At 73.0% G+C, this 112,426-nt stretch carries 110 protein-coding genes, 3 tRNA genes, 1 other RNA gene, 2 pseudogenes and 1 riboswitch (2 of these 117 running past the window's edge); of the genes and pseudogenes, 70 read left to right on the top strand and 46 right to left on the bottom strand.

Annotated features, from left to right (window positions below; genetic code table 11):
• The 6 genes from I4I81_RS22920 to I4I81_RS22895 form a co-directional block, all read left to right on the top strand.
• A protein-coding gene (locus tag I4I81_RS22920) for a helix-turn-helix domain-containing protein (protein WP_218601835.1) crosses the window boundary here: on the top strand, positions 1–588 show its 3' portion. The gene continues 438 nt to the left of window position 1, outside the view; 588 of the gene's 1,026 nt are visible here — the last part of the coding sequence; the start codon falls outside the window, past its left edge; it ends in the stop codon at positions 586–588.
• Positions 589–619: 31 nt separating this feature from the next.
• The gene (locus I4I81_RS22915; RefSeq protein ID WP_218601834.1) at positions 620–1,519 is read left to right on the top strand and encodes an alpha/beta hydrolase; all 900 of its coding nucleotides are present in this window, start codon (positions 620–622) and stop codon (positions 1,517–1,519) included.
• Between the two features lie 84 nt (positions 1,520–1,603).
• On the top strand, positions 1,604–2,089 hold the full coding sequence (locus I4I81_RS22910; RefSeq protein ID WP_218601833.1) for a hypothetical protein: 486 nt from the start codon (positions 1,604–1,606) through the stop codon (positions 2,087–2,089).
• 11 nt (positions 2,090–2,100) lie between these two features.
• A complete protein-coding gene (locus I4I81_RS22905; RefSeq protein ID WP_218601832.1) occupies positions 2,101–2,670 on the top strand; it encodes a thymidine kinase in 570 nt (189 codons plus the stop codon).
• 79 nt (positions 2,671–2,749) lie between these two features.
• Positions 2,750–3,724: an NAD(P)-dependent alcohol dehydrogenase gene (locus I4I81_RS22900; RefSeq protein ID WP_218601831.1), complete on the top strand. Its 975-nt coding sequence runs from the start codon at positions 2,750–2,752 to the stop codon at positions 3,722–3,724.
• 69 nt (positions 3,725–3,793) lie between these two features.
• Positions 3,794–4,594: an alpha/beta fold hydrolase gene (locus I4I81_RS22895; RefSeq protein ID WP_218601830.1), complete on the top strand. Its 801-nt coding sequence runs from the start codon at positions 3,794–3,796 to the stop codon at positions 4,592–4,594.
• Here I4I81_RS22895 and I4I81_RS22890 read toward each other — a convergent pair.
• From I4I81_RS22890 to I4I81_RS22880, 3 genes are all read right to left on the bottom strand, one after another.
• Positions 4,563–4,874 carry a hypothetical protein gene (locus tag I4I81_RS22890; protein ID WP_218601829.1) on the bottom strand — a complete coding sequence of 104 codons (312 nt, stop codon included), beginning with the start codon at positions 4,872–4,874 and terminating at the stop codon, positions 4,563–4,565. The two genes, I4I81_RS22895 and I4I81_RS22890, sit on opposite strands and share 32 nt — an antisense overlap.
• 131 nt (positions 4,875–5,005) lie before the next feature.
• Positions 5,006–5,899: a DUF2188 domain-containing protein gene (locus I4I81_RS22885; protein WP_218601828.1), complete on the bottom strand. Its 894-nt coding sequence runs from the start codon at positions 5,897–5,899 to the stop codon at positions 5,006–5,008.
• 89 nt (positions 5,900–5,988) lie between these two features.
• Entirely contained in the window at positions 5,989–7,023 is a 1,035-nt protein-coding gene (locus I4I81_RS22880; RefSeq protein ID WP_218601827.1) for a 5'-3' exonuclease, read from the bottom strand.
• Between the two features lie 156 nt (positions 7,024–7,179).
• Here I4I81_RS22880 and I4I81_RS22875 point away from each other — a divergent pair, with 156 nt between their 5' ends.
• Positions 7,180–7,953, top strand: a complete 774-nt coding sequence (locus tag I4I81_RS22875; RefSeq protein WP_218601826.1) for a sugar phosphate nucleotidyltransferase — start codon at positions 7,180–7,182, stop codon at positions 7,951–7,953.
• Positions 7,954–7,956: 3 nt separating this feature from the next.
• Here I4I81_RS22875 and I4I81_RS22870 read toward each other — a convergent pair whose 3' ends face one another.
• From I4I81_RS22870 to I4I81_RS22860, 3 genes are read right to left on the bottom strand one after another with little or no spacing between them, the layout of a single operon-like run.
• Positions 7,957–8,982, bottom strand: a complete 1,026-nt coding sequence (locus I4I81_RS22870) for a sigma-70 family RNA polymerase sigma factor (protein WP_218601825.1) — start codon at positions 8,980–8,982, stop codon at positions 7,957–7,959.
• A gap of 36 nt (positions 8,983–9,018) precedes the next feature.
• Complete coding sequence (locus tag I4I81_RS22865) at positions 9,019–9,381, bottom strand: DsrE family protein (protein WP_218601824.1); 363 nt, start codon at positions 9,379–9,381, stop codon at positions 9,019–9,021.
• Positions 9,382–9,429: 48 nt separating this feature from the next.
• On the bottom strand, positions 9,430–11,004 hold the full coding sequence (locus tag I4I81_RS22860) for an HD domain-containing phosphohydrolase (RefSeq protein WP_218601823.1): 1,575 nt from the start codon (positions 11,002–11,004) through the stop codon (positions 9,430–9,432).
• 34 nt (positions 11,005–11,038) lie between these two features.
• On the opposite strand from I4I81_RS22860, the gene I4I81_RS22855 reads away from it, so the two are divergent.
• Both I4I81_RS22855 and I4I81_RS22850 read left to right on the top strand, forming a co-directional pair.
• Positions 11,039–11,878, top strand: coding sequence for a CBS domain-containing protein (locus I4I81_RS22855; protein ID WP_218601822.1), 840 nt, complete (start codon positions 11,039–11,041; stop codon positions 11,876–11,878).
• Between the two features lie 9 nt (positions 11,879–11,887).
• Entirely contained in the window at positions 11,888–12,358 is a 471-nt protein-coding gene (locus I4I81_RS22850) for a cupin domain-containing protein (protein WP_218601821.1), read from the top strand.
• Here the strand turns inward: I4I81_RS22850 and I4I81_RS22845 are convergent.
• The 4 genes and pseudogenes from I4I81_RS22845 to I4I81_RS31655 all read right to left on the bottom strand — a co-directional run.
• Positions 12,355–13,638: a serine/threonine-protein kinase gene (locus I4I81_RS22845; RefSeq protein ID WP_218601820.1), complete on the bottom strand. Its 1,284-nt coding sequence runs from the start codon at positions 13,636–13,638 to the stop codon at positions 12,355–12,357. The genes I4I81_RS22850 and I4I81_RS22845 overlap by 4 nt on opposite strands.
• Before the next feature lie 185 nt (positions 13,639–13,823).
• Positions 13,824–14,084, bottom strand: a pseudogene (locus tag I4I81_RS22840) (RNA polymerase sigma factor); the annotation flags it as partial.
• Positions 14,081–14,266 carry a hypothetical protein gene (locus tag I4I81_RS22835; protein ID WP_218601836.1) on the bottom strand — a complete coding sequence of 62 codons (186 nt, stop codon included), beginning with the start codon at positions 14,264–14,266 and terminating at the stop codon, positions 14,081–14,083. The pseudogene I4I81_RS22840 and the gene I4I81_RS22835, both read right to left, overlap by 4 nt.
• A gap of 146 nt (positions 14,267–14,412) precedes the next feature.
• A pseudogene (locus I4I81_RS31655) lies at positions 14,413–14,778 on the bottom strand (bacterial transcriptional activator domain-containing protein); the annotation flags it as partial.
• 2,348 nt (positions 14,779–17,126) lie between these two features.
• Here I4I81_RS31655 and I4I81_RS22820 point away from each other — a divergent pair.
• From I4I81_RS22820 to I4I81_RS22810, 3 genes are all read left to right on the top strand, one after another.
• Complete coding sequence (locus tag I4I81_RS22820) at positions 17,127–17,585, top strand: hypothetical protein (RefSeq protein WP_218601818.1); 459 nt, start codon at positions 17,127–17,129, stop codon at positions 17,583–17,585.
• Positions 17,586–17,755: 170 nt separating this feature from the next.
• The gene (locus I4I81_RS22815; protein ID WP_218601817.1) at positions 17,756–18,067 is read left to right on the top strand and encodes a hypothetical protein; all 312 of its coding nucleotides are present in this window, start codon (positions 17,756–17,758) and stop codon (positions 18,065–18,067) included.
• On the top strand, positions 18,064–18,204 hold the full coding sequence (locus I4I81_RS22810; protein ID WP_218601816.1) for a hypothetical protein: 141 nt from the start codon (positions 18,064–18,066) through the stop codon (positions 18,202–18,204). The genes I4I81_RS22815 and I4I81_RS22810 overlap by 4 nt, the downstream gene beginning before the upstream one ends.
• 136 nt (positions 18,205–18,340) lie before the next feature.
• Here I4I81_RS22810 and I4I81_RS22805 read toward each other — a convergent pair whose 3' ends face one another.
• Both I4I81_RS22805 and I4I81_RS22800 read right to left on the bottom strand, forming a co-directional pair.
• Entirely contained in the window at positions 18,341–19,648 is a 1,308-nt protein-coding gene (locus I4I81_RS22805) for an MFS transporter (protein ID WP_218601815.1), read from the bottom strand.
• A 52-nt stretch (positions 19,649–19,700) separates the two neighbouring features.
• Positions 19,701–20,861, bottom strand: coding sequence for a cytochrome P450 (locus I4I81_RS22800; protein ID WP_218601814.1), 1,161 nt, complete (start codon positions 20,859–20,861; stop codon positions 19,701–19,703).
• A gap of 101 nt (positions 20,862–20,962) precedes the next feature.
• Here I4I81_RS22800 and I4I81_RS22795 point away from each other — a divergent pair, with 101 nt between their 5' ends.
• On the top strand, positions 20,963–21,556 hold the full coding sequence (locus I4I81_RS22795) for a TetR/AcrR family transcriptional regulator (protein WP_218601813.1): 594 nt from the start codon (positions 20,963–20,965) through the stop codon (positions 21,554–21,556).
• On the opposite strand, the gene I4I81_RS22790 is transcribed toward I4I81_RS22795, so the two are convergent.
• Positions 21,546–22,265, bottom strand: coding sequence for an alpha/beta fold hydrolase (locus I4I81_RS22790; RefSeq protein WP_218601812.1), 720 nt, complete (start codon positions 22,263–22,265; stop codon positions 21,546–21,548). The genes I4I81_RS22795 and I4I81_RS22790 overlap by 11 nt on opposite strands.
• A gap of 94 nt (positions 22,266–22,359) precedes the next feature.
• Between I4I81_RS22790 and I4I81_RS22785 the strand changes: the two genes are divergently transcribed.
• On the top strand, positions 22,360–23,172 hold the full coding sequence (locus I4I81_RS22785; RefSeq protein ID WP_218601811.1) for a PaaX family transcriptional regulator: 813 nt from the start codon (positions 22,360–22,362) through the stop codon (positions 23,170–23,172).
• A 197-nt stretch (positions 23,173–23,369) separates the two neighbouring features.
• Positions 23,370–24,086 (top strand): maleylpyruvate isomerase family mycothiol-dependent enzyme, encoded by a 717-nt coding sequence (locus I4I81_RS22780; RefSeq protein WP_226363519.1) that lies wholly within the window; start codon positions 23,370–23,372, stop codon positions 24,084–24,086.
• On the opposite strand, the gene I4I81_RS22775 is transcribed toward I4I81_RS22780, so the two are convergent.
• Entirely contained in the window at positions 24,040–24,672 is a 633-nt protein-coding gene (locus I4I81_RS22775) for a hypothetical protein (RefSeq protein ID WP_218601809.1), read from the bottom strand. The genes I4I81_RS22780 and I4I81_RS22775 overlap by 47 nt on opposite strands.
• Positions 24,673–24,754: 82 nt before the next feature.
• Between I4I81_RS22775 and I4I81_RS22770 the strand changes: the two genes are divergently transcribed.
• Both I4I81_RS22770 and I4I81_RS22765 read left to right on the top strand, forming a co-directional pair.
• Positions 24,755–25,276, top strand: coding sequence for a VOC family protein (locus I4I81_RS22770; RefSeq protein ID WP_218601808.1), 522 nt, complete (start codon positions 24,755–24,757; stop codon positions 25,274–25,276).
• An 84-nt stretch (positions 25,277–25,360) separates the two neighbouring features.
• Positions 25,361–26,728, top strand: coding sequence for an LCP family protein (locus tag I4I81_RS22765; RefSeq protein ID WP_218616313.1), 1,368 nt, complete (start codon positions 25,361–25,363; stop codon positions 26,726–26,728).
• Positions 26,729–26,742: 14 nt separating this feature from the next.
• On the opposite strand, the gene ku is transcribed toward I4I81_RS22765, so the two are convergent.
• Complete coding sequence (gene ku, locus I4I81_RS22760; RefSeq protein ID WP_218605996.1) at positions 26,743–27,666, bottom strand: non-homologous end joining protein Ku; 924 nt, start codon at positions 27,664–27,666, stop codon at positions 26,743–26,745.
• 27 nt (positions 27,667–27,693) lie between these two features.
• Between ku and I4I81_RS22755 the strand changes: the two genes are divergently transcribed.
• Together I4I81_RS22755 and I4I81_RS22750 are read left to right on the top strand one after the other, a co-directional pair.
• Positions 27,694–28,593, top strand: coding sequence for an ATP-dependent DNA ligase (locus tag I4I81_RS22755; RefSeq protein ID WP_218605998.1), 900 nt, complete (start codon positions 27,694–27,696; stop codon positions 28,591–28,593).
• Positions 28,594–28,752: 159 nt separating this feature from the next.
• Positions 28,753–29,340, top strand: a complete 588-nt coding sequence (locus tag I4I81_RS22750) for a putative glycolipid-binding domain-containing protein (RefSeq protein WP_225926041.1) — start codon at positions 28,753–28,755, stop codon at positions 29,338–29,340.
• Positions 29,341–29,473: 133 nt separating this feature from the next.
• Here the strand turns inward: I4I81_RS22750 and I4I81_RS22745 are convergent, their stop codons facing one another.
• The 3 genes from I4I81_RS22745 to I4I81_RS22735 are packed head-to-tail and all read right to left on the bottom strand — an operon-like array spanning position 29,474 to position 32,943.
• Positions 29,474–30,421, bottom strand: coding sequence for a prephenate dehydrogenase (locus I4I81_RS22745; protein WP_218600907.1), 948 nt, complete (start codon positions 30,419–30,421; stop codon positions 29,474–29,476).
• A gap of 33 nt (positions 30,422–30,454) precedes the next feature.
• Positions 30,455–31,732 (bottom strand): amidase, encoded by a 1,278-nt coding sequence (locus tag I4I81_RS22740; RefSeq protein WP_218600908.1) that lies wholly within the window; start codon positions 31,730–31,732, stop codon positions 30,455–30,457.
• Between the two features lie 17 nt (positions 31,733–31,749).
• Complete coding sequence (locus I4I81_RS22735; protein ID WP_218600909.1) at positions 31,750–32,943, bottom strand: M20 metallopeptidase family protein; 1,194 nt, start codon at positions 32,941–32,943, stop codon at positions 31,750–31,752.
• Positions 32,944–33,034: 91 nt separating this feature from the next.
• Between I4I81_RS22735 and I4I81_RS22730 the strand changes: the two genes are divergently transcribed.
• The 3 genes from I4I81_RS22730 to I4I81_RS22720 all read left to right on the top strand — a co-directional run bounded on the left by I4I81_RS22730 (position 33,035) and on the right by I4I81_RS22720 (position 34,782).
• Positions 33,035–33,553, top strand: a complete 519-nt coding sequence (locus tag I4I81_RS22730; protein WP_218600910.1) for a tRNA adenosine deaminase-associated protein — start codon at positions 33,035–33,037, stop codon at positions 33,551–33,553.
• Positions 33,550–34,017 (top strand): nucleoside deaminase, encoded by a 468-nt coding sequence (locus I4I81_RS22725; RefSeq protein ID WP_226363518.1) that lies wholly within the window; start codon positions 33,550–33,552, stop codon positions 34,015–34,017. Before I4I81_RS22730 ends, I4I81_RS22725 begins: the two co-directional genes overlap by 4 nt.
• 342 nt (positions 34,018–34,359) lie before the next feature.
• Positions 34,360–34,782 carry an NUDIX hydrolase gene (locus tag I4I81_RS22720; protein ID WP_218600911.1) on the top strand — a complete coding sequence of 141 codons (423 nt, stop codon included), beginning with the start codon at positions 34,360–34,362 and terminating at the stop codon, positions 34,780–34,782.
• Here the strand turns inward: I4I81_RS22720 and I4I81_RS22715 are convergent.
• Genes I4I81_RS22715 through I4I81_RS22705 form a run of 3 tightly spaced genes read right to left on the bottom strand, consistent with a single transcriptional unit; the run spans position 34,757 to position 37,193 of the window.
• Entirely contained in the window at positions 34,757–35,515 is a 759-nt protein-coding gene (locus I4I81_RS22715) for an amino acid ABC transporter ATP-binding protein (RefSeq protein WP_218600912.1), read from the bottom strand. The genes I4I81_RS22720 and I4I81_RS22715 overlap by 26 nt on opposite strands.
• Complete coding sequence (locus I4I81_RS22710; RefSeq protein WP_218600913.1) at positions 35,512–36,348, bottom strand: amino acid ABC transporter permease; 837 nt, start codon at positions 36,346–36,348, stop codon at positions 35,512–35,514. The genes I4I81_RS22715 and I4I81_RS22710 overlap by 4 nt, the downstream gene beginning before the upstream one ends.
• On the bottom strand, positions 36,345–37,193 hold the full coding sequence (locus tag I4I81_RS22705) for an ABC transporter substrate-binding protein (protein ID WP_226363517.1): 849 nt from the start codon (positions 37,191–37,193) through the stop codon (positions 36,345–36,347). Before I4I81_RS22705 ends, I4I81_RS22710 begins: the two co-directional genes overlap by 4 nt.
• A 98-nt stretch (positions 37,194–37,291) precedes the next feature.
• On the opposite strand from I4I81_RS22705, the gene I4I81_RS22700 reads away from it, so the two are divergent.
• A tRNA-Ser gene (locus I4I81_RS22700) sits at positions 37,292–37,379 on the top strand.
• 82 nt (positions 37,380–37,461) lie between these two features.
• On the opposite strand, the gene I4I81_RS31260 is transcribed toward I4I81_RS22700, so the two are convergent.
• From I4I81_RS31260 to I4I81_RS22680, 5 genes are all read right to left on the bottom strand, one after another.
• Positions 37,462–37,773, bottom strand: a complete 312-nt coding sequence (locus I4I81_RS31260; RefSeq protein ID WP_267460776.1) for an alpha/beta hydrolase — start codon at positions 37,771–37,773, stop codon at positions 37,462–37,464.
• Complete coding sequence (locus tag I4I81_RS31255; protein ID WP_218600915.1) at positions 37,700–38,317, bottom strand: alpha/beta hydrolase; 618 nt, start codon at positions 38,315–38,317, stop codon at positions 37,700–37,702. Before I4I81_RS31255 ends, I4I81_RS31260 begins: the two co-directional genes overlap by 74 nt.
• A 72-nt stretch (positions 38,318–38,389) precedes the next feature.
• The gene (locus I4I81_RS22690; RefSeq protein WP_218594178.1) at positions 38,390–38,659 is read right to left on the bottom strand and encodes a GlsB/YeaQ/YmgE family stress response membrane protein; all 270 of its coding nucleotides are present in this window, start codon (positions 38,657–38,659) and stop codon (positions 38,390–38,392) included.
• 133 nt (positions 38,660–38,792) lie between these two features.
• Positions 38,793–39,107 carry a DMT family transporter gene (locus I4I81_RS22685; RefSeq protein ID WP_218600916.1) on the bottom strand — a complete coding sequence of 105 codons (315 nt, stop codon included), beginning with the start codon at positions 39,105–39,107 and terminating at the stop codon, positions 38,793–38,795.
• 14 nt (positions 39,108–39,121) lie between these two features.
• A riboswitch (guanidine-III (ykkC-III) riboswitch) is annotated at positions 39,122–39,187 on the bottom strand.
• A gap of 430 nt (positions 39,188–39,617) precedes the next feature.
• A complete protein-coding gene (locus I4I81_RS22680; RefSeq protein WP_218600917.1) occupies positions 39,618–40,847 on the bottom strand; it encodes a phospholipase D family protein in 1,230 nt (409 codons plus the stop codon).
• Between the two features lie 98 nt (positions 40,848–40,945).
• On the opposite strand from I4I81_RS22680, the gene I4I81_RS22675 reads away from it, so the two are divergent.
• Complete coding sequence (locus I4I81_RS22675; protein ID WP_218600918.1) at positions 40,946–42,568, top strand: Eco57I restriction-modification methylase domain-containing protein; 1,623 nt, start codon at positions 40,946–40,948, stop codon at positions 42,566–42,568.
• A gap of 455 nt (positions 42,569–43,023) precedes the next feature.
• Here the strand turns inward: I4I81_RS22675 and I4I81_RS22670 are convergent, their stop codons facing one another.
• Positions 43,024–43,824, bottom strand: a complete 801-nt coding sequence (locus tag I4I81_RS22670; RefSeq protein WP_218600919.1) for a protein phosphatase 2C domain-containing protein — start codon at positions 43,822–43,824, stop codon at positions 43,024–43,026.
• Between the two features lie 4 nt (positions 43,825–43,828).
• Positions 43,829–44,656: an RNA polymerase sigma factor sigma-70 region 4 domain-containing protein gene (locus I4I81_RS22665; RefSeq protein ID WP_218600920.1), complete on the bottom strand. Its 828-nt coding sequence runs from the start codon at positions 44,654–44,656 to the stop codon at positions 43,829–43,831.
• Between the two features lie 122 nt (positions 44,657–44,778).
• Here I4I81_RS22665 and I4I81_RS22660 point away from each other — a divergent pair, with 122 nt between their 5' ends.
• From I4I81_RS22660 to I4I81_RS22625, 8 genes are all read left to right on the top strand, one after another.
• Positions 44,779–45,213, top strand: coding sequence for a plasmid replication, integration and excision activator (locus I4I81_RS22660; protein ID WP_218600921.1), 435 nt, complete (start codon positions 44,779–44,781; stop codon positions 45,211–45,213).
• Positions 45,214–45,320: 107 nt separating this feature from the next.
• Entirely contained in the window at positions 45,321–45,740 is a 420-nt protein-coding gene (locus I4I81_RS22655) for a hypothetical protein (protein WP_218600922.1), read from the top strand.
• Entirely contained in the window at positions 45,737–46,039 is a 303-nt protein-coding gene (locus I4I81_RS22650; protein ID WP_218600923.1) for a WhiB family transcriptional regulator, read from the top strand. The genes I4I81_RS22655 and I4I81_RS22650 overlap by 4 nt, the downstream gene beginning before the upstream one ends.
• The gene (locus I4I81_RS22645; protein WP_218600924.1) at positions 46,036–46,353 is read left to right on the top strand and encodes a hypothetical protein; all 318 of its coding nucleotides are present in this window, start codon (positions 46,036–46,038) and stop codon (positions 46,351–46,353) included. Before I4I81_RS22650 ends, I4I81_RS22645 begins: the two co-directional genes overlap by 4 nt.
• Positions 46,353–47,939 carry an FtsK/SpoIIIE domain-containing protein gene (locus tag I4I81_RS22640; RefSeq protein ID WP_218600925.1) on the top strand — a complete coding sequence of 529 codons (1,587 nt, stop codon included), beginning with the start codon at positions 46,353–46,355 and terminating at the stop codon, positions 47,937–47,939. The genes I4I81_RS22645 and I4I81_RS22640 overlap by 1 nt, the downstream gene beginning before the upstream one ends.
• Positions 47,936–49,609, top strand: a complete 1,674-nt coding sequence (locus I4I81_RS22635; protein WP_218600926.1) for a replication initiator — start codon at positions 47,936–47,938, stop codon at positions 49,607–49,609. Before I4I81_RS22640 ends, I4I81_RS22635 begins: the two co-directional genes overlap by 4 nt.
• The gene (locus I4I81_RS22630) at positions 49,606–49,815 is read left to right on the top strand and encodes an excisionase family DNA-binding protein (protein ID WP_226363516.1); all 210 of its coding nucleotides are present in this window, start codon (positions 49,606–49,608) and stop codon (positions 49,813–49,815) included. Before I4I81_RS22635 ends, I4I81_RS22630 begins: the two co-directional genes overlap by 4 nt.
• Positions 49,812–51,029 carry a tyrosine-type recombinase/integrase gene (locus I4I81_RS22625; protein WP_218600927.1) on the top strand — a complete coding sequence of 406 codons (1,218 nt, stop codon included), beginning with the start codon at positions 49,812–49,814 and terminating at the stop codon, positions 51,027–51,029. The genes I4I81_RS22630 and I4I81_RS22625 overlap by 4 nt, the downstream gene beginning before the upstream one ends.
• 65 nt (positions 51,030–51,094) lie before the next feature.
• On the opposite strand, the gene I4I81_RS22620 is transcribed toward I4I81_RS22625, so the two are convergent.
• A tRNA-Ser gene (locus I4I81_RS22620) sits at positions 51,095–51,179 on the bottom strand.
• A gap of 56 nt (positions 51,180–51,235) precedes the next feature.
• On the opposite strand from I4I81_RS22620, the gene ffs reads away from it, so the two are divergent.
• From ffs to recR, 5 genes are all read left to right on the top strand, one after another.
• Positions 51,236–51,332, top strand: an RNA gene (ffs, locus tag I4I81_RS22615) — signal recognition particle sRNA small type.
• Positions 51,333–51,381: 49 nt separating this feature from the next.
• Positions 51,382–53,529 (top strand): DNA polymerase III subunit gamma and tau, encoded by a 2,148-nt coding sequence (locus I4I81_RS22610; protein WP_218600928.1) that lies wholly within the window; start codon positions 51,382–51,384, stop codon positions 53,527–53,529.
• Positions 53,530–53,541: 12 nt separating this feature from the next.
• On the top strand, positions 53,542–55,893 hold the full coding sequence (locus I4I81_RS22605; protein WP_218600929.1) for an HAD-IC family P-type ATPase: 2,352 nt from the start codon (positions 53,542–53,544) through the stop codon (positions 55,891–55,893).
• A gap of 48 nt (positions 55,894–55,941) precedes the next feature.
• Entirely contained in the window at positions 55,942–56,271 is a 330-nt protein-coding gene (locus I4I81_RS22600; protein WP_267461531.1) for a YbaB/EbfC family nucleoid-associated protein, read from the top strand.
• A gap of 1 nt (position 56,272) precedes the next feature.
• Entirely contained in the window at positions 56,273–56,890 is a 618-nt protein-coding gene (gene recR / locus I4I81_RS22595; protein WP_218600930.1) for a recombination mediator RecR, read from the top strand.
• Positions 56,891–56,948: 58 nt separating this feature from the next.
• Here recR and I4I81_RS22590 read toward each other — a convergent pair whose 3' ends face one another.
• Complete coding sequence (locus I4I81_RS22590; RefSeq protein ID WP_218600931.1) at positions 56,949–57,131, bottom strand: hypothetical protein; 183 nt, start codon at positions 57,129–57,131, stop codon at positions 56,949–56,951.
• A 354-nt stretch (positions 57,132–57,485) separates the two neighbouring features.
• Here I4I81_RS22590 and I4I81_RS22585 point away from each other — a divergent pair, with 354 nt between their 5' ends.
• The 10 genes from I4I81_RS22585 (at position 57,486) to I4I81_RS22540 (ending at position 66,199) form a co-directional block, all read left to right on the top strand.
• On the top strand, positions 57,486–58,397 hold the full coding sequence (locus I4I81_RS22585; protein WP_218600932.1) for a helix-turn-helix domain-containing protein: 912 nt from the start codon (positions 57,486–57,488) through the stop codon (positions 58,395–58,397).
• Positions 58,394–58,582 carry a DUF397 domain-containing protein gene (locus tag I4I81_RS22580; RefSeq protein ID WP_218600933.1) on the top strand — a complete coding sequence of 63 codons (189 nt, stop codon included), beginning with the start codon at positions 58,394–58,396 and terminating at the stop codon, positions 58,580–58,582. Before I4I81_RS22585 ends, I4I81_RS22580 begins: the two co-directional genes overlap by 4 nt.
• 121 nt (positions 58,583–58,703) lie before the next feature.
• Positions 58,704–60,371, top strand: coding sequence for an ABC transporter substrate-binding protein (locus I4I81_RS22575; RefSeq protein ID WP_218600934.1), 1,668 nt, complete (start codon positions 58,704–58,706; stop codon positions 60,369–60,371).
• Positions 60,372–60,447: 76 nt separating this feature from the next.
• Entirely contained in the window at positions 60,448–61,452 is a 1,005-nt protein-coding gene (locus I4I81_RS22570; RefSeq protein ID WP_218600935.1) for an ABC transporter permease, read from the top strand.
• Complete coding sequence (locus I4I81_RS22565) at positions 61,452–62,372, top strand: ABC transporter permease (RefSeq protein WP_218600936.1); 921 nt, start codon at positions 61,452–61,454, stop codon at positions 62,370–62,372. Before I4I81_RS22570 ends, I4I81_RS22565 begins: the two co-directional genes overlap by 1 nt.
• The gene (locus I4I81_RS22560) at positions 62,369–63,388 is read left to right on the top strand and encodes an ABC transporter ATP-binding protein (protein ID WP_218600937.1); all 1,020 of its coding nucleotides are present in this window, start codon (positions 62,369–62,371) and stop codon (positions 63,386–63,388) included. Before I4I81_RS22565 ends, I4I81_RS22560 begins: the two co-directional genes overlap by 4 nt.
• A 5-nt stretch (positions 63,389–63,393) precedes the next feature.
• The gene (locus I4I81_RS22555; RefSeq protein WP_218600938.1) at positions 63,394–64,518 is read left to right on the top strand and encodes an ABC transporter ATP-binding protein; all 1,125 of its coding nucleotides are present in this window, start codon (positions 63,394–63,396) and stop codon (positions 64,516–64,518) included.
• 111 nt (positions 64,519–64,629) lie between these two features.
• The gene (locus I4I81_RS22550) at positions 64,630–65,013 is read left to right on the top strand and encodes a group I truncated hemoglobin (RefSeq protein ID WP_218600939.1); all 384 of its coding nucleotides are present in this window, start codon (positions 64,630–64,632) and stop codon (positions 65,011–65,013) included.
• 162 nt (positions 65,014–65,175) lie between these two features.
• Positions 65,176–65,733, top strand: coding sequence for an RNA polymerase sigma factor (locus I4I81_RS22545; protein WP_226363515.1), 558 nt, complete (start codon positions 65,176–65,178; stop codon positions 65,731–65,733).
• A 1-nt stretch (position 65,734) separates the two neighbouring features.
• Positions 65,735–66,199 carry a hypothetical protein gene (locus tag I4I81_RS22540; RefSeq protein ID WP_218600940.1) on the top strand — a complete coding sequence of 155 codons (465 nt, stop codon included), beginning with the start codon at positions 65,735–65,737 and terminating at the stop codon, positions 66,197–66,199.
• A gap of 50 nt (positions 66,200–66,249) precedes the next feature.
• On the opposite strand, the gene I4I81_RS22535 is transcribed toward I4I81_RS22540, so the two are convergent.
• Positions 66,250–67,599 carry a S8 family peptidase gene (locus I4I81_RS22535; RefSeq protein WP_218600941.1) on the bottom strand — a complete coding sequence of 450 codons (1,350 nt, stop codon included), beginning with the start codon at positions 67,597–67,599 and terminating at the stop codon, positions 66,250–66,252.
• Between the two features lie 51 nt (positions 67,600–67,650).
• Between I4I81_RS22535 and I4I81_RS22530 the strand changes: the two genes are divergently transcribed.
• Both I4I81_RS22530 and asnB read left to right on the top strand, forming a co-directional pair.
• Positions 67,651–70,278 carry a CHAT domain-containing protein gene (locus I4I81_RS22530; RefSeq protein WP_218600942.1) on the top strand — a complete coding sequence of 876 codons (2,628 nt, stop codon included), beginning with the start codon at positions 67,651–67,653 and terminating at the stop codon, positions 70,276–70,278.
• 53 nt (positions 70,279–70,331) lie between these two features.
• Positions 70,332–71,855, top strand: a complete 1,524-nt coding sequence (asnB, locus tag I4I81_RS22525; RefSeq protein ID WP_226363514.1) for an asparagine synthase (glutamine-hydrolyzing) — start codon at positions 70,332–70,334, stop codon at positions 71,853–71,855.
• A gap of 1 nt (position 71,856) precedes the next feature.
• On the opposite strand, the gene I4I81_RS22520 is transcribed toward asnB, so the two are convergent.
• Positions 71,857–72,705, bottom strand: coding sequence for a nitrilase-related carbon-nitrogen hydrolase (locus tag I4I81_RS22520; RefSeq protein ID WP_218600944.1), 849 nt, complete (start codon positions 72,703–72,705; stop codon positions 71,857–71,859).
• Positions 72,706–72,774: 69 nt separating this feature from the next.
• On the opposite strand from I4I81_RS22520, the gene I4I81_RS22515 reads away from it, so the two are divergent.
• Positions 72,775–73,377: a hypothetical protein gene (locus I4I81_RS22515; RefSeq protein WP_218600945.1), complete on the top strand. Its 603-nt coding sequence runs from the start codon at positions 72,775–72,777 to the stop codon at positions 73,375–73,377.
• Between the two features lie 132 nt (positions 73,378–73,509).
• On the opposite strand, the gene leuA is transcribed toward I4I81_RS22515, so the two are convergent.
• The gene (leuA, locus tag I4I81_RS22510; RefSeq protein WP_218600946.1) at positions 73,510–75,315 is read right to left on the bottom strand and encodes a 2-isopropylmalate synthase; all 1,806 of its coding nucleotides are present in this window, start codon (positions 75,313–75,315) and stop codon (positions 73,510–73,512) included.
• Between the two features lie 258 nt (positions 75,316–75,573).
• Here leuA and I4I81_RS22505 point away from each other — a divergent pair, with 258 nt between their 5' ends.
• Positions 75,574–75,876: a hypothetical protein gene (locus I4I81_RS22505; RefSeq protein ID WP_218600947.1), complete on the top strand. Its 303-nt coding sequence runs from the start codon at positions 75,574–75,576 to the stop codon at positions 75,874–75,876.
• A 52-nt stretch (positions 75,877–75,928) separates the two neighbouring features.
• Here the strand turns inward: I4I81_RS22505 and I4I81_RS31250 are convergent, their stop codons facing one another.
• Entirely contained in the window at positions 75,929–77,347 is a 1,419-nt protein-coding gene (locus I4I81_RS31250) for a DUF11 domain-containing protein (protein WP_218616311.1), read from the bottom strand.
• Between the two features lie 248 nt (positions 77,348–77,595).
• On the opposite strand from I4I81_RS31250, the gene I4I81_RS22495 reads away from it, so the two are divergent.
• Complete coding sequence (locus tag I4I81_RS22495) at positions 77,596–78,861, top strand: aspartate kinase (protein WP_218606149.1); 1,266 nt, start codon at positions 77,596–77,598, stop codon at positions 78,859–78,861.
• A gap of 70 nt (positions 78,862–78,931) precedes the next feature.
• Entirely contained in the window at positions 78,932–79,981 is a 1,050-nt protein-coding gene (locus tag I4I81_RS22490) for an aspartate-semialdehyde dehydrogenase (RefSeq protein WP_218616310.1), read from the top strand.
• On the opposite strand, the gene I4I81_RS22485 is transcribed toward I4I81_RS22490, so the two are convergent.
• Both I4I81_RS22485 and I4I81_RS22480 read right to left on the bottom strand, forming a co-directional pair.
• A complete protein-coding gene (locus tag I4I81_RS22485) occupies positions 79,978–80,973 on the bottom strand; it encodes an endonuclease/exonuclease/phosphatase family protein (protein WP_218605326.1) in 996 nt (331 codons plus the stop codon). The two genes, I4I81_RS22490 and I4I81_RS22485, sit on opposite strands and share 4 nt — an antisense overlap.
• 76 nt (positions 80,974–81,049) lie before the next feature.
• Positions 81,050–82,024, bottom strand: a complete 975-nt coding sequence (locus tag I4I81_RS22480; protein WP_225924661.1) for an MFS transporter — start codon at positions 82,022–82,024, stop codon at positions 81,050–81,052.
• 27 nt (positions 82,025–82,051) lie between these two features.
• Between I4I81_RS22480 and I4I81_RS22475 the strand changes: the two genes are divergently transcribed.
• The 5 genes from I4I81_RS22475 (at position 82,052) to I4I81_RS22455 (ending at position 90,255) form a co-directional block, all read left to right on the top strand.
• Positions 82,052–83,515: a catalase gene (locus tag I4I81_RS22475; RefSeq protein ID WP_226363513.1), complete on the top strand. Its 1,464-nt coding sequence runs from the start codon at positions 82,052–82,054 to the stop codon at positions 83,513–83,515.
• Positions 83,516–83,742: 227 nt separating this feature from the next.
• On the top strand, positions 83,743–86,043 hold the full coding sequence (locus tag I4I81_RS22470) for a glycosyltransferase family 2 protein (protein WP_218616309.1): 2,301 nt from the start codon (positions 83,743–83,745) through the stop codon (positions 86,041–86,043).
• On the top strand, positions 86,040–87,992 hold the full coding sequence (glxA, locus tag I4I81_RS22465) for a radical copper oxidase GlxA (RefSeq protein ID WP_226363512.1): 1,953 nt from the start codon (positions 86,040–86,042) through the stop codon (positions 87,990–87,992). Before I4I81_RS22470 ends, glxA begins: the two co-directional genes overlap by 4 nt.
• The gene (locus tag I4I81_RS22460) at positions 87,989–88,987 is read left to right on the top strand and encodes a glycoside hydrolase family 6 protein (RefSeq protein ID WP_218605753.1); all 999 of its coding nucleotides are present in this window, start codon (positions 87,989–87,991) and stop codon (positions 88,985–88,987) included. Before glxA ends, I4I81_RS22460 begins: the two co-directional genes overlap by 4 nt.
• A 152-nt stretch (positions 88,988–89,139) precedes the next feature.
• Entirely contained in the window at positions 89,140–90,255 is a 1,116-nt protein-coding gene (locus tag I4I81_RS22455; protein ID WP_218605752.1) for an ABC transporter ATP-binding protein, read from the top strand.
• A gap of 55 nt (positions 90,256–90,310) precedes the next feature.
• On the opposite strand, the gene I4I81_RS22450 is transcribed toward I4I81_RS22455, so the two are convergent.
• A complete protein-coding gene (locus tag I4I81_RS22450) occupies positions 90,311–91,351 on the bottom strand; it encodes a GNAT family N-acetyltransferase (protein ID WP_218605751.1) in 1,041 nt (346 codons plus the stop codon).
• A 135-nt stretch (positions 91,352–91,486) separates the two neighbouring features.
• Here I4I81_RS22450 and I4I81_RS22445 point away from each other — a divergent pair, with 135 nt between their 5' ends.
• The gene (locus I4I81_RS22445; RefSeq protein WP_218616308.1) at positions 91,487–91,909 is read left to right on the top strand and encodes an organic hydroperoxide resistance protein; all 423 of its coding nucleotides are present in this window, start codon (positions 91,487–91,489) and stop codon (positions 91,907–91,909) included.
• Between the two features lie 81 nt (positions 91,910–91,990).
• Here the strand turns inward: I4I81_RS22445 and I4I81_RS22440 are convergent, their stop codons facing one another.
• Positions 91,991–93,814 carry a prolyl oligopeptidase family serine peptidase gene (locus I4I81_RS22440; protein ID WP_218616307.1) on the bottom strand — a complete coding sequence of 608 codons (1,824 nt, stop codon included), beginning with the start codon at positions 93,812–93,814 and terminating at the stop codon, positions 91,991–91,993.
• 134 nt (positions 93,815–93,948) lie between these two features.
• Positions 93,949–94,395: a septum formation family protein gene (locus I4I81_RS22435; protein WP_218605031.1), complete on the bottom strand. Its 447-nt coding sequence runs from the start codon at positions 94,393–94,395 to the stop codon at positions 93,949–93,951.
• Between the two features lie 392 nt (positions 94,396–94,787).
• Between I4I81_RS22435 and I4I81_RS22430 the strand changes: the two genes are divergently transcribed.
• From I4I81_RS22430 to I4I81_RS22420, 3 genes are all read left to right on the top strand, one after another.
• On the top strand, positions 94,788–95,528 hold the full coding sequence (locus I4I81_RS22430) for a PaaI family thioesterase (RefSeq protein WP_218605032.1): 741 nt from the start codon (positions 94,788–94,790) through the stop codon (positions 95,526–95,528).
• Positions 95,529–95,574: 46 nt separating this feature from the next.
• A complete protein-coding gene (locus I4I81_RS22425) occupies positions 95,575–96,675 on the top strand; it encodes an AI-2E family transporter (RefSeq protein WP_226363511.1) in 1,101 nt (366 codons plus the stop codon).
• Between the two features lie 328 nt (positions 96,676–97,003).
• The gene (locus I4I81_RS22420; RefSeq protein ID WP_218605033.1) at positions 97,004–97,495 is read left to right on the top strand and encodes a GNAT family N-acetyltransferase; all 492 of its coding nucleotides are present in this window, start codon (positions 97,004–97,006) and stop codon (positions 97,493–97,495) included.
• On the opposite strand, the gene I4I81_RS22415 is transcribed toward I4I81_RS22420, so the two are convergent.
• The gene (locus I4I81_RS22415; RefSeq protein WP_218605034.1) at positions 97,465–98,001 is read right to left on the bottom strand and encodes a DinB family protein; all 537 of its coding nucleotides are present in this window, start codon (positions 97,999–98,001) and stop codon (positions 97,465–97,467) included. The genes I4I81_RS22420 and I4I81_RS22415 overlap by 31 nt on opposite strands.
• 18 nt (positions 98,002–98,019) lie before the next feature.
• On the opposite strand from I4I81_RS22415, the gene I4I81_RS22410 reads away from it, so the two are divergent.
• From I4I81_RS22410 to I4I81_RS22385, 5 genes are all read left to right on the top strand, one after another.
• Complete coding sequence (locus tag I4I81_RS22410) at positions 98,020–98,841, top strand: class I SAM-dependent methyltransferase (RefSeq protein ID WP_225924660.1); 822 nt, start codon at positions 98,020–98,022, stop codon at positions 98,839–98,841.
• A 57-nt stretch (positions 98,842–98,898) separates the two neighbouring features.
• Positions 98,899–99,723, top strand: coding sequence for an SDR family oxidoreductase (locus I4I81_RS22405; protein ID WP_218605036.1), 825 nt, complete (start codon positions 98,899–98,901; stop codon positions 99,721–99,723).
• Complete coding sequence (locus I4I81_RS22400) at positions 99,723–100,745, top strand: LLM class F420-dependent oxidoreductase (protein WP_218605037.1); 1,023 nt, start codon at positions 99,723–99,725, stop codon at positions 100,743–100,745. The genes I4I81_RS22405 and I4I81_RS22400 overlap by 1 nt, the downstream gene beginning before the upstream one ends.
• A gap of 266 nt (positions 100,746–101,011) precedes the next feature.
• A complete protein-coding gene (locus I4I81_RS22390; RefSeq protein WP_218616306.1) occupies positions 101,012–101,908 on the top strand; it encodes a DUF6319 family protein in 897 nt (298 codons plus the stop codon).
• A gap of 7 nt (positions 101,909–101,915) precedes the next feature.
• Positions 101,916–102,548, top strand: coding sequence for a DUF6891 domain-containing protein (locus I4I81_RS22385; protein ID WP_218603823.1), 633 nt, complete (start codon positions 101,916–101,918; stop codon positions 102,546–102,548).
• On the opposite strand, the gene I4I81_RS22380 is transcribed toward I4I81_RS22385, so the two are convergent.
• From I4I81_RS22380 to I4I81_RS22370, 3 genes are all read right to left on the bottom strand, one after another.
• On the bottom strand, positions 102,518–103,162 hold the full coding sequence (locus I4I81_RS22380) for a GyrI-like domain-containing protein (RefSeq protein ID WP_218603824.1): 645 nt from the start codon (positions 103,160–103,162) through the stop codon (positions 102,518–102,520). The two genes, I4I81_RS22385 and I4I81_RS22380, sit on opposite strands and share 31 nt — an antisense overlap.
• A gap of 57 nt (positions 103,163–103,219) precedes the next feature.
• A tRNA-Pro gene (locus tag I4I81_RS22375) sits at positions 103,220–103,296 on the bottom strand.
• Positions 103,297–103,320: 24 nt separating this feature from the next.
• Positions 103,321–104,262 (bottom strand): metallophosphoesterase, encoded by a 942-nt coding sequence (locus tag I4I81_RS22370; RefSeq protein ID WP_226363510.1) that lies wholly within the window; start codon positions 104,260–104,262, stop codon positions 103,321–103,323.
• Positions 104,263–104,297: 35 nt separating this feature from the next.
• On the opposite strand from I4I81_RS22370, the gene I4I81_RS22365 reads away from it, so the two are divergent.
• A complete protein-coding gene (locus I4I81_RS22365; RefSeq protein ID WP_218603825.1) occupies positions 104,298–104,768 on the top strand; it encodes a GatB/YqeY domain-containing protein in 471 nt (156 codons plus the stop codon).
• A gap of 4 nt (positions 104,769–104,772) precedes the next feature.
• Here the strand turns inward: I4I81_RS22365 and topA are convergent, their stop codons facing one another.
• The 3 genes from topA to I4I81_RS22350 form a co-directional block, all read right to left on the bottom strand.
• Positions 104,773–107,529, bottom strand: coding sequence for a type I DNA topoisomerase (gene topA, locus I4I81_RS22360; RefSeq protein ID WP_226363975.1), 2,757 nt, complete (start codon positions 107,527–107,529; stop codon positions 104,773–104,775).
• Between the two features lie 283 nt (positions 107,530–107,812).
• A complete protein-coding gene (locus I4I81_RS22355) occupies positions 107,813–108,403 on the bottom strand; it encodes a hypothetical protein (RefSeq protein WP_218603827.1) in 591 nt (196 codons plus the stop codon).
• A 100-nt stretch (positions 108,404–108,503) separates the two neighbouring features.
• The gene (locus tag I4I81_RS22350) at positions 108,504–110,825 is read right to left on the bottom strand and encodes a sodium-translocating pyrophosphatase (RefSeq protein WP_218603828.1); all 2,322 of its coding nucleotides are present in this window, start codon (positions 110,823–110,825) and stop codon (positions 108,504–108,506) included.
• 233 nt (positions 110,826–111,058) lie between these two features.
• Between I4I81_RS22350 and I4I81_RS22345 the strand changes: the two genes are divergently transcribed.
• Together I4I81_RS22345 and sftH are read left to right on the top strand one after the other, a co-directional pair.
• Complete coding sequence (locus I4I81_RS22345; protein ID WP_218603829.1) at positions 111,059–111,997, top strand: serine hydrolase family protein; 939 nt, start codon at positions 111,059–111,061, stop codon at positions 111,995–111,997.
• Positions 111,998–112,043: 46 nt separating this feature from the next.
• A protein-coding gene (gene sftH, locus I4I81_RS22340; RefSeq protein WP_226363509.1) for a DEAD/DEAH box helicase crosses the window boundary here: on the top strand, positions 112,044–112,426 show its start. 2,062 nt of this gene lie beyond the right edge of the window; 383 of the gene's 2,445 nt are visible here — the first part of the coding sequence; its start codon is at positions 112,044–112,046; its stop codon lies off the right edge, out of view.

The following is a 112,426-nucleotide window of genomic DNA, read 5'->3' as shown; positions in this document are numbered from 1 at the left end:
ACGTGGGTGACCGGCGGCATCCGGCTCGACGGGCGGTCGCCCGCGACGCGGCTGCTCACGACCTACCTCGACACGCTGAGCATGGCCCTGCCCGACCTGCCGCCGTCCGCGGTGGCGGCCGCCCGCAACGCGACGCTGGAGCTGTTCATCGGGGCGCTGCGAGCCGACGGCGACGTCCCGTCGACGAGCACGGCCCGGCCCGCGCTGCGCGCGTCGATGGACCGGTTCATCGAGCAGCACCTGCTCGACGCCGTGACGCCGACGTCGATCGCGAGTGCCCACGGCGTCTCGATCCGCACCGTCAACCGGGTCTTCAACGCCACCGGGCAGACGGTCGGCGAGGTGATCCGGGTGCGCCGCCTCGCCCGGGCCCGCGACGACCTGACGAAGACCGACCGGCCCATCTCGGTGATCGCGCACCGGTGGGGCTTCTCCGACATCAGCCACTTCAGCCGCACGTTCAAGGCCCGCTACGGGCGCTCGCCGAGCGACTACCGGGGTGGCGCGCACGTACAACGGCCTGGCGCGGCCGTGCAACGCGGCGGCGTCCGCACGGATGAGACTGGGGTCACAGCAGACCGGGACTGACCCGGTCACCGCGACCCCAGGAGGATCCGAGATGGCTCGTCGCGATGTCGAGTTCGACGCCGAGGGCGTGACCCTGCGCGGCTGGTTCTACACGGCCGAGGGCGCCTCCGGTCCGGCACCGACGGTGGTGATGGCGCACGGGTTCTCCGCGGTGAAGGAGATGTACCTCGACGCGTTCGCCGAGGTGTTCGCGGCCGCGGGTCTCAACGCGCTGGTCTACGACAACCGCAACTTCGGCGCCAGCGACGGCGAGCCGCGCCAGGAGATCGACCCCTGGGCGCAGATCCGCGACTACCGCCACGCGATCACCTACGCGGGGACCCTGGCCGAGACCGACGCGTCGCGCATCGGGGTGTGGGGCAGCAGCTACTCCGGCGGGCATGTGCTGGTCGTCGCGGCGATCGACCGCCGGGTGAAGGCCGTCGTCAGCCAGGTCCCGCTGGTCAGCGGGCACGACAACGTGCGGGCGCTGGTCCGGGCCGACTTCCTCGCCGGGTTCCGCGAGATGTTCGACAACGACCGCCTCGCGCGCTTCCACGGCGACCCGCCCGCGATGGTGCCCGTCGTCGACGCCGACCCGCTGGCCCCCTCCGCGCTGCCCACGGCCGACTCGTACACGTGGTTCACCGAGACCGGCAAGACGCGCGCGCCGTCGTGGCGCAACGAGGTGACGCTGCGCAGCGTGGAGCTGTTCACCGAGTACGAGCCGGTCACCTACCTGCCCTACATCAGCCCGACGCCGCTGCTGCTCATGCCGGCGCTCGGCGACCACCTCACCCCGTCGGAACTGGCGATCGCCGCGTTCGACCTGGCCCACGAGCCGAAGAAGCTCAGCATCCTGCCCGGCGGGCACTTCGACGCCTACGTCGACGGGTTCGACGTCTCCAGCGGGCCGGCCCGGGACTGGTTCGTCGAACACCTCGCCCCCTGACGGGGATCGGCCGGTCGACACGCCCAGCGTGCTGCACCACAGCGCGCCGAGCTCGTCGCGGTCGACCGCGTAGGTGCCGGTGACGTGCCACCGGTACCAGGCGACGTCGAGCTGGAGCATCAGCAGGACGATCTTGCGCCGCACCCGGTCGTGCTGCTCCGGCGGGAACCGGACGAGCCGCGCGACGGCGAAGCGGGCGTCGGGGGACTGGGCCTCGCGGACCACCGGCTGGAACGCGGCGCTGCCGTCCCGCCACCCCATCGCCCGGTCCAGCCACTCGCGGATCGGGCCGGGGCCGCCGTGGGCCGGTGCGCGACCCGACCCGTCCGGTGCGCGAACGCGGCGGTGAAGACCGACTCCTGGTCCGGGCAGTGCAGTGCAGGCCGCGTCGATGAGGCGGTCACGGGTCATCCGGCCCTCTACCCGGAGGTGGCGTCCCGGTACACCGGCGGCAACATCGAGGGCAAGGCTCGCAAGCGCATGATGTGGGTCGGCGGGTTCGACGCCCACCGGCAGGCCTGCGCCCACGTGGCGGCCCAGGGCTACCAGGGATTCGCCTGCCGCCCGTGAGATCGTGAGCCGTGGCCAAGCTGTACTTCCGCTACGGCGCGATGAACTCCGGCAAGTCGACGGCGCTGATCCAGGTGGCGCACAACTACGAGGAGCGCGGGCAGCGCGTCCTCATCGTCAAGCCGGCGGTCGACACCAAGAGCCCGGCCGTGCTGTCGCGGATCGGGGTCGACCGGGAGGTCGACCTCGTCGCGGGGCCGGACGTCCCGGTGCGGGAGCGGATCCTCGCGGCCCGCGAGATCGACTGCGTGCTCGTCGACGAGGCCCAGTTCCTCTCCCCCGAGCAGGTCGACGACCTTTTCCGGCTCGCCGTGGAGGACGGCGTGCCGGTCATCGCCTACGGCCTGCGCAGCGATTTCCGCACGCGCGGCTTTCCCGGCAGCATCCGGCTGATGGAGCTCGCGCACTCCATCGAGGAGCTCAAGACGATCTGCCGGTGCGGGCGCAAGGCGATCCTCAACGCGCGCACGGTCGACGGGCGGTTCACGCAGTCCGGTGACCAGGTCGCCATCGAGGGGGACGTGGGGTACGAGTCGATGTGCGGGAGCTGCTACATCCGCGACCTCGGCTGGACGCCGTAGGGGTCCGTCTCCGGGATGTCCCCGATGTCCGGCCCGCCGCCCCGGCCCATCCTCGATGCGACACCGCGGGGAGGCCGGGATGAAGGCGATCGTGCAGGAACGGTTCGGACCACCGGAGGTGCTGGAGCTGATCGACGCCGACGTGCCCCACGTGGGGCCGGGCGAGGTGCTGATCCGGGTGCGGGCGGCGGCACTCAACCCGGCCGACTGGCATGTGCTGCGCGGCGACCCGCTGGTCGCGCGGCTCGGCGGGATCGGGCTGCGGCGGCCGCGGGGGCGGATCGCCGGGTCGGACGTCGCGGGACGGGTGGTGGGTGTCGGTGCGGGGGTCACCGGCCTCCGCGAGGGCGACGAGGTCCACGGCAGCGGCCGCGGCGCATTCGCCGAGTACGCCGCGGCGCCGGCCGCACTGCTCGCGCCCGTGCCGCCCGGCCTGTCCGCCGAGCAGGCCGCGGCGATGCCGACGGCCGGGATCACCGCGTTGCACGCGATCCGGGACGTCGGTGCGGTGACGCCCGGGACCCGGGTGCTCGTCAACGGGGCGTCCGGCGGCGTCGGTACGTTCGCGGTGCAGATCGCCGTCGCGCTGGGGGCGGAGGTCACCGGCGTCTGCAGCACCCGCAACCTCGACCTGGTGCGTTCGCTCGGCGCGGCCGCTGTCGTCGACCACACCGCCGACGACGTGACCGGCCGCCCCGAGCGGTACGACGTCGTCGTGGACCTCGCGGGCAACCACCCGATCCCCGCGCTGCGCCGGGTCCTCGTCCCGGACGGCACGCTGGTGCTCTGTGCGGGTGGTGCGCCGGGTGCGTTCCTCGGGGCGGTCGGAACGGTGCTGCGCGCGGCGGTGACCGACCCGTTCGTCCGGCACCGGATCCGGTTCCTGGCCTCCACCCCGAAGCCCGCCGACCTGCCCGCGCTCGGGGCGCTCGTCGCCGACGGGCTGCTGCGGCCGGTGATCGACCGGACGTACCCGCTGGTCGACGTCGCGGAGGGGCTGCGCTACGTCGAGCAGGGGCACGCGCGCGGGAAGGTCGTCGTGACGGTGTCGTGAGACGGCGATGATTCCGGGCGCCGGCGCGGGTCTGTTCCGCGACCCGATCCGCGACGCCAGGAGAACCCGATGCCGGACACCCTCGCCACCACCCACCGCGTCGACGACGCCGAGCTGTACTTCGAGGTGCGCGGCTCCGGGCCGCTCGTGGTACTGATCGGCGCGCCGATGGACGCCGCCGCGTTCATGGCCGCGGCCGACCTCCTCGCCGTCGACCACACGGTGCTGACGACCGACCCGCGCGGCATCCACCGCAGCCCGCTCGACGACCCGGGGCAGGACTCCACCCCGGAGCTGCGGGCCGACGACGTCGCGCGGTTGATCACGCACCTCGACGCCGGACGGGCGGTCGTCGTCGGGTCCAGCGGGGGAGCGGTCACCGCGCTGGCCCTCGCGCAGTCGCATCCCGACCTCGTGCACACCGTCGTGGTGCACGAGGCGCCGCTGCAGGGTCTGCTCGACGACCGCGACGCCCTGCGCGCCGAGACCGACGCGATGGTGGAGCGCTACCGAGTGGGCGACGCGCTCGGGGCGTGGACGCTGTTCCTGGAGTCCGCGCGGATCCCGGTCCCCGCGGAGGTGATGGTGGCCCGCGAGCCGCAGGCGGTCGCCGACGAGCGCCGCTGGTTCCTGCACGAGATGACCGGCAGCAGCAACTGGCTCCCCGACCTCGACGCGCTGCGGGCGACGCCGGTCCGCGTCGTCGTCGGGATCGGGTCGGACTCCGCCGGGGAGGTCTGCGACCGCACGTCCCGCGCACTCGCCGCGGAGCTGGGCGTCGAGCCGACGATGTTCCCCGGCGGGCACATCGGATTCGTCGACGACCCGGCCGCGTTCGTCACGCGGCTGCGGGAGGTCCTGGCCGGCTGACGGCGACCGCCCGGTGCGGGATCGAGCAGCACGCGACGAGCACGGCGAGCGAGGACCCGAACAGGACCGCGACCCACGCCCCGCGCGGGGTGGTGACCACCAGCCCGGGGTCGATCAGCGGCGCGAACAGCGGCCACCCGACCAGTGCCACCGGCGCGACGGCCACCCGGGCCCACCGCGGCCCGCGGCCGGAGATCGCGAAGCCGCCCGCCATCCCGGCCGGCGGCACGCCGAGTGACCCGCCGCCGAGCCCGCCGTCGGCCACGACGGAGACGAGCACCTCGGGCGTCGGCGAGCAAGGAGGTGATGGTTTCGAGCTCCGCCGAGCGACCGACCGGCACGGGAACAGCCTGGCACGCGTCGGAGCCGTGCCGCCGGGGATCAGCGGTACGGCTCCGAGGTGCCGGGGGATCAGCGGCGGCCGGTGACCAGGCGCGCGGTGCGGCGGGCCTGCCGGGTGCCGCGCGTGGTGACGACGGAGCCGACGTGCAGCGCTCCGGCGATCACGACGCCCGCGGTGCGACCGGCGATGCGCACCGGGTTCAGGGCACGGGCCGCGTTGTCGATCGGCGACGCGACCCGCTCGGTGAACGAGTGGATGAAGGTGCCCGCGCGGTGCGAGGCGTCCTGGAGGCGCTCGCCGGCGTCCTCACCGACGACGGCGGCGCGGTCGGCACCGTCGACGACGGCGTCCCCGGCCTCGCGGGCGGTGCGGTCGACCGCGGCGCGGGCGCGGGTGCCCGCGGCGTTCACGTCGTCGGCGACGTCGGAGGCGGCGGAGGACACGTCCTTGCCGACCTTCTCCGCGGCGGCGCTGACCGTGTCGGCGGAGCGGCGGGCGGCGGTGCCGGCCTTCTTGCGCCCGTTGACGGCGTCGGCGAGCTCGTCGGCGACGTCACCGGCGGCGGCGGACGCCCTGTCGGCGGTCCGGTCCGCGGTGGCCTTCGTCGTGCGCCGGGTCTTCTTCGCCGCGCCCTTCGCCTCGTCCGCCACCTTCCCGGTGGTGGCGCCGACCGCGTCGGCGGCCTTGCCGGCGGTGACCGCTGCACCCTCCGCGGTGGCGACGGCCGTGGTGGCCGCGGCCTGCGTCGCGGTGTCCTCGGTGCCGGAGGCGATCGTCCGGGTCTCGCGGACCGCGCCGTCCGTGCCGTGCACCACGACCTCGCCGCCGCCGTCGTTCGCGACGATCTCGACGGCGCGGGTGACGGCTTCGGCCTGCGTGGGGGCCTTCGCGCTCGGGCGCTTGGCGTCGGGCTTCTCGACCTGCCAGCCGGTCTCTGCGGGTACGACGTGACGGTCGGCCATGACGGGTTCCTCTCGGGGTAAGTGGGTGTACTCGGTAGTAGGGTGCCCACTCCGTCCGATTCCTCACGCGTTCGAGACGGGGCTCACCTTCAGAACAGGGACAGCTGGTCGACGACGGGTGTCCGCGGCAGCGCCGGGCGGCGCTGCCGGCGGGACGCACCGGGTGACCAGCCGGTCTCCAGGTCGGTCCGCGCGGGCGGCGGGGGAGCGGAGTCGTCGTGGGCCAGGGCCCGCAGGGCGGTGGCGGCGGTCCACGGCAGGTCCTGCTCGGCGAACGCGGCGCGCACGGCGTCGCCGGGGAGCGGGAGGCGACCGGCGTCGAGGTCGACGGCGACGTCGTCGCGCATCATCATGACCTGCCGGTTCAGGGCCCACGCCGCCCGCGCCTGCGGCGTGGCCAGGCGCGCGGCCACCGCGGGCCCGACGGTGTCGGCGACACGGGTGCCACCCGCGTCGAGGTCGTCGAACGCCGCCTCCGCGCACCCGAGCGCCGTGAGCAGCTTGGCGGCGGTGCGCGGGCCGACCCCGCGCACGCCGGGCAGGTTGTCCGACGGGTCCCCGCGCAGTGCGGCGAAGTCGGGGTACTGCTCGGGCCGCACGCCGAGCAGGGTCACCAGCCGCTCGGGGGTGAGCACCGGGGACGCGTCGACGCCGCCGTTGATGATCCGCAACACGCGCGTGTGGGCGTCGATGAGACCGAAGGCGTCGCGGTCCGAGGTCATGACGACGGTCGTCGCGCCCGCCGCGGGGGCCTGGCGGGCGACGGAGGCGAGAACGTCGTCGGCCTCCCACCCGGTCGGGACGACGACGGAGATCCCCAGCGTGCGCAGGACCTCGCCCGCGGCGTCGAGCTGCTCGACGAGCGTGGCCAGCTTCTCCGTGCGGTGCGCCTTGTACTGCGGCCAGCGTTCCCGCCGCACGCTCGCGGCGGGGTCGTCGAAGCCGACGACGACGTGGTCGGGCCCGATCCGGTCGACGGCCGCGACGAGCTGGGAGAGCAACCCGCGCACCGCCCACCGCGGACGCCCGTCGGCCGAGCGGAACCCGGTGCGCGCCTGGGAGTGGAAGCAGCGGTGCACGAGCGAGTTGCCGTCGACGGCGAGGACGACGCGGGCACCGGACACCCCACGACTGTGCCCCATCGCCCGACCGGTGGCGAACAGCGGAGTTCGGCCTCCCGGCCCGGTCGGTTCGGACGGATGGATCACCAGACGAAGGGGGGGTGCGCAACTCTCACGCACACGTAGAGTACGTGGTATGTCCGTTATCGAGGTGTTCTGATGAAGGTCGTGCTCTTCTGCGGTGGTTACGGCACCCGTATGCGTGATGGCGTGTCCGACGTCCCGAAGCCGATGTATCCGGTCGGACCTCGACCGCTGATCTGGCACGTCATGCGCTACTACGCGCACTTCGGCCACACCGACTTCGTGCTGTGCCTCGGCTACGGCGCCCAGTACATCAAGGACTTCTTCCTCGGCTACTCCGAGACGGCGTCCAACGACTTCGTCATGCGCGGCGGCCAGGTGGAGCTGCTGGGCTCCGACATCCAGGACTGGACGATCACGTTCGTGCAGACCGGGGAGGGCTCGCCGATCGGCGAGCGGCTGCGCCGCGTGCGCGGGCACGTCGAGGGGGAGGAGATGTTCCTGGCCAACTACGCCGACGTCCTCACCGACCTCGACCTCGACGCGATGGTCGACGAGTTCGCGGCCACCGACGCCGTCGCCACGCTGCTCGCCGTCACGCCGCAGGCCTCGTTCCACTGCGTCGACCTCGGGGCGGACGACCGGGTCTCCGGCGTCACCCCGCTGCACCGGATGCCGCTGTGGGAGAACGGCGGGTTCTTCGTGCTCCGCCCGGAGATCTTCGACTACCTGCCCGAGGGCGGCGACCTCATGGACGACGCCTGCGCCGCGCTCGCCAAGGAGGGCAGGCTGCTCGCCCACCGCCACCGCGGGTTCTGGGCGCCGGCCGACACGAACAAGGAGCGCTCCGCCCTGGAGCGCGCCTACCTCGCGGGCGACCGGCCGTGGGCGCTGTGGGAGAAGGACTGACGCTCAGCGCCCGAGCGTGGGCGGCAGCCCGAACACCGTGAAGTGCTCCGGGCCGATGAACGTGGTGATCTCCACGATCTGCTCGCCGCGCAGCGTCAGCACGTCGATCGCGAACGCCTGGAACCTCCCCGCGGCGTCGTCCCAGAGGTAGGAACCGGTGGCCGGCTGGCCGTTGGCCCCGGTGGGGATCCGTCGCCACGCCCCGCAGGCGCCCAGCGGCACGGCCACCGCGAAATCGGTGACGGCCTCGATGCCGCGGTACCAGTGCGGCAGCGGCGGCATCGACCACGTGACGTCCTCGGTCAGCAGCGCGACCAGCGCGTCGGTGTCGCCGCGTTCGAGCGCGGCGGAGTAGTCGGCGACGATGCGGTGCATGCGCCCGTCGTCGAGGTCGCGCAGGGTCTTCTGCTGGCTGCGGTCCGGCACCTTCTCGGCGACGATCTTCCGGGCCCGCTGCAGCGCGCTGTTGACCGACGCCGTGGAGGTGTCCATGACGGCGGCGATCTCGGCCGCGGAGAACCCGAGCACCTCGAAGAGCAGCAGCGCCGCCCGCTGGTTGCCCGGCAGGTGCTGCAGGGCGGCGACGAACGCCAGCTCCACGGCCTCTCGCTGCTCGTAGCGCGCGTGCGGCCCGGCGGGACCGCCGGTCAGGTCGCCGTCGGGGTAGGGGCCGAGCCAGGCCACCTCGTGCAGCGGCGCGTCACCGCGCACGGCGCGGTCGCTGGACGAGCCGAGGTCGACGGGCAGCGCCCGCCTTCCCCGCCGCTCCGCCGCGGTGAGGCAGGTGCGGGTGGCGACGGTGTAGAGCCAGGACCGCAACGACGCCCGGCCCTCGAACCGGGCGAGCCCCCGCCAGGCGCGCACGAGCGCGTCCTGCAGGGCGTCGTCGGCGTCGTGGGTGGAGCCGAGCATCCGGTAGCAGTGCGCGTGCAGCTCCCGGCGCAGCGGCGCGACGAGCCGGGTGAACGCGGCGTCGTCGCCCTCGCGGGCGCGGGCCAGGTCGAGGTCCTGCGCCGTGGTGTCGCTCACCCGCTCGATTCTGCCCGAGAGGTCCGACAGAGTTCCTCAGAAGCTGAACGTGGTGGCGGCCTCCTCGCCGATCCACTCCCACAGCGGCACCGTGCCGCCCATCTCCGCGCCCGCGATGAACGCGGTGTCCAGCTTCTTGGCGTGCACGCAGATCGGGCAGACGAGGTAGCGGCCGCCCGCCCGCTCGTAGCGGTCGATCAACTCGGTCAGCGGCGGGCAGCCCTCGCACGCGGTCGCGACGGCGACGCCGGGCACGGCGAGGCGGGCGGCCTCCTTCGTCAGGAACATCATCGTGGGGCGGCCGGACTCGGCGGCGGCCACAGCGGTCAGGAAGGCCACGGTCACCCGCTCGGCGTCCTCCAGCCCGGTGGTCAGGTTGATGACGGCTCGGTTGCTCATGACGGCGACGCTAGGGACGTGCCGTCCCGCCGTCATGAGGAGTTGTCCCTACCCGTCCAGGGGCTCCAGGGTCGCGAGCAGGCCGTGCTGCATCGCGAACAGCGCGGCACCGGCGCGGGTGCTCGTGCCGATCTTGGAGTAGATGCGCTCGATGTGGTTGCCCGCGGTCTTCGGTGAGATCCCCAGCTCCTCGCCGATCCGACGGGTGGTGGCCGCTCTGGCGAGAAGCTCCAGCACCTGCATCTCGCGGGCGGTGAGCCCGCGGGGTCCGGCCGAGGGGCGACGCGTGTGGTGGCCCGCGCTGCCCAGTACGGCCTCGACCGCGGCGGGGTCGAGCCGCCCGGCCGCGGCCTCCCCGCGCAGCGCGGCGGCCGCGGCCGGTGGGGTCAGCGCGGCGCGGTGGGGGCGGACCTCGATCATCGCGTGGTAGCTGCCCGCGGCGCCGAGCAGGCGCGCGGTCGACGGGATCGAGGTGGCGGTGAGCCCGCGGTGGTAGCCGGAGCCGTCGAGCCGCTCGTGCGCCATCGCCGCGACGGCCGCGGCGTGGCCGAGTGCGGGGACGCGCCGCAGCATCCGGTCGGTGTAGTACGAGTGCAGCTCCACGCGCTCGCGCTCGACGTCGGTGAGCGGCCCGGGCTTGTCCCAGATCGTGTTGGGCACCCCGGATCGGCCCAGCCCGTGCAGCAGGCCCGCGCGACGCACGACGACCACCTCGCCGGGGGGCATCCCGGTGCGGCGCGCGGCCGCGGCGGCCAGGTCGGCGACGCCGCGGGAGCGGCCGGCGAAGTACGGCGACTTGAGGTCGACGAAGTCGGCGACGGCCTCCAGGCCGGCATCGAGGGACGTGCCGCTCAGTGGCCGCGGGGCCGGGTCGGCGGCGAGCAGCTCCGACCAGCTCGACTCCGCCGGCAGGCCGTCGAGCAGGTCGCGGCCGTGCCGGACGAACGCGTCGACGATGTCGGGGTCGAGCGTGGAACCCCGGCGGCGACGCGTGACGTCGAGCGCGGCGTCGACCCCGCCGGTGCGGTGGTGGACCTCGACGACGTCGGCCAGCCGCACGATCCGGGTCGCCACGTCGATCTCCGTACCCCGGACGCCCGTGGGGGACCCGCGCCCGTCCCAGCGCGTGAACGTCTGACCGATGCAGCGGCACAGCCGCTCGGACATCCCGAGCCGGGTCGCGAGCTGCCCGGTGACCTGGCAGTGGGCCACCAGCGAATCCTGCACGACCCGGCCCATCGTGGCGATCAGCCCGCCAGCCACGCGCGCGCGGTGCAGCACCGACCCGTGCGACCCCGCCCGCCGCACGAGGTAGCCGAGCATCGGGGGGCTGCCGATCTCGACGTCGTAGACGCCTGCGCGCAGCGCGATGTCGTCGCCGAAGCGGGCCGAGGTCTCGTGCGAGTCGGCGGTGCAGCCGACCCACGCGAGCAGCGCGAGGGAGTAGGTCGTCGCGATGTCGTCGTCGCTCAGGCCGATCCGCCCGGCGAACCGGGTGGCGATCAGGCAGGACCGGGCGAGGTGCTCCATCGGCTGGCCCAGGCCGAGGTCGGCCGCGAGCGAGAGCATCCCGACCAGCTCGGCGACCGATATCGTCACCGGCTCACCCACGGTGCCAGGCATGGCCGGAGTCTAGTGACGCACCTACGGTGGGGTGATGGCGCGACGGGTCCAGGACGTCATGAGCAAGCGGGTGGTCACGGTCCGGTCGGACGCGGCCGTCTCGGCGGCGGTGGAGCGGATGCAGCGCTTCGGGTTCAGCGCGCTGCCGGTGGTGAATGCGCGGCACCGGCTCGTCGGCGTCGTCAGCCTGCTCGACGTGCTGCGCCACCGCGAGACCGGTGGCACCGACGCCGACCCCGTCGACGACGTCATGAACCCCGACGTGCTCGCCATGCCGCCGACCGCGAGCCCGTCGGTCGTGGCGCAGCGGATGCGGTCGCACGGCGAGCTGCGGGTCATGCCGATCGTGGAGCGCGGCACGCTCGTCGGGGTCGTCACCCGCAGCGACCTGCTGCGGCAGTGGAAGCCGGAGGGCCGGTTCGGGGCACTGGTGCGCCGGGTCACCGGGCGTGACGACGCCGCCGACGAGGTGCTGGTCGGGCTCGCCCGCCCCGGCCGGGAGCGGCCGGCCGCCGTCGCCACGACGGCGGTGCGGGAGGTCATGACGCGCGACCCGGTGACGGTGCTCCCCACCGAGCCCGTCGAGGTGGCCGTCGAGCTGCTGCTGGCCCGGCGGTTCACCGCGCTCCCGGTGGTCGACGCGGACGCGCGGCTGATGGGGGTCGTCAGCGAGGCCGACCTGCTCGGCGACCGGCTCGCCGGTCGCGCCGGGCGCACGGTCAGCGCCGTGATGACCCGGACGCCCGTCACGCTGCCGGTCGACGCCACCGTCGGCGAGGCCGTCGCGCTGGTGGCCGAACGCGGGCTGCGGATGGTGCCCGTCGTCGACGGCGGGGTGCTGGTGGGTGTACTGAGCCGGGGCGATCTGGTCTGATCCGACCCCATGACCGCTGACGAGATCGTGCTCGGACCGCTGCCCGCCGGAATCACCCTCGCGGGCCAGGGCAACCGGGTGTGGAACGTGCTGGGCCACACCTACTCGCTCAAGGCCGCGAGCGAGACGAGCTTCGCGTTCGAGACGCTCGACCCGCCCGGCACCGGTGTGCCGCCGCACGTCCACACCACCCAGGACGAGCACATCTACGTGCTGGAGGGCGTGTTCACGCTCTACCTCGACGGGCAGTGGGAGAAGGCGGGGCCGGGCGACACCGTCCGCATGCCCAAGGGGCTGCCGCACGCCTACTACAACCGCAGCGACGCGAACTCCCGCGCGTTGTTCTGGGTCAGCCCCGCCGGGCGGCTCGCGCAGCTGTTCGACCGGCTGCACGACCTGACCGACCCGGAGGAGGTCGTCCGCCTCTCCGCGCTGCACGACGTGGACTTCCTGGCCCCCGGCACCGTCGAAGGGGCCTAGAAGAACTGCCCCAGCCAGTCGGTGAACTGCTCCCACGCGTTGCGGGCGTCGTCGACGGCGCCCTCGGGGACCTCCGGGAGGTCCGGGATGTCCGGGATGTCGGTGGGGATGTCGATGTCGGGCAGGTCGGGGATCGCGGTCGGGATGTCGGGGATCGAGACGCCGCTGCCCTCTCCCGCGTCCGTCGTCGGTTCCGCGGCGTCCTCGGTCGGCGCCGCCTCCGTCGTCTCGACCGTCGACGTCGCGGGCTGGGCCGACACGTCGGTCTGATCGTCGCCGCCGCGGGTGAGCGCGAAGACGACCACCGCGAGCACCGCCAGCAGGCCGAGCCCGATCAGCAGCCCGCGCGAGCTCCGGCGCTCCGGTTCCGGCTCGACGGCGGGTGCGCTGAGGCGGGCCGCCACCTGCCGGGCGTCGGGACGGCGACGGGGGTCGGGATCGGTCATCGCGCGCAGGGTGCCGCGCAGGGGTTCGGGCAGGTCGTTCGGGATCGGGGGCCTGCGGTCGAGGCGCTGCTCGGCCGCGGCCCAGTCGTCGCCGTCGTAGACGCGGCGCCCGCGGATCGCCTCCAGCAGCAGGAGGCCGAGTGCGTAGACGTCGGCGGGCGGGCCGACCGGCTCGCCGCGGACCTGCTCGGGGGCGAGGTAGGCGACGGTGCCGACGTCGAGGTCGGCCGAGGTCATCCCGGAGCTCCCGACGAGCCGGGCGATGCCGAAGTCGGCCAGCCGCATCCGGCCGTCGTGGTCGACGAGGACGTTGGACGGCTTGATGTCGCGGTGCACCACGCCCTCTCCGTGGACGTAGGCGAGCACCTGCGCGAGCTCCAGCCCGACGCGGGCGGCCGACTCGGCGTCGTAGGGCTCGCGGGTGAGCTCCTGGGCCAGCGTCGGACCGTCGACCAGCTCCATGACGAGGTACGCCCGGCCCCGCTCGACGGCGTAGTCGTGCACGGCGACGAGTCCGGGATGGCGCAGCCCGGCCAGCGTCCGTGCCTCCTCGGCGAAGCGGCGCTCGCCGTCGGGGTCGGTGCCCGGCCGGAAGATCTTGACCGCGACCGGGCGGTGCAGGCGCAGGTCCTCGGCTCGGTGGACGTCGGCCATGCCGCCCGCGCCGAGCAGGCCCTCGAGGCGGTAGCGCCCGCCGAGCACCGCGCCCGGGCCGCCGGCCGGGGCGATCCGCTCGGTCGCCGCCCCGTCGGAGGCCGCCCCTTCGGAGGCCGCCCCGTCGAACCGGCGCGTCGGGTCCGGGATGCGCCGGGTGGGGTCCGATCCTGGCTGCACGAGTCCTCCCGCCGTGCCGCGACCGGATGCGCGGCGGGCACCGACGGTACCGGCGACCGCCGTCGCGGTCCGGTCGGGCGGGGTCGCCCGATCGGGTCAGGTCCCGGCGGCCACCGACGACGAGCGGCCTCCCACTCCGGGGCCGGGAGCGTCGGGGTGTCGGCGACGACCACCCGGGTGCGCTCCCGGGCCACCCGCTGGCACTCGTGGGCGGCGACGGCGGCGAGCCAGCCGGCCAGGTGCTCGGGGGTGCGGATCCGGTCGAGGTTCTCGGCCAGGCGCAGCCAGGTGGTCTGGGCGACGTCGTGGGCGTCGGCCTCCTGCAGCCGGTACGCCGTGGTGCGGGCCCTGACCAGCGACGCGTAGCGCCGGATCAGGTCGTCCCAGGCTCCTGGGCAGCCCCCGGAGATGCGGCGGAGCAGGTCGGCGGGCTCCTCCGCGGTCATCGCTCGGCCGGTCCGGGAGCCGGGCCCGCGCGTAGGGCCGCGGTGAGCAGGGCGACGAGCTCGGCGGCGCAGGCGAACGTGCTCGATGCACCGGTCGCGACCTCGTCGACGACGCCGCGCAGCGGGACGGACGCCGCGCGCGGGGGCTCGGGGGTCTGCAGGCGCAGGACGAACGTGGGCATGCGCGCGAGGCTCCGCCCCCGGCCCTTCCGACGGTCTGAAGGTGACCTGTGAACGAGGTCAGTCGCCTGTTCCGGGCGTCGGCGAGAGGCAGCGGTGCGACACCCAGCTCGCCCATCCTCCGCACGTACCCGGCGTAGAGCCGGCGGGCCCGCCCGAGCCGGCCCAACCGCAGCTCCGTGCCCAGTGCGGCCTGCCAGGCGTCCTCGTCGTAGGGGTCGCGCTCGAGCAGCCGCCACAGGCGGTGCCCGGCCGTCTCCTCGTCACCGCGGTCCGCGGCGAGGCGGGCGAGCAGCCACGACACGGTCTGCGCGGTCGCGCGCGCCACCTCGCGCCGGTCGACGGCCCAGTCCTCGAAGCGGTCCTCCTCCAGGAAGTCGCCCGCGTAGAGCCGGTCGGCGCGACGCAGCGACTCCTCCGCCGCGACCGGGTCCCCGTCGGCGACGAGCGCGATCCCGTCGCGCGCGAGCGCGTCGAACGCGACGACGTCGACCTCGACGCGGTCGGTGCGCACCGCGAGCGAGCGGTGGTCGGTGTCCAGGTAGTGGTCCCCCGGCAGGACCCGCCCCCGGGTCGAGGACGCGGCGCAGCACGCTCAGCGCCACCGACAACCGGTTGGCCACGCCGGCCCCCGGCTCGCCCGGCCACAGCGCGTCCGCGGCCGCGTCGCGGGTGACGGGGTGGCCGTGGTGGGCGATGAGGATCTTCAGCAGGTCCCGGGCCTTGCGCGACCGCCAGTCCGACACCGCGACGGGTCGGCCCGCGCGCACCACCTGGAACCGCCCCAGCGTGGTGATCCGGACCGCGGCCGGGCGCCCGGCGGACGGGAGCCGGGCGGCGATCAGCGCCGGGACGCCGACGTCCGGGCTCGCGCCGATCGCGGACAGGTCCCGGCGCAGGTCGTCCACCTGCTCCTCGTCGCCGCGCAGCAGCGCGAGCACGAGCCGGGTGCGGCACTGCGCGATCGGGTTGCCGACGACCTCCCACACCGCCCCGGCGTCCCGCAGCAGTCGCAGGTCCGGCGGGTCCGCGGCGGCCCCCGGGAGCTCCAGGGCCTCGGCGATCGCGGCGCGGTCGTGGGTGCGCCGCGCCTCGGCCTCGGCCCGGCGGGCCAGCGCGACGGCCGCGGGCCCGTCGCCACCGAGCAGTTCGACGTGCGCCCCGGCGCACAGCGCACGCGGCAGCTCCAGGCTGCTTGCCCCCTCCACCGCGTCGACGACGAGCGCGCGCGCTGCCGCCACGTCGTCGAGGGCGAGGATCGGCGCGAGCGCGGTGAGCGCACCGACCCGGGCGTGGACGTCGTGGGCGCGCTCGGCGAGCCGGAGGGCCTGGTCCAGGCAGACCCGCGCACGGACGAGGTCGCCGCGCTCCACGTACAGCGCCCCGAGCAGCGCCCGGGGCACGCACTCCCGCAGCGACCCGAGCCACGCGTAGGTCCCGACGGCCTCGTCGAGGGCGGCGCCGGCCTCGACGAGGCGGCCCGTCCGGAGCAGGGCCTCGGCCTTGTTGCTCAGCGCGAGCGCGGCGAAGAAGCGGTGCCCGGCCCCGGCGCGCAGGGCCTGGTCGGCGTGCTCGACCGCCCCGCCGTAGTCGCCCTCCTCGACCGCACGCGAGCTGAGGTTGGCGTGGATGCGGGCGAGCTGCGCCGAGTCGCCCGCCACCGCGCCCGCGGCGAGCGCGAGTCGGTACTCCGCGGCGTTGCGCTCCCGGTCGCCCCGACCTGCGGCCACCAGTGCGGCGGCGACGTGCGCGGCGGTGCGGGCCAGCGGGTCGTCACCGGCTCCGGCGACGGCCCGCTCGGCGGCGACCGCCGCCCCGTCGAGGTCACCGCTGCTCCACAGGGTCGCGCTCAGCCACGCCGAGACCAGCGGGTCCGGGTCGTCGGCGGCGAGCACCCCGAGAGCTGCCGTGGCCCCGCCGCGCAGGTAGAGCAGCGCGCCGAAGCGCCACGCGACCTGCGGCGGCAGGCGGGCGTCGCCCGTCGCACGGTACAGTCGCGCGTAGACCTCCAGCGCGCCGTCCCAGTCGCCCGCGGCCTGCAGCGCCGCACCGAGCGTGCCCTCCAGCCCGGGGTCACCGCCGGTGCCGACGGTTCCCAGCACCTCGGCCAGTCGCCCGCCGTACCCGCGCCCGACCAGCGCGTACCCGCAGCGCGCGAGCAGGGCCCGCGTCGAGTCCGGCGGGGCGCCCGCGCTGCACTCCAGCGCCTCCTCCAGTCGGTCGTGGGCCTCCAACCAGGCCGCCGCGTCGCGGCGGACGGCGGCCGAGGAGCCCGGGTCGAGCTGCGCGCGGGCCGCCGACGCGAGCACGGGGGAGACGACGCGACCCTCGCGCGCCGATCCCGCGGCCCCGCCGACCGGCACCAGCAGGCCGCGGTCCTGCATCTCCTCCACGTCGTCCTCGGTGACTTGCACGCCGAGCCCGCGGGCCAGCCCGGCGTCGACGGTGCCGGTCGTGGCGGCCACCGCGAGGAGCCGTCGTGTGGTCGGGGGCTCGGCGGCCACCAGGTCGGCCGCGAAGGCGCGCCAGCTCGCCCCGCGGTACCGCTCCCACCGCTCCAGCGCGGCCGGGCGGCTCCCGGGGTCGAGCCGTTCCAGTCGCTCGACCGCGAGCGCGAGGGCCGCGGCCCACCCCGCCGTCAGCGAGCGGAGCGGCCCGGCCAGGTCGGCGGCGCCCGGGCCGAAGCGGGCGACGAGCAGCGCGGCCGTCTCGTCCGGGGTGAAGGCGAGATCGGCCGCCGTCACCTCGGTCACCTCGCCGCGCCCGCGCAGCCGCCCCAGCCTCAGCCGCGGCAACCGCCGCCCGCACAGCACGACGTGCAGCTCCGGCGGGGCCTGCAGGCACAGCGCGTGCAGCAGCGCGGTGCCCGAGCGTGCGACCCGCCGTCGCCTCGACGGCCTCGCACAGCAGCCCGGCCTGGCTCTCGGCGAGTGCGCGGCGGTCCTCCGCCCCCATCGCGCCACCGCGCACCGACAGCCCGGGCGGGGCGGGGACGCCGAGCGCCGCGGCCAGCCGCGGGGCCAGCACCTCGACGGAGCGGTCGGCCTGGCGCAGGGCCAGCCGGCCGTCCGCCGGGGCGTCACGCAGGGCGGTGGCGTCGCGCAGGGCCGTGGTCTTGCCGAACCCCCCGCCAGCGACGACGAGGGTCACCCGCCGCCGCGCCGCGACCCGCAGCAGCTCGACCACCCGCGGGCGGTCGAGCACTCCGGGATCGTGCTCGTCACGCGCCATGCGGGCGCCTCCGCGTCGGGGGCAGGGACGGGCCGGATCCCCCGATCCCGGTGCCGCGGCCGATCCCCCCAGCCCCGACGGGTCCGGTGAAGGACCTCGTGAGAGTTACGTCCGGGCGACGCTGCACGAACTTTCGTCTCTACCGGCCCCGGTCGCGCGTTGAACGGGTCACGCCGTCGTCGGGGCCGGTGCGGACCGGGGGTGTCGGGGAATGAGAAGGCGGATCGGATCCGGGGTCGCGGTGCTGGCCACGGGGTGTGGTGCTGACGGCGACGGTGGCGGCGATCCCCGGGCTGGCCCAGCCCGCGGCGAACGAGGACCCGGCGACGCCCGGCCCGGCGCTGCTGTACGCGGAGCCCCCGCGGGCGCCGCGGCTGGAGGACACGGGAATCTGGGCGGCCGACCCGATCGGGATCTGCCACACCAGCGCCTACCGCGACGGCGAGTACGTCCACCAGGGCTGCGTCTACGACGACCAGGGCGGCGGCAACCAGTACCGCTGGCCCCACGACACCCTGCTCCGCAACGACACCTGGGCGGCACCGCGTTCCGCGTCACGCTCAACACGATGACCCTGGGCAACCCCGTCCAGGGCGCTCCGATCCCCGCGGAGGTCGGCAACCAGCCCCAGGCGCCGCTGACCGGTCTCCCGCCGCTGCGGTTCCCGCCGAACGTCGGTGGTGACCTCCGCTCGTCCGACGGCGGCTGATCCCACCGGATCGAGCAGGGGCCTGCCCCGGCGGGCCCCGCCCGGCGCCCTGCCGACCGGGGTCCCCGGCGCCGGGACGACGAAGGGCCCTCCCGTCCACTCCGTGCGGACGAGGGGGCCCTTCGCGGTGCGGGGGTCAGGCCGGGAGGGCCTCGCGGGCGGTCTCGCGCAGGCGGAGCGCCGCCGCCGCGCTCACCGCCGCCGTCACGAGCAGGAACCAGGCCGGAGCCAGAGTGCTGCCGGTGGCCCCGACCAGCCAGGTCGAGACCAGCGGGGTGGTGCCGCCGAACAGGGCGAGCGCGAACGAGTAGGAGACGCCGACGGCGGTGGTGCGCAGCCGCGTCGGGAACAGCTCGGAGAACGCCGCGGGGCAGGCGCCGCAGAGCATGGCCATGAACACCCAGATCAGGAGCTGACCGCCGACGGCCGCGACGATCCCCCCGAGCCCCATCAGGGCGTACGCCGGGAACGCGGCGGCAGCCAGACCGACGCACCCGGCGACCAGCACCGGACGGCGGCCGATCCGGTCGGACAGGTGCCCGAACAGCGGGATGGTGAGCGAGCCGATCAGCGTGCTGATGAGCACGGCTGCCGCGGCGTCGGCGGGCGGGTACCCCAGCACGGTCGTCAGGTAGCCGAGCACGAACGCGAGCACCGTGTACGAGCCGACGGCGAACCCGATGGTGATGCCGAACAGGACCGCCATCCCGCGCTTCTGGGAGCGGACCGACTCGGTGACCGGGGAGACGTCCGGTCCCGCCGCCGTCCGCGCGAACGCGGGGGACTCCTCGACCTTCAGGCGGATGTAGAGGCCGATCGCGAGCAGCGGGAAGCTCAGCAGGAACGGGATGCGCCAGCCCCACGTCACCAGGAAGTCCGGGCTCGACAGCGACCGGACCACGGTGACGACGCCTAGCCCGAGGAAGGAGCCGAGGCATGCCGTGAGGTAGGCGAGCGACCCGTAGAACCCGCGTCGGTCGGCCGGCGCGAACTCGACGAGGAACGCGGTGGACGCGCTGAACTCGCCGCCGACCGAGAGCCCCTGCGCGGATCGGGCGAGGACGAGCAGGACCGCTCCCCAGACCCCGGCGGTCGCGTAGGTCGGCATCACGCCGATGAGCACGGTGGCGACGCCCATCAGCGTGATCACGACGAGCAGGGTCGGTCGCCGCCCGTGCCGATCGGCCATGCGCCCGAACACGATCGCGCCGACCGGCCGCAGCGCGAAGCCCACCGCGAACACGGAGAACGAGGCCAGCAGCGACGCGATCGGGTCGTCCGAGGGGAAGAACAGCGTGGCCAGCAACGCGGCCATTCCCGCATAGACCGCGAAGTCGTACCACTCCAGCAGGTTGCCGACCGCGACCGCGACGACGGCCCGGGTGCGGGCCCGGCCGGACGGCGCGGTCACGTCCGGTGCGGAGTGGAGGACGGATTCGGACATGGCTGTGCCTCTCGTCGTCGAGTTCGGGACGTACGGGTGCGGTACGGGGAGGTCAGCGCAGCGCGCAGGGGATCCGGCGGGGTTCGGTGGAGGAGGTCCACGTGATGTCGTCGTGCGGCGAGACCCAGTCGGAGACCGCGAACAGCTCCTCGACGGCCACGCGCACCTCGAGCTGGGCCAGCGGCATCCCGACGCAGCGGTGGATCCCCCAGCCGAAGGCGAGGTGGCTGTTGGGCTGGGACTGACCGAGCACGAACTCGTCGGGCTCCGCGAACCGGCGCGGGTCGCGGTTGGCGCCCGCGTAGAGCAGCAGCACCCGTTCGCCGGCCCGGACCGTCACCTCGTCGAGTGCGACGTCCTCGGCCGCGGTGCGCGCGAACCAGCGCAGCGGCGTCCACATCCGCACGGCCTCCTCCACGGCCTCGGGGATCCGTTCGGGCGACGCGCGCAGCTTCTCCTGCAGATCGGGGTGCGTGACGATGTGCGCGAGCAGACAGGCCGTGGCCCGGGCCGTGGAGTGGTGGCCGCCGACGAGGAGGGCGACGATCGCGCCGTGCACCTCCTGCTCGCTCAGCGGGTGCTCGGTGTCGCGGCCGCGCGCGACCACGGCGCTGAGCCAGTCGTCGCGCGGCTCCGCGGTCCGGCTCGCGACCATCTCCTGCAGGATCTCCCGCAGCCGGGCGGCGGCGTCGCGGCCGTCGGGTAGCGGGGTCCGGTAGAGGAACAGGGCCTCGGCCAGCAGTTCGACCTCGTCCTTGAGGTGCTCGGGTGCGCCGATGAGCTCGAACATCACGTCGAGCGACAGGCGGAACGCGTAGTCCGTGCCGAGGTCGACCCGCCCGTCACGATCCGCCGCGAGCAGGGTGCGGGCGTGGCCGCGGACCATCGCGTCCAGGCCGGGGGCCACGCGCGGGCCGACCGCCGCGGTGAGGATCTTCCGGTGCCCGTTGTGCTCGGGACGGTCGTACTCCAGCGCGAAGGTGGGCGGTGTGCCGTTCGGCGGGATCCGGACGCCCGCCGCCGAGCCGAACCGGCCGTGGTCGGAGGCGATCTGCCTGGCCAGCGCATGGTCGACGACCGCCCAGAAGCCGCCCCGCTCGGGTGACCAGGCGACGCCGCCGACGGCCCGGATCTCGTCGTAGACCCCGAAGTCGTGGAACCGCATGTCCTGGTCGAGCGGGTCGAACCGCACCGTTGGCGGGCTGGTCGGCATCGCGCTCCCTTTCAACTGAACTGAACTGTACAGTTCAGAAATTAAGCCGAGGGGCACCGAGGTGTCAAGGGTCACGTCCGGGTGCGGCCTACGCTCGTGGGGTGGCAGGGGTGGGGCGTCGCGGGCGCACGAAGGATCCGGCGATCGACATCGCCGTGCTCGAGGCGACGATCAAGGTCCTGGCGCTCGAGGGCGTCGCGGGCACGTCGATGGACCGGGTGGCGGCCGAGGCCGGCGTCTCCAAGGTCACGGTCTACTCGCGCTGGCCGGGCAAGTCGGCGCTGATCGGGGCTGCGCTCACGCACCTGCAGGTCGACCACGTCCCGGAGCTCACCGGTGACACGACGACCGACCTCGTCGCGCTGCTGCACGAGATGCGCAGGCAGTACGACGAGGTCGGCGGGATGAGCATCGTGGGAACCTGCCTCGCGGCCGAGCCGCGATCGGGGGAGTTGCTCGCGCTGGTCCGCGAGAGCACGCTCCTGCCCCGGCGGGCCTTCTTCGTACGGGTGCTCCGCGACGGCGTCGAGAGAGGGGACCTCCGCGCGGACCTCGACGTCGAGCGGGCCACGAGCCTGATCATCGGAGTGCTCTACGCCGATCATCTGGCCGGGATCCCCGGCGGGCCGGACTGGGCCGCGTCGGTCGTCGACGACGCCCTCCGCGGCCTGGCCGGCGGCGGGGTCAGGCCTTGAGCAGGGCCTCCGCCAGGCCCGCGGGCTGGGTGAACAGGGCCTCGTGGCTGCCGGGGGCCTCGGTCGCCGTCACGCCCAGGCGCTCGGGGAAGCGCGGTACCCAGCCGTACTCGCCGGGCGGCAGGGCCACGTCGTCGACGCTGACCACGTAGGCGACGGGCACCCCGAGGGTCGCCGGGTCGATGGGCTCGACGGTCTCGGTGAAGTACTGCATCGGATGCGGCACCAGCAGGTCGTACACGAGCTTCTGGACGGGCTCCGGGGCGTCGCCGATGAACCCGCCGGCGAACACCTCGAACGGCAGGACGACGGTGTTGTTCCCCGACGCACCGGCGACCCCGGCGAACAGCTCCTGGTAGGGCGGGGGCACCTCGTCGTAGAGGCTCCTGCCGGCCGCGGGCACGAACGCGCTCCAGTAGACGACCTTCTTGAGGCGGTCGGTCAGGCGCGGCGCGGCCCCGGTGATCGGGTAGCCGCCCCAGCTGTGGCCGACGAGGGTGACGTCGGTGAGGTCGTTGCGCTCGACGTAGTCCACGACGAAGTCGACGACATCGGACAGGTGCAGCGCGGTGGGGTCGTCGCCGTCGGCGAGACCCGGCAGGGTGGGGGTGTGGACGGAGTGCCCTGCGGCGCGGAGGTGCTCGGCGACGGGGCGCCACGCCCATCCGCCGTGCCAGGCGCCGGTGATCAGGACGAACGTCTCGGCCATCATGTTCTCCCAGGGACCGGCGGAAGGGGGCGGGCGCCATCATGGGGCGCCCCGACAACGGTCGTCAACGAAACGGCGCGGGAGGCGGCAACCGGTGAAGGCGCGATCGCTGGTGTTCGACCTGTTCGGCGACTATCTCCGCTACCGCGGCGGCGCAGTCCGGCTGCGCACGCTCACGGCGCTGATGGCGTGCTTCGACGTCCCGGAGGCCACGGTGCGGGTGGTCGTCACGCGGCTGCGCAAGGAGGGCTGGCTGGAGAGCCGTCGCGACGGCCGGGAGACCACCTACCTGCTCACCGACGCGGCGTGGGCGCTGCTCGACGAGGGCCGGGCGCGGATCTTCGATCGGGCGGCCGGGCCGTGGGACGGGCAGTGGCACATGGTCATCTACTCGGTCCCGGAGACCGAGCGGGCGCTGCGCGAGCAGCTGCGCAAGAAGCTGGCGTGGCTCGGGTTCGGACCGCTCTCGGCGTCGGTCTGGCTCAGTCCCCATGATCGCATCGCACAGGTCAAGGCCGGTTTCGCCGAGCACTCGGCGGTGCGCCTCGACGCATTCCACGCCCGATCGGAGGGCGCGGGCGCCGATCGGGGCATGGCCGACCGGTCGTGGGACCTCGCCGCGCTCGACCGCGACTACGCCGCCCTGCTCGCGGAGTACCGGCCGCGGCTGACCCGCTACCGGGCGGGGGAGCTGCTCGGTCGGGACGCGCTCGTCGAGCGGATGCGGCTGATGCACGACTACCGGCGGTTCCCCTTCCGCGATCCGGACCTCCCGCCCGAGCTGCTGCCGGCCGGCTGGTCGGGCCGGGCCGCGCACGAGGTGTTCCTCGAGGCGCACGGGCTGCTGCGCTCCGAGGCCGAGGGGTTCGTCGACGAGGTGGCGGACGGGCTGCGCCGGGCGTCCTGAGAGTGTGGGCGGCAGTGGACGGCCGTCGACGGATCGTCGTGGGGCTGCTCTCCCGTCGCGCCGGGTGAGATCCACGACGTCCTGTCGGATGTGGCACGGTTGACCCGGCCGGGACGGCCGGAACCGGTGGACAGGCTGTCCGTCACGACGGTCGGCGAGATCGACGAGAAGGCCCTGCGGGGGCGGCTGGGAGAATCGTGAGACGCGAGGTGACGGCGACGCTGCCGTGGATGGGTGCCGGCACCGAGTTCCTGGTGCAGCTCGTCGACGCCCTGCCCGACGACGCCCTGCGCGCCCCCAGCGGGCTGCCGGGCTGGACCCGTGCGCACGTCGTCGCGCACGTCGCCCGCAACGCGGAGGCGCTGACCCGCCTCGCCGACTGGGCGCGCACCGGCGTCGAGACCCCGATGTACGCCGACGCGGAGCAGCGCGCCGCGGAGATCGAGTCGTCGTCGCGGTTCCCTGCCGACCGGCTGCGCCGCGAGCTGTCCGGCACCGCCGACGCACTCGACGTCGCCCTCTCCGCGCTCGACGACACGACCTGGCAGTCGCAGGTGCGCAGCGCGCTCGGCCGTGCGATCCCGGCCGCGGAGGTGCCGTGGATGCGGGTGCGCGAGGTGTGGCTGCACGCGGTCGACCTGGCGTCCGGGGCCACCGTGTCCGACCTGCCGCCCGAGGTCGTCGACACCCTGATCGTCGACGTCACCGGCGTCCTGTCCGGCAAGGACGGCTGCCCGCAGGCGACGCTGACGGCCACCGACCGCGACCGCGCCTGGCCGCTGGGCCCCGAGGGCGCGACGCTCCAGGTCCACGGCCCCGCCGCGTCGCTGCTGGCCTGGCTCACGGGCCGGGGCGACGGCAGCCCCCTCACGACCCTCGACGGTGACCTCCCGACCCCGCCCCGCTGGATCTGACGATCGTCGTCACCCGCGTCAGGGCGGGGGAGCGGGGTGTCGAGCCGAAGCCGAACCGCACCGGCGGGTCGACCGGGGCGAGCGCGCCCTGGTCCGCGCCCTCCCACCGCACGACGGCATCGGTGACGAGGTGCAGGTCGAGCGCCGCGTAGAACTCCTCCCGGCCCCCGCCCGCCGAACCCCGCGTGCGGACGCCGGGCAGCAGGCGCCGCGCCACGACGTCGGTCACCGCGATCCACGCCGGCGCCACGGCGAGACGGCGGGGCACCGCGCGCAGCAACAGCCCGAGCAGCGGCCGGGTGCCGGTCGTGAACTCCAGCGCCAGCGGGGCGGCGTCGACGGTCCACCGCACGCCGTCGGTCCGGGCGGTCACCGGGCCCACGCGCACCTCGTCGAAGGTGTACGTGGCCGAGACGAACTCCGCGACGGCGTCGGACGGGGCCAGCAGCACGCGGTGGCCGTCGGGCCGCTCGACCATCACGTCGGTGAACGCCCCGAGCGGCGAGCGCGGCCAGTGCCCGACGACCGCCCGCAGCCCGGAGGCGGTGCCGAGTCCGGCGATGAACCCGTCGAAGCGATCGTCCATGCTCCCGGTGTACCCCCTCGCGGAATGTTGCAGACACAACTACCGTTGTGCGGGGCACGTTCCGACCGACCAGGGAGATCTCATGCCGCAGCCCGAAGGTGCCGAGCTCGAAGCCGTCCGCGCCCGCCGCGCCGAGCTCAAGGACAAGTACCTGCGACCGCTCGCCGAGCGGCCCGCGTCGACGGTGAAGGGCGTCCACCACGCCGCGCTGATCTGCAAGGACGTCGAGGCGACGATCCGCTTCTACCAGGACCTGCTGGGGTTCCCGCTGGTGGAGCTGGTGGAGAATCGCGACTACAGCGGATCGAGCCACTTCTTCTTCGACATCGGCAACCGCAACCTGCTCGGCTTCTTCGACTTCCCCGGCCACGACCACCCCGACTTCTCCGAGACGATCGGCGCCGTGCAGCACATCGCGCTGTCGACCTCGGCCGAGGAGTTCGCGGCCGTGCGCACCCGGCTGGACGAGGCGGGCGTCGAGTACATCGGGCCGGACCGGGGCATCGACAACAGCCTCTACATCCGCGACCCCAACGGTGTCGGCATCGAGTTCTACCGCGAGGACCTCGGCGTCTTCGAGGGTGAGCCGCTGCTCAACGACTGACCGGGAACCGCGCGGGGGTCTCGTTCGTCCGAGCGGATGAGGCCGCGCGCGTACCCTGACCGCCCGGTGAGGAAGGGTGGACGGATGAACGACGGACGACCGCCGAAGCGCGGCACGCCCGGCTGGGGGCAGCAGTCCCGGCGGCCGTCCGCGTCCTCGGGCGGGCCGAACCCGGGGGAGCCGCGCAGGCCGGGTGGGTGGGGGTCGGGCGGGCAGTCGCCGCCCGGCGGACGCCCGCTGCCGCCGTCGTGGCCGCCGCCCCCGCCGGAGCCCGGCGTCGCCCGGCCCCCGTCGCCTTCCCCTCCGCTGCCGCCCCCGTCGCTGCCGCGCTACGCCCAGCCGACCGCCCCGCAGCAGGGTCACCGGCCGACGGTGGCGGGTGGCGGCCGTCCGCCCGACCCCACCTCGGTGCTGCCGCCCGGACGGGACGCGCCGCGCCGCCCGGCCCGGCCGTCGGACCGGCGTCCGTCCGGCCCGCCGCCGCGGCGCCCGTCGGGTCCGCGGCCGGGCGGTCGGCGCCCGGACTGGGGCCGTCGGATCAAGACCGGCCTGATCGTCGCGCTGGTGCTGATCGTCGGCTTCGCCGTGTACATCGACGTGTCGCTCGACCGCGTCTCCGCCCTGCCCGCCGACAGCGCCAACTCCTCGCAGGGCACCAACTACCTGATCGTCGGCTCCGACAGCCGCGCCGACCTCACCCCGGAGCAGCGCGCCGAACTCGCCACCGGTGACCCGGAGTCCGAGCTCACCGACACGATCATGTTGCTGCACACCGGCGGCGGGCCGTCCACGCTGGTCAGCATCCCGCGAGACTCGATGGTCGACATCCCCGGCCACGGCCGCCACAAGATCAACTCAGCGTACGGCCGCGGCGAGCGCGACGCGGCGGGTACCGGTCCCGAGCTGCTCACGCGCACGATCGAGGGCGCCACCGGCCTGCACATCGACCACTACGTGCAGATCGGCTTCACCGGCTTCGTCAACGTCGTCGACGCGGTCGGCGGCGTCGACCTCTGCGTCCCCGAGGCCATCACCGACCCCAAGGCGGCCCTCGACATCGAGGCCGGCTGCCAGACCCTGGACCAGGCCACCGCGCTGGGCTACGTCCGCACCCGCGCCACGGCGTCGTCCGACTTCGGCCGCGTGGAGCGCCAGCGCGCGTTCATCTCGGCGCTGCTGCAGAAGGTCACCAGCCCGGCCACGCTGCTCAACCCGTTCCGGATCGTCCCGCTCGCCACCGGCCTGTCCAGCGCCATCACCGTCGACGACGGGGCGCACGTCTGGAACCTGGCGTTCTTCGGCCTGGCCATGCGCGGGGTGTCCGACGGCGGCGTCACGACGACGGTCCCGGTGCGCGACGGTGCCGTGAACTGGGACCGTGACCGCGCGTCGGCGCTGTTCGAGACCCTGGCGAACGACGAGGTGCCCTCGGGCAACCAGCTCGGCCCCTGACCCCGTGCGCGGCGTCAGGCCGGCTTGCGGGTCCGCTTGGGCGCGGCGTCCTCGTCGTCGTCCTTCTTCTTGGCCGCCGACTTGCGCGCGGGTGCCTTGCGCGCGGGCTTCGGCTTCTCCGCGGGCTCGTCCTGCTCCGCCTTCTCCTCGGCCGGCTTCCCGGCCCGGGCGGCCTCGACGCTGCGCTGCAGCGCGGTGAGCAGGTCGGTCATCGAGTCACCGTCGTCGGCCTTCTCCACGACCGGAGCCGGGCGGGTCTCCCCGGTGGAGCGCTTCTGCTCGATCATCGCCACCACGGCGTCGCGGTACTCGTCGTGGAAGTCCGACGGGTCGAAGTCGGCACCCAGGCTCTCCACCAGCGACGCCGCCATCTGCAGCTCCTGCGGGCGCAGCTCCACCTCGTTGTCGAGGATGTCGAACTCGGGCTCGCGCACCTCGTCGGGCCACAGCATCGTCTGCAGCACGATCGCCTTGCCGCGCACCCGCAGCAGCGCGATGCTCTCCCGCTGCCGCAGCGCGACCTTCACGACGGCCATCCGGTCGGTGTCGATCAGCGCCTCGCGCAGCAGCGCGTAGGGCTTGGCCGCCTTCGCGTCGGGTTCGAGGTAGTAGGACTTCTCGAACAGCAGGGGGTCGATCTGGTCGGCCGGGACGAACTCGATGACGTCGATCTCGTGGCCGGTGGCCGTCGGCAGCGAGTCGATGTCCTCCTCGGTGAGCGTGATCAGCTCGCCGTCCTCGGTCTCGTAGCCCTTGACGATGTCGGCGTACTCGACCTCCTCGCCGTCGAGGGAGCAGGTGCGCTTGTACTTGATCCGGCCCCCGTCGGCGCCGTGCACCTGGTGGAACCGGATGTCGTGGTTGGTGGTGGCCGCGTACGCCTTCACGGGCACGCTCACCAGCCCGAAGGACACGGCACCGCTCCACATCGCCCGCATGGATGTCAGCATGGCCGGGTGCAGCCCATGCTCGCCACCCCTGGAGCCCTTCCGACCGGCCCGGGGTGGGTCTACGAGGTGAAGTGGGACGGCATGCGCCTGCTCGCCGACGTCGTCGACGGGGTGCTGACGCTGCACGACCGGGGTGGCCGCGACGTCACCGGCCACTTCCCCGAGCTCGCCGACCTCCTCGCGCTGGCCCCCGACGTCCTGCTCGACGGGGAGGTCGTGCTGCTGGAGGACGGAGTGCCCAGCCCCGACCGGCTCGCCGACCGCATGGGGCACCCGATCGAGGAGCGCGCCGCCCGCGCGCGGCCCGTCACGTTCATGGCGTTCGACGTCCTGCGCCTCTACGGCGTGCCCCTGCTCGACCGCCCCTTCGACGAGCGGCGCGCCACCCTGGAGCGCCTCGACGCCGACGCGGCGGCCACCCTCTCCCTGTCTCCGACCTACGCAGACGGCCCCGCCCTGCTCGCGGCCACCGAGCAGCGCGGGATGGAGGGCGTCGTCGCGAAGCGGGGCGACGCGCCGTACCGGCCGGGGGAGCGCAGCCCGGGCTGGGTGACGGTGACGCACCGGCGCACGCAGGCGTGCCTGGTCGGGGGCTGGCACCTCGACGGATCCGACATCGGGTCGCTGCTGCTCGGGGTGCTCAACCGTGACGGGCTGGCCTACGCCGGGCGGGTCGGCGCTGATCCGGCACTGCGGCGGGTGCTCGCGGAGCGGCTGACCCCCGTCGCGGCGCCGTCGCCGCCGTTCGCCGAGCGGCCCGAACCCGTCGACGCGACCGGTGCCCGCTGGTGCGAGCCGGCGGTCGTCGTCGACGTCGACCACGTCGGTTGGACGGACGCGGGCCGGCTGCGGCGTCCGGTCCTGCGGGGGATCCGCGACGACCTGGCCCCCGCCGACGCCGTGCGGGGCACCTGATCAGCGGTGCGGCTGGTGTGATCACCGGCCCCGGGGCAGGATGACGCCGGACGCTCGAGAAGGGGGCACCCCGCCAGTGCAACGCAGATGTGACCCGCCCCCTCACCCGGAGGGGGCACGGTCGTGCCCCCGGCAACTACGGTGGTCCGGGTGACGACCATGCTGACCTGGCAGGCCGAGGACGGCCAAGGGCTCGAAGGCACCCGGCTACTGCTCGGGGCGGGCGGCGGTTTCCGTGCACTGGGCCGATTGGTCCGGACGGGCCCCGACGGGGACTTCACCGCCTCCTACCGCCTCGTGGTGACCGACGGGGGCACCGTCGAACGGGTGTCGCTGACGACCGCCACGGCTCAGCGCGAGCGGCACCTCACGATGAACCGCACCGAGGACGGGTTCTGGCTCCTCGACACGGGTTCGGGCGGCACGCGCGCGGAGTTCGGCGGGGCCGTCGACGTCGACCTGGCGCACAGCCCGATGTTCAACACGGTGCCGATCCGGCGACTGGGCCTGCACACCGAGGCCGCCGAGCACACGCTGCCGATGGTGTTCGTGACGCTGCCCGAGCTGGAGGTGCAGGAGGTGGAGCAGGTCTACAGCACCGGCTCCGTCCTCGACGACTCCGGCGCGGCCTGCATCGGCTTCCGGTGGGACGACTTCAGCGCCGAGCTGACGGTCGACGCCGACGGGGTCGTGCAGCACTACCCCGGCGTCGCCACCCGCCTGTCCCCGCCACCCGCCACCGCCTGACCGCGAGTTTTCGGCAGGCGCCCGGGTTCTTTGCCGATCACGCACGCGCCGCCGGCGAACTCGCCGGGCCGGAACGGCAGACTCGCCGGGTGGGATCGGCAAACTCGCCGGGAGGGAACGGCAAACTCGCCGGTCAGGCCTTCCAGCCCGTGACGACCGAGCCGCGGCGGCCGATCGTGCGCAGCGCGGCGAGCGGGGCGCGGGTGGTCAGGCTCGCCTTGACGCCCTTCGGGGTGCGCGCGGCCGCCCAGCGCTCGCGGGCGGCGTGCCCGGCGAACACCGTGGCCGTGAGCCCGCCGGTGGACGCCAGCGCGCCGCGCATCGCCCCGAGCCGGCCCAGCGCGTCGTCGACGGCGCCGAGCAGGGCGTCGCGGTTGCCCTCGCACATCGCCAGCACGAGCTCCGGACGCGTGCCCGCGACGCGGGTGCCGTCGGCGAACGACCCGGCCGCCAGGGCCAGGGGCAGGGCGTCCTCGCCCCCGGCGCCGACGGCGGCGAGCACCGCGGCGAGCAGGTGCGGCAGGTGCGAGACGCGGGCGACGGCGAGGTCGTGCTCGTCGGCCGCGGCCGGCACCACGCGGGCGCCGCAGGCCCAGGCGAGCTCGGCGACGTCGCGCCACACGTCGAGGTCGAGGCCGTCGTCGGCGGCGACCACCCACGCCGCGTCGACGAACAGCTCCGCCGTGCCCGCCGACCACCCCGACTCGCTGGTGCCCGCCATCGGATGCCCGCCGACGAACCGCGCGCGCGGCGCGTGCCGGGCCACGGCGTCGGCCACGGCGACCTTCACGCTGACGGCGTCGGTCAGCCGCACCGTCGGCGCGACGGCGTCGACCCGCGCGAGCACCGACGGCAGCACCGGCAGCGGCACGGCCAGCACGACCAGCGCGTCGGCCTCGGCGGCGCGGCGCAGCGCCTCGTCGGTGTCGGTGGTGACGTCGAAGCCGTCGGCCCGGGCCTCCGCCGCCGTCGCGTCCGACGCGCTCGTGCCCCACACCGCCCGGCCGGCCTTCTCCGCGGCCCGCATCAGCGATCCGCCGATCAACCCGGTACCGATCACGCAGACCGCTCGCTCCGTCACGCGCAGAGGGTAGCGACGGATCCCCCGGACGAGTCAGGCGAGCCGGGCCGCCAGCGCCAGCACCCCCCGCTCGTCCAGCGTCACCCCGACGACCTGCACCCCGGCCGGCAGCCCGTCGGTCGTGCCGGGCACCGACACCGCGGGCCAGCCGGTGAGGTTGAACGGCAGGGTCAGGGCCAGCAGCGCCGGTCGCACCGCCGTCCCGTCGACGGACTCCTGCCCGATCGGCGTGGCGCGCAGGCGGGTGGTCGGCAGCACGAGCGCGTCGACACCGTCGACGGCCGCCCGGAACCCGGCCGCCAACCGCTTCCGGGTCCGCAGCGCCTCGACGTAGACGTGGGCCCGAAGGTCGCGGTTGGGCTCCAGGCGCACGCGGGTGGCGGGCTGGTATGCCTCGGGCCGGTCGGTGAACCACCGCGCGTGCGTCGCGTAGGCCTCCGCGCCGACGATGACGGGGTAGGCCGCCGCCAGCTCGTCGATCATCGGGGTGCGGATCTCCACGACCGCGACGCCGTCGGCCCGCAACCGTGCCACAGCGGCCTCGACGGCGGTGGTGATGCCCGGGTCCACCGCCTGCCAGTAGTCGTCGACCAGCACCCCGACCTTCTTCGCGACGGCGGGCGTCCCGGTCCCGGTGAGCGCGTCCCACGCCAGTGCGGCGCCGTCGACGTCGGCGGTCAGGAGCCCCACGTGGTCGCACGTCTCCGACAGCGGGAACGCCCCCTCGACGGGCAGCCGCCCGTACGCCGGCTTGAGCCCGACCACCCCGCACAGCGCCGCGGGCGTGCGCACGCTCGCCCCGGTGTCGGTGCCCAGGGTCAGGGCGAGGTGCCCCGCCGCGATCGTCGCCGCCGAGCCGGACGACGAGCCACCGGTGATCCGGGTGGGGTCGTGCGGGTTGCGCGCGGGACCGGACGCTGAGACGTCACCCGTCGGGCCGTAGGCGAACTCGTGGGTGTGCAGCTTCGCGACGATCACCGCCCCCGCCGCCCGCAGCCGCGTGACGGCCGCGGCGTCGACGGTGGCCGCCGGGGCGTCGGCGAGGACGTCGGAGCCTGCCCGGGTGGGCAGCCCGGCGACGTCGAACAGGTCCTTCACCCCGACCGCGACGCCGTGCAGCGGCCCCCGCCACTCCCCGCGGGCGAGCTCGTCGGCCCGGGCGGCGGCATCGGCGAGCGCGCGGTCGGCGTCGAGCAGGACGACCGCGTTGTGGGTGTCGGCGGCGAGGCGCTCGCACGCGTCGCGGACGTGCTCGACCGGCGACAGCGCACCGGAGCGCAGGGCGGCGGACAGCTCGGGCAGGGAGATCACCCCACCATGGTGGAGCGTCAGCCCAGCGCGTCGAGCGCCAGCCCCGCGTACACGGCCACCCCGGCCGCCATCGCCGACTCGTCGAACACCACGCGGTTGGAATGGTTGGCCGGGGCCGTCGCCAGGTCGACGGCGGGCGGGCAGCCGCCGAGGAACGCGAGCGCACCGGGCACCTGCTCGAGGACGTAGGAGAAGTCCTCGGCCCCCAGGATCGGCGTCGGCATCGTCAGGACGCGGTCGCGGCCGAGCACGTCGCGGCCCACCGCCGTGAGGTGGTCGACCGCGCCGGCGTCGTTGATCGTGACCGGGTACCCCGGCTCCACGACGACGTCGGCCGAGCAGCCGTGCGCGAGCGCGGTGTAGCGGCAGACCCGGCGGACGATCTCGCGCACGTGCTCGCGGACCGGTGCGGACAGCGTGCGGATCGTGCCCTCCATGAACGCCGTCTCCGGGATGACGTTGGTGGTGGTGCCCGCGGTGAGGTGCGCGATCGTGAGGACGGCGGGATCGTGCGCGCCGACCTCGCGGGAGATCGCCGTCTGCAGGGCGCCGATCATCGCGGCCGCGGCCGGCACGGGGTCGGCGGCGTCGTGGGGGGCGGAGGCGTGGCCGCCGCGCCCGCGGACGGTGATCCGGATGGTGTCGGCCGCCGCCATCAACGGCCCCGGCCGCAGGTGCAGCTCGCCCGCCGGGATCGTGGCGCTGATGTGCAGCGCGTAGGCCCACTCCGGGCGCCCGGCGGGACCGGTGGCGTCCAGCAGCCCCTCGTCGATCATGTGGCGGGCACCGTGGAAGCCCTCCTCGCCCGGCTGGAACATGAACAGCACCCGCCCGGCCAGCTCGTCGCGTCGCCCGGCGAGCAGGCGGGCCGCGGAGGCGAGCATCGCGACGTGGGTGTCGTGCCCGCAGGCGTGCATCGCGCCGTCGACCTCGGAGGCGAACTCCAGCCCGGTGTCCTCGTCCATCGGCAGCGCGTCCATGTCGCCGCGCAGCAGCACGGTGGGGCCGGGGCGGGCGCCGTCGAGGACCGCGACGACCGAGCCGACGCCGACGCCGAGGTGCACCTGCAGGGGGAGGTCGGCGAGCGCGTCGAGGACCGTGTCGCGGGTGTGCGGGAGGTCCAGCCCGATCTCGGGCCTGCGGTGGATCGCCCGGCGCATCGCCACCGTCCGCGGCTGCAGGGCGCGGGCCTGGGCGGCGAGGTCGGGCATGGCCTGATCCTGGCATCACGGGGTGGTCACCAGGGGGTGGAGTTCCGGGTGTGGTGTGGACCACAGTCCGGGGTGGGCCTACCGTAGGGGCATGGCGGTGCAGAGCGTCGAGGCGCGTCCGGACGCGCGCGGACAGGCCCTGCCCGGGTACGCCGTCGCGGCGATCCGGGAGGAGGGTCGCTGGCGGTGCACGCGGCTGTCCGCCGAGTCCCTCGTCGACCTCGACGCCGCCATCACCGAGCTGCGGGAGCTGCGCGTCGAGGGTGCGGTGGTGGGCCTGCTCGACGTCGACGACGAGTTCTTCGTCCTCGTCCGCCCGGTGCCCGGCGGCATCGCGGTGATGCTGTCCGACGCCGTCGCGGCGCTCGACTACGACGTCGCCGCCGACGTGCTCGACCTGCTGCGCGTGGAGCTGCCGCCCGACGACGACGCCCTCGACGACCCGTGGCCCGAGGGTGACCTGTCGATCCTCGCCGACTTCGGGCTGCCCGCCGACGAGCTGGAGATGCTCGCCGGGGAGCTGGAGCTCTACCCCGACGAGCAGTTGGCCACCATCGGCCGCCGCTGCGGGTTCGCCGACGCACTCGCCGAGGTCGTCGACGCGCGGTGACGGCCGCCGCCTCCGCCTCGGACGAGGCGTTGATCCGCCGTGCCCTCGTGCTCGCCGCCGCCGCGCCGCGCACCGGGGACGTCCCGATCGGCGCGGTCGTCGTCGACGAGTCCGGCTGTGAGCTGGCCGCCGCCTGCAACGGCCGCGAGGCCTTCGGCGACCCCACCGCCCACGCGGAGATCCTGGCCCTGCGCGCCGCCGCCGCGGTGCGCGGGGAGTGGCGGCTGGAGGGCTGCACACTGGCCGTGACGGTCGAGCCCTGCACGATGTGCGCGGGCGCACTGGGGCTCGCGCGCGTCGACCGGGTGGTGTTCGGGGCGTGGGAGCCGAAGACCGGCGCGGCGGGCTCGCTGTGGGACGTCCTGCGCGACCGCCGCCTCACCCACCGACCCGAGGTCGTCGGCGGAGTGCTGGCGACGGAGTGCGCGGCGCTGATGGAGTCGTTCTTCGCCGATCGGCGCTGAGTCGCGGTCGACGTCCACCCCGTGGCGTGCGGCCCGCGCGCCCAGTTCGTCGTCGTAGCCCCGGCCGATCGACCGGATCCGCCAGGTGTCGCCGCGTCGGTGGATCTCGCCGACGAGCAGCGATCGTTCAGTCGTGGTGGCGCAGATCCCGCGGACGAACGGTCGTCCGAGACCGTCCCGATGGCCGGGACCACCGCGTCGGTCGTACCACCGCCGCCGGGGTGCCGGGCCGGACGTCGGTGAGCAGAGCGGCGGAGGTGGCCTCGTCGAGCACCGGTACACCGTCGGTCGGGGGAGCGCTGGTGTCGATCTCGACCGTGGGTTCTCGGTTAGCCTGCGGCGGTGGAGCAGCGGCAGCGGGTGGGGGCGTACGTGGTCTGCGTGCGGGAGGGCTCGCTGCTGATGGTGCGGTTCACCCGCTCCGAGCGGTGGACGTTGCCCGGCGGCGGGCTCGACCACGGCGAGCACCCGCGCGACGCGGCGGTCCGCGAGGTCGCCGAGGAGACCGGCCTGGAGGTGCTGCTCGGCGAGCTGGTCGACGTCGACTCCCGCCTCTGGGACGACCAGGAGGACGTGCTCGTGCACGCCATCCGGATCCTCTACACCGGTGAGATCACCGGCGGCACGCTGCGCGACGAGATCGGCGGCAGCTCCGACCACGCCGCGTGGGTCCCGCTCGCCGACGTCGTGGGCCTCGACCGCTCCCGACTCGTCGACGCCGGGCTCGCGGCCGCGGGGATCACATCAGGCGCCCCGCTGCGATGACGCGCGCCAGGAACTCCTGCGTGCGCGTCTCCCGGGGCTTCCCGAGCACCTGATCGGGCGGGCCGGACTCCAGGATCACGCCGCCGTCGAGGAAGCACACGCGGTCGGACACCTGCTTCGCGAAGCCCATCTCGTGGGTCGCCATCAGGATCGTCACCGACGTGCGGGCCAGTTCGCGGACGATCGCCAGCACCTCGCCGACGAGCTCGGGGTCGAGCGCCGAGGTGATCTCGTCGAGCAGCAGCAGCCGGGGCCGCACCGCCAGCGCGCGGGCGATCGCGACGCGCTGCTGCTGCCCGCCGGAGAGCCGGTCCGGGTAGGCGCCGGCGAAGGACTCCAGCCCGACGCGGTGCAGCAGCTCGTCGGCGCGCTCGTTCGCCTGCTCGCCGGTCAGCCCGTGCACCACCCGCGGCGCGAGCGCCACGTTCTGCCGCGCGGTCATGTGCGGGAACAGGTTGAACGCCTGGAACACGATCGCCATCCGCCGCTGCGCCGCCGCGGCCGCCTTCGGGCCGCGGCGGGGGTCGGAGATGTCGTCGCCGTCGAGCAGGATGCGCCCGTCGTCGACCTCCTCGAGCAGGTCGACGCACCGCAGCAGCGTCGACTTCCCGGAGCCCGACGCCCCGATCAGCGTGATCACCTCGTTCTCGCCGACGGTGAGGTCGACGCCGCCGAGGACCGTCGCGTCGCCGTAGCGCTTGACGAGGCCGTGCACCTCCAACACCGGTGTCATGCGTTCTCCCGCCGCGCCGCCCGTGCCGCCACCGCGTCGGCGATGCGGCCCGTCGGGATCGCCAGCAGCACGAACAGCAGTCCGGCCACGACGTAGGGGGTGAAGCTGAACAGCAGGGCCGACTGGATCTGGGCCGCCCGGATCGCGTCGACGGCCCCGAGCACCGAGATCAGCCCGACGTCCTTCTGCAGCGCCACGAAGTCGTTGAGCAGGGGCGGCAGAACCCGGCGGACGGCCTGCGGGAGGATCACCAGCCGCATCGACTGCCGGTGCGTCAGCCCCAGCGACCGCGCCGCCGCCCGCTGCGACGGGTGCACCGACTCGATGCCCGCGCGGAAGACCTCGGAGACGTACGCCGAGTAGACGAGGATCAGCGTGATCGTGCCGAGCACCGCCACGTCGTTCGGCACACCCTGCAGCCGCAGCCCGGGCACCCCGAAGCCGATCAGGAAGAGCGCGATGAGCAGCGGGACGCCGCGGAACAGGTCGACGTAGCCGATCGCGAGTGCGCGCACGGGGAAGAACACCGGCCCGCGCAGCGTGCGCAGCAGCGCGATCAGCAGCCCGAGCACGAGGATCCCGAGCTCGGCGACGACGAGCACGCGGATGTTGAGCCACAGCCCGGACAGGACCGCGGGCAGGGCGGCCCAGGCGTCCTGCGGGTCGAGGAAGGTCTCCTGCACCCGCGGCCAGCCCGGCGTGTTGACCAGGCCGAACGCGAGGGCCGCGGCGAACGCCACCGTCGAGACCAGCGCGACGGTCGTGGACCGGCGCGCGCGGGAGCGCCGGTACGCGGCCCGGTCCTGCGCGAGCGGGCTCGGTTCGACGGTCACCGCAGCTCGGGCGCCGCCCCGGCCGAGGCCAACCACTCCTGCTCCAGCGCGTCGAGGGTGCCGTCGGCGCGCAGCGCGTCGACCGCGTCGGAGACGCACCCCGTCAGCGGGCTGTCCTTGTCGAGCACCGCGCCGAACTGCTCCGGCGTGCCGGTGCCCGCGGGGAGCTGCCCGACGATCACGCCGCCGTCGAGCTCGGCGGAGGTGACGAAGAACGCGGTGGGCAGGTCGAGCACGAGCGCGTCGATCTGGCCGTTGGTGAGCGCGAGCTTGGCGTCGTCGTTGGTGTTGAACACCGACGGCTCGGTCGTGGGGGCGATCTGGTCGACGATCGCCTGGTAGCTCGTGGTGCCGACCTGCCCGCCGATCCGCGCGCCCTCGAGCTCCGCGATGCTCGTGGCCCCGGCGAACGCGTTGCCCTCGATCGCGATCACCGCCTGCGCCACGTCGTAGTAGGGCGAGGAGAAGTCGACGGCCTGGCGGCGCTCGTCGCTGATCGAGAACTCGGTCAGGTTGAGGTCGTAGGTCTTCGGGCCCGGGGCGATGGCGGCGTTGAACGGCACCCGCACCCAGCTCACGGCGTCGCGGGCGTACCCGATCTGCTCGGCCACCGCGTAGGCGACGGCGCTCTCGAAACCCTGCCCGGACGTCGGGTCGTCGTCGAGGTACCACGGCGGGTACACCGGCTGGTCGGTGCCGACCGTCAGGGTGCCCGCGGTCAGGGTGGGCAGCGCGCCGGGCTCGCAGGACGCGGCCGCGGCGGGCTCCGTCGGTGCCGCGGGGGCGCAGCCGGCGGCGAGCAGGAGCGCGGTGACGGCGAGCAGGCGCCGGAGCGGGGTGGCCACGGGCGGATTCTGCACGTCGGCGGCGTCGGCGTCGATCACGGTTCGCTCACGGCCGGGGGTCGGCGGAACCGCGGCGACCCTCTTGTAAGCTTCTCGGCGGTGGCGTGTCCGAGCGGCCGAAGGAGCACGCCTCGAAAGCGTGTGAGGTGAAAGCCTCCGTGGGTTCAAATCCCACCGCCACCGCCAGTCGACGCCGGGCAGTCCTCACGGACGCCCGGCGTTCCTGGTCACGGGCCCCGACCGACGCCCCGCGCGGCCCCGGCCGACCTCACCGGATCGCGTCGACGAACCCGCGGCTCGCCTCCACGGTCTGCCGCTGCGCCGACGCCCGGTCGACGCCCGCGACGCCGTCGCCGGGCTGTTCCCCGTAGTCGCCGAAGAAGGCGTGGACACCGCCGGTCACGACGACCGACCGCGCGCCCGCCGGGAGCCGCGCCGCGGTGGCGGAGATGTCGTCGGGGGTGGCGAGGCCGTCGCGGTCGCCGGAGACCGAGAGGGTCGGGACGTCACGCCCGGACTGGTCGTCGGCGGGGTAGGAGGCCCAGAGCAGCAGACCGGCGACGCGCGGGCCGTCCACCATCGACGCCGCCGTCCCGCCGAGGGAGTGCCCGCCCACGACCCCAGCGTCCGATCTCCGGGTGGTCGTCGAACGGGGGAGAACCGACGAGTAGCGCGATGTCCAGCGGCGGCTTGACCACCACGACCAGGTGCCCGTCGTCGGCCAGCGGGCGGAGCAGTGCGAGGTAGGCGCGGGTGTCGACGCGGGCGCCCGGGTAGAACACGACCCCGACGTCCGACGGTGGCCCGGTCGGTCGGAGCTCCCAGGTGGTGGGGGCGCCGGCGGCGAGCGGATCGCCTGACGTCGCCGCGAACGGGCGCAGCCACCCGACGGCACCGAGCACGGCGACGAGCAGGACGGCCGCCGCCACCCGCCCCACCGTGCGCCACCGGCCCGACGCCCGCGGCCGCCGGGCGCGCAGCGCGAGCACCGCCCCCACGACGACGAGCGCGACCAGCAGGACCGGGTACGCGGGATGGTCGTTCAGCACCGTGGACCAGCGCGTGGCGAACACCCACGTCGGCACGACGACGCAGGCCGGCGCGAGCAGGAGGCGGACGATCACCCGGCCGTCATGGGCCCCGGACACGACGAAGGCCCCGTCCCGGGAGGGGACGGGGCCTTCGTCGGAGGAACGTCAGTGACGGACGGCTCGGCGTCCGGCGATCACGCGGTAGATGCCCAGCAGCAGCAGGGCGCCGACGAGCGCGATCAGCCAGGTGCGGATGTCGAAGAACCCACCGGTGGAGACGCCGAACAGCGCGGAGCCGATGAAGCCGCCCAGCAGGCCGCCGACGATGCCGATGATGATCGTCACGATGATGCCGCCCGGGTCGTTGCCCGGCATGATGGCCTTCGCCAGCGCGCCCATCAGACCACCGACGATGATCCAGCCCAGAATGCCCATCTCAAAATCCTCCTGTGTGCCCCTGCGGCCGCTGTAGCGGCCTGCTGGAGACGGAGTGCCCGGTCGGGGGGCCGGCCAACCGCGGTTCCACCGGCCGTGAGGTTCTTGTGACCTTCCCGGGTCGATGTTCGGCCTAATGGACGAACTTCAACCCCACAACGCCACCCACGATGAGGACCAGGCACAGGATCCGGGCCGTCGTGACGGGCTCACCGAGCACCGCCATCCCGTACGCCGCGGTGCCGACGGCCCCGATCCCCACCCAGATCGCGTAGCCGGTGCCGACGGGGATCGTCCGCAGGGCGAACGCGAGGCCGGCCATGCTCAGCACGAGGGCCACGCCGAAAACGACGGACGGGACGAGCCGGCTGAACCCGGCCGAGCGGGCCAGCGCCGAGGCCCAGACGGTCTCCAGCACTCCCGAGACCACGAGCACGATCCACGCCATGACACACCTCCGGTGCTGCGTCGTCGTCGAGCCGGGTACGACGCACCTCGTCCGGGGGTGTCGCGGGAAGCGGACCCGGTTCCGAGGTTAGCGGGGGTGCACGGTCACCGGCCAGAGCTGGTGATCGAACTGACCGGTACCGGCCGCTCACGGCCCCTCAACGACGGAACCGGGCGCCTCGACCTGCGAGACACCCGGCTCCACCTGCGGAGGATGGGGGATTCGAACCCCCGAGGGCGTGAACCCAACACGCTTTCCAAGTCTGGTGACCGCCGTTCAGGACGGGTCATGGGCGTCTGGGCCTGCGACCAAAGCCCGCATATCGGCTCGCCCGAACCGGGCTGGACGACGACGAATGAGACTGGAACTGAGACGGAGGCGGTTCGTCCAGGCGCTGCGAGCACCTACGCCTGCTGCGGCCGTCCCGGTGCGCTGCAGTCGACCAGGCGCCTTCATCGGCGAGCACCGAACCGGCGTTGGCGCGCGGCTTGGACGGCGCGGGCCACCGGCTCAGAGCGCAGAGGGTTCCTCAAGCTGGATCCGGAGCACGTAGCCATCGTTCAGCACTTCGATGATCACGAAGTCACCCTTATGGTCTTCTCGGCGCAGCCGCTCTCCCAGACCGCCCCACTTGAGGACTGTCGGAACGTTGTTTTGGTCGGCGATGCGGCTTGCTTTGTGGTCGATGCGGAAGGGCATGATGCCCAGGTCTTGGCCGTAGACAAAGACCTTCATCTCAACGAAGCAGACTTCAAGCCCGGAACTGCGCTCATCGGGCCGCCAGATCTGATCGCCGAAGAAGTCCTGACGGAAGTAGGTCTTGTGGTCGATCGGGAGTCGGGCTTGAGAGAGGCGGAGGGCGCCAGTTACGTTGCTTCCGGGTCGCGGCGGCTGCTGCGCGTCCGAGGCGCTGAGCTTCTTGAACCATCGGCGTTGCACATCTGCGAAGTCACGACGCTCAGGGTCTACTTCGCCCTTGATGGGATCGCTAGTCTTGACGGATGGCCTTGCGGCGCGTGGCTGCTGCGGCGGCTTAACCTTCGGCCAGCGACTCCTGCCAAAGATCGGCGCCTCCGTGGTTTCCTCCTCCGTGACCGAGTCCACGTCGTCAGGTGCCACTTGGTCGGTGTCGCCAACGCTCGCCGTCCGCCTTTGGACGTCTTCATCGCCGATCCGATAGCTGGGGTCTGCCAGCAGTCCGCGCAACAAATCTGGATCGAGCGTTTTGCAGATGTCAGTGTCAGTGCGAAGCTTGTCAAAATAGGCCAACAGTTCGTCTGCGAATGCCTGATCTTCTTCCTGGCTAAAGTCGAGACTTACTTCAACCCCCGCCTCGTAGTTGTAGTAGGAGCCACCCGCCGTGAGGTTATTGGATCCGATGTAGGCCATGCCGCTGGCATCACCGGACGCGTAATAAACCTTCGGGTGAAACGTTCGCCCCGTCGGGTCGTGAAATACGTAAGCAGTCGAGGCGAGGCTCATGGCAAGTTCCAGGCCTTGCCTCGTGGCGCCCCCCTCACTGATGCCAACCAGGAGCTCCACCTGGCCTCTAGCGCGGATCTTCCGGAGGTCGTCTGCCACACGGCTGAGCCCAGAGCGCTTCGCCCAAGCTACTGCGGCGGTCAGGTTGGTCAGATCATCTCTGGCTGCAGCACGCTGCAAGAAGCTGGCCAGGTTCACACCGTCTGCGTACGGCTGGGTCGCAAGCACTACCTTCACGGACGGCAGCCTGTGGGTCATGCGGCCCACCGTCACCTCGACACGCCGCGTTCGGTTGAACTGACTGTCAGACCTCAGCTCTAGCGTGTCCAGTAGCGCCGAACGTCGTGGAGGCACCCGTGAAACTTGCAGCAGAGGTCAGTCCGGAAAAGCTGCGGGGCGGTTTCTATTCGCCTCCAGCGCTCGTGAAAGTGTGCTTTGACCGAATACAAGAGCTTGTCGGGGGCAGGGAGCACCTTTCGCTTTTGGAGCCCAGCTCTGGAGATGGCGAATTCATCCGGGGGCTTGCTGCGCACGCTTCTTCGTCTTCGATAAGCAGGGTCGTCGCCGTTGAGATTGCCCCCAGTGAAGCTGCCAAGACGGCAACTGCCATCAGAAATCTCGACGTTGCTGGAGAAACGATTACGGGCAGTGTGCTTGAAGTGGCCTGCCGTGTGTCTGAGCAGTTCGATGTTGCGGTAGGGAATCCGCCCTATGTTCGATTTCAGTTTGTCAGCGAGTCCGACCGTCTGGCTGCGCAGGAGGTTAGCGAGAAGGCCGGTGTTTCGCTGGCCGGAGTATCGAATCTATGGATCCCAGTACTTTTGGCGAGTCTGAATATGGTCCGAAACGGAGGCGCTTTCGCCTTCATTATCCCCACCGAATGCTTTACTGGTATTTCGGCGCGAATGATCAGAACTTGGCTAAGCTGCAATTCGCAAGAACTCCGGGTAGATTTGTTTCCACCGAAGTCGTTTAGCGGAGTCCTTCAAGAAGTTGTCGTTCTGAGTGGGCGAGTTCATCGAGAGACTCAGGGTGAACCAAAGTTGACTGTCTGCGATCACGCGGTGCAGAACACATGGGTACATCTTGTTGAGACGTCGGCTACCACCTGGACCGGGTACCTGCTTACACCAGAGCAGCTAAGTGCATTCGACTCGATGCGGTCGATTCCCTCCATCTATTCATTGGGTGACGTGGCTCGTATCGGTGTCGCGACGGTTACGGGCGCAAATCAATACTTTACGGTCACCGATGCAACGCTAGATGAGTACAGGCTGCACCCTTGGAGGCTCCCGCTGTTGCCTCGCATCAGGCATGCGCAGGGGCTGGTGTTTAGAGATGAGGACTTCGCGCAAATGTCGGAAGGTGAGGCGCCGCGATGGCTCCTCGACTTCTCGGCGAGCAACCCCGATGTTGTAGCCTTTCCGAAGCCTGCGGAGTATATCGCTCGGGGACAGGCGGACGGTCTTCCTGGCCGCTACAAATGCCGTATTCGGGATCCGTGGTATCGCGTGCCTGTTGTTCCGATAGGGCAACTCTTAATGTCGAAGAGGTCGCACATTTACCCGCGCCTGATTGTAAATGATGCAGGGGTTGGTACAACAGACACCATCTATAAGGGAGTCATGCGGCCAGAGTTCTCAGGACGCGAGCGAGACCTGGTAGCCCTCTTCCACAACTCTTATACCTTGCTTACGGCAGAAATTGAGGGCCGCAGCTTCGGCGGGGGAGTTCTGGAACTTGTTCCATCCGAAGTCGGCAGACTAAAAGTGCCTCTGGCGAATGCCGCCGAGTACCTACCTGTACTTGACGCACTTACGCGGAAGTTCGGCGGAGACTCCGAACTCGTAGTCGAGGAAACGAATAGAATCCTTGTTGAGAAATTGAAGTTGTTGCCGAAGGATGTCTTGCAGGTCCTGCAGTCGGCTCGTCACCTTTTGCTCCGTCGCCGCATGGGTCGTGCGGGGGTTGGCGAGTAGATATCTGCGCCTGCACGGAGTAGCAGCTCGGTAGCTAAGTAGGTGATCTCCTCGCGGCGCGGGTTCATCCCTGCCGGGCCGGTGGTTCGGCGTGCAGGCCACTCTTTCCCGGCTTGCATGTCGGGCCGCCGGTCTGGCTGCCTCTGGCGCGCCGTGAGGAGATCACCGCCGCACCGCAGCTCCCCCTGATCTCTGAGCGGTGCCGGGTCCGGGCAGCGCCCGGGTTCTTCTCGTCGTGCTCGTCGTCGGTCGCGTTGACGATCTGGTTCGTGGGGATGAGGTTGCGTCCTATCGGTGGGAGCGGGGCCGGGTAGACGGTCACGCCACCTCGGCACGGGCCGGAGGTGGAGTGCTGAGGTGGCGGGGCCGGCGTGGCCGGCCGCGCGCGCCGCCGGAGGCGGCGCCTTGATCCCATAGAGACAGATTCGGCAGCGTAGAACGGTGACGCGCTCGACCTAGAAGACGGCTGGGACCGCTGCCACGGTCTTGTCGTCGTGCCGCTTCGATCGGGGCAGAAGCTGACCGTGCGGATCGGCGTCGTCTTCCCACTGGTGCAAGCGGTCGAGGAGTTCCGACAGGGCTGCGTCGTCGTAGCGGGCGATCTCGGGCCACCGTGGCCGCTCGTGGTGACAGATCAGGTCGGCTGCGCCGTCGGTGGCGAGAACGGCCCATTCGATCTGGCCGGCCGGCAGGGTGACGGTGAACCCTTGCCGCGCGGCGTCGGGGTTGGTCTCGGCGATCCAGTAGCCGCCCCGCACATTGCGATAGAGGCGCTGGGCACGCTGTAGTGCGGCCAGGGTCTCGCGGTGCTCGTCGTTGTAGCCGGCCCCTGCTGTGAGGGCTGCCTTGTAGCGTCCGCGCTCGGTTAGGGGCAGAGCTGCCAACCGGGTATCGGTGAGCTGTGCGGATTGCCTCGCGGTGCCGTAGTAGATCGAGCTGTCGCCGAGTGCGTAGAGGTCTGCGTGGTCGTCTCGGGCTCGCAGAACCGTCACAGTGCTCGATGGCGATGCCGTGTTGTTGAGATGCAGCGCAGCGCTCGTTGCGCGGATCGCCTCCGTTACAGCGGTGGCGATGTCGGGGGCCTGGTCGACGCGCTCCGCGATGGCTTTGCCGAGGGTTCCGGCGTAGGTGCCGGGGTCGACGTCGACGGGTTCGAATGCTGTTGCTCCGTCGAGGACGATCACCGAATGGTCGGTGACGAAGACGCGGTCGGCGTTGGACTGTCCGCCGGCGAGTGTGGCTGTGTGCACCTTCACCGGGTCACCAGCGATGGGGGCCGGCAAACGCTTCGCTGTCGACGACGGTGAGGTCGTCGAGGCGGCAGCGCACGGCGAGACTGAACGATGCGGCGCCGACCTGGCTATGCAGCTCGGCCAGGTGGTGGGCGAGGTAGTGCACGACGCCGCGTGAGCCGGGGCTGTGGATTCCCGCGATGTGCACGATCACCCGGCCCTCGTCTACGCGTCGGGAGAGGTAGCCGATGTCCTCGTGTCCCGGGGGCTTCTCGGAGAGGGGGGAGCCGTAGCGCTCACCGGTCCTCTTGTCCTCGATCCACCAGCGGTCCGACTCGCGGACCATGCCCAACCGTGGGTCGGAGTCGAGCAGATCAGCGCCGATCGGGGCCGATTTCGGGCCACAGATGATGACCGCGTCGCCGTCCGGCACGGTCGTCGTGGCCGGCGGGATCGTGAACGGCTCCGCGGTGAGGGCGAGCGTGCCGAGCAGCGTCGCGGTGTCCTCCTGCGTCTTCAGGTCGGCCGCGTCGACGTAGCTGCGCATCCGGCTGTCGGTGCCCTCGCGCAGCGGGACCCCGACATGCACGGGCCCGACCCCGAAGAACGCCCGCTCCCGGGCCGGCGCGCCGGACCTGATCTGCGTGACGCGCCCCTTGGTGATCCCGAGCGCCGTCGCGATCTCGGTGTAGGTGAGACCGCCGCCCTGGTGGGCTTCCTCGATGGCCTCGCGTCGTAGCCGGGCCAGTTCTGTCGCGCGCTGCTGGTAGATCGACATGAGTTCGGTCGCCCTGCGTCCACGACGGATCGGGTCCGGATCGCGCCGGACCGCGTCGAAGTCGTCAGGGCTACTCACCGTGATGAGTTTAGGGGTCCTTGACAGGTTCGCGACACCCGCCTACCTTGTGTTTACCCCCCCTCAACGAACGGGAGTCAGTCCGGCTTTACGGTTTAGGGGGATAAACATAGGAGAGCCGAGTGGCTATCAACGGCAAGTTCAAGGTCAACCACAACGACGTGTTCCCGCACGGCGCCTACGTCGTCGGGGACGTCGAGCCGGTGCGGGACTTCGAGCGCTCGACGAAGGAGCGTCCGGTGCAGGCGACCGACAAGGACTCGGGCCTGTTGGTGTGGTCGGTGTCGGTGCTCGACCCGGACCCCGACGCTCGCAAGGACGCCAAGACGGTCACGGTGAAGATCTCCGCCCCGCACCAGCCGGTCCCGCCGGAGGCGATCCCGGGGATGCCGTTCCGCCCGGTCGAGTTCGACGGGCTCACGGTCACGCCGTACCTCAACGAGAACGGCGGCCGGGCCCGCGTCGCGTACAGCTTCCGCGCCTCGGTGATGCGGGCCCCGCAGCAGGCCGGCTCGGGCAAGCCGGCGCCCCGCGCGAATTCCGGGGAGGCCGCCTGAACTGCATGGCGGAGGGGAGCCACGGCGGCAACCGGGCTCCCCTCCTGATCTCCCTAGTCCCCAACCCCTGGCAAGGAATCCGAGTCCCGGAAGGACACCGATCCTAGATGCGCACCACGCCTGATCCACACCACGACACCAAGCACCCCGCCCCGGACGTCGGGCGGCTGATCCCCGAGGTTCCCGCGCACATCGTCGCGGCGTTGGGCGCCCTCGATGACGCCTACAACGCCGCGGCCGCGCTCCCGCACCGCAGCAACGTCGAGCACGCCGAACGGGCCCTGTGCCTGGCCCGGGTGTGCGCCCGCCGGGCCGCGTGGTGGCGGGTCCTGGCCCGCTTCACCTACCGCGCGGGCCTGCACCCGCTGCACGGCAAGGCCGTCGTCATCTCCGCCGGGACGGAGCGCGACCGGGCCCGGTTCTGGCGCGACTCCGCCGCGGACTGGCGCGCCCGCGCCGACCGCGTACTGACCTCCGACACCGCTGGCGCCCTGTCGAACTGGCACGAGCTGGGGGTCACGGCATGACCACCACGACCACAACCACCGCAACCGGCCGGGACTGGCGCAACGACGCCGAGTGCGGCGACGTCGATCCGGAGATCTTCTACCCCCTCGACCTCGACCCGTTCGGGCCTGCTGTCACCGCAGCCCGGGAGATCTGCGCGGACTGCCCGGTCCGGCTCGACTGCCTGCTTGACGTCATGACCGGGGAGGACCCGGCCCGACGGTGGGGCATCGCCGCCGGTCTGACCCCCGACGAGCGCGCCGACCTGTTCGCCGGCCGCCGCGTCTCGTCGATCCGACCCGGGGCGGTGGCCGCGTGAACGCCCGGACCCGATTCCGCGTCAACGCCACCTTGACGGCCGGTCGCACCCCGCGGGTGGTCGAGAACTCCGAGTTCGCCGCGTTCGGCCGCCGCATCATCCGCGCGGCTGGGCGGCGGATCGCCGCGGGCGACGTCGAGGCGCTGCCCGACCTTGCCGCGTTGTCGGCCGATCTCGACGCCGCGATCGGCGACGCCGTCACCGGCCTCCGGGCCGCTGGCTACTCCTGGGGCGAGATTGCTTCCCGACTCGGTGTGACCCGGCAGGCCGCACACCAGCGTTGGGCCGGCCCTACTGCTCGGGAGGTGGCGTGATGACCACCGCGCAACTCGTCCTGCTCGCCCTGGTCGCTGGTGGCGGGCTGTGGGCGCTGCACAAGCTCGGCCGCTGGCTGACCCAACTCCTCGAAGCCCTGGCCGCGGTGGCGGTCGTGTTCGTGACGGTCTGGCTGCTGGTGAAGGGCGTGTGGAAGCTCGGGCGCTGGCTCGTGCGGCACTGGCGCACCAGCGTCGGCACCGCGCTCGTCGTGGCCTGGTGTTACTTCCTGGGCTGGCCCTCACTGCTGATCACGGCCACAGTGATCGCGGCCGGGCTGCTCGGCTGGCGATGGTGGGATCACGACTCGTTCGAGCCGTGGGTCGGCCGCCACCTGCGCGCCTGGTGGCTGCGCTGGGCCATCTACGCACGCAAGATGCCCCGCTGGCTCCGTGCCTGCGGCCTCACCGTCGTCGAGCGAGACCCGGGCGTCCATGTCCAGGTCAACCCGTTCCGCCGCTCCATGGTCCGACCCACGACCACCGGCCGCGCCGACGAGGTGCCGCGCGTGGTCGGGGTCCGTTCCGGCGGGTCCTGGGACGAGGTCCGGGTGCGCCTGGTCCCGGGGCAGACCCCGGAGGACTTCGACGCCGCCGCCCGATCGCTCGCCGTGGCGCGCGGGGTGACCCGCTGCCAGGTTCGCGAACTCGGCCCGAACCTGGTGTCGATCGACTATCAGCGCCACGACCGGCTCGCCCAGATCGTCGAGTCGCAGCCGCTCGGGGCGCTCTACGGCGTGGCCGGGGAACACATCGACTTCCGCCGGATCTGGTCCGGGCGCACCGAGTACGGCGCCGACTGGTTCCAGGCGATCGAAGGCAGCCACACCCTGATGGCCGGCTCCACCGGTGCCGGGAAGAACTCGTTCACCTGGGGGCCGATCGTGTCCATGGCCCCGGCCATCCGCGACGGCCTCGTCCGGGTCTCCGCCATCGACCCCAAGGGCATGGAACTGGCCTACGGGCGGCGGGTGTTCCACCGCTACGCCTCAACCAGCAAGGACGCACTCGCGCTGCTCGACGACCTCATCGACGGCATGACCGCGCGTAAGGAGCGGTTCTCCACCCACAAGCGGGTCGTCCCGATCAGCCGGGAGTTCCCGTTGGAGCTGATCGAGTTCGACGAGATCGGCGCCCTGGTCCGCTACGTCGGCGATAGGAAGACCCGCGAAGCGATCGTGGAACGCGTCGCCGTCCTGACCACGCAGGGCCGGGCGCTGGGTTACTCGGTGCGCGGCTACGTGCAGGAGCCGACGAAGGACACCGTCCCGGTCCGGGAGTTGTTCCCGCGCCGGATCTGCCTGCGCGTCGCTTCCAAGTCGCACGTGTCGATGGTCCTCGGCGAGCACGCCTACGACCGGGGCGCGTGGGCGAACCGGATCGGGGAGCACGAGCCGGGCGTGGGCTACCTGTTCGGCGAGGGCATCCGCGAACCCCTCCGCGTCCGCTCCGCATGGGTGCCCGATCACGTGATCAAGGACCTGGAGCGTTTCGTCACCACCCCGTCCGGGCTGGCCATCCCGGCCCAGGCCGGCCCGTTCCTCCAGTCCGTCCCGGCGCTGCACTCGATCGGAGGCCCCGCATGACCACCACCGACACCACGACCACCGCTCCGGCCGGCTTTGTAGACCACGACCAGCTCACCCGCGCGCAGAAGGCGCTCATGGCCCTCACCGGGGACGTGGCCCGCAAGCTCGCCGAAGACCACGGCGTCTGCGTCCGCCCGCTTGCGCTCCGGCGGATAGACCTCACCTCCGGGAAGGTCGACGTCGTTCCCGTCCCCTGCGGGGCCCGCCGCGAAGACGTGTGCAAGCCGTGCGCGGAGAAAAACCGACGGATCCGGATGACCCAGTGCCGGGAGGGCTGGCACCTCGAGCACGAGCCGATCCCGGCCCGGCCGGACCCCACCTCGGAGCAGAAGCAGCTCATGGCCGCCCGGGCGGAGCTGCACGTCGCCTACCAGCACGCCCGGGCCGCGTCTGACGAGGAGGAGTGCGAGGAGATCCGGGAGACCATAGCCGTGGTCGACGACGAACTACGGCGCCTGGGAGTGACGGGCCGGCTCGAACCCCTCGACCGCCCCGACCGCCCGGCGGTGAAGCGGTCCACGCGGCGCCGGCAGGACTTGCCCGACCTGCCGCGCCGGCCGGTGGACAAGCGCACCCTCGGTCAGGTGTTCGGCGACAAGTACCGGCCCTCGACCTTCCTGACCCTCACGCTCGACTCGTACGGGCGGGTGGACGGGGACGGGGCCGCGCTGGACCCGGCGAACTACGACTACCGCCGGGCAGCTCGGGACGCGATCCACTTCCCGAAGATCCTGGACCGGTTCTGGCAGAACACCCGCCGGTGCGTCGGCTGGGACGTGCAGTACTTCGGCACGATCGAGCCCCAGCGCCGGGGCGCGCCGCATTTCCACGCTGCCATCCGGGGCAGCATCCCGCGCGCGGAGTTGCGGGCGATCGCGGCCGCCACGGATCACGGCGTGTTCTGGCCGGCTCACGACGAGGTCAAGTACGCGGGCAAGGACCTGCCCCGGTGGGACGACCGGACGAAGGGGTTCGTCGACCCCGACACCCGGGAGCCGTTGCCCACCTGGGATGAGGCGACCGACCCGGCCACGCTGACCGAGCCGTCGCACGTGGTGCGGTTCGGGGCGCAGGTGCACGTGAAGGGGATCCTCGGCGGGACGGAGGAGGCTGGGCGGCACATCGGGTACCTGACCAAGTACCTGATGAAGGACGTCGCCCGGGCCGCCGGCCTCGACGACGACGCGACCGAGCGGCAGCGGGAGCACCACCGTCGCCTCGTCGCCGAGCTGCGGGTGACTCCGTGCTCGCCGCGGTGCCCGGTGTGGTTGATCTACGGGGTGCAGCCCAAGGGCGCACGGCTGTCGATGGCGTCGGGGCAGTGCAAGGGCAAGGCCCACCGATCCGAACACCTCGGCATCGCCGGGCGCCGGGTCCTGGTCTCGCGGAAGTGGTCGGGAAAGACCCTCGCGGATCACGCGGGCGAGCGGGCCGCGTTCGTTCGGCAACTGCTCACCGCCACCGGCGTCCGGCCCGGCTACGCCGTCGATGACGGGCCGTTCGAGTGGGAAGCCACGAAGGCCGGCGATCCCGACGTCCCGACCCGGCCCGCGCTGCTGCTGCAGGCGATCTCGGAGAGACAGCGCTGGAAGGCCGACTACGACGCCGCCCAGCTCCTGGCCGGCGCACCGCCGGAGAACCGTTCGGCAACCGAGGAGGCAGCGTGATCACCACCGACCAGGCCCGCCCGTTCCGGCTCGTGCTGACCGTCGAGGAAGCCGCCGAACGGCTCGGGATCGGCCGCACGCTCATGTACGCGCTCGTTGCGGCCGGTGAGGTCGAGTCCGTCCGCATCGGCCGGCTGCGGCGCATCCCGACCGACGCCCTGGACTCCTACGTCTCGACCCTGCGCAGGCTCGGGGGAGCGGCATGACCGAGGCGAAGAAGTCGCGGGAGCCGAACGGCGCGTCGAGCATCTACAAGGGCGCTGACGACTACTGGCACGGCCGCGTCACGGTCGGGGTGAAGGACGACGGCCGGCCCGATCGCCGGCATGTCATGCGCAAGTCGCGGGCCGACGCGGTGAAGGCCGTCCGTGACCTCGAACGGCAGCGGGACGCCGGTTCGGTGCGCAACGTCGGCCGGGTCCCGACGGTGGGGGAGTGGCTGACGCACTGGGTCGAGACCATCGCGGCGCCGGCCGTCCGGGAGAACACGCTCTCCGGCTACCGGGTCGCGGTGAACGTCCACCTCATCCCGGGCGTCGGCGCGCACCGGCTGGACCGGCTCGAACCGGAGCACCTGGAACGGCTCTACGCCACGATGCTGCGGGCCGGGAGCTCGGCGGGGACGGCCAACCAGGCGCACCGCACGATCCGGACCGCGCTCGGGGAGGCGGAGCGACGCGGGCGCATCACCAGGAACCCGGCCAAGCTCGCGAAGGCGCCGCGTCCGGGCGAAGTCGACGTCGAGCCGTACACCGTCGACGAGGTTCGGCAACTGCTCAAGGCCGCGTCGCTGCGACGCAACAGCGCTCGGTGGGCCATCGCGCTCGCCCTCGGGCTGCGTCAGGGGGAGGTGCTGGGGCTGCGGTGGTCGGACGTGGATCTCACGGCGGGGACGCTCTGGGTCCGGCGCGGGCGGCTCCGTCCTCGGTACGAACACGGCTGCGGCGGGACGTGCGGGAAGAAGGCCGGCTACTGCCCGCGTCGGCTGCTCGCGCGCCCCGAGACCGACGAGACCAAGTCACGGGCCGGCCGTCGTGCGGTGGGCCTCCCGGTCGAGCTGGTCGCGCTCCTCGTCGAGCATCGGGACGAGCAGGAACGGGAGCGGTCGACGGCGGCGCAGCTCTGGCGGGAGTCGGGCTACGTGTTCACGACTCCTCGTGGGGAGCCGGTGATCCCGAACACGGACTACCACCACTGGAAGCGGCTGCTCGCGGACGCCGGCCTGCGTGATGGCCGGCTGCACGACGCCCGGCACACCGCCGCGACCGTGCTGCTCATCCTCGGCGTGCCGGAGCGGGCGGTCATGGGCCTGATGGGCTGGTCCACGACGGCGATGGCCGCCCGCTACCAGCACATCACCGGTGCGATCCGGGGTGACGTCGCGGACCGGGTCGGCGGCCTGATCTGGCGCGGCAAGTGAGACTGGAAGTGAGACTGAACGACGAAACCGGGTGTCCCTGCGTGCGGGACACCCGGTTTCACCTGCGGAGGATGGGGGATTCGAACCCCCGAGGGCGTGAACCCAACACGCTTTCCAAGCGTGCGCCATAGGCCACTAGGCGAATCCTCCAACGCCGAGAAGCATAACCTCCCCGTCGCGGCCGCCCGACTCGGCACTACACTCGACGACGGGTCCCGCGCGGCGCCCATCCTGTGAACTCCCCCAGGGCCGGAAGGCAGCAAGGGTCAATGGGCTCTGGCGGGTGCGCGGGGCCCGCTTTCGTCTTCTCCCGCCGCACGGCCCGTCGGGGTCGGTGGGTAGCCTCGCGACCGTGGCGCTGGCTCTGTACCGCAAGTACCGCCCGGCGACGTTCGCCGAGGTCGTCGGGCAGGAGCACGTCACCGAGCCGCTGAGCACCGCGCTCGCGGCCGGGCGGATCAACCACGCCTACCTCTTCTCCGGGCCCCGCGGCTGCGGCAAGACCTCCAGTGCCCGGATCCTGGCCCGTTCGCTCAACTGCGTGCAGGGCCCCACGCCCGACCCGTGCGGGGTGTGCGCGTCGTGCATCGCACTCGCGCCGGGCGGCCCGGGCAACATCGACGTCACCGAGCTCGACGCCGCCTCCCACGGTGGTGTCGACGACACGCGCGAGCTGCGCGACCGCGCCTTCTTCGCCCCGGCCGAGTCGCGCTACCGCGTGTTCATCGTCGACGAGGCGCACATGATCACGACGCAGGGCTTCAACGCCCTGCTCAAGATCGTGGAGGAGCCACCGGAGCACCTCGTCTTCGTGTTCGCCACGACGGAGCCGGACAAGGTCCTCCCGACCATCCGCTCGCGCACCCACCACTACCCGTTCCGGCTGATCCCGCCCGGCACGCTGCGTCGCCTGATGGAGGGCATCTGCGCCGACGAGGGTGCGGTCGTCGCCCCCGCGGTGTACCCGCTGGTCATCCGCGCGGGTGGGGGATCGGCGCGCGACTCGTTGTCGGTGCTCGACCAGCTCCTCGCCGGCGCCGGATCCGAGGGTGTCACCTACGACCGGGCCGTCGCGCTGCTGGGGGTCACCGACGTCGCCCTGATCGACGACATGGTCGACGCGCTCGCGGCGGGTGACCGGCCGGTCGTCTTCGAGACCGTCGACCGCCTCGTCGAGGCCGGTCACGACCCCCGCCGCTTCGCCTCCGACCTGCTGCAGCGGCTGCGCGACGTCACCCTCCTGCAGGCCGTCCCCGACGCCGCGGAGCGCGGGCTGGTGGAGGCTGCGGCCGACGAGGTGGCGCGGATGGTCGAGCAGGCCGACCGGATCGGCCCGGCCACGCTGGCCCGCTACGGCGAGATCGTGCACACCGGCCTCACCGACATGCGCGGCGCCACCGCGCCCCGGCTGCTGCTCGAACTGCTGTGCGCGCGGATGCTGCTGCCCGCCGCCAGCACCGCCGAGCCGGGGATGCTGGAGCGCCTCGAGCGGTTGGAGCGGCGATCCGACATCGCCGCCACGTCCGGGGTCGAGGCGCCCGCCGACGGGACCGGGTCGGCGTCGGGCCGCACCTTCCGGCGGGCGAGCGAGGCCGCGCCGGCCGCCGCGGGCCGTGCTCCCGCCGTCGACACGCCGGCCACTCCGCCCGCCTCCGACGCGCCGGCCCGGGAGCCCGTGCCGCCACGTGCCGACGTCACCGCCCACCCCGCCGCCGAGGCCGGCGCGGAGCCCGCAGCATCCGACCGGGTCGCTGCCGCCGTCGACCCGGAGCCTGCGGCCGTTCGCGAGCCGGTCGCTCCATCGCGTTCGGACCAGCCCCGTTCGGAGACCGCAGCCCGGCTGCGCACCGCCCCACCGCAGGCGCCCGCTCCGGACGTGCCTGCCCCGGAACCGGCCGCCCCGAAAGCGTCCGCCCCGGAACCGGCCGTGCCGCCGGAACCCGCGCGGCCGCCCACGTCCGGGCTCGACGCCGCCGCGGTGCGCCGCGTGTGGCCGGAGATCCTCTCGGCGGCCAAGGAGCGCAAGAAGCGCACCGCGGCCCTGCTGGTCAGCGCCACGGTCCGGGCCGTGGAGAACGACACCCTCGTGCTCAGCATCGGCACGGCCCCGTTGGCGCGGCTGCTCTCGGAGCAGAGCAACACCGACGTCATCGCCGAGTCCCTGCACGCGGTGCTCGGGGTGAGCTGGCGGGTGCGCTGCGAGCACGGCGACGGCGGCACCCCGGCGGCATCCGCCCCGCGCGGCACCGGTCCCACCCCGCCCGCCGCGCCGCCGCCGCGCCGCCCGCCGCCCGTACGGCGGTCCACGGCCCCCGAGGACGGCACGCCGCTGCCGCCCGAACCGCCGCCCGAGGACGCCCCGCCCGACGACGAGGAGTCGATGATCGCGGAGGCCGCGGCGGTGCCGTCCACTCCTGCCGCCGAGCGTCGCGACCCCGAGGAGGCGGCGATCGAGCTGCTCACCACGCAGCTCGGTGCCCGCGCCCTCGACCAGCACTGATCCCTCGGCCGAATGTCCGATTCGGCGCCGCCCCCGTCCTGCGTAGGCTCCGCTGACGTGACGGTTGCCGAGCCCGACGTCCTGCACGGCCTCACCGCGGCGCAGGTCGCCGAACGAGTCGCCGCGGGGCAGACCAACGACGTGCCGTCGCGGGCCGGCCGCAGCGTCACCGAGATCATCCGCGCCAACGTCCTGACCCGCTTCAACGCCATCGTCGGCGTGCTGTTCGCGATCATCCTGGTGATCGGCCCGATCCAGGACGGCCTGTTCGGGTTCGTGATCATCATCAACACGCTGATCGGGATCGTGCAGGAACTGCGGGCGAAGCGGACGCTGGAGCGGCTCGCGATCGTGGGCGAGGCCCGGCCGCGGGTGCGCCGCGACGGCGAGATCGTCGAGCTCGCCCCGAACGGGGTGGTGCTCGACGACGTCATCGACCTCGGTCCGGGCGACAAGATCGTCGTCGACGGGGTGGTGCTCGCCGCCGAGGGCATGGAGGTCGACGAGTCGCTGCTCACGGGCGAGTCCGACGCCGTGCACAAGGAGGTCGGCGACCCCCTGCTGTCCGGCAGCTTCGTCACCGTCGGCGGTGGGGCGCAGCGGGCCACGAAGGTCGGCCGCGAGGCCTACGCCGCGCAGCTCGCGGAGGAGGCCAGCCGGTTCACCCTCGTCGGCTCCGAGCTGCGCGACGGGATCAACACGATCCTGCGGGTGATCACCTGGCTCCTCGTCCCGGCGGCCGCACTGATCATCTGGAGCCAGTTCCGCACGGCGGGCGGCGACGTCGACGACGCACTGCGCGGCATGGTCGCCGCGCTCGTGCCGATGGTGCCCGAGGGGCTGGTGCTGCTCACCAGCATCGCGTTCGCGGTCGGTGTGGTGCGGCTCGGCGCGCGGCAGTGCCTGGTGCAGGAGCTCCCGGCGATCGAGGGGCTCGCGCGCGTCGACGTCGTCTGCGCCGACAAGACCGGCACGCTCACCGAGAACGGGATGCGCCTGTCGGAGGTCCGTCCCGACGACGCCGACGTGCGCGCGGCGCTCGGAGCGCTCGGAGCCGCCGATCCGCGCCCCAACGCGAGCCTCGCCGCGGTCGTCGAGGGCTGCCCCGACCCGGGCTGGACGGTCACCGGGACCGTCCCGTTCTCCTCCGCGCGCAAGTGGGGCGGCGCGACGTTCGAGGGGCAGGGCACGTGGGTCCTCGGCGCGGCCGACGTGCTGTTGCCGGAGGGGTCGCCGGAGCGCGTCGAGGCCGAGCGGATCGGGGCCACCGGCCTGCGCGTCCTGCTGCTGGGCCGACGCCCCGAACCGGACGGGCCCGTCGACCCGTCCGCGCTCGTCGTCCTGGAGCAGCGGGTCCGGCCGGAAGCGGCCGGCACGCTGGCCTACTTCGCGGAGCAGGACGTCGAGGTCAAGGTGATCTCGGGTGACAACGCGCTGTCCGTCGGGGCCGTCGCGGTCTCGCTGGACCTGCCTCGCGCCGACGCCCCCGTCGACGCCCGCACGCTCACCGACGCCGACCTGTCCGACCGGCTGGAGGCCGGCACGGTCTTCGGGCGGGTCACGCCGGCGCAGAAGCGGGAGATGGTCGGCGCGCTGCAGCAGCGCGGGCACACCGTCGCGATGACCGGCGACGGCGTCAACGACGTGCTCGCCCTCAAGGACGCCGACATCGGGGTGGCGATGGGGTCGGGCAGCCCGGCCACGCGCGCCGTCGCCCAGATCGTGCTGCTCGACGACTCCTTCGCCACGCTGCCGTACGTCGTCGCCGAGGGCAGGCGGGTGATCGGCAACATCGAGCGCGTCTCGAACCTGTTCCTCACCAAGACCGTCTACTCGGTGTTCCTGGCCATCGCGATCGGCGCGCTCGGCGTGCCGTACCCGTTCCTGCCGCGGCACCTGACGCTGATCGGTTCGCTGACGATCGGCATCCCCGCGTTCTTCCTCGCGCTCGCCCCGAATGCCGAGCGGGCCCGCACCGGGTTCGTGCGCCGGGTGCTGCGGTTGTCGGTTCCGTCCGGGATCGTCGCGGGCCTGGTGACGTTCGTGACCTACCTGCTCGTCCGCGGCGACACGGGAGCCACCGAGGTCCAGCACAGCACGGCGGCGGTGCTCGCCCTGTTCGTCGTCGCGACATGGGTGCTGGTGGTCGTCGCCCGGCCGTTCGTGTGGTGGAAGGTCGTGATGATCGGGTTCACGATCGCCGCGTTCTGCTACGCACTGTTCCTGCCGATCTTCTTCGGGCAGGGGTTCTGGGACCTCGATCCCGGACACACGCCGACGATGCTCACCGGCCTCGCCGTCGCGGCGGTGGGGGTGTTGGCGATCGAGATCGTGGCGCGGGTGGTCTACCGGCGCGCAACCTGAGCCCCACCGTAGGCTGGAGTCTCCAGCCGACCTACCCATGGAGCAGCCGTGAACCCGGGGGATCTCGACCTGCAGCAGCTCATGCAGCAGGCGCAGCAGATGCAGGAGCAGCTCATGTCGGCGCAGGCCGAGCTGGCCACCGCCGAGGTGCTCGGGCAGGCCGGCAACGGGCTGGTGCACGTGCGGATGACGGCGGCCGGGCAGGTGAACTCGGTGAAGATCGACCCGAAGGTCGTCGACCCCGACGACGTGGAGACGCTGCAGGACCTGATCGTGGGCGCCCTGCACGACGCCGCCCGCGCGGCCCAGGAGATGCAGGCGCAGAAGATGGGCCCGCTCGCCGGCGGGATGGGCGGCCTCGGGCTGCCCGGCGCCTGAGATGTTCGAAGGGCCGGTCCAGGACCTGATCGACGAGCTGGGCCGGCTGCCCGGGGTCGGGCCGAAGAGCGCGCAGCGCATCGCGTTCCACCTGCTCGCGGCCGACCCGGTGGACGTGTCCCGGCTGCAGGAGGTGCTGCAGAAGGTCAAGCAGGGCGTCATGTTCTGCGACCTCTGCGGCAACGTCTCGGCCGACGAGCGCTGCCGCTACTGCGCCGACGCCCGGCGCGACCCCACGATCGTCTGCGTCGTGGAGGAGCCCAAGGACGTGCTGGCGGTGGAGCGGACCCGCGAGTTCAAGGGGCGCTATCACGTGCTCGGCGGGGCGCTCGACCCGTTGGCCGGCATCGGGCCGGACGGTCTGCGCATCCGGGAACTGCTCGCCCGGCTCGGCGGCACCGGGCCGGCGTCGGACGAGGCCGACATCGCCGAGGTGATCATCGCGACCGACCCCAACACCGAGGGCGAGGCGACGGCCACCTACCTGGTGCGGTTGCTGCGGGACTTCCCCGGGCTGTCGGTCACCCGCCTGGCGTCGGGTCTGCCGATGGGCGGCGACCTCGAGTTCGCCGACGAGCTCACTCTCGGCCGGGCCCTGTCCGGCCGCCGCGCCCTGTAGCGGGACGCGACGGCCGGCTCCTGGCCCGGTCGCCCCCCGGGACCGGCCGCGGGGAGGGTCAGTCCTCGTCCCGGGCGTCGGGGTCGACGCCGTGGAACTCGGGCTGACGGTGGAGCCACTGCTCGCGGCGTTGCGCCGCGATCTCGCGCCAGGCCGAGGCCTGGGCCGCGTCGACGATGCCGACGACGACGGCGATGAGTCCGATGATGCCGACTCCGACGATGATCAGGGCGACGGTCACGGGGACCACCTCCCGGGGATCGCGGCCGATCGGCGGATCTTCTTGGCGGACATCGACGTGCTCCTTTCCCGTGGACGACTGTGCACCGGCGGTCGCCGGGCGTCGGAGGTTCCCGGTGCGGGCCGGGACGGGCGACGGAGTCCGGGGTGCGGGCGTTCCGTCGGGGCGGAGACGGGTCGGGGCGCGTGCGGCTGGTGAGCGGTCACGTCGGCCTCCTTCCCTGGAGGGGATGTCAGCCACCCGGTGTGGCGGCTTCGCCACTGCGGGTGCTGATGCTTAGATTGCCCGAAGACAGTTCCTGGTGCAATTGCAAAGCGCCTTCGTTCACTCCAGTGCAGCAACCGGGAAGGGGACATGGCCGCACCTCAGAGCCCGATCGGCTCCCGTCGTCGCCTGGGTGCCGAGCTGCGACGACTCCGGGCCAAGACCGGCCTGACGCTCGACGACGTCGCCGAGCTGATGACCTGCTCCACGTCGAAGATCTCGCGGCTGGAGACCGGCAAGGGCGTGCCCAAGGTCCCCGACGTCCGCGAGCTGATGCGCATCTACGGCGTCACCTCCGAGACCGAGCAGGACATGTTGCTGCGACTGGTGAAGGACGGGCGGCAGCACGGGTGGTGGGAGCCGTTGACCGACGGCGTCGCGCCCGAGCGGTACGTGCTCGACGCCCCCGGTCGGTACGCCGCCTTGGAGAACGACGCCGCCGTGGAGAGCTCGTTCGACCTCACCGTCGTCAGTGGCCTGCTGCAGACCGCCGCCTACGCACGGACCGTCCTGTCGGCGCTGCTCCCGCACCACCTCCCGGCCGAGATCGACCGGCTCGTGACTCTGCGGCTGAGGCGGCAGGAGGCGCTGCGGCGTGTCGATCCCGCGCCTCTGCGTCTGGTCGCACTGCTCGACGAGGCTGTGCTGAACCGGCCCGTCGGCGGCGCGGAGGTGATGGCCGAGCAGTTGGCGCACCTGATCTCGGCGGCCTCCCTGGAGACGGTGACGATCCGCGTCCTGCCCTTCGACGTCGGCATGCTCCGGGCCCACGCCGGCCGCTTCGTCCTGCTCCAGATCCCCCGGTCGATGGGCTCGGACGTCGTCTTCGTCGAGGGTCACGCGGGCGACAGCTACCTCGATGCGGAGTCCGATGTGGAGCTGTACCAGGATGTGCTCGCCGACGCACTGGACCACGCGCTCACGGAGACCGCATCACTGGCCCTGATCGGTCGTTACCTCGACAAGCACGCTCCCCGCTCGAAGGGCCAGTCGCCGAGATGATCGAGTTCCGCACCAGCAGCTTCTGCAACCTCGGTGAGTGCGTCGAGGTCGGGCAGTCGCCCGACGGCTCGGTGATCGTGCGCGACACCAAGGACGCCGATCGGTCCCGGACGCTCACCTTCACCAACGACGAGTGGACGGCGTTCGTCCGCGGGGTGAAGGCGGGGGAGTTCGACCCGGCGTGACGGAACGGCGTCATCTGGTCACAGGAGCGGCGCGGTCGTGGCCCAACCGTGACTCTGACGCCTACCGCTGAGTACGAGGCCCCATTACCGTTCGCGGGTCTCCTACGAAGAGGTGCCGTCCATGAGATCTGCCCGTCGACTGTCCGCTGCCCTGACAGCAGGCCTGCTCGCCGTGACCCTTGCCGCCTGCGCCACGTCCGAACGGGACGACGGTGCCGCCGCTGGTGGCTCCGGCGAGGCCGGCGGCACGATGGTGTTCGGTGCGCCCGGTGCGCCCGACAACTTCGACCCGATCTTCGCCACGGACGGCGAGACCTTCCGCCCCGCGCGGCAGATGTTCGACACGCTGATCACCTACGCGCAGGGCACCTCCGACCTCGCGCCCGGGCTGGCCACCGAGTGGACGCCGAACGCCGAGGGCACGGAGTGGACGTTCGCGCTCCGCGAGGGCGTCACGTTCCACGACGGCACCCCGTTCGACGCCGCGGCGGTCTGCTTCAACTTCGACCGCTGGTTCAACCTGCCCAACGAGGCCGCGCAGAGCCAGGCGATCTACTACACCGACACGTTCGGCGGCTACGCCAACAACCTCGCCGGTGGCGGTGACCCCGTCTACAACTCGTGCGAGGCACCCGACGCGTCCACCGCGGTCATCAAGCTCAACCGCAACAAGGGTGCGTTCCCGGCGGCGTTCGGCCTGACCTCGCTGTCGATCTCCAGCCCCACCGCGCTGCAGCAGTACGACGCCGACACGATCGAACAGAGCGGCGAGGCGTTCACCTACAGCGCGTACGCCACCGAGCACCCGACGGGCACCGGCCCGTTCAAGTTCGAGAGCTACGACCGCGCCGGCGGCACCATCACGCTGGTGCGCAACGACGACTACTGGGGCGAGCCCGCGCTGCTGGACCGGTTGATCTTCCGCGTCATCCCCGACGAGAACGCCCGCCGCCAGGAACTCCAGGCCGGCACGATCGACGGCTACGACCTCCCGAGCCCGGCCGACTGGGCCGGTCTGGAGGCCGACGGCAACCAGGTCCTCGTGCGCCCGCCGTTCAACGTCCTCTACCTCGGCATCAACCAGAAGAACAACCCGGCGCTGCAGGACGTCCGCGTCCGCCAGGCCATCGGGTTCGCGCTCGACCGGGAGTCGCTGGTGCGCAACCAGCTTCCCGAGGGTGCCTCGGTCGCCACCCAGTTCATGCCCGACACCGTCGCGGGCTACGCCGACGACATCCAGGCGATCCCGTACGACCCCGAGCGGGCCCGCCAGCTCCTGGCCGAGGCCGGGCAGTCGAACCTGACCCTGAACTTCTACTACCCGACCGAGGTCACCCGGCCGTACATGCCGAACCCGACCAACATCTTCACGGCCCTGTCGGAGAACCTCCGCCAGGTCGGCATCACGGTGAACGCGGTGGCGCAGCCCTGGGCCGGCGGCTACCTCGACTCCGTGAACGTCAACGGTGTGCACGACCTGCACATCATCGGCTGGACCGGTGACTACAACGACGCCGGCAACTTCGTCGGCACCTTCTTCGGTGCGGCCAAGCCGGAGTTCGGCTTCACCAACGACGCGTTGTTCGGTGCGATCACCGCGGCCGACGCCACGGTGGACCCCGCGGCCAAGGACGCGGCCTACGAGCAGGTCAACCGCGACATCATGGCGTACCTGCCGGCGATCCCGATCTCCAGCTCGCCGCCCGCCGTCGTGGTCTCCGAGGCCGTCACCGGCCTGATCCCCTCCCCGCTGACCGACGAGCGCTTCCTGACGGTCAGCAAGAACTGACGGACGACACCCGGGTGGCACCGCCGAACGCGGCGGTGCCACCCTCGTGCGTCCACAGGGGGAGAGAGGGGGGCTCGTGCTGCGCTTCATCGTGCGGCGGTTGCTGCAGGTGATCCCGACCCTGCTGCTGCTGTCGGTGCTCGTGTTCGCCTGGCTGCGCAGCCTGCCGGGCGGGCCGGCCACGGCGTTCCTCGGCGACCGCGCCACGCCGGAGTCCGTCGCCAACCTGGAACGGGTGCTCGGGCTCGACCAGCCGATCCCGGTGCAGTACGCCCAGTTCCTGGGCCGGGTGGTCACGGGGGACTTCGGCACGTCGACCATCACCGGCGAGCCCGTGCTCACCGAGATCGGGCGGGCGCTGCCGGCCACGATCGAGCTGTCCGTCGCGGCGCTGCTGATCGCGGTCCTGCTGGGCATCCCGCTCGGCTACCTGGCCGCCCGCAAGCGCGGCGGCCCGCTCGACGTCTCCACCGTGATCGGCACGCTGGTGGGCGTCGCGGTCCCGGTGTTCTTCCTCGGCTACATCCTCAAGGCCGTGTTCGCGGTCGAGCTGGGGCTGTTCCCGCCGTCCGGGCGCCAGTCCGTCGCGGTGGACGCCACCGACGTCACCGGGTTCGCCGTGCTCGACGGCCTGCTCACCCGCGAGTTCGACGCGGCCCTCGACGCGCTCTCGCACCTCGTGCTCCCGGCCGTCGCGCTGGCCACGATCCCGCTCGCGGTGATCGTCCGCATCACGCGGGCGTCGGTGCTGGAGGTGCTGGGGGCGGACTTCGTGCGCACGGCCAACTCGAAGGGCCTCGCGCCGGGCACCGTCCGCGGACGGCACGTGCTGCGCAACGCCCTCCTCCCGGTGTCGACGACGATCGGCCTGCAGGTGGGCCTGCTGCTCGCCGGGGCCGTGCTCACCGAGCGGGTCTTCGTCTGGGGCGGCATCGGCACCCTGCTCGCCGACGCCATCACGCTGCGGGACTACCCGCGGCTGCAGGCGATCCTGCTGCTGGGGGCCCTGGTGTACGTGCTCGTGAACCTCCTCGTCGACCTCTCGTACGCGATCATCGACCCGCGGGTGAGGCTCTCCTGATGACCACGCTGCTCCAGCGCAAGCGCAAGCGGGTCGACGACCTCGCCGGCGGCCGCAGCCTCACCTCCGAGGCGTTCCGCAGGCTGCGCCGCGATCCCGTGGCGATCACCGGTGCGGTGATCGTCGGGGTGTTCGTGGTGGTCGCGGTGTTCTCCCCGCTGATCGCGCCCTACGACGCGACGCAGACCTTCCCGCAGCTGCAGCAGGACCTCCGCCCGGGCTCCATCCCCGGCCCGCAGGAGGGCTTCCCGCTCGGCAGCGACCAGCTCGGGCGCGACTTCTACTCCCGGTTCATCCTGGCCTCTCAGCAGACGCTCCTGGTCGGCGTGCTGGCCACGCTGATCGGCCTCGTCGTGGGCGTGGTCATCGGCACGGTGGCCGGGGCCTTCGGCGGCTGGGTCGACACGGTGCTCATGCGCGTCACCGACGTGCTCCTGGCCATCCCGAGCCTGCTGCTGGCGATCTCGGTGGCGGCGCTGTTCGCCAGCCCGTCGCAGACCTCGGTGATCATCGCGGTCTCCATCGTCGGGGTGCCGATCTTCGCCCGGCTGCTGCGCGGCTCGATGCTCGCGCAGCGGGAGAGCGACCACGTCGTGGCAGCCACCGCGCTCGGGGTCAAGCGGCCCGCGGTGGTGCTGCGGCACATGCTGCCCAACGCGATCGGGCCCGTCGTCGTGCAGGCCACGCTCACACTCGCCACCTCCATCCTCGACGCCGCCGCACTGTCGTTCCTCGGGCTCGGCGACGCCGATCCGGGCCGGGCCGAATGGGGTCTGATGCTCGCCCAGGCGCAGGCACTGCTCGAGGTGCGGCCCGCACTGGCCCTCTACCCGGCCGGCGCGATCATCCTCATCGCGCTGGGCTTCACACTGCTGGGCGAGTCGCTGCGCGAGGCGCTGGACCCGAAGGGCACCCGATGACCTCGCAGCAGTTGTCACCGGGCGGTGCGCCCACGGGCGAGCCGCTGCTGTCGGTCCGCGACCTGACCGTGGCGTTCACCCGCCGCGGCGAGCCGGACTCGGTCGCCGTCGACGGCGTGAGCTTCGACGTGGCGCCGGGGCAGATCGTCGGGCTGGTGGGCGAGTCGGGCTGCGGCAAGTCCGTGACCTCGATGGCCATCACGCGGCTGCTCCCGTCGCGCGGCGTGCGCGTCACCGGCAGCGCGATGATGGACGGCGTCGACCTCCTGACCCTGCCCGAGAGCGCGATGCGGGAGAAGCGCGGTCGCGACCTGTCGATGGTGTTCCAGGACCCGCTGTCGTCGCTGAACCCGGTGGTCCCGATCGGCGTGCAGGTCACCGAGGTGCTCACGCGCCACCGGGGTCTGAAGAAGGAGGCCGCGCGCACGGAGGCGGCCGAGTGGCTCGATCGCGTCGGCATCCCCGACCCGCGCCGCCGCCTCGACTCCTACCCGCACCAGCTCTCCGGCGGCATGCGCCAGCGCGCGCTCATCGCGATCGCGCTGGCCTGCCGGCCCAAGCTGCTCATCGCCGACGAGCCGACGACCGCCCTCGACGTCACCATCCAGGCCCAGATCCTGGAGCTGCTCAAGGAGATGGTGCGCGACACCGGCGCCGCCCTGGTGATGATCACGCACGACCTCGGCGTCGTCGCGGGGTTGTGCGAGACCGTCAACGTGCTCTACGGCGGGCGGATCGTCGAGCGCGCGCAGCGGCACCGCCTGTTCGGCACGCCGCGCCACCCGTACACGAACGGCCTGCTCGGCTCGATCCCGCGGCTCGACTCGCCCGCGGGGGAGGACCTCGTGGCCATCCCCGGCTCCGTCGCCGACAACCTGCCGTGGACGAGCGCGTGCGCCTTCGCACCGCGGTGCCCGCGCGCGATCGACGTCTGCCGCACCACCACACCCGAGGCGGAGACCAGCGGCGGGCGGTTGCTGCGCTGCCACAACCCCGTTCCGGCGACCGCGGAATGAGTGAGATGACCGAGACCCCGACAGCAGGGCCGCTGCTCGACGTCCGCGACGTCGCCGTGCACTTCCCGATCAAGCGCGGGCTGATCCTCGACCGCACCGTCGGCCACGTCTACGCCGTCGACGGAGTCTCGCTGACCGTGGCGCGCGGCGAGACCTACGGGCTGGTGGGCGAGTCCGGCTGCGGGAAGTCGACGCTGGGCCGCGCGATCCTCCGCCTGGTCGACCCGACGGCGGGCTCGATCGTCTTCGACGGCACCGACGTGGCCTCGTTGAAGGGTGAGGAGCTCCGCCGGATGCGGCGACGGTTCCAGATGGTGTTCCAGGACCCGCTGTCGAGCCTCGACCCCCGCCAGTCGGTGGAGTCGCTGCTGCTGGAGGGGCTCAAGGCGCACGGCCTGTCGAAGGGCCCCGAGGCCGACGACGCGCGGCTGCGCGAGCTGGTGCAGCAGGTGGGTCTGCCCGCCTCGTCGCTGCGCCGCTACCCGCACGAGTTCTCCGGCGGGCAGCGCCAGCGCATCGGGATCGCCCGCGCGCTGTGCGTCGAGCCCGACCTGATCGTCGCCGACGAGCCGGTGTCGGCCCTCGACGTCTCCGTGCAGGCCCAGGTGCTCAACCTGCTGGGGCGGCTGCAGAAGGAGCTGGGCCTCACGTACCTGGTCATCGCGCACGACCTCGCCGTCGTCCGGCACGTCAGCGACCGGATCGGCGTGATGTACCTGGGCGGGATCGTCGAGGAGGCGCCGTCCCAGGCGCTCTACGACGACCCGCAGCACCCGTACACGCGCGCGCTGCTCTCCGCGGTGCCGGTCCCCGACCCGGAGCTCGAGGACCGTCGCGAGCGCATCCTGCTCACCGGCGACCTGCCGTCCCCGGCCGCGCCGCCGCCGGGCTGCCGGTTCCACACCCGCTGCCCGTGGCGCCAGCCCACGCGCTGCGACGACGAGCGACCGTTGTTGCGCGTGGTCGACGGCGCAGCGGACGGGCACCGGGTGGCCTGCCACTTCGCGGAGGACATCCGCAGCGGGGTGCTCCAGCCGCACCGCGTCGAGGCCGTCGCCGCCGACGACGTGCTGGGCGCCGTGACCGCCCCGGAGCTGCCCGGATCGGTCACGGAGATCCTCGGCCGCTGACCCGGCCGTCGTGAGGAAAATTCCTGTTGTGCCAGGTTCTGTTGTGCGCAGCCTCGGTGTCGAGGGACAGTGAGTGTGCTCACACCACCACGGCACCGAGGAGCATCCACGATGGCTGACGCGACCCTCTACGAGCGACTGGGCGGCACCTACGGCATCGGGGGCGCCGTCGACGTGCTCGTCGACCGGCTCTTCGCCAACGTCTCGGTCAACGCCAACGAGGCGGTGCACGCCCACCACGGGGACCCCGCGAACGCACCGGGCTACAAGTTCCTGGTCACGGCGTGGACGATCGAGGCGACCGGCGGGCCGTCGTGCTACCCCGGCCTGGACATGACCAGGGCGCACGACGAGCTCGCCATCACCGCCGAGCAGTTCGACGCGGTCGCCTTCGAGATCGCCGCCACCCTGAACTTCCTCGGTGTGCCCTCGCCCGAGCACAAGGAGTTCATGGAGATCATCGAGAGCTACCGGTCACAGGTCGTGCAGGCCTGATACGCCGAACGGGCTCATGGCTTCACCCGGACGTACGGTATCTCCCGCCCGTTCCTCCCTCTCCTTGAGACACCGGGAGAAGGTGGGACATGAACGGCGACGGCTGCGTTACCGTCTGCCCTCCGCGAGAACCGCGGGCGGGGTGGATCATGGACGGGGCGAGTGGAACCGACCGAAGTGGCCGACGCCGTACGCGCTGCCGCCGCCGGCGACCGGGACGCGTGGGACGCGCTGGTCGCGGGCTTCGGCCGGCTGGTGTGGTCGATCGCGGCCGCGCACCGGCTGGGCCCTGCCGACTCCGCGGAGGTCTCGCAGACCACCTGGCTGCGGCTCGTCGAGAACCTCGACCGGATCACCCAGCCGGAGCGGCTCGGCGGGTGGTTGGCGACGACCGCGCGCCGCGAGTCGCTGCGGCTGCTGCGCCTGCGCGGCCGGGAGGTCCTGACCGAGGACGAGTCGCGGCTGGAGCCCGACGTCGACGCCCCGACGCCGGAGTCGGTCACGCTGGACCGCGACCGCGACCGCCGACTCTGGCGCGCGTTCGACGGGCTGCCGGAGAACTGCCGGGTGCTGCTGCGGCTGGTGGTGGTCGTCGCCCCGCCGTACGCGGAGGTCGCCGCGGCGCTGGACATGCCGATCGGCAGCATCGGACCGACCCGGGCCCGCTGCCTGGAACGGCTGCGCAAGCTGCTCGCGGCCGACGGCGTGGGGGGCCCGTGAGATGAGCACCGAACCCGACGACACCGCCCTGCTCGACGAGCTCGCCGCCCTCCTGGGCCCGCAGCACGAACCGCCGCCCGAGGTGCTGCACGCCGCCCGCGCGACCTTCACCTGGCGCACGGTCGACGCGGAGATCGCCGCACTGACGTACGACTCGCTGCTCGACGACGCTCCCGTCGGCGTCCGCGCGTCCGCCCAGCCGCGGATCCTCACGTTCGAGGCCGGTGCGCTGACGATCGAGGTCGAGCTGGTCACCGCGCCGGCGGGCCGGCGGATGCTGGGCCAGCTGGTGCCCGCACAGGAGGCGGAGCTGGAACTGCTCGGGGACGGCGAGGTGCTGTTCACCGGCTCGGCCGACGCACTGGGCCGGTTCTCCGTGCAGCTGACCCGGGAGCCGCGACGGGTGACGCTGCGCTGCCGCACTGCGGCGGGTGCGACGGCGGAGTCGGCCTCGACCGTCCTCTGATCCGACGACGGGGGCCGGCACCGCGGCGCCGGCCCCCGTCGTCGGTCCGCTCAGGTGCCGGGCAGGATCTCGACCGTCCAGCCGTAGCCGGTGCTCGGCACGGCCGCGGGGGTCGCGCGGGACTTCAGCTCGTCGAGGGCCTTCGGCGGGGTCAGCCCCGTCTCGCTGCAGATCCGGGCGATCGCCCCCGCGATCTGCGGGGCCGCGAACGAGGTCCCGGTCCAGACCGCCCACGGGTCCGGTCCCTCGTAGCAGTCCGGGGCGGGGTCACCGATGAGGTCGCCGTCCTCCTTCCCGACGACGTAGGTGGACGCGACGCCCTGCCCGATGGTCGAGCAGGTGACCCACGGACCGTGTGTCGACCACCGGGCGTCCGCCCCGTCGGCCTGCAGCGCGGCGACGGCGACGACGTTGGAGTGGGTGGCGGCGAATGCGGCGGGCCAGATCGGGTTCGTCGAGCCGTCGTTGCCCGCGGCGCAGACGATCAGCAGCTCCGGACGCGTGCCCAGGAGCTCGGTGACCACGTCCAGCAGAGCGGGGGGCGGCCGCCCGTCCTCGCTGCCCGTCCCGAGGGAGAGATTCATGATCCGGGCTCCGTCCGCCGCCGCGAGCCGCATCGCCTGCGCCAGGTCGAACGACGAGGTGACGCCGTCGGTGTCGGCGACCCGGTAGCTGCCCACGCGGGTCGTGGGCGCGACCTGCTGGACGATCCCGACCACCATCGACCCGTGCCCGGCGTCGCCGTCGAGCAGACCGAACTGCGGGAAGACGTCCAGCGGGTCGACGTCGGCGGGAACGATCTCCGCTCCCAGGTAACCGTCCGTGCGGCCCGCGTTGCTGATGCCGGTGTCCAGGACCGCGACGAACGGCGGGTCCGTGACCTGGGCGATGCGCACCGCGGGGAAGGCCCGCCGGCCCGCCGTCGGCTCCGGTCCGCCCTCGCCCTTGACCCAGCCGCCGAGCGGCACGACGAGGTCGAGCGCGACGTCGGCACCGCCCTTCCGCAGTTCCTCAGCGAGCCCGGCGATGCCGTCCCCGGACGCGGATCCCGGGACCTGGAGCAGGACGATGTTCCCGCCGCGCGCCGTCTCGACGATGCCGCGCTCCGCGAGCGCCGACTCCGCGGCCGGAAGGTCGTCAACGTGGATCAGGAGCCGTTGCGACGCGGCGACGACGTCCGGCCCGCCCACGCGCCGCACCAGCTCGATCTGCAGTGCGTCGGAGTCGCCGGCCCGACGGTCGCGCAGCCGCTCCACCAGCCGCCGCCGCGCGGGGTCGTCCGCGGCCCGCCGGGCCAGCGTCCGCACCTGCTTCCGCGTCTCGGCCTGCTCGCGGTCGCGCTGCTCCGGTGTGCGGCGATCCGGGTAGTCCTTCTCGCCGAACGGCATCTTCGGGGACATGCGTGTCCTTTCGTCGGCTCCACGACGTGCCGGTCGGGGCAGAATCGTGCGATGACCGGTGCCGTGGAGCAGAGTCCCACCGGTGGCCTCCTGATACGAGCGATCGCCGCCCACGACGGGACCGTGGGCGATCCGGCCGCGTTCTCCGGTGTCGCGCGGCAGGTGCTGGCCGAGGCCCGCCGCGCGGGTGAGGTGGAGTCGCAGGTCGTGGCGCTGCGCGCGGTCGCGTGGGCCGAACGGGCACAGCAGGAGAACGTCCGCGCCCTGCGCCTGCTCCAGGAGGCGGCCCGTCTCGCCCGGCGGGCGCGGCTCCCGCACCGGCTCGGCGAGGTGTTGACGACCCGGGCCGCGGTGCACCTGGAGCTCGGTCGCACCGACGCGGCCCGTCGGGACCTCGCCCGGGCCGCGAGCCTCGTCTCCGCGGCGGCGGCCCCGGACCTGAGCCTCAAGCAGGCCGTCCTGCTGTGCAACGTCGGCCGGATCGACGAGGGGGCGCGGATCCTGCGGGCCGTCGTGAACGCCCCGGACGCCCCGGTCGACGTGCGGATGCGGGCCGCCACGAACCTCTCGCTGGCGGAGTCCCTGCTCGGTCACGCCCCGGAGGCGATGCGACACGGCGACCTCGCCGTCGAGCTGGCCCCCCGGGTCGGGCCGGCACTGCTGGCCTTCGCGGTGCTCAACCGCGGGATCGTGCTCGCACAGTCCGGACGTGTCGCCGAGGCGCTGGACCAGTTCGAGCGGGCCGAGACGCTCATGGTGGCCGCGGGGCTGCCGGTCGGCGAAGTGCTCGTCGAGCACGCGGAGACCCTCGCCGCGCTGCGCGTGCCGGCCGAGGCCGCCGACCTGTGCCGCCGCGCCGCCGAGGAGCTCGAGCGCCACCACGTCCCGCTGATGGCGGCGGAGGCGCGGCTGCGGCTGGCCGAGATCGCCCTGCTCTCCGGGGACGTGGGTGCCGCGTCGGTCGCCGCCGAGCGCGCGATCGAGCAGTTCCGGCGGCAGCGGCGCGTCGGGTGGACCGCGCTCGCCACCGTCGTCGCCGTCGAGGCGGCGCGGCAGGCGGGCGGCGCGGGTCCGGCCGATCTCCGACGGGTCCGACGCGCCGCCGACGTGTTGGGGCGGCTGCGGATGGTCGGTGCGGCGGTGGAGGCCGACCTCGTGGTGGGACGGATGGCGGCGGCGGGCGGGAACGTCGGGCTGGCCCGGTCGCGCTGGGCCGCCGCCCACGAGCGGTCCCGTGGCGGGGCGGTACTCGTGCGTCTGCGCGGCCGGCTCGCGGGTGCTCTCGCGGCGTCGGCCGCCCGCCACGACGCGTCGGTGCTCGCCCACTGCCGGGCCGGGCTCGCCGACCTCGCCGCGCACCGCGCCGCGCTCGCGTCGATGGAGCTGCGGGCGATGGCGTCGGGACACGGCGTGGAACTCGGGGCGCTCGGCCTCGATGTGCTCCTCCGGGCCGGCCGCCCCGGCCGGGTCTTCGACTGGACCGAGCGCACGCGGGCGGCCGCGCTGCTGGCGGTGGCGCCACCGGTGCCGGAGGCCGTCGGCGCGGAGCTGGCCGCGCTCGCCGCGTTGCGTACCGAGATCACCGAGGCCCGCCGCGACACCGGCCGGGAACCGGCCGAGCTGCTCGATCGCCAGACCGCGGGGGAGGCCCGGATCCGCCGGGCGACGTGGCGCCGGTCGGTCCCGGACGTCGCGCCGGGCTCGGCGCGGTCCGCGCGCGAGGTGCGCGACCTGCTCGACGACCGCACCCTCGTCTCCTACGTCCGCCACGGTTCCGAGCTGGTCGCGGTCCTCCTCGACCGGACCCGGACCCGGACCGTGCCGCTGGGCCCGCTGGCCCCGTTGCGCTTCGAGGCCGACGCCCTGCAGTTCGCACTGCGCAGGCTGACCCGCCCCGGCTCGCCCGCCGCGCTCGGCAGTGCTCGGGCGAGTGCCGAGCACGCGCTGGACCGCCTGCGCGAGCTCGCCGTCGCCGCCCTCGGCCTCGACCCGGACGTGCCGCTGGTGGTGGTCCCGACCGGGGACACGCACCGGGTCAGCTGGTCGGCGCTGCACCGCGGGCCGGTGGAGGTGGCGTCGTCCGCGTCGCTGTGGGCGGCCACCCGGACCCGCGCGCGGACCGGTGGACCGGTGGTCGTCGTCGCGGGGCCGGACCTGCCGGGGGCCACCGCCGAGGCGGTCGCCGTCGCCGCCCGTCACCCCGGGGCGCGTGTCCTCACCCCGGACCTGGCCACGACCGACGCGGTGGTCGCGGCCATGTCGGGGGCCGGACTGGTGCACCTGGCCTGCCACGGGGTGCTCCGCGCCGACAACCCGATCTTCTCCGCGCTGACCATGGCCGACGGCCCGCTCACGGTGCACGAGATGGACCTGCGCGGCGTCGCCCCGGACCGGATCGTCCTGGCCTCCTGCGACTCCGCGGCCGACACCGCCTACGCGGGCGATGAGGTGCTCGGGTTCGTCGGCGCACTGCTCGCCCGCGGCACGGCCGGTGTCGTGGCGAGCGTCGTGGCGGTCGGGGACGCGGAGTCGGTCACCCTGATGGAGCCGCTGCACGCCGAGCTGGCCGTCGGGGCGACGACGGCCCGTGCGCTGCACCGTGCGCGGGCCGGTCTCGACACCGCGGAGCACCGGCACTTCGTGAACTGGTGCGGGTTCACCGCCTACGGCGCGGGCTGATGACATGCTGGGTTCCCGCGGTCGTCGACGGCCGGGGGAGAAGGTGGGACATCGTGTGCGGGATCGTGGCCGCCTACGGCAACATCGACCCCGGCAAGTGCGAGCGGATGCTCGCACGCGTCCAGCACCGGGGCCCCGACGACACCGGGATCCTGCAGGTCGACGGGGCGTGGCTCGGCCACCAGCGGCTGTCCATCATCGACGTCAGCGGCGGGCACCAGCCGTTGACCGACCTCGACGAGACGGTGTGGATCGTCGGCAACGGCGAGATCTACAACCACGAGCGGCTCACCTCGCGCCTGCCCGACGGGGTGCTGCGGTCCAGGTCCGACACCGAGGCCGCACTGCACGCGGTGATGCGCGGCGGGCCTGCGGCCGTCGCCACGCTGAACGGGATGTTCGCGATCGCGATGGTCACCGCCGACGGCGGCGGGCTGGTGGCGCGCGACCCGATGGGCGTCAAGCCGCTGTACTGGGTCCGCGACGGTGACGTCACCCTGTTCGCCAGCGAGCTCCGTGCCTTCGACGACGACGACCGCCCGCACGTCGAGGCGTTCCCGCCGGGGTCCCTGTGGACAGCGGGTGCGGGCGTCGTGCGGTTCGCCGACGCCGTCCCGGTCGAGGTGCGGCCCGCGCGTCGGGCGCAGCACGAGACCTGGGACAACGTCGACCTCGACGAGGTCCGTGACGCGGTGATCGCCGCGGTGAAGCGGCGGATGATGAGCGACGTCGGGGTCGGGGTGTTCCTGTCCGGTGGGCTCGACTCCGCGCTGGTGGCCGCCATCGCCGCCCGCGAGGCGCACGGGCGGGTGCTGCCGACGTTCGCCGTCGGGACGCCGGGCAGCGGTGACCTGATCGCCGCTGCGCGCGTCGCCGGGCACATCGGCAGCGAGCACCACGAGATCGTGGTCACCGCCGACGCCATCTCCGACGCGCTCGACGAGGCCGTCACCGTCATCGAGCACTTCGATCCGGCGCTGGTCCGCAGCGCCGTGCCGAACCTGCTGCTCGCGCGCGAGGCGTCGAAGAAGGTGAAGGTCGTGCTCACCGGGGAGGGCGCCGACGAGCTGTTCGCCGGCTACTCCTACATGCACACCGACGAGTTCGCCGACCCCGACGCCCTGCACGCCGAGCTGGTGCGCAGCCTGGAGCAGCTGCACGGGCTCAACCTGCAGCGCTGCGACCGCACCACCATGTTCCACGGCCTCGAGGCCCGCGAGCCCTTCCTCGACGCGGCGCTCGTCCGTACGGCGATGGGGCTGCCGCCGGAGTGGAAGCAGCGCACCGGCGGCCGTCCGGAGAAGGCGCTGCTGCGCGAGGCGTTCACGGGCTGGTTGCCCGAGGACCTCCTGTGGCGCGGCAAGGAGCAGTTCGGCGACGGCTCGGGCGCGGGCACGGTGCTGGCCGCGCTCGCGGCGGAGCGGGTGGCGGGCACCGACACCGCGACGCCGCCGCAGACCCCCGCCGACTGCTGGCCGCTGCGCAGCGACGAGGAGGTCATGTACTTCGCGATCTGGAACCGGGAGTTCGCCGGCATCCGCGCCGACGTCACGCTGGAGCCGTTCGCGACGGCCTGAGCTACAGGTCGCCGCCCTCCTCGAGCAACCGGTCGATCTCGCGGCGCAGCAGGCCGAGGCGGGCCTCGCGCACCAGCGGTATGCCGCGACGCCTGCGCCTGACCTCGGTGACGTCGATGTCGACGGTGAGCAGCTGCTCCTCGTACCCCCTGCCCTCCGCGACGACCTCGCCCCACGGGTCGACGACGTGCGAGCCGCCCCAGAACCGCAGCTGCCCCTCGGTGCCGACGCGGTTCACGAACACCACGTAGAGCTGGTACATCCGCCCGTAGAACCGGGTGATGCCCTGCCAGTAGTCGCGGGAGTCGTAGTGCTCGGGGAACATGCTCTGCGCGCTCGCGGCCGGTACCAGCATGATCATCGCGCCGTCCTGCGTGGACAGGAACGCGAGCTGCGGCTGCCAGGCGTCGTTGCAGATCAGGGTGGCCGCGCGGTGCTTGCCGCCCTGCACGGGGTAGGCGCGCGAGGTCTGCCCCGGCAGGAAGTGCTTGCGCTCCTCGAAGATCGAGTAGTTCGGCAGGTAGAGCTTGCGGTGCACGTGCACCAGCTTCCCGCCCTCGAAGTAGGCGGCGCTGTTGTAGGTGTGCAGGCCGTGCGCCTGCGCCTCCGGGAACCCGACGAGCAGCCCGCCGCGGGCCTGTTTCGCCAGGTCGGTGAGCCGCGGGTCGTCCAGCGGCATCGACACGTCCTCGACGATGTCGGCCATGGAGAACCCGGTCAGCGACAGCTCCGGGAAGACCACGATGTCGGCGCCGGAGTCGTTGGCCTCGGCGATCGCCCGTCCGGCGCGCTCGATGTTGGCCGGGACGTCGCCGAGCACGGCGTCCACCTGGGCCAGGGCAAGTCGCATGGCGTCATTGTGCGGTTCCTCTGCCACGCTCCCGGAGTCGGCACACGCGGTGCCGGAACGGGAGGACTCATGGACGGACCGACCCGCCGCTCGTTGCACGGGGTGGCCGAGCTGATCATCGCCGGGCCGCAGCACCGGGCGCACGGCACGATCCGGCTGAGGGTGACCCAGGGCGGTTTCGGGGGCGTCGCGGTGCCGCTGCGGGTGGAGGGCACCGACCTGGTCTGGGACGGTGGCCGCTCCCCGCTGACCGGCACCTACCGGTCGCTGGCCGCCGTCGCCGGGATCGCCGATCCGGGCGCGCCCGACTCCTACGCCGACACCTCCGGTGTGGGTCTCGACGAGGAGATCGCCGTCGACGCCGTGTCGGCCGCCGCGCTGGCCGACTGGTTCGCCCGCGGTGACGCCGCCCTGCGCGCCTTCGCCCCCGATCTCGAGCCGGTGCTGTGGCCCGAGCACTTCGACCTGGCGCTGACGGTCGACGAGGTGAACTACGGTGTCTCACCGGGCGACGCGGGCCACCCGGACCCGTACGCGTACGTCGGCCCGTGGACCCCGCGGCAGGGGCCGTTCTGGAACGCGGACTTCGGGGCGCTGCGCCCGGCGTCCGAGCTGCCGGACGTCACCGCTCTGGCCGCCTTCTTCGCCGAGGGCCGCGCCGCGGAGCGCTGACCGGCCGCACCGCGCAGACCGCCGCGCACCGCGCAGACCGTGGGGTCACCGCGCAGGGCGCCGGTGGTCTGCGCGGTGACCGGGGGTCTGCGCGGTCAGGCGCGCACCGCCGTCACGGCCCGGTCCACGGGATCAGCGCATCGCGCGGTTGACCGCCGACACGACCGCCTTGAGCGACGCGCTCACGATCGAGCCGTCGACGCCGACACCCCAGAGGACCTTGCCCTCCACCGTGCACTCGACGTACGCGGCGGCGCGGGCGTCGTCACCGGAGGACATGGCGTGCTCGTGGTAGTCGAGGATCCGCACGTCGAAGCCGATGCCGGCCAGCCCGTCGACGAACGCGGCGAGCGGGCCGTTGCCGCGACCGTGGATCTCGTGCAGGTCGTTCTCGACGCGCACGGTCGCGACGATCTCGTCGGCACCCTCGCCGTCGCTGGTCAGGCGGTGGCGGATCAGCTTGAGCGGGGTGGCGCGGTCGAGGTACTCGGTCTCGAAGACGTCGCGCATCTCCTTGGGGGACACCTCGCCGCCCTCGGAGTCGGTGACCTCCTGGATCACCTTGGAGAACTCCATCTGGAGCCGCCGAGGCAGGTCCATCTGGTGCTCGGCCTTCATGATGTAGGCGACGCCGCCCTTGCCCGACTGCGAGTTGACCCGGATCACGGCCTCGTAGCTGCGGCCGATGTCCTTCGGGTCGACGGGCAGGTAGGGCACCTCCCACGCCTGCTGCGCGACGGGGACACCCGCCTCGTCGGCGGCCGCCCGCATCGCGTCGAAGCCCTTGTTGATCGCGTCCTGGTGGCTGCCGGAGAAGGCGGTGTAGACCAGGTCGCCGCCCCACGGGTGGCGCTCGGCCACGGGCAGCTGGTTGCAGTACTCGACGGTGCGACGGATCTCGTCGATGTCGGAGAAGTCGATCTGCGGGTCGATGCCCTGGGTGAACATGTTCATCCCCAGCGTCACCAGGTCGACGTTGCCGGTGCGCTCGCCGTTGCCGAACAGGCAGCCCTCGATCCGGTCGGCGCCGGCCTGGTAGCCCAGCTCGGCTGCGGCGACACCGGTGCCGCGGTCGTTGTGCGGGTGCAGGCTCAGCACGATGCCGTCGCGGCGCGCCAGGTTGCGGTGCATCCACTCGATGCTGTCGGCGTAGACGTTCGGCGTGGCCATCTCCACCGTGGCCGGCAGGTTGACGATCATCGGCGACTCGGGCGTCGGCTGCCAGATCCCGCTGACGGCGTTGCAGACGTCGACGGCGTACTGGAGCTCGGTGCCGGTGTAGGACTCGGGGGAGTACTCGAAACGCCAGTCGGTGTTCGGGTACTTCTCGCTGAACCGCAGGACCTCCTCGGCCCCGTCGGTGGCGATCTTGGCGATGCCGGCGCGGTCGGAGCGGAAGACGACCCGGCGCTGCAGGATCGACGTCGAGTTGTAGACGTGCACGATCGCGCGCGCCGCCCCCTCGCACGCCTGGTAGGTGCGCTCGATCAGCTCCGGGCGGGCCTGCGTCAGCACCTGGATCGTGACGTCGTCCGGGATCAGGTCCTGCTCGATGATCTCGCGGACGAAGTCGAAGTCGGTCTGGCTCGCGGCCGGGAACCCGACCTCGATCTCCTTGTAGCCCATGCGGACGAGCAGCTCGAACATGCGGCGCTTGCGTGCCGGGCTCATCGGGTCGATCAGGGCCTGGTTGCCGTCGCGCAGGTCGACCGCGCACCACATCGGGGCGGTGGTGATGACCTTGTCGGGCCAGGTGCGGTCGGGCAGCGACACCGGCTCGACCAGGTCGTGGAACGGCCGGTAGCGGTCGACCGGCAGGTGCGAGCCGAGCTGGGGGTTCCAGACGGGCTGGCCGTCGGGCGCGGGCCGGGACGGCGTGCGCAGGCGGCTCTGCGAGGAGGAGGTGTAGGCATCGGGCGAGGTGGTCACGAGAAACATGCTCCAGGTGTGGGCCGATCAGGGAAGACCGGCGCACGCCGAGAACCCGCGACGAGGGGCCGGTCGGTCAGACCCCGCCGCGGCAACCAAGGAGCAGGCGCGCCACGTCTACGACCCTAGCCCGGACCCCCGTCCCGGCCGCAACCCCCATCCGATCCGTGCATCACCCGATCGGGTGATACCTATGAGTAGGGTCGGGATCCGGCGTTCTGTCACCATGGCCGCCAACCGGTCGACGGCAACGAGGGTGGGGCACAAGTGGCAACGGGAACCACGGCGCGGCGGGGCATCGACGCCCTCGCGAACGTCCTGCGGATCATCGGGATGGCCGTCGTGCTCGTCCTGGTCGTGTTCATCGTCCTCACGCTCCTGGACGCGAACCCCGAGAACGGGCTCACCACGCTGGTCACGGACCTGGCGAACACGTTCGACCTCGGGCTCTCGGACCTGTTCCAGCCCGCGGAGCCCAAGCTCGGCGTGGTCCTGAACTACGGCACCGCCGCGATCATCTGGTTCGCGATCACCACGGTCGTCGTCCGCCTGATCCGCCGCGCGGGCTGAGCCGGCGGCCGGCCGCCCGGTCGGTGACCGGCCACCGGCCACCCGCGGGGAATCAACTCGTGGTGGTCCGCGCCGTGGCGGCGTTGTTGCGCAGGTTCGGGTCGGCGACCCGCAGCGAGGTCCCGGCCGCGGCCAGCGTCTGCGTCCCACGCACGCCCCGGTCGACGGCGACGGTGACGGTGTAGGTCACGGTCGCCCCCGAGGCGACCGACGGCGTCACGAACGCGACGGCCCGCCCGTCGCGGGCGACGATCCCACCGCCGCCCGCGGTGATCCGCAGGCCCTTGGGCACCGTGACGCCCGAGGCGACGGAGGTCGCTGTGGCCGGCCCGGCGTTGCGCACCGTCAGGGTCGCGGTGAACGTCGCGCCCTGCCGCGCCGTGGCCGGTGCCGTGAGCGCGACGGAGACGTCGGCACGGGCGGGGCCCACCACCGGGGCGGGGGTGACGGTCAGGGCGTAGGTCGTCGTCAGGGCGCCGCTGGTGGCCGTCACCGTGACCGGGCCCGCGGTGGCGCCCGCGGTCAGCGTCGGGCTGACGGCGACCCCGGAGGCGTTGGTCGTCGTGCTCGCGGTGGCCGACGTCCCGAAGGCGGCGCTGCCGCCCGTCACGGCGAACGTGACGGGTGCGTTCGGTGCCGGGGCGCCGGCGCCCGTGACGGTCGCGGTGAGGGGCCGGGCGAACGCCCTGCCGACCTCGGCGGACTGGCCGCCGCCGTCGGTCGCGGCGATGGTGCTCGCCACCACGGGGTTGTCGAAGTCGTAGGTGGTGTCGTTGACGGAGAGCAGGTCGACGCCCGCCCGCAGGCCGGGGTTGCCGCCGCCCTGGTTGACGCTGACGAGACCGACCGTCGCGTCACCCTGCGCGGCCTTCACCTCGGCGAACGTCGCGGTGTACGTGGCGAAGCCGTACTTGTTGGGTGCACCCGTCGCGGTGAGGTCTCCACTCGCCCACCAGCCGCCGTTGCTGGTTGACGGGGACCAACGCTGCCAGGTGCCGGAGACGACCGGGGCTGTGTAGAGGGGCTCCCAGACCAGCGTGGTGAAGCCCTGCGAGGTGGTGATCCCGACGTTGAGGGCGGGGGCCTGCTGCGCGTTGCCGGTGCCCACCTGCTCGACCAGCGTCCGGTACTCGAGCGCGGTGATCTCGGAGAGCTTCCGCCCCGCGAAGGCCGTGGTGGAGACCGTGGCCTTGTCGTTGCCCGCCGGGGTGTCGATGCGTAGGTAGCCGGTTCCGGACTCGGCCCGGACGTCGTCGACGACGGTCGCGCTGCCGCCGTCGCGCCTGGACTCGCACAGCGGAGTGGTCGCGCTGCACACCTGGGTGATGTCGGCGTCGGACACGCGGACGGTGCTCGCCGCGGACGCGGTACCGGCGCCGATCGCCAGCCCGGCGAGGACGGTGGCGGCGACCGCGACGGCGGTGCCGGCCCGGGTCGTCCGGCGGAGGAGACGGGGCAGGGGTGAACGCACGGGCACTCCACGATGAGCAGGGCGGTGGGCGCGGGTTTCGTCCACCGGCCCTCCATCGCGAGGATCACGCTCCGTGTTGCACTCCTACCGGTTCCGTCATCGATTTTGATGAGGGACGGCCTGTGGCGTCAGTCATCTCGATCGGCCCCGCCACCGCGTGCCGGTACTGTCAACACCCGACCAGCGCCCTCACGGGCGATGAGCCCACGGGCGCGGAGTTCCCGCCGTGCCGGTTACAGGAGGTCGGCGTGGCCCTCGTCGTGCAGAAGTACGGCGGATCATCCGTCCAGGACGCGGACCGCATCAAGAAGGTCGCGGAACGGATCGTCCGGACGCACAAGGAGGGTCACGACGTCGTCGTCGTCGCCTCGGCGATGGGTGACACCACCGACGAACTCCTCGACCTCGCCGAGCAGGTGTCGCCCGCGCCCCCGCCGCGCGAGCTCGACATGCTGCTGACCGCGGGCGAGCGCATGTCCAACGCCCTTCTGGCCATGGCGATCCACGCGCTGGGTGTGGAGGCGCGGTCGTTCACGGGGTCGCAGGCCGGGATGGTCACCACCTCCAAGCACGGCGACGCGCGCATCGTGAACGTCAACCCGCAGCGGTTGCGCGAGGCCCTCGACGAGGGCTCGATCGTGCTGGTCGCCGGGTTCCAGGGCGTCAGCCAGGACTCCAAGGACGTCACGACGCTGGGCCGGGGCGGCTCCGACACCACCGCCGTCGCCCTCGCCGCCGCGCTGCACGCCGACGTCTGCGAGATCTACACCGACGTCGACGGCATCTTCTCCGCCGACCCGCGCATCGTCGGCGACGCGCAGCTGATCGACCAGATCACCTACGAGGAGATGCTGGAGATGGCCGCGTGCGGGGCGAAGGTGCTGCACCTGCGCGCCGTCGAGTACGCCCGGCGCTACAACGTCCCGCTGCGGGTGCGCAGCTCGTACACCGACAAGCCGGGCTCGCTCGTCACCGGCTCGATCGAGGAGATCCCCTTGGAGAACGCGATCATCACCGGGGTCGCGCACGACCGGTCCGAAGCGAAGATCACCGTGACCGACGTTCCGGACAACCCCGGCATGGCGGCACGGATCTTCCGGACCGTCGCCGACGCCGAGATCAACATCGACATGGTGCTGCAGAACGTCAGCCGCACCTCCGACCGGCTCACCGACATCACGTTCTCGCTGCCGCGCACCGACGGCGCCCGCGCGGTCGCCGCGCTCACCGCGGTGCAGCCGGAGATCGGGTTCGCCGAGATCCTGCACGACGAGGAGGTCGGGAAGGTGTCGCTGATCGGGGCCGGGATGCGCAACCACCCCGGCGTCACCGCCACCTTCTGCGAGGCCCTGTCCGAGGCCGGAGTGAACATCGAGACGATGAACACCTCGGAGATCCGGATCTCGGTGATCTGCCGGGTCGACCAGCTCGACGACGCGGTCCAGGCCCTGCACAAGGCGTTCGACCTCGGCGGCAGCGAGCAGGCCGTCGTGCACGGGGGGACCGGGCGATGAGCGAGCGTGCGAGCGATCCATCGACACCGCGCGTCCGGGCAGTGCCGACCGAGCGCAGTGAGGGAGAGCGATGACGGTTCTGGCGATCGTGGGTGCCACCGGCGCGGTGGGTTCCACGATGATCGAGATCATCGATGCGCGCGAGAGCGTGCCGTGGTCGGAGATCCGGCTCGTCGCCTCGGCCCGCTCGGCGGGCAAGGTGCTGAAGGTCCGCGGCGAGGACGTCACGGTCCGGCTGCTGGAGCCCGAGGTCTTCGACGGCGTGGACATCGCGCTGTTCGACGTGCCCGACGAGGTCAGTGCCGAGTGGGCGCCGGTCGCCGCGTCCCGCGGTGCGGTCGCCGTCGACAACTCCGGTGCGTTCCGGATGGACCCCGAGGTGCCGCTGGTGGTGCCCGAGGTCAACGCCGACGAGGCCGCGAACCGGCCGAAGGGGATCATCGCGAACCCCAACTGCACGACGCTGTCGATGATGGCCGCGATGGGCGCGCTGCACCGCGAGTTCGGCCTCACCGCGCTGGTCGTCTCGTCGTACCAGGCGGCCTCGGGGGCGGGCCAGGGCGGGATCGACCGCCTGCAGGCCGAGCTGTCCGCGGTCGCGGGCAAGGACCTCGGCTCGCGCAGCGGCGACGTCGCCGAGGCGCTGGCCGACCTGCCCGACGAGTCGCCGTTCCCGGCGCCCCTCGCGCTCAACGTCGTGCCGTGGGCGGGTTCGCTCAAGGACGGCGGCTGGAGTTCCGAGGAGCTCAAGGTGCGCAACGAGTCGCGCAAGATCCTCGGCATCCCCGACCTCAAGGTGTCGGCCACCTGCGTGCGCGTGCCCGTGGTCACGACGCACTCGCTCGCGGTGCACGCCACGTTCTCCCGCGAGGTCACGGTCGAGGCCGCGCACAAGGTCCTCGGCGCCCAGCCGACGATCGTGCTGCGCGACGACCCGGCCGCGGGCGAGTGGCCGACGCCGGCCGACGCGGTGGGCGGCGACCCGACGGTCGTCGGGCGGATCCGGCAGGCGCTGGACTTCCCCGACACCCTGGAGCTGTTCGTCTGCGGCGACAACCTCCGCAAGGGCGCGGCGCTGAACACCTACGAGATCGCCGAGACGGTGGCCGCGACCCTCTAGAGAGGGAGCCGGAGCCGGGTCACCACGGCCCGGTGGTCGCTTCCGGTCACGTCATGGACCGTGAACGACTCCGCGGTGATGCCGTCGGTGGCGACCACATGGTCGATCTGGGTACCGAGCAGGCGCGGGGCGGCGGACGGCCAGGTGCCGACGAGGCCGGCGCCCGCCTGCTCGGCGGCGTCACCGCAGCCCGCGGTGCCCGCCCGGAACGGGGAGTGGTCGAGGGAGGCGTTGAAGTCGCCGGCGACCACGGCGGGCGTCGGACCCGCGCACCAGGTGGCCACGTGCGCCTGGTCGGCGGCCCACTGCGGCACCCGACCGGGTGTCGGGGCTGCGGAGTGGAACGCCACGAACCGCAGCGCGCCCAGCGCTCCGCCGGTGAGCACCACCGACGCCTCCGACGTCCCGCCGTCGACGGTCGCGGTGAGCTCGCCGAGGCGGGTGCGGGCCAGCGCGCTGACGCCCGACACGTCGGGGCCGCTGTCGGTGGAGCCGTAGGACCGGTAGCCCAGGGGCTCCACCAGCGGGGCCAGCCGCTCGCGGAAGCGCGGACCGGCCTCCGGGATCGACACCAGGTCCGGCTGCTCGGCGGCGATCAGCGCGGCGACGTCCGCCACGTCGGCCCCGCCCTCGTAGACGTTGACGGCGAGCACCGTCAGCGCCGGTCCGTCGCCCGCGCTCCCGGCGATCGCGCGGGCGGGCAGCGTGCTCGCCGCGAGCAGGAGCACCGCCAGCACGCCGACGGCGAGCGGGAGAGCCCGGCGGGTGAGCAGCAGGACGGCGAGCGGCACGGCGAGCACCGCGGTCGTGACCGCCAGCACGGCCGGGCGGAACGCGACGATCTGCGCGAACGGCGTGCGTACGTCGAGGCCGAGCAGGTCGGGCACGAGGAGCAGGGCCAGCCCGAGCACCACCGCCGCGGAGACCGCGTACCCCACTACCCGGAGCGGGAGCGTTCCCGTGGGCCGGGCGGGAGCGGGTGCGTGACTCATCCCCGTCGAGTGTGCCCGTGCCGCCCGTCCGATGACGGGGGTCGGGCCCGATCCGCACGGGATCTCCACGGGATCGTCACAGGGCCGCCGGCACCCGACGGCCGAGCAGTGCCGCGACCCCGGCCAGTGCCGCTCCGACGACCCCGACCACCACGATCGCGACGGCGGGGGAGGCGGTGTCGATCAGCAGACCGGCCAGCGGCGTGCCCGCGGCCGCGCCCAGCGTGGTGGCCGATCCGTGCAGCCCGGTGACGACGCCGCGAGCCGGTTCCGGGGCGAGCACGGACACGCGCTCCGACCCCGCGGCGAGCGCGATGGCGTACACCGGTCCGACGCCCTGCACGCTCGCGATCACCGAGAGCTCGGTGCCGAAGAGGAGCAGCACGGTGGCGGCGGTGCCCAGCAGGGCCGCCACCAGCCACCGGTCGAGCCACGTCCGGACGGATGGCGGGCGCTCGCCGGGCTCGGCCGTGCCCGTGCGGGTCGGCGGGTCCAGCACCCAGAACGCGAGGCCCGTGGCCACCCAGCCGGCGCCGACCACCGCCATCGCGACGGGGCTGGACAGCGTCACCACCAGCAGCGACCCGACCGCCGGCCCGATGATGTACGACACCTCCACCGACATGGAGTCGAGCGCGAAGGCGGGCCGCCTGCTGCCCTCGGGGACCGCCGACGCCAGTGCCTGCCGGATGATCGAGTACACCGGGAACGCGAGCAGGCCGCCCAGGAACGCCCCCACCAGCAGGGTCGGGTAGGTCAGGTACGGCGCCACCGACCAGAACACGGCCGCGGCGGCGGTCGTGACGGCCAGCATGGTGCGCAACCCGCGACGGTCGACGAAGCGCCCGAGCGTCGGCGCGCCGATCGCCATACCGATCGTGGACGCCGCCCCGACCGCCCCCGCGGCCGCGTAGCCGAGGTCGAGGGTGAGGACCACATGCAGCGTCAACGTTATCGCCGCGGCCGAGGCGGGTACCCGGGCGAGGAGCGATACGGTCATCAGCGGGGCGACGCCGGGCAGGGCGAGCACTCCGCGATAGCCGGGCGTCATACCCCCCACCACAGCAAGGAGTCACCCGTGACGGCAAGCCAGAGGCCGGCCACCACCACCGACGGCGGGGCCCCCGTGGCCAGCGACGAGCACTCGCTCTCCGTCGGACCCGACGGGCCGTTGGTCCTCAACGACCACTACCTGATCGAGCAGATGGCGAACTTCAACCGGGAGCGCATCCCGGAGCGCCAGCCGCACGCGAAGGGCGGTGGCGCGTTCGGCACGTTCACCGTGACCCAGGACGTCAGCGCGTACACCCGGGCCGCGGTGTTCCAGCCGGGCACCGTGACCGAGGCCGTCATGCGCTTCTCGACCGTGGCGGGTGAGCGGGGCAGCCCCGACACCTGGCGCGACCCCCGCGGCTTCTCGCTCAAGCTCTACACCACCGAGGGCAACCTCGACCTGGTCGGCAACAACACCCCGGTCTTCTTCCTGCGCGACCCGATGAAGTTCCAGCACTTCATCCGCAGCCAGAAGCGCCGCGCGGCCAACAACCTGCGCGACCACGACATGCAGTGGGACTTCTGGACGCTCGTGCCGGAGTCGGCGCACCAGGTCACCTGGCTGATGGGCGACCGGGGCATCCCGAAGACGTGGCGTCACATGAACGGCTACTCGAGCCACACCTACATGTGGATCAACGCCGAGGGCGAGAAGTTCTGGGTCAAGTACCACTTCAAGACCGACCAGGGCGTCGAGCACCTGACGCAGGACGAGGCCGACGACCTCGCGGGCAAGGACGGCGACGCCCACCAGCGCGACCTCTACGACTCGCTCGAGGCCGGCGACTTCCCGTCCTGGACGCTGAAGATGCAGATCATGCCGTTCGAGGACGCGAAGACCTACCGCTACAACCCGTTCGACCTCACCAAGGTGTGGCCGCACGCCGACTACCCGCTGATCGAGGTCGGGACGCTGCAGCTCAACCGCAACGTCACCGACTACCACTCCCAGGTCGAGCAGGCGGCGTTCGAGCCGAACAACCTCGTGCCCGGCACCGGCCTCTCGCCGGACAAGATGCTGCTGGCCCGCGGGTTCTCCTACTCCGACGCGCACCGCGCCCGGCTCGGGGTCAACTACAAGCAGATCCCGGTCAACGCCCCGATCTCGCCCGTCCACAGCTATTCCAAGGACGGCGCGATGCGGATCACCCCGGTCGCCGACCCGGTGTACGCGCCGAACTCCTACGGCGGCCCGCAGGCCGACCCGTCGCGGACCGACGACGGCGGAACCTGGTACTCCGACGGCGAGATGGTGCGCACCGCGTACACGCTCCGTCCCGACGACGACGACTGGGGCCAGGCCGGCACGCTGGTCCGCGACGTGTGGGACGACGAGGAGCGCGCACGCTTCGTCGAGAACGTCTCCGGTCACCTCGCCGACGGCGTCTCCGAGCCCGTCCTGGTCCGCGCGTTCGAGTACTGGCGCAACGTCGACAAGGAGATCGGCGAGCGCGTCGAGACCGCGACCCGGGCGCTGCTCACGAAGTAGAGCCGCCTTCCCCCGATCGGCCCTCGCACCGTTGCGGTGCGGGGGCCGACCCATGTGTGGGGATCATCACGCGGGGTCGACGCAACCTGCTCCGATGTCACCTGGTCGAGCTACGCGTCCGGCCGGATCGACCGAACCGGCGGAGTTGTCGTCACCTTGTGTTGTGTAACAGGCTCCGGCTGCCGCCACGATCACGCTCGTGAGTGAAGTCCATCGGGGGTAGTTGCGTGCACGACAGTCCGACCATCGGCCCGGAGACCGGTGCGTTCGCCGTCCGCGATTTCAGCCAGCTCTCGGGGGAGATCACGGAGGCGGGGCCGGGTTACCGGGTCCGTTTCCGCGGGGTGCACGCGTCGTCGGGCCGTCGCTCGTGGCTGGTGTCGCTGTTGATCATCACGCTCAACGTGGCGTTCGAGGCGGCTTTCGTCTACTGGCTCCTGCAGCCCTCGCACACGCCGGACATCGACACGACGCGGCCGTGGACCGTGGCCGCGAACGTCTTCGTCATCGCCTCCATCGCTCTGGTGGAGGGGCTGCGGCTGGTCAACGTGTTCTCGCTGTCGCTGGCCTCGATGCTCGCGCGCGACCCGATCCCGGTGCGCCCGGACCCCCGCCTGCGCGTCGCGTTCCTCACCACGATCGTGCCGGGCAAGGAACCGTTGGAGATGGTCCGCGCAACGGTGCACGCCGCGCGCCGCATCCGCCATGACGGCGTGTTCCACGTGTGGCTGCTCGACGAGGGCGACGACCCGGCCGTGAAGGAGATGTGCCGCGCCGAGGGCGTCCGGCACTTCACCCGGCGGGGGATCCCCGAGTACAACCAGCCGACCGGCCACTTCAAGGCGAAGACCAAGCACGGCAACTACAACGCCTGGGTCGACCGCTACGGCCACCGCTACGAGGTCTTCCTCTCCGTCGACCCCGACCACGTGCCGCTGCCCAACTACGCGCAGCGGATGCTCGGCTACTTCCGCGACCCCGACGTCGCGTTCGTCGTCGGACCGCAGTGCTACGCGAACGTCGACAACTTCGTCACCAAGGGTGCGGAGAGCCAGCAGTTCCCGTTCCACAGCGTGATCCAGCGCGCGGCCAACGCGTACGAGTCCCCGATGCTCGTCGGCACGAACAACGCGATCCGGATCGACGCTCTGGTCTGCATCGGCGGGTTCGCCGACTCCATCACCGAGGACATGGCGACGGGGCTCGCGATCCACTCCCGCCGCAACCCCGTGACCGGGGCGAAATGGAAGTCGGTCTACACCCCCGACGTCGTCGCGGTCGGCGAGGGACCGTCGTCCTGGAGCGACTACTTCTCCCAGCAGCTGCGGTGGTCGCGGGGCACCTTCGAGATCCTCTCCGGCCCGTTCTGGAAGCGGCTGCGCCGGCTCACCCCCGGCCGGACCCTGCACTACCTCCTCATCACGACGTTCTACCCGTCGATGGCGGCGGGCTGGATCCTCGGCGGCGTCAACGCCGTCCTCTACCTGACGATGGGCGTCTCCGGCATCGTCGTCCCACCGCAGCTGTGGCTCGCGCTCTACATCGACGCCACCGCGTTCCAGCTGTGGGTCTACATCCGCAACCGGCGCTACAACGTCAGCCCGTACGAGGAGGAGAACTCGCCGGGCGTGCGCGGGATGGCGATGTCGGTCATCTCGTCGCCGATCTACGCGAGCTCGCTGATCGCGACCCTGCTGCGGCGGCCCGCGAAGTTCGTCGTCACGCCCAAGAGCGACGCCGCCACCCGCGACCGGCTGATCACCTTCCGCCGGCACCTGCAGTGGACGGCCCTGCTCGGCGTCGCGCTCGCCGGTTCGGTCGTGCTGGGCTACGCGAACCTCGAGGTCATGATGTGGCCCGCGCTCGCGCTGCTGATCAGCCTCGCACCGGTGGCGCTGTGGTGGCTCAACGCCGACGTCACGCGAAGCGTCGCGACCGGGGCCGAGGTCGTCGACGCCGCGGTGGACGCCGACCCGGTCGTGCTCGCCAACGCGGTCCGTCCCGACGACCTCGACGACGACCCGGACGCCGGCGACGAGCCGCCCCGCACGTCGCTGCGGGGTGTGCCGATCGAGCCCCGCAAGCCCGATGCCCGCAAGCCGGACCTGCGCGAGACCGCTCCTCGCACGCCCGAACCCCGGAGGCCGGACACCGCAGCGGCCGGCCCGCAGCCGCCGGCGCCGTGGACGGGACCAGCCCCGCGGCCGCCGATGCGGGGCCCCGGCGGTCCGGTGCGGGTGCCGCTGCAGCCGGACCACGCGCGGCCGGGCCTGCCGCCCGCCCCGCGGCCGCCGATGCGGCACGACCCGGCCCGACCTCCGGCGCGCCACGACGGCCCGCCCGCGCAGCGCGAGGCCCCCCGGCCCGGTGTGCCCGTGGGCTCGCGGCCCGTGCAGCCGCGGCCCTACGTCGAACCTCCGGTGCGCGACCAGCAGGCCCCGCCCGGCGGGCTGCCGGTGGTCCCCCGCGTCGCGCCCACCCCCCGACCCCGCCCCGACGGCACCGAGACGAGGAGCGACCCGACGTGAGGCGCCTGCTGCGCAGAACCCTGTCCGCGATCACCCGGCGCGGGCGGATCCTCACGATCATCCTGGCGCCGACCGTGCTGATCGCGGTGAACGTCCCGCCCGCCATCGCGTTCGTCACGGAGATCCGTCACCAGCAGCTCATCGACAGCCCGGGGTACAAGGCCGAGTTCGGCCACTGGGACGTCGTCGAGCTGCCGGAGGGCCTGCAGATCAACGCGATCCACGCCGCGCTGCTCCCCACCGGCAAGGTGCTGATCATCGCCGGGTCCGGCAACGACCGCGCTCAGTTCGACGCCGGCACGTTCAAGAGCCTGCTCTACGACCCGGCCACCGGGCAGGCGCGCCTGGTGCTCACCCCGGCCGACCTGTTCTGCGGCGGCCACGCGTTCCTCCCCGACGGCAACCTGCTCGTCGCGGGCGGCACACAGCGCTACGAGGTGCTCGAGGGCGACGTCACGCTCGCGGCGGGCGCGATGCGCGTGAAGAACGAGTCCCCGGCGGCCGCGCGCGACTTCCCCGAGGGCACCGAGTTCGTCTCCCCGGACGGCCGGACCTACCGCGCGACGAGCGCGTTCACCGTGCCGGCGGCGTCGAAGGTGATCGAGCGCGACGGCTCGGCGACGGTGACCGCCAGCGAGAGCGAGGTGTGGGTCGAGTCCGTGGTCGAGGGGGCTCCCGGGGTCACCGCGGACCCGTCCAAGTACGTCATCACCGGCCTGGCCGGTGAGGACGCGCAGAACCTCTACGGCCTGGCCGAGGCGATGAACCTGGACAAGCAGGACTACCAGGGGATCGCCGACTCCTACGAGTTCGACCCCGTGACCGAGGAGTACGTGCAGGTCGGGGACATGGTGCACAAGCGCTGGTACCCGAGCCTGACGCCGCTCTCCGACGGCACGGTGCTCTCGGTGTCGGGCCTCGACGGGCTCGGCCAGATCCTGGACGGGCAGAACGAGACCTACGACCCGGTCACGCAGGTGTGGACCGAGCGGCCGGACCTGCGCCGCTACTTCCCGTCCTACCCGGCGCTGTTCCAGACCGCGCAGCCCGACCAGCTGTTCTACTCCGGATCGACCACCGGCTACGGCCCGGCGCAGCAGGGCCGCGAGCCCGGGCTCTGGAACCTGGCGGACAACACGTTCGCGCCCGTTCCGGGCCTGCGCGACCCCGACCTCGTCGAGACCTCCGGGTCGGTGTGGGCCGGTCCGGTGCAGGACCAGCGGATGCTCGTCGTCGGTGGGGGTGGGGTGGGGGAGTCGCCGCTGTCCACCGCGCGCACCGACGTCATCGACCTCACGGCCGAACAGCCCGCCTACACCCCGGGCCCGGACCTGCCCGAGCCCACGCGCTACCCCAACGTCGTGACGCTGCCGACCGACGAGATCCTCATCGCCGGCGGCTCGCGGGACTACCGGGGCAAGGGGCAGAGCCACATCTTCGAGGCCAGCCTCTACACGCCGTCGTCGAACACGATCCGCCCGGTCGCGGAGTCGTCGGTGGGCCGTGACTACCACTCCGCGGGCATCCTGCTGCCCAACGGGCAGGTGATCGTGATGGGCGGCGACGCGCTGTTCTCCGACGTCCTCAACACCCGCGACGCCGACTTCGAGCACCGCCTGGAGATCTTCACCCCGCCGTACATGTTCCGGGGGGAGCGCCCGGAGATCACCGACGCGCCGGCCGCCGTCGCGCTGGGCGAGACCATGACGGTCGCCACGCCGGACGCGGAGCGGATCGACCGCGCCCGGCTGATCCGTCCGAGTGCCGCGACCCACGTCACGGACCTGGAGCAGCGCTCCGTCGCCCTCGACGTGGAGAAGCGACCGGACGGGACACTCGGGCTGGCCGTCCCGGCCGAGGCCACCCTGGCGCCGCCGGGCTTCTACATGCTGTTCCTCGTCGACGACCAGGGCACGCCGTCGGTCGCGAGATGGGTGCAGGTGACATGAGGACGCCAGGCGGCCTGACCGCGCTGCTCCTCGGGGCGGTGCTGCTCGGCGGGTGCTCGACGGCCGTGGAGCCGCCCGCGACGGCGCCCGCCGCGGTGTCGGCCCCGTCCGGGTTCTACGTCGACCCCGCGTCGGAGGCCGCCGCCCAGGTGACGCGGTGGGAGGCCGAGGGACGCACCGACGACGCCGAGCTGATCCGCCGGATCTCCGACCAGCCGTTCCCGCTGTGGGCGACCGGAGACACCGAGCAGGTGCGGGTGGAGGTCGCCGACTACGTGGAGCGGGCGGAGGCGGCGGACGCCCGGCCGCTGCTCGTGGCCTACAACATCCCGCACCGCGACTGCGGCAGCTTCTCCGCTGGTGGAGCGGGTGACGGCGACTCCTATCTCGAGTGGGTCGACCTGCTCGCCGACACGATCCGCGACAGTGACGCCACCGTGGTCCTGGAGCCCGACGCGGTGCCCCACGAGCTGTCCGGCTGCGTCGACGGCGCGTTGCGCGACGAGCGCTACGAACTGCTCGGCTCGGCGATCGACACCCTCAAGGACGCGGGCGCCACCGTCTACCTCGACGCGGGCAACCCCGGATTCATCTCCGACGTCGACGCCCTCGCCGAGGCGCTGCGCCGCTCCGGCATCGACCGGGCCGACGGCTTCTCGCTCAACGTCGCCAACTTCCGCTCGACGGAGGTCAACGTCGAGTTCGGCACGGAGCTCTCCGAGCGGCTCGACGGCGCGCGGTTCGTCGTCGACACCAGCCGCAACGGTGCGGGCGCCCCGCCCCAGGGCGACATCGACGGCGCTCCGAGCTTCTGCAACCCGCCCGACCGCGCGCTGGGGGCCGCGCCGACCCTGGACGCGGGCCACCCGCTGGTCGACGCGCTGTTGTGGGTCAAGCGCCCCGGGGAGTCCGACGGCGCGTGCCGCGCGGGCGAGCCGGAGGCCGGGCAGTGGTACCCGGACTACGCGCTGGGGCTGGCCGAACGCGCGTCCTGAACGGGGCCGCCGGACTGTGGCGCGGGGCACAATCCCCATGCGAGAGTGGCGGGGCGCCGACGCCGACCTGCAGACCGGTCAACCATGCAGGCAGGCCCGGGTTTCCCGGGGGCCAGGCGCGCCCGCCCTCGACCTCCCTGGAGGAGCCCACCATGGCCAGCATCACATTCGACGCTGCCTCGCGCACGTACCCGGGTGCCCCGCACCCCGCCGTCGACGCGCTCGACCTCGACATCGCCGACGGCGAGTTCCTCGTCCTCGTCGGCCCCTCCGGTTGTGGCAAGTCCACCTCGCTCCGCATGCTGGCGGGGCTGGAGGAGGTCACCGGCGGGCGGATCTTCATCGGCGACAAGGACGTCACGCACCTGCCGCCGAAGGACCGCGACATCGCGATGGTGTTCCAGAACTACGCGCTGTACCCGCACATGACCGTCGCCGACAACATGGGTTTCGCGCTCAAGATCGCGGGCATGGGCAAGGAGGAGATCCGCAAGCGCGTCGAGGAGGCCGCGGATGTGCTCGACCTCCGCGCCTTCCTCGACCGCAAGCCGAAGGCGCTGTCCGGCGGACAGCGCCAGCGCGTCGCGATGGGTCGCGCGATCGTCCGCAGCCCGCAGGTCTTCCTCATGGACGAGCCACTGTCCAACCTCGACGCCAAGCTCCGCGTCCAGACCCGCACGCAGATCGCGGCACTCCAGCGGCGCCTGGCCACCACCACCGTCTACGTCACCCACGACCAGGTCGAGGCCATGACGATGGGCGACCGTGTCGCGGTGCTGAAGGACGGGCTGCTCCAGCAGGTCGACACCCCGCGCAACCTCTACGACCGCCCCGACAACGTGTTCGTCGCCGGTTTCATCGGCTCACCCGCGATGAACCTCGCCGATGTCCCGATCTCGGAGGAGGGCGCGGAGATCGGCGGGCACACGCTGCCGCTGCAGCGCTCGGTGCGCTCGGCGCTGTCGGCCGAGGGCGCGCGCACGGCGACGCTCGGGTTCCGTCCCGAGTCGATCTCCGTCGTGGGCGACGGGGAGGGGTTCCCCTTCGAGGTCGTCGTCGTCGAGGAACTCGGGTCCGACGCGTTCGCCTACGGCAGCCTGAAGGTCGACGACGGCTCCGCGGCGGGTGACGCCGAGCTGCTCACCGTGCGCGTCGACGCCCGCACGCCCCCGCGCAAGGGCGAGATCATCCACCTGGCCATCCGCCCGGGCGAGGAGCACGTCTTCTCTCCCGGTACCGGCTCGCGGATCGCCCCCGCCGAGGCCTGACCCCCGATCCGGGAGGGGATCGTCCGTCAGCGTGGACGGGCGGCCCCCTCCTGCACTACCCGACCAGGGTGCCGCTGGACGTCGGTAGGGCGGCGCGCAGCCGCACCTCGCCGTCGGAGATCTCCGCCGACGGGCGCAGTCCGGCCCGGCGCAGCAGGCGGGTGACGCCGAGGTCGTCCGGACGGGCGACGCCCGTCAGCTCCGTGAGCCCGCGGTCGGCGGCCATGTCGGCCATCCGCCGCAGCAGGGCCGTGCCGACGCCGCGGCCGTGCCAGGCGTCCGCGACGAGCACGCCGAACCGCGCTGCCGTCGGGCCGTCGGGGCCGAAGGTGGCGATGCCCACGGCGCTGCCGCCGTCGACGGTGATGGCGAGGACGGCCTCGCCGTCGTCACCCCCGAGGAGCCGCTCCAACTCGGCGCCGTCGAGGCGTGGAGCGGGGCTGAGGAAGCGCGACCGCCGGGTGGCGGGGGAGCAGCGGGCGTGCAGGGCCGCGACCAGCGGGGCGTCGCCCGGGGTCGCGGCGCGCATCCGGACCTCGGAGCCGTCGCGCAGGAGCAGGATGCGGTCGTCGCGCTCGGGCGCGGCGGGGGTGCGCAGCGCGAGCTGCGCCGCGAGCTCCAGCAGCGCCGCCGCGCGGGAGATCTCGGTCGCGGTGAACGGCCACGCCCGGCCGAGGCGGAGCTGACGCGCACCCACGCGCAGTGCGTGGGTGTGGCCGCCCGGGTCGGGGTCGGCCGGGTCGACCAGGCGGGCCCGCAGCATCGTCGCGACCGCGCGCGGGGCGCTGCCCGGATCGGCCGCGACCATCCGGGCGAGCGCCAGAGCGGTCGTCGCGGGGTCGGCGAGTTCCTGGGCGTCGGCCCGCACCAGCAACGAGCACGGGATCCCGGCGCGCTCGATCGCGGCCGCCATCTCCGCCGCGTCGATCCCGGTGGGTACCCGGACCAGCAGTTCGTCGGTGACCGATCCGTCGTCGGCGGGCTCCCCGACGACGTGCAGCGAGATGATGTTGCATCCCGCGTCACCGACCGCCGTGGCGAGCTCGCCCAGCCGGCCGGGCCGGTCCTCCAGCTCCACGTGCACGCGCCACAGCATCGAGCCGCCACCTCCTCGGGACGTCCGCCATCGTGCGCGCCGCGTGTTTCCGTCCGGCTACCGACGCGTGACGGCGCGGGGTCGTCGACCGGAGGTATGTTGTGCACGACAGATTCCCGACGGAAGGACAGCACGATGGCGGACGCGATCTACACGGCGGAGGCGACCTCGTCCGGCGGTGGCCGGGACGGGCGGGTCCGGACCAGCGACGGGATCATCGACCAGGACCTGAAGATGCCGCCCGCACTCGGCGGACCCGGCGGGGCCACCAACCCCGAGCAGCTCTTCGCGGCGGCCTACGCCACCTGCTTCCACGGCGCGCTGCGCCTCGTGGCGAAGAACAAGGGCGTCACGGTTCCCGACGGTGCCACCGTCGACGCGTCGGTGAGCCTGGCGCCCGACGACACCAGCTTCGGCATCAGTGCGGTCATCACCGCCCACCTCCCCGGCCTCGACCAGGCCCAGGCCGACGAGCTCGTCGAGGGCGCGCACCAGGTGTGCCCGTACTCCAAGGCCACCCGCGGCAACGTCGACGTGGAGCTGAAGGCGACGGTCTGACAGCCCCGCCCCGCCCCGCCCGCAATGGCAGTAAAGCCACTTTGCCGCCGCCAGACGGCAGCAAAGTGGCTTTGCTGCCGTTCAGGCCAGGGCGCGACGGGCGAAGTCGATCTCCGTCGCGATGTGCTGCAGCGTCTGGTCCACCACCAGGCTGCCGTGGCCCGCGTCGAACCGCGCCACCTCGTAGGCCACGTCCCCGCGGGCGGCGAGGGCGTCGAGGTAGTTGTCGATCTGGCGGATCGGGCAGCGCGGGTCGTTCTCCCCGGCCAGCACCAGCACCGGCACCCGCACGGCGTCGACGTAGGTCAGCGGTGACGCCGTGCGGTACAGCTCGGGCTTCTCCTCCGGCGACCCGCCGAACAGGGCGCGGTCGAACGCGCGCAGCTGCTCCATCTCGTCGGCGTAGGCGGCGACGTAGTCGGCCACCGGCACGCCCGCGAGCCCCGCGGCCCACCGCTCCGGCTGCGTGCCGACGGCGAGCAGTGAGAGATAGCCGCCCCACGACCAGCCCTCGACGACGCACTTCGCCGGGTCGACCAGGCCCTGCGCGACGCACGCGTCGAGCACCGCGGCGACGTCCTCCAGCTCCGTGGTGCCCGGCCGGCCCTCGATCGCGTCCCGCCACGCCGAGCCGTAGCCGGTGGAGCCGCGGTAGTTGACCTCGACGACGACGAACCCGGCCTCCACCCACGCCGCGCGCATGGCGCCGAAGCGGTCCTCGTCGGCGGCGTGCGGGCCGCCGTGCAGGCTGAACACCGCGCGGCCGTCCCCGTCGGGCGGTGTGGCGGCGAGAGCGTGGATGCGCCCGCCGGGCCCGTCCACCCACAGGTCCGTGACCGGTACCGAACCCGGCGCGCGCTCCCCGGGAGGCGCGACGAGCACCCGGTCGGTGCCGTCGGGGTGCAGCGCCCGGATCGTCGACGGCTCGGCCGCGGAGCTGCAGCTGTACTCGACCGTGCCGTCCGGCCGGACCTCCGCCGAACCGACGCACCCCGGTGCGACGGGCAGCTCGGTGAGCACGCCCGCGTCGAGGTCGTAGCGGTGCAGTCGGGTGCGGGCGGCGTGGGTGTGCCCGACGAGCAGCGCGCGCCCGTCGGGTGTGAAGTCGGCGTACACCTCGCCGGGCAGGCCGAGCTCGATCTCGGTCTCGGTGCCCGCGACGACGTCCCAGATCAGCAGCTCCTCGCGTCCGTGCCGCTCGTGCTGCACCAGCAGCCGCGGGTCGCCCTCGACCGGGGCGAACGAGATCGCGCCGAGCCCCTTGCCCGGCCCGTCGTGCAGCTCCGCGACGACGCTGCCGTCGTCGACGCGGACGATGCGCAGCGACGGGTGGCGCGAGTCGCCGTGCTCGGAGTGGCCGATCGCGAGGAGCGTCTCGTCCTCGGACAGCGCGCCGACGCCCGCGTCCTCGACGTGCTCGTAGACGACCGTCGCCGGTGCGTCGACGTCGCGGCGCAGCCAGATGCGCGTGCCGTCGTCGGTGGAGGTGCCCACGACGGTGACCCGGCGGCCGATCTCCAGGCCGGCCGAGTACCCGTCCTCGACGCCGGGCAGTGCGGGCACCGCGGCGGTGCCGTCCGGCGCGAACGGCTCGGTGACCCAGTGCCCGAGCTCGTCGCCGTCGGTGTCGTCGAACCACCAGACGGCCGACCCGTCGGGCGGGAGCGTCGCGGAGTGCGTCCCGCTGGCGCGGTCGGTGACCTGCCGGTGGGTGTCGGTGGCGCGGTCCCAGACGTAGATCTCGGTCGTCCCGCTGGCGTTCGACGAGTAGAGGCAGCGGTCCGGCGCGTCCAGGGCCCACGCCGGCCGCGACATCCGCGGCGCGGTGAACCGGGCCCGCCAGCGCTGCTCGCGCTCGTCGTCGAAGAGGGTCTCGGGCACGGGCGCGGCGGGATGGGTCGTCACGCACGAGATCCTGCCGTAACCGGGCGGGCCGGGGGCGGGTTGAGCCCGGAGCGCGGAGCGGAGCGGCATGCCGCTCGCCCGGCCGGAGGCCTCGTGAGGGGTGGAACCCGGGGTACGCCGGGTGCCGGGCGCGGTCAGAGGTTGGAGCCCCGCAGCGAGGTGGTGGCCGGGGTGCCGTCGGCGGGTCCGACGATGCAGACGATCTCGCGGTCGTCCTCGGCCCACGTCTCGGCGCTGGGGATCAGGAAGTTGACGCTGAGCGTGGTCTGGTCGATCGGGACGCCGACGAAGGTCTGGAACTCGGGCCCGGCGCACAGCTCCTGCGCCGACGCGGTGACGGCCTCGTCACCGGGGAAGTCGCCGTCGGGGAGCTGAGGCAGGGCGTAGATCTCGCCGACGTGCGGCTGGGAGCACTCGACGACCGGGACGCTGCTCACCTGCTCGCCCTCGGGGGTCTCGTCGGTGATGCACTGGCCGACCTCCAGGTCCAGCACGCTGGTGCTGCCGCCGCACGCGGAGAGGAGTGCCAACGCACCTGCCGCGAGGACGGCTGTGGCGGCGCGGCGCAGGGTGGTGTTCATCGTCATGCTCCTCAGGACGGTCGACGGGGAGCGAATGTTACGGCCGGACGCCGCGATCTCCGGGTACAGATCGGGTGAGAACCGGGCCTGTCCGGGTGCACTTCCAGGGGGTCGACCGCTATGAGCACGATCGTCCCTTTCGGGTCGCCGCGCCGCCGGGGCCGTGGGCGGGAGTGGAGCCTGGCCCGATGCCCCGTGCGGCCGCCGCGGACGTGCGTTCGTGACCGTGGTGTGGGCGCGGGGCAGACGGATCACGTGACGCGCGGCGGTGCTCTCCTCTCCGTTCCTCGCCTCGATCGGGGCGGGCGACCCCGTCCTTCCGGCGCTCCTGCTGCTGTGCCAGGGGTGCGGGCGGGTCGAACCGCCCGGCCCCACGGGCTAGCGTCCATGCCGTGCCCGCCTCGACGCTGGACCGCCTCCGCGCCGCGGTCACCGACCCCACCCGGCTCGCCCCGGCCTCCCGGACGGCGGGTGCGCGGCTCGTCGAGGTCGAGCCGGGGCGCGTCGTCGCGACGCTGCCGTCGGCGGAGGTGCTGCCGCCGCTCGGGGCGGCGCTGGTGCTCGCCGACTTCCTGCTCGGCGCCGTCGTCGGGACGGGGTTGGCGCCGGGACTGCGGGTGAGCACGCTGAGCCTGCACGCGTCGGTCCACGCACCCGGCACCGGCGCGCTGACCGCCACGGCACGGCTCGGGCACCTCGGCACCACCGGCGTGAGCACCGCCGAGGTGCGCGGGGTCGACGGCTCGCTCGTCGCGACCTTGAGCAGCCGGTGCGCGGTGCTGCCCGCGTCCGCGCCGCCGCCCGTCGCCGAGTCGTCGCCCACCGCACTCGCGCTGCGGGTCACCCCCGGCGTCGCCGTCGGGACGGCGGACCCGGGGCTCGCCAACTTCGGCTCCACCGTGCAGGGCGGGGTGCTGGCCACCGTCCTCGCGCACGCGCTGGACGCCGCGGCGGGCGGCGTCGAGCTCGACGTCACCTTCGTCCGCCCGGTGCCCACGGACGGCGCGGAGTTCACCGCCCGCGCGACGCCGGTGCACGCGGGCTCGCGTTTCGCCGTCGGCCGGGCGGAGCTGCGCGACGCCCGTGACCGGCTCGCCGCGGTGGGCGTCGCGAGCCGCTGGCTCGGTACCTGAGGCGCGCCTGCCGATCCGCGGTTCGGGGTTCTGCCACGATCTGCCCGTGACCGACGCCGCACCCGCCACCCGTTCCGGCTGGACGAACCCGCTGTTCGGCTTCGCCGCGGCCGTCGTGACCATCGCCGGGTTGCAGGCGTTCGGCGGGCTGCTCGGGCCACTGTTCCTCGCTCTGGTGCTGATGGTGACGGTCTCGCCGATCGCCGGGGCGCTGCGGCGCCGGGGCGTGCCGCGCTGGCTGGCCACGCTCGTCACGCTCGGGTCGGTGTACGCGATCCTGGTCGCGCTCGTCGGGTCGCTCGTCTACGCCGTCGCCCAGCTCGCCGCTGTGCTCCCGACCTACAGCGGCCGACTCAACGACCTCCTGAACGACGCCTCGGACCTGCTCGCGACGATCGGGGTCGGGCCCGCCCAGATCCAGACCGCGCTCGACCAGTTCGACATCGGGAGCCTCGTCGGCGTGCTGCAGGGCTTCCTCGCGCAGTTCGCGGGGCTGCTGTCGAACCTGCTGCTGATCCTGTCGGTGCTGCTGTTCATGGCGTTCGACTCCGCGACCTTCCCGGAGCGGATGAAGGCGCTGGCCCGCTCGCGCCCGCACGTCGTCGACGCGCTCACGTCCTTCGCGCACGGCACGCGCCGCTTCCTGGCCGTCGCCACGGTGTTCGGCCTGATCATCGCCACGCTCGACGTGGCGGTGCTGCTCGTGCTCGACGTGCCGCTGGCGCTGCTGTTCGGGCTGCTGGCGTTCGTCGCGAACTTCGTGCCCAACATCGGGTTCCTCATCGCGCTCGCCCCGCCCGCGCTGTTCGCGCTGCTGGAGGGCGGGCCGGGGCTGATGCTGGCGGTCGTCGCGTCGTTCATGGTGATCAACGTGGTGCTGCAGACGATCATCCAGCCGCGGTTCGTCGGAGACGCGGTCGGGCTGTCGGTGACGCTCACCTTCCTGGCCCTGGTGTTCTGGGGATTCGTCGTGGGGCCGTTGGGTGCGTTGTTGGCCATCCCGCTGACGCTGCTGGCCAAGGCCCTGCTCGTCGACATGCACCCGCACACCCGCTGGATCGACGTCCTCATCCGCGACGACGTGCCCGGGGCCGACGAGCCGGACGAGTACGACTCGGAGTCCGCCGGTGGTACCGGGACCCCATGAGTGGGACACCCCATGAGTGGGACACAGCCTGTCGTGTCGGGCGATCGGGGTCGTCTCGTGGTCCCCGTCGAGCTCCGCGATCAGGTCAAGGCGCTCGCCCTCCCGCAACAGGTCGGCGTGGCCGTTGGCCCGGGCGAGCCCGAGCGGGGTGAGCGTCGACGGGGGTGACGAGCGCGTGCGGAGCTGCTCGGTGGACAGGTCGTCGCACTTCGGCGCGAGGCCGGCGCGGGGGTGATCGAGGAAGGCGCGGAGCATCTCGCGCTCGCCACCGGCCAGCGGCGGTCCGGGTCGGTCGGTGGCCATCGGGCGGGGCCGGTTGGATGGAGGGGTGATCCGTGAGCGACGACCGGAGGACGTGGCGGGCTGCGTGGCCGCGCTGCGGGCCGTGCACGACGCCGACCGCTACCCGACGGAGTGGCCCGCCGACCCCGCGGCGTGGCTCGACCCGGAGGGGCTGACGGCGGCGTGGGTCGCCGAGACCGACGGCGAGATCGTCGGGCACCTCTGCGTGGCGACCGCGCCCGACGCCGCCGTCGTCGCGGACACCGGGGTGCCGCCCGAGCGGCTCGCCGCGATCAAACGGTTGTTCACCACCCCGGCCGCCCGCGGTCGCGGGGTGGCCGCCGCGCTGGTCGCCGCCGCGGTGGCCCGCACGGCGGAGGGGCTGTGGCTCGACGTCGTCGAGGGGGAGCCCGCGGTCGCCTTCTACGAGCGGCTGGGCTGGCGCCGGATCGACACCCGGCCCGCTGACTGGATGGCCCAGGACGGGCGCCGCCGCACGGTGCACGTCTACGTCGCGCCCCGTCCTCCCGAGGGCTGACCCGTTGCGCGTACCAGGCGCAGCTGCCCGATCTCGCTGACGTTCTTCGTCAGCTCGACGGTCACCCAGGCGATCATGTGGGCGACGCGCAGCCCCTGCTCCGGCGGCCACGGGAACGGGGCGGGGTCGTCGAGGTCGGCGTCGGTGAGCCCGTCGAGCACGGACAGCCACTCGACGCGCAGGGCGCGCAGCCATGCGACCGTCGACGCCAGGTCGCCGGGCCAGCGGATCTGCATGCGGTCGCGCGGCGGGCGGCCCTGCGCGTGGTCCAGTGCGACGCTCCACCACCAGCCGATGTGCCAGGTGACCCAGCCGATCGTCGGCACCGGGATCGGGTCGGGCTCGGCGTCGGCCCAGTCCGGGATCCAGCCGTCGTCGCCGGGGCGGACCGTCCAGACGTGCGCGGCCGGCTCCCACAGCACGTCGGCGGGCTCCAGGGCGTCGAGGTGCAGTTCCAGCAGCGACCAGGTCAGCTCGAACTGCCAGCGCAGCAGGGAGATCGACACCGTGCCATGGTGGCACGCATGGACGCGTCGAACGTCGATCAGCTCCGTGCCTGGGACGGCCCGACCGGTGACTTCTGGGCAGACAACGCCGACCGCTTCGACGCCGGTGTGGCCCGCTACCGGGAGCCGTTCCTCGACGCCGCCGCGATCGGCCCGACCGACGCCGTCCTCGACGTCGGGTGCGGGGCCGGGCAGGTCACCCGCGACGCCGCGCGCCGGGCGACAGCCGGGTCGGCGCTGGGCGTCGACCTGTCCGCACGGATGCTCGACCTCGCCCGCCGGACCGCGGCGGCGCAGGGCGTCGGCAACGCGGTCTTCCGGCACGCCGACGCGCAGACCCACGCGTTCGACCCCGGTTGGTTCGACGTCGTCGTCAGCCGGCACGGCTCGATGTTCTTCGGCGACCCGCCCGCCGCGTTCGCCAACATCGCCCGCGCGCTACGGCCGGGTGGGCGGCTGGTCCTGCTGACCTGGCAGGGCTACGAGCGGCAGGAGTGGATGCGCACGTTCCGCGGTGCGGTGGCGGCCGGCCCGATCCCGGCGACCGGCCCGAGCCCGCTGTCGTTGAGCGAGCCGGACGTCGTGCGGGCCCTGCTCACCGGGGCCGGGTTCACCGACGTCACCGTGAGCGGCGTGGTCGAGCCGATGTGGTTCGGCACCGATCCCGACGACGCCCTCCGGTTCGTCGCGGGTCAGCAGGCGGGGATGCTCGCCGACCTCGACGACGCCACCCGCGCCGCCGCGCTCGACACCCTCCGCGCCGCGCTCGCCGACCACCGCACCGCACGCGGCGTGGAGTTCGACTCCGCCGCATGGCTCGTCCGGGCGACCCGCCCCTGAACCGGGCACGCTCCGATACGGTCAGCCCTGACTGTGTCCGTCGATCCTGGAGCTGATGTGACCGACTCCCTCAAGGGCCGCACCATCGTGATGTCCGGCGGTAGCCGCGGCATCGGGCTGGCCATCCTCATCGCCGCGGCGAAGGAGGGCGCGAACGCCGTCCTGCTGGCCAAGACCGACCAGCCCGACCCCCGCCTGCCCGGCACGGTGCACACCGCCGTCGCGGAGATCGAGGCCGCGGGTGGTCACGCCGTCGCGGTGGTGGGCGACGTGCGCGAGGAGGCCGACGTGGCCCGCGCCGTCGCCACCGCGGTGGAGACGTTCGGCGGCGTCGACATCGTCGTGAACAACGCCTCGGCGCTGAACCTGGCCGGCACGCTGGACCTCACGCCCAAGCGCTACGACCTGATGCAGCAGATCAACGCGAAGGGCACCTTCCAGCTCACCCGTGCCGCGCTGCCGCACCTGTTCGCCAGCGACGACGCGCAGATCGTCACGCTGTCGCCACCGATCAACCTGGCTCCGCACTGGCTGGGGAAGTTCCCGGCGTACGCGCTGAGCAAGATGGGCATGACGCTGCTGACGCTCGGGTTCGCCGCGGAGTTCGCGGAGAAGGGCGTGCGCGCCAACTGCCTGTGGCCGCAGACCACGATCGCGACCGCGGCGGTGGTCAACCTGCTCGGCGGCGAGGACGCGGCGACCCGCGCCCGCTCCGTGGAGATCATGGGTGACGCAGCCGTCGCGCTGCTCACCGACGCGGAGCGCCCGACCGGGCAGATCTTCCTCGACGTCGAGGCACTCGCGCGGTCCGGCAAGACCGACATCTCCGAGTACGGGGGCACCGACGACCCGGAGCTCGACTTCTTCGTGGACTCCCTCTGATGGACCTCGGACTCGCGCTCGGGTACTGGGGCGCAGGCCCCGACCCGGAGGCGGCCGACCGCGTCGCGGCGGCCGAGGACCTCGGGTTCGACTCGATCTGGACCGCCGAGGCGTACGGCTCCGATGCCCTGACACCGCTGGCCTGGCTGGGCGCGCGCACCTCGCGCGTCCGGCTGGGCACCTCGGTGGTGCAGATGTCGGCCCGCACCCCGACCGCCACGGCGATGGCCGCGCTGACGCTCGACCACCTCTCCGGCGGCCGCGCGGTGCTCGGCATCGGCGCGTCCGGGCCGCAGGTCGTGGAGGGCTGGTACGGGCAGCCGTACCCGAAGCCGCTCGCGCGGACCAGGGAGTACGTGCAGATCCTGCGGTCGGCGCTGGCGCGCGAGCGCGTCGAGTTCTCCGGGGAGCACTACGCGATCCCGCACCCCGGCGGGGCCGGGCTGGGCAAGCCGCTGCGCCCGACGATCCACCCGCTGCGCGAGGACCTGCCGATCCTGCTCGCGGCCGAGGGCCCGAAGAACGTCGCGCTCGCCGCGGAGATCGCCGACGGCTGGCAGCCGCTGTTCTACGCGCCGCGCCACGACGCGTTCTACCGCGACTGCCTCGCCGAGGGCTTCGCGCGCCCGGGGGCGCGGCGCACGGCGGCGGACTTCGAGGTCGTCTGCATGGTGCACGTCGTGGTCGACGACGACGTCACCGCGGCGGCCGACCGGGTCCGTCCGATGCTCGCGCTCTACATCGGCGGCATGGGGGCCAAGGGCGCGAACTTCCACTACGACGTGTTCGCGCGCATGGGCTTCGAGGCCGAGTGCGCCCGCATCCAGGAGTCCTATCTGGCCGGGCGCAAGGACGAGGCCGCCGCCGCGGTGCCGCTGTCGATGGTGGAGCAGATCGCGCTGGTCGGGCCGCGGAGCAAGATCGCCGAGGAGCTGGAGCACTGGCGGTCGTCGCTGGTCACGACCATGGTCGTCGGCGGGGGCCGGGCCGAGCTGGAGGTCGTGGCGGAGCTGGTCGCCTAGTCCACGTCCAGCATCCGGCGCAGCAGCCGCTTCCATGCGACACCCCGGCCCTGGCCTCGATGGTGACGGTCGTGGTGCCGCGGAAGCCGTCGCGGACGAGGCCCTCGCGCGCCGCGTCGAGGATCAGCGAGCGGCTGTCGGCGGCCCGCTGCAACCTGCGTGCGCGGCGTCCGTCCCGCCGGCGCAGCCACGTTGCGACGACACCGGTCGGGACTGTCGGAGGTGCCGGGCATGATGCGCACGGACGAGTCGAGGGAGATCACGAGATGGCGGCACCGGGTGCGCTGACGGAGCAGGACGTGGTGGCCGTGCGGGAGGCGGCGGCCGCGGGGAAGCCGGTCACGGTGTGGTTCACCGCGGCCGCGGTCGGCGTGCCCGCAGGGAGATCGGCCAAGGTCTCCGCGGTCGGCGACCCGTCCGACGGCGACTTCATCCAGGTCAGGCCGGCCGGGTCGCGCGACACGATGTTCTGCTCGCCCAACGAGCTCACCCGCACCCGCCCCGCCCGGTCGACCGGGGCGCCTGCGGTGAAGCCGGCCACGACCCCCCGTGCGTCGGCGCCCGCGCCCCGGTCCGACTCGCCCGCCCCCCGCCCGGCCGCGGCACCGCCTCGCTCGGATGCGGCGGCATCTCGCCCGGCCGCGGCGTCGGTTCGCTCGACCGGGCCGACGTCCCGTCCCGATGCGGCCGTGGCGGAGCCGGGTGCGTCGGCGACGAAGCCGGCCGAGCCGGGTGCGGCCGGTGGGCGTTCCTCCGCGGCCGCGAGGCCGGCCGAGGCCGCCGCGCGGTCGGCGAAGGCCGCCGCCACGCCCACCGGCGCGGAGTCGAGGGTCCCGGCGTCCGACCCGGCCGCGGCGCCCGTCCCCACCACCCGTCCCGCACGGGGCAAGGCCGCCCGCCCGTCCGGGATGACGGTCACGCTGGAGGCCACGGCCGAGGGCGAGTGGACCGTCGAGGTGCGGGTGGGCACGAAGCGGGTGGTGCCCGCCGCCCCCGTGCCGGCCGCCGACGTCGCCACCGCCGCCCGGTCCCTGCCGCCCGCCGTCGCCGAGGCGATCGAGTCGTCGCTGGAGAGCGCGCGGAAGCGTCAGCGCGACCGCGTCGAGCAGCTGCGCACCGAACTCGACGCCGCGCAGCGGGTGCTCGACCAGCTCGACGTCTGAGGTCCCGGTGTTCGACGGTCTCCGCAGACGCCTGCGCGGTGCCCCTGCTGCACCGACCGCCCCCGCCGCACCGGTCCTCACGGCAGCCGAGGAGGCGCGGCTCGCCGAGCGCGTGGCCGAGCTGGTGCTGCCCGGGTTCCGCACGCGCGCCGACGTCGTCGAGATCGTCGGCGACCAGGCCGGTGACGACTTCCCCGGCCTGCCGGCGGCAGCGGTCACCACGGCCGTCGACGACCTGTGGCGGGCCCGGCTCGCGGAGCAGGAGTCCTGGCCGCCGCGCACCGACGCCGACCGCCTGGACGACGCCTTCGCGGCTCTGGAGGCCTCCGGGATCGTCGCCCGGATGAACTTCACCTGCTGCCTGACCTGCGGGCGGGACGAGATCCGCGACGAGGCGCCGCCGGGCCCGCGCAGCGACGGCTTCGTCTTCTTCCACGAGCAGGACGCGGAGCGCCTCTCCGACCCGGACGCCGACCTGTACCTGGCGTTCGGCGCGTGGTCCGGATCGGCCGACGCAGAGGTCGGGGAGCGGGTCCGGGCCGAGCTCGTGGGACAGAGGCTGGTCGCCGAGTGGGACGGTGACGCGGGCGCGCGTCTCGTCGTGCGGGGTCAGGACTGGCGGCGCAGGCTCCCGGGCTGATCCCCGACCGGCTGGCGCAGGATCGTCCGCCGCTTCGCCGGCTCGACCCGCCGCGGGTCGCTGAGGTAGACCTCGTGGTGCTTCCCGGTCGCGACGAGCCTGTGACGGGGGAGGAACTCCTCGTGGATTCGCCGCAGCAGCTCGGCCTCGTCGTCGTAGGCGCCGACGTGCAGCGCCTGCACGCAGCGCCCCTCCGACAGCGACTGCAGACGCACGTCGTCGAGGCGCTCGGGGCGGCGCTTCCCGGCCCCGACCCGCTCGACGGCGTCGGTGAACATCGCGGCGGTGATCCAGTCGGGCTGCAGGATCAGCATCGTCCAGTCCCACCGCGACTTGTCCCGCGCGGTCGTGAAGCTGCCCAGGTCGTCGGCCCACCAGAGCCCCTCGAGCGGCATCACGACGTGGTCGCGCCCGAGGTCGTTCTTCGCCGCGAACTTCAGCGCGTAGGCCAGGGGGTAGAGCGCGGAGACCGCCGCCTCGTAGACGGGGGTGTTCGGGTCGCCGTGGCCGTCGATCATCAGGTACTGCAGGTCCGGCACGTCGACGACCTGCGGTGCGTCGCGCTTCGCGGTGTAGCACGGCAGCTCGCGCTTGAGATCGACCTTGACGTCCACGCTTCTCCCGGAAAGACCGAAGGCCCTCTGAACCTACTGGTCAGAGGGCCTTGCGTGTGGTCGGGGTGACAGGATTTGAACCTGCGACCTCTTCGTCCCGAACGAAGCGCGCTACCAAGCTGCGCCACACCCCGATGGCCCGAGGGCCGTGATGAAGTCTAGCCGACGTCCGACGCAGCGCTCGCGGGGGTCGACTCCGAGGTGTGCACCACGACCGGGCGGGCGACGAGCGTCAGCAGGGTGGCCTCAGGCGGGCACGCGAAGCGGACCGGGGCCCACGGCGACGTGCCGAGTCCGGCGGAGACGTGCAGGTGTGTGTGGGTGCCCCAGCGCGACGCCCCGCGGGCGCGGGAGCGGTCGATGCCGCAGTTGGTGACGATCGCGCCGACGCCGGGCACGCGGAGCTGGCCACCGTGTGTGTGGCCCGCCATGACGAGGTCGTAGCCGTCGGCGGCGAAAGCGTCGAGCACGCGCGGCTCGGGGGAGTGCGTGAGGCCCAGCGAGAGGCCGTGGTCGGGGCCCTGACGGCCGGCGATGCGGTCGTACCGGTCGAGGCCCAGGTGAGGGTCGTCGACGCCGGCGACAGCGACGGACACGCCGTCGACGTCGACCGTCAGCCGGGCGTGCGTGGCGTCGTGCCAGCCGCGCTCGATCATCGCCGCACGCAGGTCGCGCCACGGCAGCAGCTCGCCCGTCGGCTTCGACCGCTTCTTCGTCAGGTAGCGGCCCGGGTTCTTCGGGGTGGGGCCGAAGTAGTCGTTGCTGCCGAAGACGAAGACGCCGGGGAGCGACAGCAGGGGGTCGAGTGCGGCCATCACGCTCGGCACGGCGCGCGGGTGCGCGAGGTTGTCGCCGGTGTTGACGACGAGATCGGGCTCGAGCGCGGCGAGCTCGGCGACCCACCGCTGCTTGCTGTGCTGGCCCGGCGTCATGTGCAGGTCGGAGACGTGCAGCACCCGCAGGGGCCGGGTCCCGGCCGCCAGCACGGGCATCGTGGCCTCGCGCAGCGTCCAGCGGCGGCGCTCGACGCCCGCCGCGTAGGCGACGGTGGCCGCCCCCGTCGTGGTGGCACCGATGGCGAGCCGAGCCCAGCTGTTCACCGGCCCAGGGTACGGCGGGAGTAGCGTCCCGTGCCGTGAGCACCCTGAAGGCACAGCTGCGGACCGACCTGACCGCGGCGATGAAGGCCCGCGACGAGCTGGTCAAGTCCGTCCTCCGCATGACGCTGACGGCCATCGGCAACGCCGAGGTCGCCGGCACTGAGGCGCGCGAGCTCTCCGACGACGAGGTGCTCAAGGTGATCGCCAAGGAGGCGAAGAAGCGCGTCGAGTCGGCCGAGGCGTTCGCCGGGGCGGGCCGCGACGAGCTGGCCGCGCAGGAGCGGGCCGAGGGCGAGATCCTCGACCGCTACCTCCCCACCCAGCTCTCCGACGACGAGCTGGCCGCGATCGCGCGCACGGCCGTCGAGGAGACCGCGGCCGAGCTGGGCGAGCAGCCCGGCCCGCGCCAGATGGGCCAGGTCATGAAGCGGGCGAGCGCCGCCGCGGCCGGTCGGGCCGACGGCGGGCGCGTCGCCGCCGCGGTGAAGGCACTCCTGGTGGGCTGAACCCCTACTTCTCGACCGGGGCCTTCTTCGCCGGGGCCCGCTTGGCGGCGGGCTTCTTCGCCGCGGGCTTCCGGGCCGCGGGCTTGCGGGCGGGAGCCTTCTTCGGCGCCGGGGCCTTCGCCCGCCGCTCCGCCAGCAGCTCCGACGCGCGCTCGTCGGTGATCTGCTCGACGCTGTCGCCCTTGCGCAGGCTCGCGTTCGTCTCCCCGTCGGTGACGTACGGGCCGAAGCGCCCGTCCTTGATCACCATCGGCTTCTTCGAGTTGACGTCCTCGCCGAGCTCGCGCAGCGGCGGGGTGGCCGCCGCGGTGCGCCGGCCGCGCTGCTTGGGCTGCTTGTAGATCTCCACGGCCTCCTCGAGGGTGACCGTGAACAGCTGCTCCTCGTCGGTGAGCGACCGCGAGTCGGTGCCCTTCTTGAGGTAGGGACCGTAGCGCCCGTTCTGCGCGGTGATCTCCTCGCCGCTCTCCGGGTCGGCACCCACGAGGCGCGGCAGCGACAGCAGCCGCAGCGCCTCCTCCAGCGTGATCGTCTCCGTCGACATGCCCTTGAACAGCGACCCGGTGCGCGGCTTCGGTTTCGCGGGCGCCTTCTTCGGCTTCGCGCCCTCGACGACGGGCGGGGCCTCCGGCTCGGGGAGCAGCTCGGTGACGTAGGGCCCGTAGCGGCCCTCCTTGGCGACGATCTCGTGCCCGCTGATCGGGTCGACGCCCAGCGACCGGCCCTCCTGCGGCACCGAGAACAGCTGCTCGGCGACCTCGCGGGTGAGCTCGTCGGGCGGCAGGTCCTCGGGCAGGTTGGCCCGCTGCGACGCTCCGTCGCGGATCCGCTCCAGGTAGGGGCCGTAGCGGCCGACCCGGACCACGACGTCGTCGAAGACCGGCACGGAGTTGATCTCCCGCGCGTCGATCTCCTCCAGGTTGACGCCGACGAGCTTCTTCAGCCCGCCCGCGCGGGCCACCGAGCCCTCGCTGCCCTGGTCGCCGCCGAAGTAGAAGCCCGAGAGCCAGTGCGTGCGGCCCTGGGTGCCCGCGGCGATCGCGTCGAGCTCGTCCTCCATGGCGGCGGTGAAGTCGTAGTCGACCAGGCGGCCGAAGTGGTGCTCCAGCAGGCCGACGACGGCGAACGCGATCCACGACGGGACCAGCGCCTGCCCCTTCTTCCACACGTACCCGCGGTCCTGGATCGTCTTGATGATCGAGGCGTAGGTGGACGGGCGGCCGATGCCCAGGTCCTCGAGCTGCTTGATCAGGCTGGGCTCGGTGAACCGCGACGGGGGGTTGGTGGAGTGGCCCTCCGGCGTCAGCGACGCGGCGGTCACCGCCTGGCCCTTCGTCAGCTCCGGCAGCCGCGACTCGGCGTCGTCGGCCTCGCCGCCGGCCTGGTCGTCGACGGTCTCGACGTAGGCCTTGAGGAACCCGGGGAAGGTGATCGTGCGGCCCGAGGTGGCGAACGTGACGGCCTCGCCGGTGGCGGCGGTGCCCGCGATCCGGATGCTCATCGTGGTGCCGCGCGCGTCGGCCATCTGCGAGGCGACCGTGCGCTGCCAGATCAGCTCGTAGAGCCGGAAGTCGTCGCCGTCGACCTCGCGGGCGATCTCGCCCGGCGTGCGGAAGACGTCACCCGCGGGCCTGATGGCCTCGTGGGCCTCCTGCGCGTTCTTGACCTTCCGGGTGTACTGCCGGGGCTGCGCGGGCACGTAGGCGTCGCCGTAGAGCTCGCGCGCCTGGTTCCTCGCCGCGTCGATCGCCGAAGGGCTCAGCGTCGTGGAGTCGGTGCGGAGGTAGGTGATGTAGCCGTTCTCGTAGAGTCGCTGCGCGCTGCGCATCGTGCGGTCGGCGGAGAAGCGGAGCTTGCGCCCGGCCTCCTGCTGCAGCGTGGACGTCATGAACGGCGCGTAGGGCTTGCGCGTGTACGGCTTCGACTCCACCGACTCGACGGTGAGGTCGCGGCCCTGCAGCGCCTCGGCGAGCCGGCGGGCACCGGCCTCGTCGAGGGCCACCGCGCCGTTCTTGGCGTCTGTCGACGCAGCGTCGGACTTGAGCCTGCCGTCGGGACCGAAGTCCCGGCCGGTGGCGACGCGCGTGCCGTCGATCGCGACGAGGCGCGACCCGAACTGGCGCGGCGTGGCCTCGGCGCCCGCGTCCATCTGCGCGGCGATGTCCCAGTACGAGGCGGAGACGAACGCCATCCGCTCGCGCTCGCGGGCCACGACGATCCGCGTGGCCACCGACTGCACCCGGCCCGCCGAGAGTTTCGGCATGACCTTCTTCCACAGCACGGGGGAGACCTCGTAGCCGTAGAGGCGGTCGAGGATCCGGCGGGTCTCCTGCGCGTCGACCATGTCCTGGTCGAGGTCGCGCAGGTTCTCCACGGCGGCGCGGATCGCCGGCTCGCTGATCTCGTGGAAGACCATCCGGCGGACCGGGATCTTCGGCTTGAGCGTGTCGAGCAGGTGCCAGGCGATGGCCTCGCCCTCGCGGTCGGGGTCCGTCGCGAGCAGGAGCTCGTCGACGGACTTGAGCGCCTCGCGCAGCTCGGCGACCTTGCTCCGCTTCTCCGGCGTGATGATGTAGAGCGGCGCGAAGGAGTTGTCGACGTCGACGCCGAGACGCGCCCAGGCCTCGCCCTTGTGCTTGGCCGGGACGTCGGCCGCGCCGCGGGGCAGGTCGCGGATGTGGCCGACGGAGGCCTCCACCACGTAGTCCTTGCCCAGGTACTTCTGGATCTTCGCGGCCTTCGTGCCGGACTCGACGATCACCAACCGGCGCGTCGGACGCCCGGTCGCGGTGGCGGCGGGTGTGCGGGTGCGCCGGCCGCCCCCTGCCTTCGGGGCGCCGGTGTCTTCCCCGGTGTCGGGTGCTGAGCTCGTCGTTCCGGTTGTCACGTTGTCCTGTTCCTTCGCGGCTGCGCGGTGGCCTGCCCTGGCAGTATGCGTGCCTCTTCTCCCGGCCTACACATCGAACCCGGGCCTGCCCACCCACGCAGGGTGTCGCCTCGGTCACACCGGGACGCTTCGTGCCGGGGGAGCGTAACCACCGCTGTCAACTCGTCCGGCGTCCCCAGCACCGCGGCCAGTCGCCCGCGGGGACCCCCGACGGGGCCGGTCCGACCAGCTCGACGAGCCGCTGTACCCGTCTCGTCCCGCTGATCCGCAGGGCCGTGCCGCAGGCCGTCCGCGCCGGGGGGATGCCGAGGCGGGTGGTGGCCGCGAGCAGCGGGAGGTGGGTCCCGGGAGCGTCCGGGTCGAGCATCAGGAGGTAGCCGCCGTGGTCGTCGGGGCGGCCCGCGGCCAGTGCCCACAGGCGCAGTGCCGCGCCGTCGAGCTGCCAGCCCGTCGGCACCGCCTTGTCCGCTCCCCGGGTCCACTCGGCTGCGAGGCCGACGAGGTCGCAGCGGAACGCGCTGCGGACGACCGCGCCGGACTCGGTGCTGACGGGCCGTACCGGGATGCCGGTGGCCGCGCACGCGGCGACGACGGCCGGCGTGCGCGCGGCGTCGACGACGACGATCGAGAGGCGGGCCTGGTCGCCCGCGCCGAAGCGGGCGATCCGGCCCGGCCCGCAGAGCAGGCCGCCGAGATCGCGCACCCCGGCCGGGCGCGCGTCGGCGGAGAACAGCGACAGCTGCGGCACGCCCCGCAGGATAGAACACACGTTCGACCCTGCCGACCCCCGACGCGCCGGAGGCCGCCCACCCGTGGGATGGACGGCCTCCGGACTGCGAGGGGTGGGGTCAGGCGACCGCACTCTCCGCGGGGGTGTCGGTGATCGACGTCGAACGACGCTTGGACACGATGATCGCCCCGGCGATGATCGCGACCGCGACGAGCGAGATCGCGATGCTGATCACGGGGCTCGCCGCGGGGCCGACCGACAGGGCCACGACGGCCGGCGCGATGAGCACCGCGACCAGGTTCATGACCTTGAGCAGCGGGTTGATCGACGGGCCGGCGGTGTCCTTGAACGGATCGCCCACGGTGTCACCGATGATGGTGGCCTCGTGCGCGGGCGAGCCCTTGCCGCCGTGGTTGCCGTCCTCGACCAGCTTCTTCGCGTTGTCCCACGCGCCACCGGAGTTGGCCAGGAACACGGCCATCAGGGTGCCGGTGGCGATGGCGCCGGCCAGGTAGCCGGCCAGCGGGCCGACGCCGAGACCGAAGCCGACGGCGATCGGCGACAGGATGGCGAGCAGGCCGGGGGTGGCCAGCTCGCGCAGCGAGTCGCGGGTGCAGATGTCGACGACGCGGGAGTAGTCGGGGCGCACGGAGTAGTCCATGATCCCCGGGTTCTCCCGGAACTGGCGACGCACCTCGAACACGATCGCGCCCGCGGCCCGGGTGACGGCGTTGATCGCCAGACCCGAGAACATGAACACGACCGACGCACCGATGATCACGCCGACGAGGGTGTTCGGGGCGAACACCTCGTAGGCGAACGCGGTGCCCACGTCACCGAGGGCGACGTTCGCCTCGGCCAGCGCCACCGTGATCGCGTCGCGGTAGGAGCCGAACAGCGCGGTGGCCGCGAGCACGGCCGTGGCGATCGCGATGCCCTTGGTGATGGCCTTCGTCGTGTTCCCCACCGCGTCGAGCTCGGTGAGGATGTCGACGCCAGGGCCCGAGACGTCGCCCGACATCTCGGCGATGCCCTGGGCGTTGTCGGCCACCGGGCCGAACGTGTCCATCGCGACGATGACGCCGACCGTGGTGAGCAGGCCGGTACCGGCCAGCGCCACCGCGAACAGGGCCACCGTGATCGAGCCCGTGGCCAGCGCGAACGCGCCGAACACGGCAGCGCTGATGACCAGCGCGGTGTAGACGGCGGACTCGAAACCGATCGAGATGCCGGACAGGATGACCGTGGCGGCACCCGTCAGCGAGGACTTGCCGACGTCCTGGACGGGCTTGTCCTCGGTGCCGGTGTAGTACCCGGTGAGCTTGAGGATGGCCGCGGCCAGCACGATGCCGATGATCACGGCGACCGTGGCCAGCAGGCGCGGGTCGGAGCCCGCCATGTCGCCCACGACCGTGGCGTCGGTCGGGTTGGTCAGCCCCTCGAAGGTGCCCGGGAGGTAGACGTAGGCCGCGACCGCGCTGAGCAGCGCCGAGATCCCCGCGGAGATGTAGAAGCTCCGGTTGATCGTCTTCAGGCTGCCCTCGTTCGGGCGGGTGCGGGTGATGTAGATGCCGATCACCGCGGTGATCACGCCGATGGCCGGCACGATCAGCGGGAACAGCAGGCCCTGCAGACCGAACGCGGCGGTGCCGAGGATCAGCGCGGCCACGAGCGTCACGGCGTAGGACTCGAAGAGGTCCGCGGCCATGCCGGCGCAGTCGCCGACGTTGTCGCCGACGTTGTCGGCGATCGTGGCGGCGTTGCGGGGGTCGTCCTCCGGGATGCCCTGCTCGACCTTGCCGACCAGGTCGGCACCCACGTCGGCGGCCTTGGTGAAGATGCCGCCGCCCACGCGCATGAACATCGCGAGCAGCGCGGCGCCGAAGCCGAAGCCCTCCAGCACGCGGGGAGCGCCGCCGGCGTAGACGAGCACGACGACGGCCGCACCGAACAGGCCGAGGCCGACGGTGAACATGCCGACGACGCCACCGGTGCGGAACGCGATGCGGGTGGCCTTCTCCCGGCCGCCCTCCTCGCGCGACGCCGAGGCGACACGGATGTTCGCCGCCGTCGCCAGCCGCATGCCCAGGCTGCCGATGGTGGCCGAGAACAGCGCGCCGATCAGGAAGAAGATCGAGCGTCCGATGCTCTCGCCGAAGCCCGACGAGGGCAGCGCGAACAGCAGGAAGAACACGATGACGACGAAGACGGCGAGCGTCTTGAACTGGCGGTTGAGGTACGCCGTGGCGCCTTCCTGGACCGCACGGCCGATCTCCTGCATCTTGGGGGTACCCGCGTCTGCCGCGAGCACCTCCTTGCGCAGGACGAAGCCGATGGCCAGTGCAGCGAGGGCGACCACCGCGACCACACCGACGATGATGTAGTCGTTCGACGCGAGCGCGATGGAGCCTGCATCCGCGGCGAGGGTGGACCGAGACATCCGTCCTCCTGGTTCAGTGGATCACTAGGGCCAGGGGCGTGGACGTCGACCCTGGCGTCTTCACGAGCCGTCTCCGCAGGTAGGCGCGGTGGCGGGCGCGTGCAGTGTAAATGTGTGACGCACGCCGCGTTCGGGCGGAGGTGCCGTGCACCGGCGGGGCAACGATAAGGTCACGAAGTGCTCGGATCGCGTGTCGCCGCGAACTCCGCGAGCGTGTCGGTCGTGAACGCTGCGTGACCTCCAGTACCCGTCCGGTGGCCGCCGGTGGACTCGTCTGTGCCTGCCTCGCCGTGGTGAGCGTGGCGATCCCGCTGGTGGCGGCCGACGACCGACCGATGGCGATGGCCCGCTTCTCCGTTGCGGCACCGCCCACTCCCGCCCCGGTGCCGGTCCCGACCATCCCCGACCTGGTGTTCGCCCCCGCGCCGCGTACCGGACTCGCGCAGGCCGCCGTCGACGCCGCGCAGGCGTCCGCCGCTCCCGCCACCGAGCTCGGGGTGGCGGTGCTCGACCGCGTCACGGGGGAGACCGTCGTCGGTGACCGCGGGGCCGAGCCGTTCTACACGGCGTCGCTGTCGAAGCTGGTGGTCGCCGTCGACGTGCTCGACCGGCGCCGCACCGAGGGCCTGGTCGTCACCGACGACGACCTGGACCTGGTCCGCCGTGCCCTCGGGCCCAGCGACGACTCCGCGATGAACGCGCTCTGGGTACGCTTCGACGGGCCCGGGGCCGCCGCCCGGGTGGGTGCCGACCTGGGGCTCACCGGCACCACGGCGCCCGCCGACCCGTCGCAGTGGGGCGAGATGTCGGTGTCGGCCACGGACTTCCTGCGCCTCTACGACTACGTGTTCGGGGAGATGCCGGCCGGCGATCGGACTGTCGTCGTCGACGCCCTCTCCGCAGCACCGGCGATCGCGGCCGACGGCTTCGACCAGGCCTTCGGACTGCTCGCCCCGGTGGTGGACGGGGCCGGTGCGGTGGGTGCGCAGGCCAAGCAGGGCTGGATGTGCTGCTTCTCGGGGCAGTACTACCTCCACAGCGCGGGCGTGGTGGGCGCGGACCAGCGGTTCGTCGTGGTGGTGCTGACGCGGGTGCCCACCGGGCCGGGATGGGACGCGGCGCGCGCCGAGGTGACGGACGTGGCCGCGGCGGCCGTGCAGGCACTGGGCTGACGCCGGCCGCCGGAGTTGTCGGTGGCGTGTGCCAACCTCGGTCCCCGTGGACGGCGACGCGGTACCCCGGGGCGGAGCGGCGGTCACCACCGTCCGGGCCGAGGTCCTGCTGCGCCGGGTGCTCGCCGGGGCGGGGCACGCCACCGAGGCACCGCCCGGGGTCGACCCGTCCGGAGCCTGGTCCTTCGACGGGGACGGGCCGCTGCGGCACGTCGCCCGGATCCCCGCGCGTGACGGCGACGCCGTGCCGTGGCCGGGCTGGGTGCCGCCGCCGGTGCGGGAGGCGTTCGTCCGCCGGGGTGTGGCCGCGCCGTGGCGGCACCAGGCCGAGGCCGCCTCGCTGGCGCACTCCGGCCGCGACGTCGTGGTGGCCACCGGCACCGCGTCGGGCAAATCGATGGCCTATCAGCTCCCGGTGCTGTCGCGGCT

The organism is Pseudonocardia abyssalis (assembly GCF_019263705.2).
Lineage (GTDB): Bacteria > Actinomycetota > Actinomycetes > Mycobacteriales > Pseudonocardiaceae > Pseudonocardia > Pseudonocardia abyssalis.
This window is presented reverse-complemented; position numbering and strand designations above follow the sequence as displayed.

Excerpts from the sequence above, each read along its gene's own strand:
- I4I81_RS22915 (WP_218601834.1), top strand. The coding sequence starts at position 620 with ATGGCTCGTCGCGATGTCGAGTTCGACGCCGAGGGCGTGACCCTGCGC.
- I4I81_RS22900 (WP_218601831.1), top strand. The coding sequence starts at position 2,750 with ATGAAGGCGATCGTGCAGGAACGGTTCGGACCACCGGAGGTGCTGGAG.
- I4I81_RS22895 (WP_218601830.1), top strand. The coding sequence starts at position 3,794 with ATGCCGGACACCCTCGCCACCACCCACCGCGTCGACGACGCCGAGCTG.
- I4I81_RS22885 (WP_218601828.1), bottom strand. The coding sequence starts at position 5,899 with ATGGCCGACCGTCACGTCGTACCCGCAGAGACCGGCTGGCAGGTCGAG.
- I4I81_RS22875 (WP_218601826.1), top strand. The coding sequence starts at position 7,180 with ATGAAGGTCGTGCTCTTCTGCGGTGGTTACGGCACCCGTATGCGTGAT.
- I4I81_RS22865 (WP_218601824.1), bottom strand. The coding sequence starts at position 9,381 with ATGAGCAACCGAGCCGTCATCAACCTGACCACCGGGCTGGAGGACGCC.
- I4I81_RS22860 (WP_218601823.1), bottom strand. The coding sequence starts at position 11,004 with ATGCCTGGCACCGTGGGTGAGCCGGTGACGATATCGGTCGCCGAGCTG.
- I4I81_RS22855 (WP_218601822.1), top strand. The coding sequence starts at position 11,039 with ATGGCGCGACGGGTCCAGGACGTCATGAGCAAGCGGGTGGTCACGGTC.
- I4I81_RS22850 (WP_218601821.1), top strand. The coding sequence starts at position 11,888 with ATGACCGCTGACGAGATCGTGCTCGGACCGCTGCCCGCCGGAATCACC.
- I4I81_RS22835 (WP_218601836.1), bottom strand. The coding sequence starts at position 14,266 with ATGCCCACGTTCGTCCTGCGCCTGCAGACCCCCGAGCCCCCGCGCGCG.
- I4I81_RS22810 (WP_218601816.1), top strand. The coding sequence starts at position 18,064 with ATGACCCTGGGCAACCCCGTCCAGGGCGCTCCGATCCCCGCGGAGGTC.
- I4I81_RS22805 (WP_218601815.1), bottom strand. The coding sequence starts at position 19,648 with ATGTCCGAATCCGTCCTCCACTCCGCACCGGACGTGACCGCGCCGTCC.
- I4I81_RS22800 (WP_218601814.1), bottom strand. The coding sequence starts at position 20,861 with ATGCCGACCAGCCCGCCAACGGTGCGGTTCGACCCGCTCGACCAGGAC.
- I4I81_RS22790 (WP_218601812.1), bottom strand. The coding sequence starts at position 22,265 with ATGGCCGAGACGTTCGTCCTGATCACCGGCGCCTGGCACGGCGGATGG.
- I4I81_RS22775 (WP_218601809.1), bottom strand. The coding sequence starts at position 24,672 with ATGGACGATCGCTTCGACGGGTTCATCGCCGGACTCGGCACCGCCTCC.
- I4I81_RS22770 (WP_218601808.1), top strand. The coding sequence starts at position 24,755 with ATGCCGCAGCCCGAAGGTGCCGAGCTCGAAGCCGTCCGCGCCCGCCGC.
- I4I81_RS22765 (WP_218616313.1), top strand. The coding sequence starts at position 25,361 with ATGAACGACGGACGACCGCCGAAGCGCGGCACGCCCGGCTGGGGGCAG.
- ku (WP_218605996.1), bottom strand. The coding sequence starts at position 27,666 with ATGCGGGCGATGTGGAGCGGTGCCGTGTCCTTCGGGCTGGTGAGCGTG.
- I4I81_RS22755 (WP_218605998.1), top strand. The coding sequence starts at position 27,694 with ATGCTCGCCACCCCTGGAGCCCTTCCGACCGGCCCGGGGTGGGTCTAC.
- I4I81_RS22750 (WP_225926041.1), top strand. The coding sequence starts at position 28,753 with ATGCTGACCTGGCAGGCCGAGGACGGCCAAGGGCTCGAAGGCACCCGG.
- I4I81_RS22735 (WP_218600909.1), bottom strand. The coding sequence starts at position 32,943 with ATGCCCGACCTCGCCGCCCAGGCCCGCGCCCTGCAGCCGCGGACGGTG.
- I4I81_RS22730 (WP_218600910.1), top strand. The coding sequence starts at position 33,035 with ATGGCGGTGCAGAGCGTCGAGGCGCGTCCGGACGCGCGCGGACAGGCC.
- I4I81_RS22715 (WP_218600912.1), bottom strand. The coding sequence starts at position 35,515 with ATGACACCGGTGTTGGAGGTGCACGGCCTCGTCAAGCGCTACGGCGAC.
- I4I81_RS31260 (WP_267460776.1), bottom strand. The coding sequence starts at position 37,773 with ATGGTGGACGGCCCGCGCGTCGCCGGTCTGCTGCTCTGGGCCTCCTAC.
- I4I81_RS22690 (WP_218594178.1), bottom strand. The coding sequence starts at position 38,659 with ATGGGCATTCTGGGCTGGATCATCGTCGGTGGTCTGATGGGCGCGCTG.
- I4I81_RS22685 (WP_218600916.1), bottom strand. The coding sequence starts at position 39,107 with ATGGCGTGGATCGTGCTCGTGGTCTCGGGAGTGCTGGAGACCGTCTGG.
- I4I81_RS22680 (WP_218600917.1), bottom strand. The coding sequence starts at position 40,847 with ATGACCCACAGGCTGCCGTCCGTGAAGGTAGTGCTTGCGACCCAGCCG.
- I4I81_RS22655 (WP_218600922.1), top strand. The coding sequence starts at position 45,321 with ATGCGCACCACGCCTGATCCACACCACGACACCAAGCACCCCGCCCCG.
- I4I81_RS22650 (WP_218600923.1), top strand. The coding sequence starts at position 45,737 with ATGACCACCACGACCACAACCACCGCAACCGGCCGGGACTGGCGCAAC.
- I4I81_RS22640 (WP_218600925.1), top strand. The coding sequence starts at position 46,353 with ATGACCACCGCGCAACTCGTCCTGCTCGCCCTGGTCGCTGGTGGCGGG.
- I4I81_RS22635 (WP_218600926.1), top strand. The coding sequence starts at position 47,936 with ATGACCACCACCGACACCACGACCACCGCTCCGGCCGGCTTTGTAGAC.
- I4I81_RS22625 (WP_218600927.1), top strand. The coding sequence starts at position 49,812 with ATGACCGAGGCGAAGAAGTCGCGGGAGCCGAACGGCGCGTCGAGCATC.
- I4I81_RS22605 (WP_218600929.1), top strand. The coding sequence starts at position 53,542 with ATGTCCGATTCGGCGCCGCCCCCGTCCTGCGTAGGCTCCGCTGACGTG.
- recR (WP_218600930.1), top strand. The coding sequence starts at position 56,273 with ATGTTCGAAGGGCCGGTCCAGGACCTGATCGACGAGCTGGGCCGGCTG.
- I4I81_RS22585 (WP_218600932.1), top strand. The coding sequence starts at position 57,486 with ATGGCCGCACCTCAGAGCCCGATCGGCTCCCGTCGTCGCCTGGGTGCC.
- I4I81_RS22580 (WP_218600933.1), top strand. The coding sequence starts at position 58,394 with ATGATCGAGTTCCGCACCAGCAGCTTCTGCAACCTCGGTGAGTGCGTC.
- I4I81_RS22575 (WP_218600934.1), top strand. The coding sequence starts at position 58,704 with ATGAGATCTGCCCGTCGACTGTCCGCTGCCCTGACAGCAGGCCTGCTC.
- I4I81_RS22565 (WP_218600936.1), top strand. The coding sequence starts at position 61,452 with ATGACCACGCTGCTCCAGCGCAAGCGCAAGCGGGTCGACGACCTCGCC.
- I4I81_RS22560 (WP_218600937.1), top strand. The coding sequence starts at position 62,369 with ATGACCTCGCAGCAGTTGTCACCGGGCGGTGCGCCCACGGGCGAGCCG.
- I4I81_RS22555 (WP_218600938.1), top strand. The coding sequence starts at position 63,394 with ATGACCGAGACCCCGACAGCAGGGCCGCTGCTCGACGTCCGCGACGTC.
- I4I81_RS22550 (WP_218600939.1), top strand. The coding sequence starts at position 64,630 with ATGGCTGACGCGACCCTCTACGAGCGACTGGGCGGCACCTACGGCATC.
- I4I81_RS22540 (WP_218600940.1), top strand. The coding sequence starts at position 65,735 with ATGAGCACCGAACCCGACGACACCGCCCTGCTCGACGAGCTCGCCGCC.
- I4I81_RS22535 (WP_218600941.1), bottom strand. The coding sequence starts at position 67,599 with ATGTCCCCGAAGATGCCGTTCGGCGAGAAGGACTACCCGGATCGCCGC.
- I4I81_RS22530 (WP_218600942.1), top strand. The coding sequence starts at position 67,651 with ATGACCGGTGCCGTGGAGCAGAGTCCCACCGGTGGCCTCCTGATACGA.
- I4I81_RS22520 (WP_218600944.1), bottom strand. The coding sequence starts at position 72,705 with ATGCGACTTGCCCTGGCCCAGGTGGACGCCGTGCTCGGCGACGTCCCG.
- I4I81_RS22515 (WP_218600945.1), top strand. The coding sequence starts at position 72,775 with ATGGACGGACCGACCCGCCGCTCGTTGCACGGGGTGGCCGAGCTGATC.
- leuA (WP_218600946.1), bottom strand. The coding sequence starts at position 75,315 with ATGTTTCTCGTGACCACCTCGCCCGATGCCTACACCTCCTCCTCGCAG.
- I4I81_RS22490 (WP_218616310.1), top strand. The coding sequence starts at position 78,932 with ATGACGGTTCTGGCGATCGTGGGTGCCACCGGCGCGGTGGGTTCCACG.
- I4I81_RS22485 (WP_218605326.1), bottom strand. The coding sequence starts at position 80,973 with ATGAGTCACGCACCCGCTCCCGCCCGGCCCACGGGAACGCTCCCGCTC.
- I4I81_RS22480 (WP_225924661.1), bottom strand. The coding sequence starts at position 82,024 with ATGACGCCCGGCTATCGCGGAGTGCTCGCCCTGCCCGGCGTCGCCCCG.
- I4I81_RS22460 (WP_218605753.1), top strand. The coding sequence starts at position 87,989 with ATGAGGACGCCAGGCGGCCTGACCGCGCTGCTCCTCGGGGCGGTGCTG.
- I4I81_RS22455 (WP_218605752.1), top strand. The coding sequence starts at position 89,140 with ATGGCCAGCATCACATTCGACGCTGCCTCGCGCACGTACCCGGGTGCC.
- I4I81_RS22450 (WP_218605751.1), bottom strand. The coding sequence starts at position 91,351 with ATGCTGTGGCGCGTGCACGTGGAGCTGGAGGACCGGCCCGGCCGGCTG.
- I4I81_RS22445 (WP_218616308.1), top strand. The coding sequence starts at position 91,487 with ATGGCGGACGCGATCTACACGGCGGAGGCGACCTCGTCCGGCGGTGGC.
- I4I81_RS22435 (WP_218605031.1), bottom strand. The coding sequence starts at position 94,395 with ATGAACACCACCCTGCGCCGCGCCGCCACAGCCGTCCTCGCGGCAGGT.
- I4I81_RS22410 (WP_225924660.1), top strand. The coding sequence starts at position 98,020 with ATGGACGCGTCGAACGTCGATCAGCTCCGTGCCTGGGACGGCCCGACC.
- I4I81_RS22400 (WP_218605037.1), top strand. The coding sequence starts at position 99,723 with ATGGACCTCGGACTCGCGCTCGGGTACTGGGGCGCAGGCCCCGACCCG.
- I4I81_RS22390 (WP_218616306.1), top strand. The coding sequence starts at position 101,012 with ATGGCGGCACCGGGTGCGCTGACGGAGCAGGACGTGGTGGCCGTGCGG.
- I4I81_RS22350 (WP_218603828.1), bottom strand. The coding sequence starts at position 110,825 with ATGTCTCGGTCCACCCTCGCCGCGGATGCAGGCTCCATCGCGCTCGCG.